This window comes from Corticibacter populi, assembly GCF_004217315.1.
Lineage (GTDB): Bacteria > Pseudomonadota > Gammaproteobacteria > Burkholderiales > Burkholderiaceae_C > Lampropedia > Lampropedia populi.
Window position 1 is genome coordinate 56955 of the sequence record NZ_SGWR01000001.1, and the last position, 114176, is coordinate 171130.

A 114176-nucleotide genomic window follows, 5' to 3' on the forward strand; every position below is an offset into this window, starting at 1 on the left:
ACCTGATCGACGAAGGTTTCGACATGTGCGTGCGCATCGGCAATCTGAGCAGCTCCTCGCTGGTCAGCCGCCGCTTGGCCAGCACCAGCGTGTTGCTGGTGGCGTCGCCGGAGTACCTGCGCGCGCATGGCACCCCCAGCGAGCCGGCGGACTTGGCAAGCCACCAGGTCATTGCCTACAGCAACTGGGGCGGCTCCGGTCGCGAGGAGTGGGCCTTCACTCCGGTGGATGGCGGCGAGCCGGTCAGGGTGCGGCTCGACAGCCGTGTCGTCAGCAACAGTGGCGATCCCTGCCGCCATATCGCGCTGGAGGGCGGCGGCATCGTCATGCAGCCCGATTTCCTGATCGGAGATGACCTGCGTGCCGGTCGCCTGGTGACGCTGCTGCCGCAATATGCACCGCGGGAGCTGGGCATCCATGCCGTCTATCCGAGTCGCAAGCAGTTGCCGCAGAAGGTGCGGGCGATGGTGAACTACCTGGTCGAGTGCTTTGCCGGGGCCTCGTGGGGCTGGTCTGCCGAACAGGCCGGGCAGGCGCCATCTGGTGGAGCCCGCAAGGCCGGACGGTCGACCGGGAAAAGTTTATAAACAGGTCATTGGGGCCACTGCCGCGTCTTCGCGGGCATGTGCGGGCATGTGCGGGCATGGTGCGGGCAAGTGTTGTTGCAGGTACTCCCGGGTGTGGAGGCAGCCTTGCCTTAAAATGCCCGCTTGCATGGCCACGCTCTGGCCCGATGCGGAAAGTTGACCCAACATGATGACGCTGGCCCTCTCGAAGGGGCGTATTTTTGACGAGACCCTGCCTCTGCTGGCTGCTGCCGGTATCCAGGTTCTGGAAGATCCCGAAAAATCCCGCAAGCTGATCCTGCCGACCAACCTGCCCGATGTGCGGGTGGTGCTGGTGCGTGCCAGCGATGTACCGACCTACGTGCAGTTCGGCGGTGCCGACATCGGCGTGGCCGGCAAGGACGTGTTGATCGAGCACGGCGGCCAGGGCCTGTACCAGCCGCTCGACTTGCAGATTGCCAAGTGCCATGTCAGCGTGGCAGTGCCAGCCGGCTTCGACTACGCGCACGCGGTGCGCCAGGGCGCGCGCCTGCGCGTGGCCACCAAGTACACGACCATCGCGCGCGAGTTCTTCGCCCGCAAGGGTGTGCACGTCGACCTGGTCAAGCTCTATGGCAGCATGGAGCTGGCGCCGCTCACCGGCATGGCCGATGCCATCGTCGATTTGGTCTCCACCGGCAACACGCTGCGTGCCAACAACCTCGTCGAGGTCGAGCGCATCATGGAGATCAGCTCGCAACTCGTCGTCAACCAGGCGGCGCTGCGCCTCAAACAGGCGCAACTGCGGCCGCTGATCGAGGTGTTCACCCGCGCCACGCGCCTGGCCGCCTGAGGTCGCGTGAAGGGGCTGAGGCCCCGTGCGTTTTCCCATGGGCTGACGTTGCCGCAGCGGCAGCCCGCATCAAAGCGAACCAATGGAGTGGGCCCCGGCCCATTACTGTCATGACATTGCAAGCCCGTCCCCTGCGCCTTTCCACCCAGAGCGCCGATTTCGAAGCGCGGTTCAGGCAGCGGCTGCACTGGTCGGCCGACACCAACGCCGAGATCGAGCAGCGCGTCGCCGACATCCTGCATGCCGTGCAGCAAGAGGGTGATGCCGCGGTGTTGCGATTCACCGAACGCTTCGATGGACTGCAGGCGCAGAGCCTCCAGGCACTGGAGCTTACGCAGGATGAACTCAAGGCGGCCTTCGAGGGCCTGCCCGAGGCCCAGCGCCATGCGCTGGAATTCGCCGCCGCACGCATTCGCAGCTACCACGAGGCGCAGAAGAAGGCCGCCGGCGAGAGCTGGTCCTACCGCGACGAGGACGGCACACTGCTGGGCCAGAAGGTCACGCCGCTCGACCGCGTCGGCATCTACGTGCCCGGCGGCAAGGCCGCCTATCCTTCCAGCGTGCTGATGAATGCGCTGCCGGCCCATGTGGCCGGCGTTGGCGAGATCATCATGGTGGTGCCCACACCGCGCGGCGAGAAGAACCCGCTGGTGCTTGCCGCCGCCCATGTGGCAGGTGTCTCGCGTGCCTTCACCATCGGCGGCGCGCAGGCCGTGGCGGCTCTTGCCTATGGCACCGAGAGCATCCCGCGCGTCGACAAGATCACCGGCCCGGGTAACGCCTATGTGGCCAGCGCCAAGAAGCGCGTGTTCGGCCAGGTGGGCATCGACATGATTGCCGGACCCAGCGAGATACTGGTGCTGGCCGATGGCAGCACGCCGGCGGACTGGGTGGCCATGGACCTCTTCAGCCAGGCCGAGCATGACGAGCTGGCGCAAAGCATCCTGCTCTGCCCCGATGCAGCCTACATCGAGGCGGTGCAGGAAGCCATCGACCGGCTGCTGCCAAGCCTGCCGCGTGCCGAGATCATCGCCAAGAGCCTGAACGGGCGCGGCGCGCTGATCCACACATGCGACATGGAGGAGGCTTGCGCCATTGCCAACCGCATCGCCCCCGAGCACCTGGAAGTCTCCAGCCGCGAGCCGCACCGCTGGGAGCCGCTGTTGCGCCACGCCGGCGCGATTTTCCTGGGCGCCTACACCAGCGAAAGCCTGGGCGATTATTGCGCCGGTCCCAATCACGTGCTGCCCACCAGTGGCACGGCACGCTTTTCCTCGCCATTGGGCGTGCTGGACTTCCAGAAGCGCAGCAGCATCATCGAGGTCAGCGAGGCGGGCGCCCAGAAGCTCGGTGCCATCGCCCATGTGTTGGCCGAAGGGGAGGGCCTGCAGGCCCACGGCCAGGCAGCGCTGCTGCGGTTGCGCAAAGCCTGAAGCTTCATATCTGCACAGCCAGCGGCCAGCGGGCGGTTGATGATCGCTTTCAAGTGGCCAAAAGAATGGCGCCCCATATGGGGCGCCATGATTTTTTGTCTCGGTTTTTTGAGCTTCTTGTACTTTGTTGTTATGGTCCACCGATGTGGTGGCGGACATGGGTGCAAGGGTTTGTCTCCTCGATCCTCTCATTGCAGCCATGGGCTGCTGCGAGTGAACGAACTATAGGTGGTGGGCGAAGTCGGTGCATCGGGATTAACCCTCGAAAACCGCACCAGATCGGGGCGGGAAGGGCCTTGCCGGTAATTTGCAATGGATGCGCCTGCTGCGTTGATAATACCGAGCCATGCAGTCCATCCAGGCGCCGACCATCGTCGTACAGAACAGCTCCGAAGGGGTACTCCTGCAATTGCAGGGGCACTGGGGTGCGGCTGCCTTGAGCGACCGCCAGTTGTGGCAGCGCCTGCGTCCGCAGCTTCGCCAGGCCGCCGGGCAGGCCGGTGGCCGCTGGGATCTGCGGCAGGCCGAGGGGTTCGATCACATTGCCGCGCAGGTTGTCTGGGATAGCTGGGGCGGACGCCTGCCCGAGCACCTGCAGGCCAGTCCCAGCCAGCAGGCCATCCTCGAGCGCGTGGCCGCCCTCACGGTGCCGGTGCAGGAAGAGCCTCGCCAGAATGGCCTGCTGCGCGCTTTCGAGCAGGTGGGTGACATCACCTTTGGCGGGTTGGTGCATCTCACCAGCATGGTGCAACTGATGGGGCAGCTGCTGCTTGATGTGTTGCGCCTGCTGCGCCGGCCGCTACGCGGGCCATGGCATGATTTCTCTGCCCATGTGTTTCGCATGGGCGCACAGGCGCTGCCGATCACGGCGCTGGTGGGGTTTCTCATCGGTGTCGTGATTGCCTACCTGTTGGCCTTGCAGCTGCGCCAGTTTGGTGCGGATGCCTTCATCGTCAACGTTCTGGGTATTTCGCTCACGCGTGAGCTGGGGCCGCTGCTGGCCGCCATTCTGGTGGCCGGGCGCTCCGGTTCGGCCATCACGGCGCAGATCGGCGTGATGCGCGTCAACGAAGAGCTCGATGCCATGCGCGTGATGGGCATTGCGCAGGGCTTCCGGCTCGTCATGCCGCGCGCGCTGGCGCTGGCGCTGGCGATGCCGCTGGTGAGCGTGTGGACGACGCTGGCGGCGCTGCTGGGCGGCATTGTCGCGGCCGACGTGAGCCTGGGCATCACGCCGGCCTATTTCATGCAGGCGCTGCCGGATGCGGTGGACATTGCCAACCTGTGGCTGGCCACGGCCAAGTCGGTCGTGTTCGGCATTGCGATTGCGCTGATCGCCTGCCACTGGGGACTGTGGGTCAAGCCCAATACCGAAAGCCTGGGCGAGGGCACCACGGCCTCGGTGGTGACGTCGATCACCTCGGTGATCATCATCGATGCGGTCTTCGCGATCCTGTTCCGCAGCGTGGGGTTCTAAGCCATGACCATCGACACAACCGGCATCGACACCACGGCCCGTGAACCCGCCGTGCAGAGCGTGGCGGGCGGCACCGGCACGGCACCCCAGGATGATGTGCTGGTGCGCATCGACAAGCTCTGGACCATATTCGGCCAGGGGGCCGAGGCCTTCACGGTGCACCAGGATCTGGATCTGGACGTGCGGCGCGGCGAGATCCTTACGCTGGTGGGGGGCTCGGGGACCGGCAAGACGGTGCTGCTGCGGCATATCCTCGGCCTGACCCGGCCGAGCCGTGGCAGTGTCACCATCAATGGCGTGGCGGCGGCCGATCTGCCTTCGGCCGGCGCCTCGGCGCGCATGGGCATGCTGTTCCAGCACGGCGCGCTGTTCTCGGCCTTCAACGTCATCGACAACATCGCCTTTCCATTGCGCGAGCAGGACAGTCTGCCCGATGCGGTGGTGCGCGATGCGGCCATGGTCAAGCTGCAGATGGTCGGCCTCCAGCCCGAGCATGCGCTGCGCATGCCCTCGGATCTCTCGGGCGGCATGATCAAGCGCGTGGCGCTGGCGCGCGCGCTGATCATGGATCCGCCGCTGCTGCTGCTCGACGAGCCGACCGCAGGGCTGGACCCGCGCGGCTCGGACGAGTTCTGCGAGCTGCTGCTGGACATGCACCGCGAACTGGGTTTGACGGTGGTGATGGTCACGCACGACCTCGACACCCTGTATGCGCTGAGCACGCGCGTGGCTGTGCTGGCCGAGAAGCGCGTGATCGTCGTCGGTACGCCCGATGAGGTGGTGCACTTCAAGCATCCCTTCATCGAACAATTCTTTCTGGGCGAGCGCGGCCTGCGCGCGCTCGAGCCGCTGCAGGCTCCGGCGGCAGCTACCGCTGCACAAGCGCCCCATCCCGCCAGGTCCTGTTAACACGCTGCAAGGAGTCGCGAAGGCATGAAGAATTTGTCCCATCAAGGCGCACGTCGCAGTGCGTATGTCGATACATACAAGAGCGCAACGCCGAGTGGGCGAATTTTTCATGCCCTCCCCCAAGGGTTGGAGCCAGAAGAGGCTGCCCGCGGCGTTGCCAATGCTCGCAAGGCATCAAGCCTTGCTGCGCTTGGCGTCTTGCGCTCGGCCTCTTCTGGCTCCAACGCGATCTCCTTGCATCGTGTCAACAGGACCTAGGGAGAAGACGTAATGGAAAACAAGTCACATGCAATGGCCGCCGGCATTTTTGTGCTGCTGGTGCTGACGATGCTCGGGGGGCTGGCCGTGTGGCTCACGCGCGACCGGGGTCACTACGAAACCTTCGAGATGACGACTCGCCAGGCCGTCACCGGCCTGCAGCCGCAGGCGGCGGTGCGCTACAAGGGCGTCTCGATCGGCAAGGTCGAGGCGATCGGTTTCGATCCGGAGGAAGCCGGCAGCATCCTGATCCGCATCTCGGTCGACGAGACCACGCCGATCACGCAAAACACCTTTGCCTCGCTGGGCTACCAGGGCGTCACGGGCCTGGCCTACATCGACCTCGACGACGCCACGCAGCCCCTGCCATCGCTGGGCAAGTCGCCGCGCGGCTACCGGCGCCTGGGCATGCGGCCTTCCAATCTGAGCCAGCTCGCGGCCATGGGGCCGGAGGTGATTGGTGACGTGCGCGAGACCATGGGCCGCATCAATGCCCTGCTGGGTGACGAGAACCAGCAGGTGCTGATGGGCACCATCGGCCGTTTCGGCCAGGCGGCCCAGAGTACCGCCAGCCTCGCCCAACGCATCGAAGAGAGCTGGACGCGCAATCTCGAGCCCACGCTGACGCAACTGGGGCAGGACATGGGCACGAATATGCAGGCCCTGCAGAAGGCCGCAGCCAGCCTGGATGCCATGAGCCAGGAGTTTGCCAAGGTGGCCGGGCGCATTAACGAGCGCGATGGCGTCATCGACCAGCTGGCGCAGTCTGCGCAGGCCTTTGCCGGGGCGGCCGACGAGATCAATGGCAGCATGCTGCCGCGCGTGCAGCGCACGCTCGACGAGGTCAGTACCGCGATGCAGGAGATCGGTTCCCTCGCGCGGGACGTGGGTAACAATCCCCAGTCGTTCATCTATGGACCCAACACGGCCCGGCCCGGCCCGGGCGAGCAGGGCTATGTGGCGCCGGGCACGGGACGATGAGCGTGCGCTCGTCCTCGTGCCCATGACCATGACCCCGAATGCGTGAAAGGAAGAGTGCAGGTATGACAGACATTTCGAAGCGATCGGCTGCATCCGTGCCGGCCGGTCGCGCCATGACGATGGGCCTGGTGCTGGCAGCGGCCACCCTGGTCGGCTGTTCGGTCCTGCCGGCGCCGCCGACCACGCCGGCCCTCTACGACTTTGGCCTCGCGACCATGAATGCTGCGGCGTCTAGTGCGCCCGGAGCGCCGGTCGCGCAGCGCCGGACATTGATTCTCGATGAGGTCACGGCGCAGGGCCTGCCCACGGCCAGCCAGGCCTTGCTCTATCGCTTCAGCTACGCCGACGACCATCAGTTGCGGGCCTACCAGCAGGCACGCTGGAGCCAGCCGGTGACGCGGTTGCTGGGCCAGCAGTTGCGCGAGCAGCTGGAGCGCCAGGGACCGGTGATGGGCGAGGCTTACAGTCCGTCGCGGCTGCGTGACGGCGACCGCCAGGCGCTGGTGCTGCGCGTCGAGCTCGACCGCTTCGAGCAGGTCTTCACCAGCGAGAGCCAGAGCACCGCCCTGGTGCAGTTGCGTGCCACGTTGGTCGAGCCGGGCCTGCGCGGTGACCGTTTGCTGGGCCAGCGCAGCTTTGTGCGCGAAGTTCCGGCCGGCAGTGCCGATGCGCCCGGCGGTGCGCGCGCATTGGCGCTGGCGGCGCAGGCCGTGGCAGCCGATGTGGATGCCTGGGTCGGCGCACTGGCCCAGCAATGACGGTCTTGCCGGCAGGGCGCGGTGAGTTGCTAACCCGGCAACTGCCGCAGTGACTGCGGCAGCAGGATGCCGCGGTTGACCTGATCGATCTGCGTATGGCCGCAAAAGGCCATGCTGATGTCCAGCTCCTTTTGCAGGATTTGCAGGGCCCGTGTCACGCCGGCCTGGCCATGGGCGCCCAGGCCATAGATGAAGCTGCGGCCGATCAGCGTGCCGCGCGCGCCCAGCGCACGCGCCTTGAGGACGTCTTGGCCGCTGCGGATGCCGCCATCCATCCAGACCTCGATCTGCGGGCCGACGGCCTCGGCGATGGCCGGCAGCGCGCTGATGGAGGAGGGTGCGCCATCGAGCTGGCGGCCGCCGTGGTTGCTGACCACCAGCGCATCGGCGCCGCTGCGCACGGCCAACTGCGCGTCCTCGGCGTCCAGGATTCCCTTGAGCACCAGCTTGCCGCCCCAGCGGTTCTTGATCCATTCGACATCGCTCCAGCTGAGCGTCGGGTCGAATTGCTGGTTGGTCCAGGCCGCCAGCGAGGACAGGTCGGTCACGCCCTTGGCATGGCCGAGGATGTTGCCGAAGCTGCGCCGCCGTGTTGCCAGCATGGCCTTGCACCAGGCAGGTTTGGTGGCGAGGTTGAGCAGGTTGCGCAGCGTGGGCTTGGGCGGTGCGGAGAGGCCGTTCTTGATGTCCTTGTGGCGCTGGCCCATCACCTGCAGATCGAGGGTCAGCACCAGCGCGCTGCAACCGGCGGCGCGGGCGCGCTCGATCAGCGCGGCGGCGAATTCGCGGTCACGCATGACATAGAGCTGGAACCAGAATGGGTGGCCGCCGGTGCCCTCGGCCACATCCTCGATGGAGCAGATGCTCATGGTCGAAAGCGTGAAGGGCACGCCGAAATCGCGGGCGGCGCGCGCGGCCAGGATCTCGCCATCGGCATGCTGCATGCCCGTCAGCCCCACCGGTGCCAATGCCACCGGCATGGCCACCGGCTGGCCCAGCATGTGCGTGCCGGTGGAGCGGTTCGAGATGTTCACGGCGACGCGCTGGCGCAGCTTGATGGCCCGGAAGTCAGCCTCATTGGCGTGGTAGGTATTCTCGGTGTAGGAGCCGGAGTCGGCATAGTCGTAGAACATGCGCGGCACCCGGCGCTGGGCCAGCCGGCGCAGGTCTTCGATGCAGGTGATGGTGGCAAGCGGGTCCATGGTCATTCCTGGTTGGGCACAATCTCGTACTGGCCTTCGCCCATGTGGCGGTGCGGCCCGAAGGCGGCAGCCAGCGCATCGGCTTCGGCCATGCGCCAGCTTTCGTAGATGAAGCGCTCGGCATCGGGCAGTTGCTCAGGGTCGGGCTGTTCGCCATGCCGCTGCACGATGCGGGCGAAGGCGTCCCAGGTCGGCAGCACCAGCGCGGCATCGCCCAGGCTGTCCACCAGCGCCTGCGTGAAGCGCTCCTCGGCCTGTCGCAAGGCTCCGGCGGAGACGGATTCGGACAGCCAGAGACGAATGGAGAAAGGCGATGGCATGGGGGAGCGCAGGCGCGGGGATTTCAGGTGAGCTGGGGCCACGATGCATGCGGGCGTGACGCCATGCGTCCATGTGGTATGCAACGGATTCTAATCCGCTGCAGGGGCGTCCATCCCCGGCCAGGACGGTGCATGGCGGCACGCCTTCGCGGGGCCTGGATGCCATGGGATTGTCATGGAACTGTAATCAAATACGCCGGCTACACTGATAAAGTCCCCGACTCCCATTCATCTCTCCCTCCCTCCACCTACCCACACTGTTTCATGGCGCGCAAGAAGATCGTTGACGAGAGCACCGCACCGAAGAGCCCGGCACCTGCCCCCAAAAAGCCCAGGCGCGTGCGGCGCACGGAAAAGGCTCCGCAAGTGCAGGTCGAGGGTACGGGGGCGATCGTGCCGGTCTCTTCCGCCAGCTCCGCGGTGGTGCTCAGCCGTGCCGATGCAGGCAGCCTGGCCAATGCGATGGAGACGGCCAGGGCCCTGCAGGCGGTGACCGGCTCGGCCTGGGACATGAACCGCACGCAGATCGAGGCCGAGGCCGAGCTGATCGTGCATCTGGCCCGACCCGAGCACATCCAGTGGCTGGACCGCGATCACAGCATCCTGGCCTTCAACGAGCGCGTCTTCGACTGGGCACTGCGCACCGACGTGCCGCTGCTCGAGCGCCTGCGCTACCTGTGCATCGTCACCTCCAACCTCGACGAATTCTTCGAAGTGCGCGTGGCGGACCATCTGGAGGCCGCGCGTGACGGCGTGCTCGACGACGAATACTCGGTCGAGAGCTACCGCCGCATCTCCGAGAAGGCGCACAAGCTGGTGCAGCGCCAGTATGAGCTCTACAACAAGGTGCTGTTGCCGGCGCTGACCGGGCAGGGCGTGCAGATCTTCGCGCATGGCAAGCGCAATGCCGGTCAGCGGCGCTGGGTGAGCGAATACTTCAACCGCGAGGTCAAGCCACTGCTGACGCCGGTGGCGCTCGACCCGGCCCACCCGTTCCCGCAGGTGGCCAACAAGTCGCTCAACTTCATCGTGCGCCTCGATGGCGAGGACGCCTTCGGCCACACCAACGAGATCGCCATCGTCAAGGTGCCGCGTGTGCTGCCGCGCTTCGTGCGCCTGCCCGACTCGCTCGCCGGCGGCAAGGGCAAGATCGGTGTGGTCAGCCTCTCGAGCATCATCCGCGCGCACCTGCACGAGCTGTTTGCCGGCCGGCAGGTGGTGGAGTTCTCGCAGTTTCGCGTCACCCGCCATTCCGACCTGGCGGTGGTCGAGGGCGAAATCCAGAACCTGCGCACGGCGCTGCGCAAGGGCCTGCAGCACCGCCATTTCGGCAAGGCCACGCGCATCGAGGTCTCCAGCAGTTGTTCCGAGCAGATCGCCAGCCTGCTGCTGGCGCAGTATGGGCTGCCCGCCGAGGCCTTGTACCGGGTCGAGGGGCCGGTCAACCTGGTGCGCCTGAATCAGGTCATCGATCTCATCGACGACGATCGGCCGGCGCTGCTGTTCCCCAAGTGGATTCCGCAATGGCCGCGCTCGCTCAAGAACAGCGAGAATCTGTTTGCGCGCCTGCGCCAGAAGGACGTGGTGATTCACCAGCCGTTCGAGAGTTTCGATGCGGTGGTGGAGTTTTTGCGCCAGGCCGTCAAGGATCCGGACGTGCTGGCCATCAAGCAGACCGTCTACCGCACCGGGCCCGACTCGGTGATGATGGAACTGCTGCGCGAGGCCGTGCGCAAGGGCAAGGAAGTGACTGCAGTGGTCGAGCTCAAGGCGCGCTTCGACGAGGAAAACAACATCAACTGGGCCGAGGCGCTGGAATCGGTTGGCGCGCAGGTGGTCTATGGCATCGTCGGCCTCAAGACCCACGCCAAGATGCTGCTGGTGACGCGCCGCGAGGCCCGCGGCCTCAAGCGCTACGGGCATCTCTCCACCGGCAACTACAACCCCAGAACGGCACGGCTCTATACCGACATCAGCTATTTGACGGCGAATGACGCCATCACCAGCGACATGGATGCGGTCTTCACGCTCTTGGCCAGCCAGGCCGGCCTGCCGCAGCTCAACCGCCTGATGGTCGCGCCCTTCAACCTGCACAGCAGCATGGTCGAGAACATCGCACGCACCGTCACGGCGGCGCAGGCGGGCCAGCCGGCGCGCATCGTCGCCAAGATGAACGCGCTGACCGATTGGGGCCTGGCCGAGGCACTCTACAAGGCCGCGCAGGCGGGTGTGCAGATTGACCTGATCGTGCGCGCGGCCTGCATCCTGCCGGCGCTCAATGAGACGGCCAAGGGTGGCGCGATCCGCATCCGTTCGATCGTCGGGCGCTTCCTGGAGCACTCGCGGGTGTTCTTCTTCCAGGCCGGCGATGAGGAACAGCTCTTTCTCTCCAGCGCCGACTGGATGAACCGCAACATGGTGCGGCGCGTCGAGCTGGCCTGGCCGGTGAATGACCCGGCGCTGCGCCAGCGCATCGTCGACGAATGCCTGGTGGCTTATCTGATGGACGACCGTGACGCCTGGGTGCTGCTCGAGAATGGCATCTACCGGCGCCTCGAGGGCGATACCGTCAATGCCAGCGCGCAGCAGATGCTGGCGCATTACTTCAGCACCACGCCGATGCCCAGGGCCAGCACGCGGCCCCGCAGCCGCAATGCGGCTGCCAAGACGCTGCGCGCCGCCGGGGATGGCGGCAGCAAGAAGAAGTAGCGGCAACTCGGGGAGGGGAATGCCTTCCTGCCCTGCGCTTCGGATGCCCTGAGGCGCAGGGCTTGAAGATCCAGGCGGCGGCGGGGATCAGGCAGGCGGTGCCGGGCGCAGTTCCAGCCACCGCCCGTCGAGCGGATAGCGCAGCTGGCCGCTGGCATTGAGCACGCTCAGTGGCGCATGCAGCAAGGCGTCGAAGAAGGCATCGACGCTGGCGAAGCGCCGGTGTGCCTGGGGGCCATCGGTTTCGGACAGCAGCACCGCTCCGGCCAGTGGCCCGGCAGTGGCCAGCACCCAATATTCATCATCGCAGCCGCCTCTGGCGAAGCGCAGCGCGTCGGCCAGGCTGTCGGCATCTGCCGCATCGGCAGGGCCGCCGCCGCTGCCTTGTTGCTGCAGCGCCCAGTCCTCTACCGGCAGCAACTCCAGGCCATGCTGCGCACCGTGGCAGAACAGGCGCGCGCCGTTGTGCAGTGCGTGCGTGGCCAGCAGGGGCGCGGCCACCGGTCCGTGCAGGTGCTGGAAGAATTCCAGCAGCGATGCCTCTGCCGCTGGTGTGGTCTGGTGTTGCATGGGCAACTCGCGCATGGCTGTAGGCGATGCGGCCACGCCAAAGATCTCGGTGGCGAACAGCCTGGATTCGGTGCGCAGCAAGCGTGCCAGGGTTTCGGCTGCGGGTTGGGGTGGGGCGGTCGGCCTCGCGGCGGGCTGGTCGCCCGGCAAATGCAGTTGGGCGCGCTCGGCCAGCATCAGTTCGGCGATCACCACGGCGAAACCGTCACAGTGCTGTTCGATGGCGATGTCGGTGCCCGACCAATCCTTGCCATCGAAGCGCTCATGCGCGGGTGCCGTCAGCGTGTAGCGCTGCTCTGCTTCGCCCAGGGTGTGGAACTGCACGGTCTGGGCGGCCTGTGGCTGGCCTTGCAGGGCTTCGCTCAGAATGTCGGCCAACGCGTCCTGACCGGCCAGGTGGGCCAGTGCCTGGATGCGCTGCAGTGCCTGGGGCTCATCGCGCAGCCAGATGGCGATGGACTGCAGGCCGAGGCAAAAGCGCAGCAAATCCCACCAGCGCAGCCATTCCTGCCACTCTGGTTGGCCGAGCGGCCGTGGCGCGCCGCCATCGCGCGAGGCCTGCAGTCGCAGGTGCGTCTGGCTCAGCAGCCAGAAGGCGCTCTTGCCTTGGCGGTAATGCTCGGCCAGCGTGTCCAGGTGGTTGGCAGGGGGGCGGGCGTCGGGCATGGCGGCGTGGTGCGCGCAGGACGGGCTCGGCGTCAGCGCTCGGCGACTTCGTCGCTTTGGCAGCCCAGTTCCCGCGAGATGGCGCGCACGGTTGATTGCAGCCGCGGAACCCAGCTGTCGTCGAGCCGCCCGGATGGTGCCGAGATCGACAGGCCGGCGATCAGCTTGTTCTGGTCGTCGTAAATGCCGGCTGCCATGCAGCTGACGCCCAGCTCCAGCTCCTCGCGGTCCTGCGCCAGGCGGCTCTGGCGCACGCGGTGCAGTTCGCGCTCGAGCGCATCGAGCTTGGTGATGCTGTTGCGGGTGTTGCCCGCCAGGCCGGTGCGCGCGGCGTAGGCCCGCACCCATTGCGCGTCCTGCGCGGCCAGGAACAGCTTGCCGGTGGAGGTCAGGTGCAGCGGCGCGTGGCCGCCGATGGCGCGCACCACCTGCATGCCCGAGCGCTCGCTGTAGGCACGCTCGATATAGACGATCTCGTCGCCCTGGCGGATGCTCAGGTTGACGGTCTGCTGGGTGGTGCGGTGCAGTTCGCGCATCGCATCGAGTGCCACGTCTCGCACGTTCAGGCGCGCCTTGACCAGTGTGCCCAGTTCAAGCAGCCGCAAGCCCAGGCGGTAGGTACCCGATTCGGGCCGCTCGACCATGCGGCCGAGCACCAGGTCGTTGAGGATGCGGTGCGTGGTCGATGGATGCAGGCCCGTGGCGTCACTGATGTCCTTGAGCGAGACGGCCTGTTCATGGCCGGCCAGATAGTCCAGGATGGCATACATGCGTTCGATGACCTGGATGCTGGGAGTTTGCCTCGTGGCTGTGTCAGTGTGGCGCATGGCTGAACAAGGGCTGGGGAAGCCCCTATCTTACCTGTTGAAATGCCCGTCGGCGGCATCGTGCCCGACCGCACCGGGGGCCCTGTCCACGCGTTGCCAGCGTGCGCCTTGCAGTACTTCGTGCGGCAGAAAGCGGGCCTTGTAGGCCATCTTTGGGCTCTCGGCGATCCAGTAGCCGAGGTAGACATACGGCAGGCCAAGCTGGTGCGCCCATTCGACCAGCCACAGCACCGCATAGGTGCCGTATCCGCTGGCGGCCTCTTCGTCATAGAAGGTGTAGACGGCCGAGAGTCCGTCCTGCAGTACGTCGACCACGCTGACCATGCGCAGGGCCGCTGGTTGCCGTTCGGCTGGATCGGGCTCGGAGAACTCGATCAAGCGGGTGTCGATGCGGCTGCGCAGCAGGAACTGCTCGTAGTCTGCGGGGTTGTCATTGTCCATGCCGCCGTCGCTGTGGCGGCTCTTGAGATAGCGTTGGTAGAGCGCGAAGTGTTCGGGCAGCGGCATGGGCCGCAGCATGCGCGCGGCCAGCCCCTGGTGCTGGCGCCACGCACGACGCTGGCTGCGGTTGGGTTGGAAATCGGCTACCGGAATACGCAGCGTCTGGCAGGCCTGGCATTGGTCGCAGTGCGGTCGGTAGGTGAAGAGACCGCTGCGCCGAAAGCCGCGCTCGACCAGCATCGAGTAGACCGGTGTGTCGATCAGCTCGCCGGGCGAAGCCACCTGCGAGCGCGCCGTGCGCCCGGGCAGGTAGCTGCACGGATAGCTGGCCGTGGCGTAGAACTGCAGCGGGTAATGGGTGGATGGATTCATGGCTGCCGGAGGGGCTGTCGGGGCTATGTCGCCAAAGCCGGGTGGAGGCGCTGCCAGTCGCCCGGTGCGAAGCGCCAGCTCGGCTGCGGCTGTATGGTGCTGCGCTGCAGCCCGGCCAGGAAGGCGCTGCGCGGAATTTCATGGCCACCGAAAAAGGCCAGGTGATCGGTGTTCTGCTGACAGTCGATGGTCTCGACACCCAGCCGGCGGCACATGGCCACCAGCGCCGCCAGCGCGATCTTGGAGGCGTCGGTACGCAGTGCGAACATCGATTCGCCAAACACGGCCTGGCCGATGTTGACGAAGTACAGTCCGCCGGCGAGTTCGCCATCGAGCCAGGTCTCGACGCTGTGGACATGGCCGGCCGCGTGGAAGGCGAGGTAGGCGGCCTGCATCTCGGGCACGATCCAGGAGCCGTTCTGGCCGGGCCGATAGATGCGGGCGCAGTGGCGCAGCACCGTGCTGAAGGCGCTGTCGACACGGATCTCCAGCCGGTTCTGGCGCCACAGGCGGGCGATGCTCTTGCGCAGCGAGGCGTGCAGCCTGAACTGGCCGACCGGCAGCACCATGCGCGGGTCCGGCGACCACCACAGGATGGGGGGGGCCGAGTACCACGGGAAAATGCCGCGCCGGTAAGCTGCCAGCAGCGTCGCGGGGGACAGATCGGCCCCCACGGCGATGGGACCCAACGATTCGCTGACCGAACCGTAGGCAGGGAACGGATCTCCCGGATGCAGAAAGGCAAAGGCCTGCTGGGGCTGACCGGTCATGGCGATGTCCTGGTTTCGAGGCGGTATGCGGCGCCAGTCGCCATCGACGGGCAGGCCGCTGGCGCTTTTGTATCACAAGCGCGCGGCCATCGCCATCGGCTGCGACGGCTGGACATTGGTCGGCGTGCTGGCGCCCCGAGGAGGACTTGTCGCACCGCCGCGCGCCAGCCGGGTCAACCCGACGGGCCGGATGTCAAGAACGAGCCGGACGCCGTTGCCCGGCACATTCTTGGCATCCCGCGTGCTCCGCGCAACGATGGTGAACCGCTTCTCAGCGGTAGATTGCGTCGCGCAGGAACAGCGAGAGCTCGGGCACGTAGGAAATGATCGCCAGGCAGACCAGCACCACGCCGACGAACGGCAGCAGCGGCCGAATCATCTGCTCGAGCGAGATCTTGGCGATCGAGCAGGCCGCGAACAGGTTCACCCCCATCGGTGGCGTGACCATGCCCAGCGCCAGATTGACGATCATCACGATGCCGAAATGCACCGGGTCGATGCCGAACTGCACCGCCACCGGCAGCAGCAGCGGCGCCAGCACGACGATGGAGGCGGAGGTTTCGATGAACATGCCGACGATGAAGAGTGCGATGTTCACGCCCATCAGGAACAGGTACTTGCTGTCGAACAGGCTGCCCAGCCACTGGCCGAGCATGTCCGGCACGCCGGCCCGGTTGAGCAGGAAGCTGAACACGCCGGCGTTGGCGATGATGAACATGATCACCGCGGTGCCGATCACCGAGCGATGGAACACCGGTGCCAGCGTGCGCGGACCCAGCGTGCGGTAGACCAGCACGCTCACCAGCAGTGCATAGACCACGGCCACCACGGAGGCCTCGGTGGGCGTGAACACGCCGCCATAGATGCCGCCGAGGATGATCACCGGCATCATCAGCGCCAGCCAGGACCGCTTGAAAGCCGCCCATACTGGCAGGCGGTCCTGACCGTCATGCTTGCCAAGGCCGTGGCGGCGCGCGTACAGCCACACGTAGAGCATCAGCGCCAGGCCGATCAGCAAACCGGGGAACACGCCGGCGATGAAGAGTTCGCCGGTCGAGGTTTCGGTGGAGACTGCAAACAGGATCAGCGGCACCGACGGCGGGATGATCACTCCCAGTTCGGCCGCAGTGGCCTGCAGCGAGGCGGCAAACGGCGTCGGATAGCCGTGCCGCACCATGGCCGGAATCAGGATGGAGCCCACGGCAAAGGTGGTGGCGACGCTGGAGCCGGCCACCGAGGCGAAGATCATGCAGGTGAGCACGCAGGTAATGGCCAGGCCGCCCTGGACGCCGCCGACCAGGCTTTTGGCGAAATCGACCATGCGCTGCGAAATGCCGCCTGCTTCCATCAGGTTGCCAGCCAGGATGAAGAAGGGAATGGCCATCAGCGGGAACTTGTCCAGCGCGGCAAAGAGCTGCTGGGGCATCACCAGCCAGTTGACGCCGGAATAGGCGATGCCGGTCATGCTGGAGAGGCCGATCGCCACGGCCACCGGCACGGACAGCGTGAAGAAGATCAGCATCGAGAGAATCATCAACTGCGGCATGATGGGTCCAGGTTCGTCAGTGAAGGAAGCGGCGGGCGCCTGGTTCGGCGTCGCCCTCAGAAGGCGTTACTGCGCATCGTTGCGCACCGGCGCGCGGGAGGTTTCGGTGTGGGGCGTCAGCCAGCGCAGCAGCACGGCCAGCGCCGCCAGTGCGGCGCCCACCGGGATGGCCAGATAGACCCAGGAAATCGAGATTTCCAGCCCGGCAATGCTCTGGAAGCGCACGCGGTAGGTCATCTGCGCGCCGATCCAGGCCAGGAACACCAGAAAGCCCAGGCAAGTGGTGTTGACCACGAATTCCAGCAGACGCTGCGGCGTGCCGCGCAGCTTCTCGCGCAGGAACTCGACACTGATCATCGCGCCATGGCGGAACGCCAGCGCCACGCCCAGCATCACGGCCCAGATCACGGCCGCGCGCGTCATCACTTCGCTCCATTCCAGCGGCGAATGCAACACGAAGCGCGAGACGACCTGGAAGAAGCCCGTGGCGACGGCCAGCCACAGCAGTGCCTGGGCCAGGATGGAGACCAGCCCGAAGAGGGCGCGGTCGAGGCGGAGCAAGGGATGCATGCGATGGATCTCCGGCAAGCATGAATGAGCAAAAGGCGCAGGCCCAGTGACTGGGCTTGCGCCTTGGAGCCCGGGAGCAGGCTCTTGGAACCCGCCGGGCTGCGCGAGGGCAGCCGGGGATTTTATTGCGTATTGCGGATGCGCTCGATCAACTTCGGGTCGAAGCGGCGGTTGTATTCCTTGTAGACCGGCTCGACGGCCTGGGCGAAGGCTTCACGATCGACGGTGTTGACGGCCATGCCCTCGGCTTTGAGCTGCTCGACTCCGGCCTGTTCGACATGGCTGACGAAGTCGCGCATGGCCTGGCCGGCATTCTTGCCGGCCTGCTGCATCAGCGCCTTGTCTTCGGCCGAGAGGCGCTCATAGGCCGATGGCGAGGCGATGATGACGGCTGGCGCATAGACGTGGCCCGTCAGCGACAGGTATTTCTGCACCTGCGAGAGCTTGGCCGAGGTGATCACCGACAGCGGGTTTTCCTGCCCGTCGATGGTGCCTTGCTGCAGCGCGGTGGTGACTTCCGGCCACGCCATCGGGGTTGGCAGGATGCCGATCTGGCGGAATGCGGCGATGTGCAGCTGGTTCTCCGTGGTGCGGATCTTCAGGCCCTTGGCGTCTGCGGGGGTGACGACCGGGCGGACGTTGTTCGTGAGGTGGCGAAAACCCTGCTCGCCCCAGGCCAGCGCGACCAGGCCGCGCTTGCCGAATTCCTTGAGCATGTCCTGGCCGATTTCGCTGTCGAGCACGTGGCGGGCGTGGTCCAGATCGCGCAGCAGGAAGGGCACGTCGAACACGCCGGCGGCGGGCACGAAGTTCATGGTGGCGCCGGTCGAGAGCACCGCCAGGTCGATGGTGCCCAACTGCAGGCCCTCGATGACCTCGCGTTCACCGCCCAGCGCGCTGTTGGGAAACTGCTGCACCTTCAGGCGGCCGCCGCTGCCTTCTTCGAGCGTCTTGGCAAAGGCCTCGCCGGCGGCGCCGTAATGGGACTGCTGGGACAGCGCATAGGCCATCTTGAACGTGGTCTGTGCCGTGGCGGGCGCGGCCAGGTTGGCGGCGACAAAGGTGGCGCCGGCGAGGACGGGGGCCAGCCAGCGGACGGTGTTCTTCAGAGCGGCATGCATGCTTTGGCTTTCTTGTCTGAATGCAAAACGTGCAATCATATCTGTCTTTTGCTGGCCGCCGCAATGCAGGTTTGCCCTAGAAGGGCGCAGCGCCCCGGCGGCGACTTTGGCCGACGGCGTCGTGTCACCTTGTCTTACATCGTCAGCGGGCCGCCGTAGCTATCCTGATGTCATGCTGATGTGCAACTACGACAGGAGAGACACCATGCAAAAGCTTCAAACCTCGCGGATTTCCCGAATCGCACAATGCATTGCCCTGGGTGGCATGGCCTTCGCACTGACCGCCTGTTCGACCTGGGACGGCATGAGCAAGCGCGAGCGCAGCGCAGTCGGCGGCGCTGCCGTTGGTGGCGTGGCCGGCGCGGCAGTGACGGGCGGCGGTGTGCTGGGCACCGTCGGCGGAGCCGCCATTGGTGGTGTGGTCGGTGACCAGATCGGCAAGGACCGCTAAGAACCTGTATGGCCTGGCACGAGCGCCAAGATATCCGATGATGGTGCGCGGAGCAGCAGGCTGCCCGCATTTCACAGCCGGCTCGCAAGAGCCGGCTTTTCTGTCTTCACGGAAATGTCAAGAATGGCGCCGGGCAGGCTTGCCGGACGCCAGTTCCAGATGCCTGAGCCCGGGATCAGTTGGCGAGACCTTCGTCGGCGGCCACACCCTTCTGATAGGTGACATAGACCACCACGGGGATGTCCAGGCCGCCCAGGTACTGTGCAATCAGCGGTTTGACATCGTCCCAGGTCAGACCGCCCACGCCCGTTGCCAGACGCGGCAGTGCGAGGCTGGTGATACCCTGCTGCTGCACATGTCTCGCGAGGTTCTGCAGGACGTGGCGCACATTCTCCAGCGTCGCCTTGCCGGGCTTGGCGGTGGGACCCTGGCCGATGCTGTCCTGCGTCACCAGGTTGGCGATGCGCCGCACGCCCCCGCCCTCGTTGATGCCGGCCCAGACCCAGATCTCGCCCGGCTCGATGGCGTTGGAGCGGGTATGGTGGCGGTAATCCTTGACCAGCGAGGGCCAGCGCTCGCGCAGGGCCAATGCCAGTCCGCTGTCGAATGGATCATTGGCGGCAATGCCGTGGGCCAGCAGATCGGCCTGGCTCAGCAGGATGTCGCCGCTTACTTCCTTGATCGTCAATTGCATTCTCCTTGTTGATGATGGGATGGCGTCTGCCAGAGGGCTCGCATGCGATGTTGGAAGACTTGCCACCACCTTAATGGATACGGGTGCTGGCGTCGTTGATGCCCATCAAGCCAGGTGGGATTGCCTTCTGCCTTTTGCTTGTGCAATGCACAAGCAAAAGGGGCGGCAGCCGCTCAGTGCGGCTGCCGCCCCTTTTCTCGCCTCTTCCCGTGCCCTCTATGAGCCGGGGTGGGCGGGAGGCCACCCCTTCGTTCAGCGCACCCGCATGCCCGGTTGCGCGCCGTCCCAGGGCTCGAGGATGAAGATGCCGGGCTGGGCCTTTTCATCGGCGTGGCTGGCGGCCAGCACCATGCCTTCGCTGAGCCCGAACTTCATCTTGCGCGGCGCCAGATTGGCCACCATCACGGTGAGCTTGCCTACCAGTTGTTCGGGCTGATAGGCGCTGGCGATGCCGCTGAAGACGTTGCGGGTCCGGCCTTCGCCCACATCGAGCGTCAGGCGCAGCAGCTTGGTCGAGCCTTCGACGGCCTCGCAGGCGACGATCCTGGCAATGCGCAGGTCGACCTTGGCAAAGTCGTCGATGGTGATGGTCTCGGCCACCGCCTCGCCGCCGGGCAAAGCAGCCGGATCGGCTGCAGCGGCCGATCCGGCTACTGGCGCGGGTGGCTCGAACAGGGCGTCGAGCTGTTTTGTCTCGACGCGCTGGATCAGGTGCTTGAAGGTGCCGATGGCGTGGCCGGCACCCAGCAGCGTGCCGGCGTCGGCAAACGTGAAGGGCGCGACCTGCAGGAAACCCTCGACTTGCGCGGCCAGCTGCGGCAGCACCGGCTTGAGGTAGATGGTCAGCAGGCGGAAGGCTTCGATGCAGGTGCTGCACACGTCCTGCAGGCGCGCTTCCCGGCCGGCCTGCTTGGCGAGTTCCCAGGGCTTGTTGGCATCGACATAAACGTTGACGCGGTCGGCCAGCAGCATGATCTCGCGCACCGCGCGGGCAAAGTCGCGCACCTCGTAGGACTGGGCAATCGACTCGCGCTGCGCGGCAACGGCACTCAGCAGCTCCCGGCCATCGGCCGAGACGGCGCCCAGCCGGCCATCGAAGCGCTTGGCGAGAAAACCCGCGGCGCGGCTGGCGATGTTGACGTACTTGCCCACCAGGTCGGCGTTGACGCGGGCCATGAAGTCCTCGGCATTGAAGTCGATGTCCTCGTTGCGGCCATTGAGCTTGGCGGCCAGGTAGTAGCGCAGCCACTCGGGGTTCATCTGCAGTGCCAGGTACTTGAGCGGGTCCAGGCCGGTGCCGCGGCTCTTGCTCATCTTCTCGCCGTTGTTGACGGTGAGGAAGCCGTGCACGCAGATGCGATCGGGTGTCTTGCGGCCGCTGAACTTGAGCATGGCGGGCCAGAACAGCGTGTGGAAGGTGACGATGTCCTTGCCGATGAAGTGGTACTGCTCCAGGTTGGCGTCGGCCATGTAGGCCTCGTAGTCCTCGCCGCGCTTTTCCAGCAGGTTCTTGAGCGAGGCGAGATAGCCCACCGGCGCGTCCAGCCACACGTAGAAGTACTTGCCCGGCGCGTCCGGGATCTCGATGCCGAAGTAGGGCGCGTCACGGCTGATGTCCCAGTCGCCCAGGCCTTCGCTGGTGCTGCCGTCCGGGTTCTCGCGCACGGTGAACCATTCCTTGACCTTGTTGGCGACTTCGGGCTGCACATGGCGGCCGTTCTGTGTCCAGTCCTGCAGGAAGGCGACGCAGCGCGCATCCGAGAGCTTGAAGAAGAAGTGCTCGGACTGGCGCAGCTCCGGCCTGGCGCCCGAGAGTGCCGAGTAGGGATTGATCAGCTCGGTGGGGGCGTAGACCGCGCCGCAGACCTCGCAGTTGTCGCCATACTGGTCCTTGGCGTGGCAGCGCGGACACTCACCCTTGATGAAGCGGTCGGGCAGGAACATGCCCTTTTGCGGGTCATAGAACTGCTCGATGGTGCGCGTCTCGATCAGGCCGGCGGCCTTGAGGTCGCGGTAGATGGCCTGCGCCAGCACGGTGTTCTCAGGGCTCTGCGTGGAGTACCAGTTGTCGTGGCTGATGTGAAAACCGTCGAGGTATTGCTTGCGGCCGGCGGCGATGTCGGCGACGAACTGCTCGGGCGTCTTGCCGGCCTTCTCGGCGGCGATCATGATGGGCGCGCCGTGCGCGTCGTCGGCGCCGACGAAGTTGACCGCCGCACCCATCATGCGCTGGAACCGAACCCAGGTGTCGGCCTGGATGTACTCCATGATGTGGCCGATGTGGAAGGTGCCGTTGGCGTAGGGCAGGGCGGTGGTGACGAAGATCTTGCGTTGGGGCATGGCGTGAAAGAAGCGGCGCGTGGCGCTGCCGCAGAAGGTCTCGTAAAGGGCCTCGGCCGGCCTGGCATCCGCCGCTGCGCAGAGGCCTCAGTGAATTTCAGTGAATCAGTGCGGACGGATGGGTGCGGACCATTCTATGCGAGAGCCGCGCCGCCGCCACTGGCCAACGGCTTCGGCCCGGCAGGCCTTGCAGGGGGTGGCTAGAGAACGGCTTTGAAGAGTTCCAGCTGCGGCGGGCCGGCGTAGATCTCGCGCGGGCTCTTGCCGGCATTGGCATGGGCCAGGCGGAAGGCCTCGGAATGCGTCCAGTCGATGAAGTGCTGCTCGGACTGCCACTCGGTGTGCGAGGCGAACAGTGTCCATTCCTCGTTCTGCGGACCTTGCAGCAGGTGAAACCGCACAAAGCCGGGTACGCTGCCCAGGTGGCTCTCGCGGTTCTTCCAATGCTCGACAAAGGCGGCCTCATGGCCGCGCAGGATGCGAAAGCGGTTCATCGCGATGAAGGTGGACATGGCGTTCCTTGGCTCGGGTGGATGGTGTGGCCGGTGGGCGCTTCAGGCCAGCAGCGCGCGCATGCGATCGATGGCCTGCTGCAGGTTCTCGCTCGAATTGGCGATCGAGAAGCGCACGAAGCGCTCCATGCCATTGTGGCCAAAGTCGCGGCCTGGCGCCACCGCAATGCGGGCGCGCTCGAGCAGTGCGAAGGCGAAGTCCCAACTGTCCCGGGCACCCAGGCGGCGCGCCGCCTCCTGGCAATCGGCCCAGATGTAGAAGGCGCCATCGGGTGCCACCGGCACCTCGAGGCCCAGCGCCCCGAGCTGCGGCAGGAACAGGTCGCGCCGCTGGCGGAACACATCGCGCCGGCGCTCATACTCGGCCAGACTCTCGGGCGCGAAGCAGGCCAGCGCAGCGCGCTGGGCGATGGCGCTCGGGCAGATGAAGAGGTTCTGGCAGAGCCGCTCGACAGGCGCCACCAGTTCCGCCGGCAGCACCAGCCAACCCAGGCGCCAGCCGGTCATGTTGAAGTACTTGCTGAAGCTGTTGATGCTGATGACGTCCTCGCCCAGCACCAGCGCGGTCTGCCCATAGGCGCTGTCATAGCTGAGACCCAGGTAGATTTCGTCGACCAGCGTGATGCCCCCGCGCGCCTTCACCTCTCTATGGATGGCGGCGAGTTCCGATGGGGCCAGCGAGGTGCCGGTGGGGTTGGAGGGCGAGGCCAGCAGCACGCCGCGCGTCTGCGGGCCCCAGTGTTCGGCCACGCATTGCGCATCGAGCTGGAAGCGGCCCTCGGGCCCGACTGGCAGCAGCCGCGCGCGGGCATCGGCCGCCTGCACGAATTGCTGGTTGCACGGGTAGCCTGGGTCCGGCAGCAGCATCTCGTCGCCAGCCTGCAGCAGCGCCAGGCAGGCCAGCTGCAGCGCCGCCGATGCGCCAGCGGTGATGACGACGCGCTCGGCTGCCACGGCAACGCCAAAACGCTCGGCGTACCAGCGGCTGATGGCCTGGCGCAGCGGCATGATGCCCAGCGCCGGGGTGTACTGCGTCTGGCCGGCGCTGATGGCGGCAATGGCTGCCTGCTGCACCAGCGGCGGTGCGGTGAAGTCCGGCTCGCCGATGTTGAGGTAGATCATCGGCGGCTGGTCGCCGCGTTCGGCCACCAGCCGTTCGGCGGCCTTGGCGACTTCCATGACGTAGAACGGGCTGGTGCGCAGGGCGCGCTCGGAGGGGCGGTATGGCATTGGTGTGCGGAGTTCCTGGCGCTGGCGCGTGGGAGGCACGGGGACCGGGCGGGAGGCGGTTTGCGGCAGGCCTCCGACTTTCACTGGATGTCCCCGCGTGCGGGGCCAGGGGGTGGAGGATGCACGTCAGCTGGCGCGCTGCTGGTCGGCGGCCATCTCGGTGGCGCGGTAATTGCCGGCCAGTGCGTGCAACACGGCATTGACGTATTTGTGGCCGTCGGTGCCGCCAAAGGACTTGGCCAGCTCGACATATTCGTTGAGCACAACCCGCCAAGGCACGTCCGGCGCGTGCTGGAATTCGTAGAGGCCCATCCACATCACGGCGCGTTCGATCGGCGAGATCTCCGCAAGCGGCCGGTCGAGCACCGGGGTGATGGCGGCATCCAGCGCCTGGGCATCCTCTATGCAGCCATGCAGCAGCGCATCATAGTGGGCCGAGTCGGCCTTGTGGAAGCCGCTGAGGTCGCGCGTGAAGGCGTCGATGGCACTGGCCTCGTTGCGCCCGACGATGTGCTGGTAAAGCGCCTGCAGGGCGAACTCGCGGGCCCGGCTGCGGGCGTTCTTCTTGCTGCTGGGCTTGTGGCTGTGTGCGGTGTCTGCGGTCATGCGAGCTGCCCGATCAGGTTGGCCATTTCGACGGCAACGCGGGCGGCGTCACGCCCCTTCTCGGTCTGGCGGGCAACGGCCTGTTCGGTGTTTTCCGTCGTCAGGATGGCATTGGCGATCGGCAGGCCATAGTCCAGGCCGATGCGGCTGACGCCGGCGCCCGATTCGTTGGCGACCAGTTCGAAGTGGTAGGTCTCGCCGCGGATGATGCAGCCCAGCGCGATCAGCGCGTCAAAGCGGTCCTGCTCGGCCAGCGCCTGCAGGGCCAGCGGCACTTCCAGCGCACCGGGCACGGTGATGTGCTCGATGTGCTTTTCCGGCACGCCCAGCTCCAGCAGCTCTTCGCGGGCCGCGCGGTGGAGCTCGTTGGTGATGTCTTCATTGAAGCGCGCCTGCACGATGGCGATCTTGAGCTTGCTGCCATCCTGCAGATTGGCCTGGCCTTTGTTGGCACCGAACATGTGGTGTTATTCCTTGTTGATGAAACCGGTGATCTCGAGCTTGTAGCCGGCCATGCTGGGCAGGCGGCGCGGCTGGCCCAGCAGGCGCATGCGTTCGACGCCCAGGTTGCGCAGGATCTGCGCGCCGATGCCATAGGTGCGCAGATCCATGCGGCCCTGTGCCGGCGCATGGGAGGGGTGGGCGCGGCCCTCGAACTGGTCGAGCACTTCCTGGGCCGATTCACCGCAGTTGAGCAGCACGGCCACGCCCTGGCCCTGCTTGTGCAGGTAGCCGAGGCTTTCGTCGAGGCTCCAGGAGTGCAGGTCGCGCCGCACTTCCAGTGCATCGAAAACGGAGAGCGGCTCGTGCACGCGCACCGGGATCTCCTCGCCCGGCTCCCAGCTGCCTTTGACCAGTGCCAGGTGCACCGTCTGGCTGAGACGGTCCCGGTAGGCATGGGTGATGAAATCGCCCCAATGGGTCTGGAGATTGCGGGTGCTGATGCGCTCGATGAGCGATTCGTGCTTGCTGCGGTACTCGATCAGGTCGGCAATGGTGCCGATCTTGATGCCATGCTCGGCGGCGAAGACCTGCAGGTCGGGCAGGCGTGCCATGGTGCCGTCGTCCTTCATGATCTCGCAGATCACGGCCGAGGGCGTGAGGCCGGCCAGCCCGGTCAGGTCGCAGCCCGCCTCGGTATGGCCGGCGCGGATCAGCACGCCGCCATCGACGGCCTGCACCGGGAAGATGTGGCCCGGCTGCACCAGGTCGGTCGGCTTGGCGTCGGCGGCCACGGCCGCCTGGATGGTGCGGGCGCGATCGGCTGCCGAGATGCCGGTGGTGACGCCTTCGGCCGCCTCGATCGAGACGGTGAATGCGGTGTCGAAACGCGTGCCGTTGCGGCGGGCCATGGGCGGCAGGTTGAGAAGCTGGCAGCGCTCGCGTGTGAGCGTCAGGCAGACCAGGCCGCGCGCGTACTTGGCCATGAAGTTGATGGCCTCGGGTGTCACATGATCGGCCGCCAGAACCAGGTCGCCCTCGTTCTCGCGGTCCTCCTCATCCACCAGGATAACCATGCGCCCGGCGCGCAATTCTTCGATGATTTCTTCGACGGGGGAGATGGGCGCGGGTGTCAGTGGGGTGTTCATGGAGATGGGCCTGTCAGCGAAGGCGCCTATTGTAGCGCTGCGGTAGCACCGCGCCCCAGGGGCTGCGGCCGCAGTGGATCGCGTGGCGGGCAGTACCAGCCCTGCATGCAGGGACGAGCCGTGTCCGGCGCATCGCTTGGGGCAGAATAGGGCCTTCTTGCCATGCCTCTCGGGCATGGCTCACAAGGCAAGGCATGAATCATCACACGGACCCCCAAGACGAGCAGGACATCATCGATGTCAAGGCCAAACCCGCTGGCAAGCGGCAGGACGACCGGAACGAGGATGGCCTCAAGGTACTGGGCTGGATCAGCTATGGCATGCATCTGGTGGTGGCGATTGCCGCTGTGGTGCCAGCGGCCGAGCCCAGCCTGTTGCTGCTGCTGGTGGCGCTGGTGCTGGACCTGGTCAAGCAGCCCGATGCCGCGGGCACCTGGCAGCAAAGCCATTTCGCCTGGCGCATTCGCAGTGTCGTGATCGCCGGCCTGCTGTATCTGGTGACGGCGCCGCTTTACCTGCTGCTCTATTTTCCCGGCAAGGTCGCCTGGTTCTTCGTCTCCGTCTGGTTTCTGGTGCGCATCGTGCGCGGCATGATCGCCATGAACCAGAATCGGCCGATCACGCCCTGAGATTTTTCCCAACCGGAGATTTCCCGACGCATGGCGCAACCGCAAAAGCCCCAGACCATCAACCTCGCCCTGCAGGGCGGGGGTGCGCACGGCGCCTTCACCTGGGGGGTGCTCGACGCCCTGCTGGAAGGGGGGGCCTACCAGTTCGACGGCATCAGCGGCACCAGTGCCGGAGCCATGAATGCCGTCGTGCTGGCCCACGGCTTTGCACAGGCGGCCGAGCGCGAGCCCGACGACGCCCAGGCACGCCACCGGCTGGGTTGCGAGTTGGCGCGCGAGGCGCTGCGAACCTTCTGGGAGGCGGTGGGCACGCTTGGCGTGTTCCTGACGGCCAATCCGTCGAACTTCGCCAGCCAGTGGATGCCCTGGCTCAAGCCGCTTCTGGCGCCCGCACTCTCGCCCGCGCAGTCCAATCCGATGGACATCAACCCGCTGCGCTCGATTCTCAGGCGCCAGCTGGATTTCGAGGCCATCAACCGCCACAGCGGCCACGCCGCGCCGCGGCTCTTCGTTTGCGCCACCAATGTGCGCACGGGCCGCAGCAAGATTTTCTCCGACGACGAAATCAGCGCCGAATCCGTCATGGCCTCGGCCTGCTTGCCGCAGATTTTCCATGCAGTGGAAATCGATGGCGAGCATTACTGGGATGGCGGCTTCTCGGGCAATCCGGCCATCTATCCGCTGATCTACCGCACCCGCGCCAACGACGTTCTGCTGGTGCAGATCAACCCGATCGAGCTCGACCATCTGCCGCAGAGCATGGCCGAGATCCAGGAGCGCATCAACGAGGTGACCTTCAACGCCAGCCTGCTGGCGGAGTTGCGCGCCATCGAGTTCGTGCGCCGCCTGATCGACGAGGGCCGGCTGGACATGCGGCGCTACAAGTATGTGCGGATGCACCGCGTCGATGGCGGCGCCTACCTGAAAACCTTTGGCAGCGACAGCAAGCTGCGCACCGACATGGGCTTTCTGCTCAATCTGTTCGAACGCGGGCGCGACTCGGCCAAGCGTTGGCTGGCCGTGCACCAGGGAGACATCGGCGTGCGCTCGACGCTGGAAGAATAGATCCGTTGGATCCATGCCCATGCAGGGCCATGCGACAACGACAAGCAACAACAAGCAGTAGCGAGCAACAGCAACAGTGGCAAGGAAACCGAGGGCCATGACAGAGCACCACCACGAACACCGCAACGCGTACGAGCCGGACTGCATCTTCTGCAAGATTGCCGAAGGCAGCATTCCATCACGCAAGGTCTACGGGGACGACGAGATTTACGCCTTCCACGACATCAGCCCTTGGGCACCGGTGCACTTCCTGATGATCCCCAAGCGCCATGTACCGTCGATGGCGCAAGTCCGGCCCGAGGATGCGGGGCTGCTCGGGCGCATGCTGGCGCTGGCGCCGAAGCTGGCGCTGGAGCAGGGCTGCAACCCCTACCCGGAAGGGGGCTTTCGGATCGTCATCAACACTGGTGCCGAAGGCGGGCAGGAGGTGCATCACCTGCACCTCCACGTGATTGGAGGCGCGCGCCCCTGGCTAAAGGGCTAGAGCCATGGCCTGCGTGGCATCGTGATCCCGCCGCTGTGAGGGCGTTCACGCGCAGGCCCGAGAGATCCAAGGCGAACATGTCCTGGGCAAGAGGCCGGGATATGCCCGGTAGCACAGTGTCCTTCTTTGTGTCGCCACAGCAAGCGACCTTTGCCATTCAGCGATGGACTGTGCCCAAAGTCGCTTGCGTTTTTCGCGCCTGACGGAAGCCTTCGGAAACTTGCTGCGTTGCGCAGACGAACGAAGGCTCTTTTTCCGCCTGTCGCTGTGATGCTCGACGGCAAGAAAGGGGACATGTGTTCCAGGTTTCCGCGGCAGCGATGGCCGCTCCGGTGGCAAGGCAAATGGCATCAGCGTCCATGCCTCCCTGGTCGTGCTGCCAAGGATCGACGAGTTCCGCAATCGCTATCCCTGCATCGACCTCTGGTGGTCAACAGTGGCGACCGGCTGGTCGATCTGGCTCGCGTAGGCGTCGATTGCGTGATCCGCGCCAGTCCCTTGTACCTGGCCCGCTTCGGCACGCCACGGTATCCGGATGAAATATCGACTCACCAAGCGGTCGGTTTCTTTTCCTGCGGCAACACTTCGGTCTCGATTTGGTCCGGGCACCAGGTTGGCTGCGCAGCCGAGGGATACTGGCCATGAAGCGTTCGGCCGGGACTGGTGCAGGGTGCCGCTTGGCTGCCGGTACGTCAAATGACTTACCGGGGTGCATGAATAGACGCGGTTTTGATGCCCGCATGGACATGCAGGGCGGATGGCCCGACATACAATGTGCAGCACTGATCGCGCCACCCGCCACCCGCCGCCCGAGCGCGGGCAGCGGGCGCGTGAACCGATACCGATTGACGCAGGAGGTTTGGATATGGGTGGATTCTCGATTTGGCATTGGCTGGTGGTGCTGCTGGTGGTGGTGCTGATTTTTGGCACCAAGAAGCTGCGCAACATCGGCACCGACCTTGGTGGCGCCGTCAAGGGCTTCAAGGACGGCATGCGAGAAGGTGGCGAGGATGCCGCCGATGGCAAGGCGCCGACGGCCACGGCCCAGGTTGCCAACAAGAGCGGGGATGCCGACGGCAAGACCATCGACATCGACGCCAAGGAAAAGCACTGAGAGCCGAAGTGTCTGCTCACACGGCTGCCATTTCGGCCGTGGCGATACGGGGCGGCCGCTGGCCTTCGATCCGGATGGTGACGCATGTTTGACCTGGGGATTTCCAAACTGGTCCTGATTGGCGTGGTGGCCTTGATCGTCATCGGGCCCGAAAAGCTGCCGCGGGTCGCGCGGACGGTGGGCGCCTTGCTGGGCAAGGCGCAGCGCTATGTCAACGATGTGAAGGCCGAGGTCAATCGTTCGATGGATCTCGATGAATTGCGCAAGGTCAAGGCCAGCGTCGAACAGGCCGCGCGCGAGGTCGAGACCAGCGTGCGCACGCACGCCAACGATTTTCAGCAGCAGTTCGACGGCCTGGATGGCAGCGGAACCGGTGACGCCAGTGCGGCCACTGCCGGACGCGACGGCACTGGCGATGGTCTGGAAGACGCCAGCAAGCGCGAATTCGTCACGAATGTGGTGCCGGCCTACCAGCCACCACGCAAGAACTGGCGCAAGCGTCGCAGTGCCGTGCCGCACTGGTACAAGACGCGCCATCAGGTGCGCAGCCACGTGCAGTCCGGCGCGGCGCGGGTGGCACGTCACCGCCCGGCCGGTATAAAGCTGCCGCGCTAACGCATTGCCCGGCGGCGCCCCTCCTGCCGAAGCCATTACCCTGTCTCACAACAAGCCCTCCATGTCCCAAAGCGCCAAGGAAGACGACGAACTCTCGGGTACCGAGCAACCGTTCGTGCAGCATTTGATGGAGCTGCGCGACCGGTTGGTCTATTGCATCATCGGCCTGGCCGTTGCGGCGGCAGTGCTGGCCATCTGGCCTGGCCCCAGCACGCTGATCGACTGGATCGCCCATCCGATCCGCGTCCACATGCCGCCCGATGCCAAGCTCATCGCCGTGGGCGTGCTCTCGCCGGTGCTGGTGCCGCTCAAGGTGCTGCTGCTGGTGGCGGTGCTGCTGGCCCTGCCGTGGCTGGTCTACCAGATCTGGGCCTTCGTGGCGCCGGGTCTCTACAGCCACGAGAAGCGCTTCGCACTGCCGCTGATCGTACTCGGCAGCCTGCTGGCCTATGTCGGCATCGCCTTTGTCCAGCTCTTCGTGCTCGACAAGATGTTCGCGTTCATCCAGAACTTCGCCCCGGCCAGCGTTGCCGCCACGCCTGATGTGGCGTCCTACGTCGGCGTCATCCTGTCGCTGTACATCGCTTTTGCAATGGCCTTCCAGGTGCCGATCGTGGTCCTGCTGCTGGTGCGTTTCCAACTGGTGACGGTAGAGAAGCTGCGCGCCTTCCGCGGCTATTTCATCGTCGTGGCCTTTGTCATTGCCGCCCTGGTGACGCCGCCGGACGTGATTTCTCAACTCGCGCTGGCGGTGCCGATGTGCCTGCTGTATGAAGTGGGCATCTTTGCTTCGCGCTGGTTCGCGCCGCCGACCCGGCCGGGCGAGCAGGAGAGCACCGGCGGGGCCTGAATGGAGCACCCGGTGGCTGCTGCTGGCCGCTGGCCCATATTCCGTATCTTCAGCGGCGCCCTGCGGCCCCGGTGCGCACGGTGGGCGGTCGCTCATCCGGCGTGATCGTGACCTGCATGGCCTGTTCGTGCCGGTGCACGGTGATCTGGGTGGGGGCCCCCGGCCGCAGTGCGGCCACGCTCCCCAGCAGCTCTGGCACATTGCGGATGGCTTTCTCGCCCACCTGGGTGATGACGTCGCCAGGGCGAATGCCGGCGCGCGCCGCCGGGCCTTCCTGCAGCACACCCGTGACGATCACACCGGTCCGGGCGTCCACGCCGGCCGCCTGCGCCAGTTCGGGAGTGAGGTCGTTGCTCACCAGTCCGACCCAACCGCGGATGACGCGGCCATCGCGCTGCAGGCTTTCCAGCACGAATTCGGCGGTGGAGGCGGGAATCGCGAAGCCGATGCCCATGCTGCCGCCCGACTGGGAGAATATGGCGGTGTTGATGCCCAGCAGATCTCCCTGGGTGTCCACCAGCGCTCCGCCCGAATTGCCGGGATTGATGGCGGCGTCGGTCTGGATGAAGTTCTCGAAGAGGTTCAGACCCAGGTGATTGCGCCCCAGCGCGCTGATGATGCCGCTGGTAACGGTCTGGCCCACGCCGAATGGATTGCCGATGGCCAGCACCGGGTCGCCGATCGCCAGTTGGTCCGAGTTGCCGATGCGGATGGCCGGCAGGCCCTCGGCCCCGATCTTGAGCACGGCCAGGTCCGAGTCCGGGTCGGTGCCGACGACCTGGGCCGGCAGTTCGCGTCCATCATGCAGCGTGACGGTGATTTCATCGGCGCTTTCGATGACATGATTGTTGGTCAGCAGGTAGCCATGCGCGCTGACGATCACGCCGCTGCCCAGGCCGCTTTGCGACTGGTTGGTGGCGTCGCCGAAGAAGTACTGGAACAGCGGGTCATTGGCATAGGGATGCCGGATGGTCTTGGTGGTGTTGATGCTGACCACCGAGGGTGCGGCCTGTTCGGCTGCAGCGCGAAAGCTGCCCGCTACCGGGTCGGGGCGAGCGGGCGCAGGGCTGCGGTCCCATTGGATGGCGTCCGGTTCGGCAGGCGCGTCGCTGGCTGGGCCAAGCGCAGCCAGCCAGCCGGGCCGGAGGGTGCTGAGCACGAAGAAGACCGCCAGAGCGACGGTGACCCATTGGGAGAACAGCAGCCAGCAGCGTCGCATGGGGAAATGCCTTTGACAAAGACCGTGGGCGGTATGACCAGGGGTTCCAGAAGGGAGGGCGCGCGTCAATGTCGCTGCGCCGCCCTCAACTTCAGCCTGTTGCCCTTTGCGGGAAAACGAAAAGGGATACATTCCGGATATGGAGAAGAATGATAATGAATCTTTGCATATGAACGATCCGCTCGACCCTCTGACGCGCCAGTTCGTGGCCCATTTCGGTGAGATGGGCAGCCGCTGGGGCATCAATCGCACCGTAGGGCAGATTTATGCGTTGCTGTTTCTCTCGAGCAAGCCGCTCAACGCTGATGACATCGCCCAGAAGCTCGAATTCTCGCGCTCGAACGTCAGCATGGGGCTCAAGGAACTGCAGTCGTGGCGATTGGTGCAGCTCAAGCACCAGCCGGGCGACCGGCGCGAATACTTCCAGGCGCCCGAGGACATCTGGGAGATCTTCCGCGTGCTCGCCGAGGAGCGCCGCCGCCGCGAGATCGAGCCGACCATCTCGATGCTGCGTGCGGCGCTGCTCGAGGAACCTTCCAGCGACGAGGCGCGCCACGCGCAGCAGCGCATGCAGCAGATGTATGAACTGGTGGACCGCCTGGTCAGCTGGTATGACGAGGTGCAGCACCTCAAGCCCGAGACGGTGATGCAGCTGATGGCCATGGGCTCGAAGGTCACGCGCCTGCTCACGCTCAAGGACAAGCTCACCGGCGCAGGGGGCAAGAGCGCACGCGCCGCAAAGACACCGTTGCAGCACGATGGCGATGCGGTGAACGCTTCGCCGGCTGCGAAGGAATGACCAGGAATTACGGATGAAACGGGGGAATGATGGCTGTCACGCGTGATGCCCTACTGGAGGTGTTTGCCGGCATTCTGCGGCCCGAGGGCTTTCAGGACTATGGCCCCAACGGGCTGCAGGTCGAGGGCCGTGTGCAGATCGGCAGACTGGTCAGTGGCGTGACGGCCAGCCAGGCCCTGATCGACGCGGCCGTCGAGGCTGGCGCCGATGCTGTTCTGGTGCACCACGGCCTGTTCTGGCGCGGCATGGATGGGCGGCTGACGGGCTGGCTGCGCCAGCGGGTGCGCACCCTGCTGCTGCACGACATCAATCTGTTTGCCTACCACCTGCCGCTGGATGCGCATCCACGGCTGGGCAACAACGCCCAGCTGGGCCTGCACATGGGCTGGGGCGAGGGCGCGCCGATCGCCGAGAAATCGCTGGTGTTCGCCGCCGATGCCGAGTATGAACATGCCGACGCGCTGGCCGGGGCTTTGCGCCAACGCCTGGGCCGCGGGGTGGTGAGCATCGATGGTGGGCGGCCGATCCGGCGGCTGGCCTGGTGCACGGGTGGGGCGCAGGGGTACTTCCAGCAGGCCATTGATGCGGGTGCCGATGCCTTCGTGACCGGTGAGATCTCCGAGCCCCAGGCCCATCTGGCGCGTGAATGCGGTGTCAGCTTCTTCGCTGCCGGCCACCATGCCACGGAGCGCTTTGGCGCTCCGGCCCTGGGCCGGCATGTGGCGCAGCAGCTGGGCCTGGAGCACCGGTTCATCGAGATCGACAATCCGGCGTAGGTCTTGGCGCGTCGCCGAAAAACAAGGTCCGAAGATGACGGCCCATGACAAAGGCCCGCTTGCAGCGGGCCTTTGTCATGGGGGCGAGCGGCTTGTCGCAGTTCAGCGGCGCAGGCTGTCGCGGATCTCGCGCAGCAGCACGATGTCTTCGCTTGGCGCGGCCGGCGCGGCCGGGGGCGCCTCGCGCTTGAGCCGGTTGATCTGCTTGATCATCACGAAGATGATGAAGGCCAGGATGAGGAAGTTCAGCAGGATAGTCAGGAAGTTGCCGTAGGCGAACACCGGCACGCCAGCCGTCTTGTAGGCCTCGAGCGTGCGAGCCGTACCCGGGGGCACTTCGCTCAATGCGATGAAAAGATTGCTGAAGTCCAGCTTGCCGAAGACCAGCCCCACGAGCGGCATGATCAGATCACTGACGACGGAGTCGACGATCTTGCCGAAAGCCCCCCCGATGATCACGCCGACGGCCAGATCCATCACATTGCCCTTGACGGCAAACTCGCGAAATTCGTGCATGAAGCTCATTGGAACTCTCCCTTTTTTGCTTGAGATCAGAGAAAGCGCTATTTTGCGCCAAACGGCAGACCCCGCCAGGGCTCGGGTACATACAATTACCAGCGGATCGCGGTTTTGTTACAAATTCCGTCGACTACCCATAATCAAAATCTGGTCAAGGAAAACCCCATGAGTGACACTCCTGCTGATGCCAGCAAGCGGACGTGGATCATCGCCTCTGCCTGCACCGGAGCGGTTGGTGGCCTGGCGACAGCTGTTCCCTTTGTCAGTTCCTTCTCTCCGTCGGAGCGTGCCAAGGCGGCCGGCGCCTCGGTGGAAGTGGACATCTCGGGGCTGCAGCCCGGTGAGAAGCTGATCGCCGAGTGGCGCGGCAAGCCGGTCTGGGTGATCCGTCGCACCCCCGAGCAACTGGCCGAGCTGGCCGGGCTCGACGGCGAGCTCGCCGACCCCGAGTCCAAGCGGACCAGCTACGCCGCGACACCGGCCTATGCGCGCAACGAGTACCGCTCGATCAAGCCCGAATACCTGGTCACGGTGGGCATCTGTCCGCACCTGGGTTGCTCTCCCTCGGACAGGTTCACGCCCGGGCCGCAGCCATCGCTGCCAAGCGACTGGAAGGGCGGTTTCCTGTGCCCTTGCCATGGCTCGACCTTCGACCTGGCCGGACGTGTCTTCAAGAACAAGCCATCGCCGGACAACCTGGAAGTGCCGCCGCACCGCTACCTGTCGGACGCGAAGATTCTGATTGGCGAAGACACGGCCTGAAGAGGAGCTGGCAATGGCTGAATTCAAAGAACTATCCCCCAATGCCTCGTTGTCGGCCAAGACCGTCAACTGGTTCGAGAACCGTTTTCCGACTGCGTTTGCGGCCTACCGCGTCCACATGTCGGAGTACTACGCACCGAAGAATTTCAACTTCTGGTACATCTTCGGCTCGCTGGCCCTGTTGGTGCTGGTGATCCAGATCGTCACCGGCATCTTCCTGGTGATGCACTACAAGCCCGATGCGGAGAAGGCCTTCGCCTCGGTCGAGTACATCATGCGCGACGTGCCCTGGGGCTGGCTGATCCGCTACATGCATTCGACCGGCGCCTCGGCCTTCTTCATCGTGGTCTACCTGCACATGTTCCGCGGGCTGCTCTACGGTTCCTACCGCAAGCCGCGTGAACTGGTGTGGATTTTCGGCTGCGCGATCTTCCTGTGCCTGATGGCCGAGGCCTTCATGGGCTACCTGCTGCCCTGGGGCCAGATGTCCTACTGGGGCGCGCAGGTGATCGTCAACCTGTTCGCGGCCATTCCCGGCATCGGCCCGGACCTGGCGCTGCTGATTCGCGGCGACTATGTGGTCTCGGACGCCACGCTCAACCGCTTCTTCAGCTTCCACGTGATCGCCGTGCCGCTGGTGCTGCTGGGCTTGGTGGTGGCGCATTTGCTGGCGCTGCACGACGTTGGCTCGAACAACCCGGATGGTATCGAGATCAAGGGCAAGGGCCGGCCGGTGGACGACAAGGGGCACCCGCTCGACGGCATTCCGTTCCACCCGTACTACACGGTGCATGACATCTTCGGTGTGGCGGTGTTCCTGTTCGTCTTCTCCGCCGTGGTGTTCTTCGCACCGGAGATGGGCGGTTACTTCCTCGAGTTCAACAACTTCATCCCGGCCGACCCGATGGTCACGCCAGCGCACATTGCGCCAGTGTGGTACTTCACGCCGTTCTATTCGATGCTGCGTGCCATCACCACCGAGATGATGACGGCGGTCTCGCTGGTCGTCGTGCTGGCAGTGGCCTTCATGTGGGTCAAGGCGCGTCTGCCAGTGCTGGCCAAGGTGCTGGTGAGCGCCGCTTGCCTGGTGGCGCTGGTGTTGTTCGGTGCCTTTTCCTTCACCGGCATTGCGGCCCTGGCGGGTATTGACGCCAAGTTCTGGGGCGTGGTGGTGATGGGGGGCGCGGTCATCATTCTGTTCTTCCTGCCCTGGCTCGACTGCAGCGAGGCCCGCTCGATCCGCTACCGCCCGACTTGGCACAAGTACCTGTATGCGGTCTTCGTGGTGAACTTCGTTGTGCTGGCCTACCTGGGTGTGCAGCCGCCGTCGCCGGTTGGCGAGCGCGTCTCGCAGGTCGGCACCTTCTTCTACTTCGGCTTCTTCCTGCTGATGCCCTGGTGGAGCCGGCTGGGCAAGTCCAAGCCCGTTCCCGATCGCGTGACATTCAAGCCGCACTGAAGACCAAGGGTTTTGCCATGATAAAAAGAATTCTCCTCACGCTGATCACCTCGCTGGGCCTGGCCTCGGCGGCCGTGGCCGCCGCCGAAGGCAGCATCGCCTGGGACAAGGCCCCTGTCAACATCAAGGACGAGGCCTCGCTCCAGCATGGCGCCAAGCTGTTCGTCAACTACTGCCTCAGCTGCCACTCGGCCGCGTTCATGCGCTACAACCGCATGCGCGACATCGGCCTGACCGAAGAACAGATCAAGAGCAATCTGATGTTCACCACCGACAATGTGGGCGACACCATGGTCTCGGCCATCAACCCGGAGGAAGCCAAGGAGTGGTTCGGCAAGAATCCACCTGACCTGACGCTGATCGCGCGCTCGCGTGCCGGCTCGGCGGGCTCGGGTGCCGACTACCTCTACACGCTGCTGCGCTCCTACTACCGCGATCCGGCCAAGCCCACCGGCTGGGACAACCTGGCCTACCCGAACATCGGCATGCCGCACATCCTCTGGGAGCTGCAGGGTGAACGTCGTCCGCTCTTCGAGGAGGCGCAGAGCCACGGCGAGACCGTCAAGGTCTTCAAGGGATGGGAACAGGTTTCTCCCGGCCAGCTCAGCGAAGCGGAGTACGATGCGGCCGTGGCCGATCTGGTGACCTTTCTGCAATGGATGGGTGAGCCGGCGCAGTTGACCCGCCAGCGCATCGGCATCTGGGTGCTGGCCTTCCTGCTCATGGCCATTTTCGTGACCTGGCAACTCAACAAGGCCTTCTGGCGGGATGTGAAATAAACCGGCAAGACGCCAATTAAGTGCCCGCTAGGGCGAATTCCCGGGCGGGCATCTTGAAATTGGATGCCCGTTTTTTGTATGATTGGCCGATACAGAGTGGTGGCAACCAGGCGCACCACTCTTTCACTTTTTGAGGAACTCAATCACATGATGGTGCTTTATTCGGGGACAACCTGCCCTTTTTCCCACCGCTGCCGCTTCGTGCTGTTTGAAAAGGGCATGGATTTCGAGATCCGCGATGTCGATCTTTTCAACAAGCCCGAGGAAATCAGCGTCATGAACCCCTATGGCCAGGTGCCCATCCTGGTCGAGCGCGACCTGATCCTGTACGAATCGAACATCATCAACGAATACATCGACGAGCGCTTTCCGCATCCGCAGTTGATGCCGGGCGACCCGGTCGACCGTGCCCGCGTGCGCCTGTTCCTGCTCAACTTCGAGAAGGAATTGTTCGTGCACGTCTCGACCCTCGAGGACGGCGAGGCCAAGGGCAAGGACAAGGCACGTGCCCACATTCGCGACCGCCTGACCCAGCTGGCACCCAATTTCGTCAAGAACAAGTACATGCTGGGCGAGAACTTCTCGATGCTGGACGTGGCGATCGCGCCGCTGTTGTGGCGCCTGGAGCACTATGGCATCGAGCTCAGCCGCAATGCAGCGCCGCTGCTCAAGTATGCCGAACGCCTGTTCTCGCGGCCGGCCTACATCGAGGCGCTGACGCCGTCCGAAAAGGTCATGCGCCGCTGATGCGCGGCCGCGCTGCGGCTGCTGCCCACTTCCAATCCCACCAGGTTGGCCTGCAAGGCCTGCCTGGCATGAAAAGGCCTCTGCATGAACTCCGCGATCCTGCCGTCCACCCAGCCATACCTGCTGCGTGCCCTTCACGAATGGTGCAGCGACAATGGCTTCACGCCCTACCTGGCCGTCAGGGTGGATGAGTCGGTGCAGGTGCCGCGCGAATACGTGCAGAACGGCGAGATCGTCCTCAACATCAGCCACGATGCCACGGTCAACCTGCGGCTTGGTAACGAGGAAATCGAATTCCAGGCGCGTTTTGGCGGCGTGCCGCGGCGCATCATCGTGCCGGTCGGCCGGGTACTGGCCATCTATGCGCGTGAAAACGGGCAGGGCATGGCCTTCGCCGTGCCGCCGGATGGGGCGGGCGCGGCAGCAGCCGACGTGCAGCCGCCCCCTCCGCCATCCTTGGCTGCAGGTGCTGCATCCGACTCGCCGCCCGTGCCGGCATCCCCTGGCGCCGCAACACCCGAGGCATCTGACGCGGCGCCGAAGAAGGCCAGGAACGCCCCGCGCAAGGCGGCTGCGCCCAGGGCAAGCGCACCCAAGGCGGCGCCAATTTTGCATGCCGTCCCGGCCGACTCGGGCTCCGGCGGCGATGATGAGCCGTCCCCGCCAGGGCCGCCTGCTGGCGGCAAGCGGCCGGCATTGCGGCGTGTCAAATGAGGCCCGCCCGATGAGTCCCATCGTGGCTGCCGGCATGACGCGCATGGTGCAGCCCATGTCTCTGACTGTCCCAGGTGCCCGGTGGCGCCTGGTGAGCGAGCGCGGCCTGCCATGCTGAAGATCCTGATTTCCAACGACGATGGCTATCTGGCGCCAGGCATCGTGGCGCTGCACGAGGCGCTGCGGGAAATCGCCGAGGTCGAGGTGGTGGCGCCCGAGCACAACAACAGTGCCAAGTCGAATGCTTTGACGCTGCATTCGCCGCTTTATGTGCGCGAAGGCTACAACGGCTTCCGCTATGTCGATGGCACGCCGGCCGATTGCGTGCACATCGCGCTGACGGGGCTGCTCGACTACCGCCCCGACCTGGTCGTCTCCGGCATCAATAACGGCGCCAACATGGGCGATGACACGCTTTATTCGGGAACGGTGGGCGCGGCCATGGAGGGTTATCTGTTCGGCATCCCGTCGATCGCCTTCTCGCTGGTCGAGAAGGACTGGGCTCATCTGGAATCGGCGGCCCGCGCCGCCGCGGTGCTGGTGTACCAGCTGGCCGAGCAGGACATGATCGGCCAGCGGCCCTGGCTGCTCAACGTCAACATCCCCAACCGGCCCTTTGCCCAGCTCAAGCCGTTGCAATGGTGTCGCCTGGGCCGCCGCCATGCCGCCGAACGGGTGATCAGCCAACAGAACCCACGGGGCGAGACCATGTACTGGATCGGGGCCTCCGGCGCTGCAGAGGACGCCGCCGATGGCACCGATTTCCATGCCACCGAGGCCGGTCACATCGCGGTGACGCCACTGCAGGTCGACATGACCGACTTCGGCCGTCTGGACGAATGGCGCAAGCGTTTTCGGCCGGCCGGATCGCCCGGGCGGCCGGTCGGCTTGCACGACGCGCAGGAGCGGCCGTGACGGAGCGGAAGCCGCGTTTTCCGGCTCAGGTATTGCCTGCCGCAACCCTGCGGGCGCAGGCTGTGCCGGAGCGCCGCGGCGCCGCGCCGGTGGCTGCGGCCGCCAGCCTGGCTGCTGGTGGTGCAGGTGCGGCACTGCGCCGGCCAGCGGCTGCGCAACTCTCGCCCGCCACACTGACGGCGGCGGCTTTCAGCGTTTCGAGCCAGGAAGGCGCCCGCACCCGCATGGTGAGCCGGCTCGCGGCGGCAGGCAATCTGCGCACCCCGGTGCTGGAGGCCATGCGTGCGGTGCCCCGCCATGCCTTCATCGATTCGGCGCTGATCGCCAAGGCCTACGAGGACAACAGCCTGCCGATCGGTTTTGGCCAGACCATCTCCAAGCCAATGGTGGTCGCGCGCATGCTGTCGCTGTTGCTGGAGGCCGGCACGGCTGCCGGTGGTGGCATCGCCGGAAGGGTGCTGGAGATCGGCACCGGTTGCGGCTACCAGGCGGCGCTGCTCAGCCGCATTGCCGCCGAGGTGTATTCGATCGAGCGGGTCAAGGGCCTGCACGAGCGCGCGCGCGACAACCTGCGTCCCTTGCGGGTGGCCAATTTGCACCTGCTGTTCGGCGACGGCATGCAGGGCTATGCGCGTGGCGCTCCCTATGCGGCCATCATTTCGGCGGCCGGTGGCGAGGACATTCCACAGACCTGGATCGACCAGTTGGCCGTGGGCGGACGTATCATCGCGCCCACGCATGCCGACAAGGGCGGACAGGTGCTGGTGGTGGTGGACAAGACGCGCACCGGCATCAAGCGCTTCGCGCTGGAGTCGGTGCATTTTGTTCCATTAAAATCAGGCGTTGATTAAAAGGATTTCAACTATGTTGTTCAATAGACAATGGTTTGGTGTGGGCAGTGTGGTTGCCGCCTGCCTGCTGGCGGCGGGCTGCAGCAGTGTGGGCCTGAACCGCGCTCCGGTGGAGGACCTGAGCCGTCCGGTCGATGCCGCCAGCGGTTCGCCCGCGCCGGCCGGCTACTACACCGTCAAGCCCGGCGACACGCTGATCCGCATCGGCCTGGAGACGGGGCAGAGCTGGCGCGACATTGCTTCCTGGAACCAGTTGGCCAATGCCGACGTGATCGAGGTCGGCCAGGTGCTGCGCATCGCGCCGCCGGGAGCCACGCCGGTGGCCTCCGCGGCACCGGCGGCGCAGGCCCAGCCTGCCGCTGGCGTGGAGGTCAAGCCGATCGGTGGCAGCACGCCGGCAGCGGCGCCTGCGGCCAACGCCCCGATCCCGACCGTGACGGCGTCCACGCCGGCTGCCAACAGCTCCGGCCTGCAGTTCGTCTGGCCGGCCAATGGTCCGCTGTTGGCCGGTTTCAATGAAGCCACCAACAAGGGCTACGACATCGGCGGCAATGCCGGCGATCCGGTGTTTGCCGCCGCCGACGGCCACGTGGTCTATGCCGGTGCCGGCCTGCGCGGCTATGGCAACCTGATCATTCTCAAGCACAATGACCAGTACCTGACCGCCTATGCGCACAACCGCGCGCTGCTGGTCAAGGAGGATCAGAAGGTCTCGCGCGGCCAGAAGATCGCCGAGATGGGCAACACCGATGCCGATCGCGTCAAGCTGCATTTCGAGGTGCGCCGCCAGGGCAAACCGGTCAACCCGGCTGGCTACCTGCCCAAGCGCTGATCTCGGGTATTTTCCGGGCACCTGCAGGGCAGAAGGGATCCGGCCGACTCGGCCGGATCCCTTCTGCCATTTCTGGCAGGCGGCATGCCCATTGAATCTTTCGCCTCTTTCAACCACAGATTCTCTGATCGCTGATTTTTCAATGGGAGTGCCTGTCGCGTGAATGCATTCGAACCGGCCGACGGCGCCGAGGACCCGGCCGGTGCGCTCGGGGAGTGGGTGCGGGTAGCATCCACCGCCAATGCCCGCCTGGCCGGCGGCGGAGGGCCGGATGCGGCGCGTCTGCAGGGCCTGCAAGGGGCTTTGCGCACTGTGCAGGCCATCGATGCCGAGGGTTTGCACTGGCTCGACTGGACGGCGGCCAACCAATCGGCCGATGTCGGCCTGCCAGCAGAGCAGCTGGTCTTTCTCGAAGTCGAGGCGCGCGAAGCCGGGGAGGGCGCCATCGAGCGTCGCGAGATGCAGGTCGTCGCCGACTTGCATGACGTGCGGCTGGACAAGGCGCTGCAGCGGCTGGCGCCCGAGTTCTCGCGCAATTACCTGCAGCAGCTGCTGCGCGACGGCCAGGTCTGGCTCGATGGCCGCAGTGTGCGCAAGCCTGCGACCAAGGTGTCGGTGGGCCAGCATCTGGCACTGAGCCTGCGGCCGACACCGCAGAGCCAGGCTTTCCAGCCCGAGGCGATGCGGCTTGATATCCGCTACGAGGATGCGCACCTGCTGGTGCTCGACAAGCCCGCCGGCCTGGTGGTGCATCCGGCCGCGGGCAACTGGAGCGGTACTCTGCTCAACGGCCTGCTGGCTTACCATCCAGTGTTTGGCCGCCTGCCGCGCGCGGGCATCGTGCACCGGCTCGACAAGGACACCAGCGGGCTGATGGTGGTCGCCAAGAGCATGCCGATGGTGGCCGCGCTGGTCGAGCGTATCGCCAGCCGAGAGGTCAGCCGCCAGTATCTGGCGGTGGTGCATGGCGGTGCACGCACCGTCTGGCCCTGGCAGGCGCCGGGGCAGAGTGTGCGCGTCGATGCGCCGATCGGGCGCGATCCGGCGCACCGCCAGCGCATGGCGGTGGTCGATCTGGAGCGCCACGCCGGCAAGCCCGCGCAGACCGACGTGGCGCTGCTGGCACGCAGTGGCGATTACGCGCTGGTGCATTGCCGTCTGCACACCGGCCGCACGCACCAGATTCGCGTGCACATGCGGCACCTGGGCCTGCCGCTGGTGGGGGATGCGCTGTATGGTGGCGTGGGCCACCAGGCGCTGCAACGCCAGGCCTTGCACGCCTGGCGGCTGGGCTTCGTGCATCCGCACACCGGGCAGGCGCTGGCGCTGCAGACGGCGCTGCCGGCCGATCTGCAGGCCTTGCTGACCGCGTTGAGCCTGCCGATCGAGGCGCTGCCGGCCTGATGGGGTTGGCCGGTTGGGGGTGAGAATAGGCCGCTGCTGCAGCGCATGACCATATGGCGGCAGGGATGTTGACTGAAAATGCGGGGCGGGTGCGCTTCGGCGCTAGAATCGCGCCAGTCGCTTCCGCCGTGCCCTTGGTGCATGCGCAGTGCAGTGTATATGCGGCCATGCCGTGACTCTCGCCCAGTGTCAGCCGATGCATCGTGCCCATGTGGTGGTTGCCCTTTTCCAGTGACCTGGGGTCGCTGGCCGGCACGGCCCCATGCCATCTTGTCCGTGCACCCGCTCCTGTTTGCCCTTTGGCCCGCCTGCCGATGCCGGCCTCCTCTCCAAACCCATGAACGCGCCCGAGACCATTGATCCCATCACCGTGCTGGAGACGGCCTTGCTGTGTGCCAAGGCGCCGCTGGCGTTGCGCGACATGCAGGCCTTGTTCGAGGCGGAGATTGCGCCGGAGCAGCTGGCTCTGTGGCTTGAGGACCTGCGGGGTGACTGGAGCCGGCGCGGCCTGGAACTGGTGCAGGTGGCCTCGGGCTGGCGTTTCCAGAGCCGCCCCGGGGTGCTGCCTTACCTGAGCCGGCTCGAACCCGAGGCCACGCCACGCTACTCCCGCGCGGCGATGGAGATCCTGGCGGTGATTGCCTACAAGCAGCCTGTCACCCGCGGCGATATCGAGGAAGTGCGCGGCGTGGCTGTCAACAGCCTGATCGTCAAGCAACTCGAGGAGCGCGGCTGGATCGAGGTGATCGGTCACCGTGAATCGGTGGGCCGCCCGGCGCTGTTTGCCACCACGCAGCAGTTCCTCGATGATCTGGGGCTGGCTTCGCTGGAGGACCTGCCGGTGATCGAGGCTGTCGGTGAGGCCGCACTTCGGCAAATCGCTTCGCTGGAAGCCGCGCTGTTGCCCGCCGCGGAAGAAGGCGATATGGCGGCCGCCTCATCCGGTGCCGCCGCGTCTGGCAACGAGCCCGCATCTGCATCCGAACCCACGCCGTGAACCCTGTGCCATCTTGCTGACCATGCATGGTCCTGGCCTGTGCGCCAAGGTCCTGTCGCCCCATTTTGAAAGTCCCGAGCACCCCTTATGCAAGAAGAAAACAAACCCGCCGCTTCCGCTCCCGGCAGCGCTGCCGATGTGCCGTCCACCGAGTCTCAGGCGCCCGAGCCAAAGGCTGGCCCACGCCTGCGCCGTGGCCCGGCCGCGCTGCGCAATCGGCTGGCGGGTCGCCAGCCCGGCAAGGCGGGTGGCCAGCGCGGCGGCGATGATGTGCCGCCAGAGGGACGGCCGAGTGGCCGTGCGGCAGGCTCGCGACCAGGCCGCCCGGGCAAGCCATCGACAGACGACGCGGCTATCGAGTCCAGCGAGGGCTATGACTTCGAGGAGGTGGTGGCCGGTGCGTTGGACGTCGATGCCGAGCCCGCGGCGCAGGTCGAGCCACGCGAGCCCCACAAGCGGGTTCTGCAGCCCGATGCCGAACAACCCAAGCTGCACAAGCTGCTGGCGCAGGCGGGCATCGGATCGCGCCTGGAGATGGAGGCACTGATCCAGCAGGGCAAGGTCTCCGTCAACGATGCGCCAGCCCATGTGGGCCAGCGCGTGCAATATGGCGACCAGATCAAGATCAACGGCAAACCCGTGCGCGTGCGCATCGCGCCACCGCCCGTGCGCGTGCTGGCCTACCACAAGGTGGCCGGCGAGATGGTCACGCGCGACGACCCGCAGAATCGCCCGACGGTGTTTCGCAAGCTGCCATACCTGCAGCAGGGCAAGTGGCAGGCGGTCGGTCGGCTTGACATCAACACCGAGGGCCTGCTGCTGCTGACCAATTCGGGGGATCTGGCCAACCGGTTGATGCATCCGCGCTACGGGCTGGAGCGCGAGTACGCGGTGCGGGTGCTCGGCGCACTCTCCGAAGAGGAGAAGGCGCGGCTGCTCGACGGTGTGATGCTCGAGGACGGCGAGGCCGCCTTCAGCAGCATCCAGGACGGCGGTGGCGAGGGCGTCAACCAGTGGTATCGCGTCACCATTTCGGAAGGGCGCAACCGCGAGGTGCGGCGCATGATGGAGGTCGTCGGCCATGCCGTCAGCCGCCTGATCCGCATTCGCTACGGCAGCGTGGTGCTGATGCGCGGGCTGCGCCGCGGCATGTGGCTGGACCTGTCCGAGCGCGACGTGGCGCGGCTGATGGGCGAGGCGGAGATGCCGCCGCCGCCCGTCGCCACCCGGCCCGGCCAACGGCCGGCGCGTGGCGGCGCCGCACCCGCAGCGGGCACGCGTGGTGCGGCGACGCCGCCGCGCAAGGGCGGGCCTGCGCCTTCGGCCCCCGCGGCGGCCGGACGCGCTGGCAAGCCGCGGGGCAGCCAGCCCGATCCGCTGCAGACCTCGATGGGCTACATCGGCCAGGATGGCTTCACGCGCAAGCGCAAGGGCGCAGGCAACGCAGGCAGGGGGCGCAATGCCGGCCCGGGGCGCGGATCCGGTGGTCAGCCGGGGCGGGGCGGCAGGCGCTGACCGCCGGGGTTCTCATGCATCGCTCTTGCGGGCCTTGTCCTGGGGTTGACCCGATACCGGGCGGCTGAAACCCGCATCCTTCCAATTTGCGCCTGACCACTGGCGGTCTGTCACCGATAGACGCTAGAATGGCAGGCTTTTCCTTTCATCGATCCACTTTGGATACCGTTATGGCCATTGAACGCACCCTCTCCATCATCAAGCCCGATGCCGTCGCCAAGAACGTCATCGGCCAGATCATCACCCGTTTCGAATCCGCCGGCCTGAAGGTTGTTGCCGCCCGTCTGGTGCAACTCTCGCGCCAGGAGGCCGAGCAGTTCTATGCCGTGCACAAGGAGCGTCCCTTCTTCAAGGACCTGGTGGACTTCATGATCTCCGGCCCGGTCTTCGTGCAAGCGCTCGAAGGCGAGAACGCCATCCAGAAGAACCGCGACCTGATGGGCGCCACCGACCCGAAGAAGGCCGAGCCAGGCACCATCCGCGCCGACTTCGCCGACAGCATCGATGCCAACGCCGTGCACGGCTCTGACGCCCCCGAAACCGCGCAGGTGGAAGTGGCCTTCTTCTTCCCGGGCCTGAACATCTACTCGCGCTGAGCGTGGCGACCTGCCTCGGGGCGGCCTGCTTGGCGGCCCTGCGGTCGGTGACCATGACGGTCCGTGGGCAATTCTGTGGCGTTAGAATGCCGCAGGTTGCCTTTTCTTTTTTCAGCGCCTGCCCGCCTGGCGGAGCCGGTTGCCGGTGCCGGCCGTGGCGTTGACTGTCAACCATCATTGGCCAACTGCGGCGCGGCGCGTGCCGAGACCGCCGACCCAAGCGCCCCACCATGTCCCTGCCACACACTGAGAAGACCAATCTGCTGGGCCTCGACCATGAGGCCCTGGTGGCGTTCTGTGCGCAGCTTGGCGAGAAGCGTTTTCGAGCCACGCAGCTGTTTCGCTGGGTGCACCAGCGCGGCGTGGCCGATTTCGATGCGATGTCGGACCTGGCCAAGTCGCTGCGCGGCAAACTCAAGGAACGCGCGCTGGTCGAGGCGCTGCCGGTGCTTGCTGAGCAGGTTTCACGCGATGGCACCATCAAGTGGTTGTTCGACGTCGGCGGCGGCAATGCCGTCGAGGCCGTCTTCATCCCCGAGAAGGATCGCGCTACGTTGTGCGTGTCCTCGCAGGCCGGCTGTGCCATCGGCTGCCGTTTCTGCTCGACCGGGCACCAGGGCTTCAGCCGCAATCTCACCAGTGCCGAGATCCTCGGCCAGCTCTGGTATGCCGAGCATGAGCTGCGCAGGCGTTTCGGGCGGGACGAGCGCATCATCAGCAACGTGGTGATGATGGGCATGGGCGAGCCGCTGCAGAACTTCTCGGCGCTGGTGCCGGCGCTGCGCACCATGCTCGATGACCATGGCTATGGCCTCTCGCGCCGTCGCGTGACGGTCTCGACCTCGGGCATCGTGCCGTTCATGGACAAGCTCGCGCAGCAGTGTCCGGTGGCGCTGGCGGTGTCGCTGCATGCGCCGCTCGATCCGCTGCGCGACCAGCTGGTGCCGCTCAATCGGAAATACCCGCTGGAGGAACTGATCGCCGCCTGCCACCGTTATCTGGAACACGCGCCGCGCGACTTCATCACCTTCGAATACTGCATGCTCGCCGGCGTCAATGACCAGCCCGAGCACGCCCGGGCGCTGATCGAACTGCTCAGCGGCCACGGGCAGGGAACCGCCTGGTGCAAGCTCAATCTGATCCCGTTCAATCCGTTTCCCCAGTCCGGTCTGCATTGCTCGAACGCCGACGATGTCCAGGCCTTTGCCCGCCTGCTGACCGATGCCGGCCTGGTGACGACGGTGCGCAAGACCCGCGGCGATGACATCGACGCGGCCTGCGGGCAACTCGCCGGCGAGGTGCAGGACCGTACCCGGGCGGTGATCCGCATGCAAAAGAGCCGCATCGCACCGGCCTCCGCTCCAGCGGCGGCCGAACCCTTGCCCCAGAGCCTGGAGTTGAAAGCATGAAGCAATATCGTTGGTGGCAGTGGCCCGACGCCGTGTCGGGCCTGTCGGTCCTGCAGCGACTGGTGCCGGCCGCGTTGGCCCTGGCTGGCCTGATGGCGCTGGCCGGCTGCCAGACCTCCTACAGCACCAGCACCTCGCAGCTGCCCGCCGGCGTGAGCAGCTCGCCGTCCTCGCCCGTCAGTGCCGATGTGCGCAAGGCGGCGATGACCCGCCTCGAGCTGGCCGGCAATTACCTGGGCATTGGTCGCCTGGATGTGGCTATGGAAGAGGTCAATAACGCCCTTGCGCTTGATCCGGGCTTAGTCGATGCTTACATGGTGCGCGGCATGGTGTTTGCTCAGCGCAGCGATTTCGCCAGTGCCGAGGCCGACTATGCCCGCGTGCTGCGGACCCGTCCGAACGATCCGGATGTGCTGCACAACTATGGCTGGCTCCAGTGCCAGCAGAACAAGTACGAAGCCGGCAACCAGTACTTCGAGCGGGTGCTGGCGACCCCCGGCTATGCCAATTCAGCACGCACGCTGATGGCCAAGGGTCTTTGCCTGCAGGCTGCCGGACGCAATCCCGAGGCCATCGCGGCGCTCGAACGGGCCTACCGGACCGAGCCCGGCAACCCGATCGTCGCCTACAACCTGGCTTACCTGCTCTACCATGCCGGCCGGGTGGCCGATGCGCAGGTGTACCTGCGCCGCCTCAATGCCAGTGAACTGGCCAATGCCGAGACGCTGTGGCTGGGCATCAAGGCCGAGAACGCGCTGGGCAACCAGCTTGGCGTGCGGGAGCTGGGCAGTGTGCTGGGACACAAGTTCCCGCAGTCCAAGGAATATTCTCTGTATGAGCGTGGTGCCTTCTATGAGTGACAAAGAGGACAATGCCGCCGGCGGTGGAGCCGAGGCGGCCAATCTGGCGAAACCATCGCTGGAAACCCTCAATACGCCGGGCGGCTTGCTGCGGCGCTACCGTACCGACCATGGCGTGGGCCTGCAGGAACTCGCCGCGGTGCTCAAGGTGCGGCCCGAAAAGCTCGAGGCCCTTGAGCGCGATGATTACAGCCAGCTGCCTGACATGGTGTTCACCCGGGCGCTGGCGCAAAGCATTTGCCGCTTGCTGGGCTACGATGCCAAGCCGGTGCTGGCGCTGTTCCCGGACGTTGGTGTGCCGCGCCTGACGCGGGATGCCGAGGGGCTGAATCATGCCTTCAAGGCCACGGCGGCGGCTGAGCATTCGCCGTCGATGGAGTCCAGGGGACTGCCTCGGCTGGTGGTGCTGCTCGTGCTGCTGCTGCTGCTGGCGGCTGCGGCGATGTATTTCTGGCCGCGCCTGTCCGGCTATGTCAGCAGTCTGCAAGGCGGGGCGCAGCCCGAAGAAGTGGTGCAAGGCAGTGCGGCCGGCAGTCAAGGCCAAGGTTCGGGCGGCAGCGACGGTCTGTCGAGCCGGCTGATCGTGCCGGCCGCGTTGAGCGGTCAGGATGGTGGCGATGGCCAGGGCGCCGAGCCCACGCCGGCCCAGGCTCCGCTGGAGCCGGAGGACGCCGAGACGGCTGGTGCCGAGACCCCGGCCGATGCCGCCGTTGGCACAGTGCCCCCCGATGTGGCCTCCACCCCGGCGCCGGCTGCGCCGCCGGCCGATACTGTTCACATCATTGCCCGTGAACCGGTCTGGGTGCAGATTCGCGATGGCGCCAATGCGCTGGTGCACCAGAGCACCTTGCCCAAGGGACGTGAGCTCACGGTGAGCAATCCGCCGCCGCTGCGCGTGGAGATCGGCCGCGTCGATGCCGTCGAGGTCCGGGTCAAGGGCGAACCTTTCGACCTGCAGCCATTCGCACGCGGCAATGTGGCGCGTTTCGAGGTGACGCCCTGATGAGCAGCGCATCGCCGCTGGCTGAGGCCGAAGCTCTGGCCGGCGAGCCGCAACCCATTGCCCTGAGTGAACCCAGGGCCCATACCTCCCGGCAGGCGTTGGTACAGTGGGGCGACCGTGTCGTCACCATCGGCGGCGGTGCGCCGGTGCGGATCCAGTCGATGACGAACACCGACACAGAGGCGCCGATCGAGACGGCCATCCAGATCCGCGAATTGGCGCAGGCCGGCTCCGAGCTGGTGCGACTGACTGTCAACACTGTCAAGGCCGCCGAGGCAGTGCCGCATATCCGCGAGCAGCTCGACCGCATGGGCGTCGATGTGCCGCTGGTGGGCGACTTCCATTTCAACGGCCACAAGCTGCTGACCGAGGTGCCTGGCTGTGCCGAGGCGCTCTCCAAGTACCGCATCAATCCCGGCAACGTCGGCAAGGGGGCGCGGCACGACGTGCAGTTCGGCCAGATGATCGATGCTGCGCTGCGCTGGAACAAGCCGGTGCGCATCGGCGTCAACTGGGGCAGCCTGGATCAGGAACTGCTGGCCGCATTGATGGATGCCAACCTGCAGCGCGTGCGTCCCTGGGATTCGCGCCAGGTGATGTACGAGGCGCTGATCGCCTCGGCCATCGGCTCGGCGCAGAAGGCCGAGAAGCTGGGCATGCCGGGCCACCAGATCATCCTCTCGTGCAAGGTCAGTGCGGTCCAGGACCTGATTGCCGTCTATCGCGAGCTGGCGCGGCGCTGCGACTACCCGTTGCATCTGGGCCTGACCGAGGCCGGCATGGGTGCCAAGGGCACGGTGGCCTCGGCAGCGGCGCTGTCCATCCTGCTGCAAGAAGGCATTGGCGACACCATCCGCGTTTCGCTCACGCCTCAGCCGGGCGAGGCGCGCACGCAGGAGGTGGTGGTGGCCTCCGAGATCCTGCAGGCGCTGGGCCTGCGCGTCTTCGTGCCCAGTGTGACGGCCTGCCCTGGCTGCGGGCGCACCACCAGCACGCTGTTCCAGGAACTGGCCAAGCAGATCGACGACTTCCTGCGCGCGCAGATGCCGGTCTGGCGGGCCCGCTATCCGGGCGTCGAGGCGATGAAGGTCGCGGTGATGGGCTGCATCGTCAACGGCCCCGGCGAGAGCAAGCATGCCGACATCGGCATCAGCCTGCCGGGCAATGGCGAGTCGCCCTCGGCGCCGGTCTTCATCGACGGCGAGAAAGTCATGATGCTCAAGGGCGACGATATCGCGCAGCAATTCCACCGCATCGTCAGCGACTATGTCGAGCGCCGCTACGGCACGGCCAAGTCCGGCTGAGCGCCGCGCCACACCACGCCGCGGGCAGCGTCCATGGCGCATCCTGACATCCCCTTACCGACCCTCCCTTCCGAAGACAAACTTGCGAGAGAAAAAACGTCCGTGAGCGATACCGAAAATCGGCCGGCCGCCAGTGCCGCCGGCAACAAAGGCAGCAGTCAGACCTGCAACCCGGGCAACAGCTTCAAGCCCATTCACGCCGTCCGCGGCATGAACGACATCCTGCCGCCGGAGTCGGCGCGCTGGGAGTGGCTGGAACATCAGGTCCGAGAGCTGATGCACGCCTTTGCCTACCGCAACATCCGCACGCCGGTGCTGGAGCACACCGGCCTTTTCGTGCGCGGCCTGGGCGAGGTGACCGACATCGTCGAGAAGGAGATGTATTCCTTCCAGGACCGCTCCGACAAGTACGGCGACAACGACCACCTCAGCCTGCGTCCCGAGAACACCGCGGGCGTGGTGCGCGCCGTCTCCGAGCACTCGATGCTGTATGACGGCGGCAAGCGTCTCTACTACATGGCGCCGATGTTCCGGCGCGAACGCCCGCAGCGCGGCCGCTACCGCCAGTTCCACCAGATCGGCGCCGAGGCGCTGGGCTTTGCCGGCCCGGAGGTCGATGCCGAACTGATCCTGATGGCGCATGAGCTCTGGCGCGTGCTGGGCATCCGCGACGTCAGCCTGCAGCTCAACAGCCTGGGCCAGCCGGCCGAGCGCCAGCAGCATCGTGCGGCGCTGATCACCTACTTCGAGCAGCACCAGGACCAGCTCGACGAGGACGCGCGCCGGCGCCTCTACAGCAATCCGCTGCGCATTCTCGACACCAAGAATCCGCAGATGCAGGCACTGGTCGAGGCCGCGCCCCGGCTGATGGACTATCTGGGCGAGGCGTCGCTGCGGCATTTTGAACAGGTGCAGGCCATTTTGCGCGCCAATGGCGTGAGCTGGACCATCAACCCGCGCCTGGTGCGTGGCCTCGATTACTACAACCTGACGGTGTTCGAATTCGTCACCGAGTCGCTGGGCTCGCAGGGCACCATCTGCGGCGGCGGCCGCTACGACTACCTGATCGAGCAGATCGGCGGCAAGCCGGCACCGGCAGTGGGCTGGGCCATCGGGGTCGAGCGTGTGCTGGAACTGCTCAAGGAGCAGGCCATTGCCACGCCCGAGCAGGTGCCGCACGCTTATGCCATCGTGCCCGATGCGGCCAGCCTGCCGCAGGTCATGGCGACGCTGGCACAACTGCGCCGCCTGGGCGTGCAGGTGCAGATGCACACCAGTGCCGACTCCAGCCAGGGCATGGGCAGCTTCAAGTCGCAGTTCAAGCGCGCCGATGGCTGTGGTGCCGCGCATGCGCTGATCTTCGGTGCGGAGGAGCTGGCGCGCGGTGAGGTCGCCATCAAGTCGCTGCGCGATGGCGCCGGCGCCCAGAGCACGCATGCGCTGGCCGATCCGGAGGGCCTGGCCGCACGGCTACAATCGCAGGCTTGACCGCACGGTGCCGGCCCCGGGCCGCAGCGCCGGTGCGCGGGGGCGGCAGGCCCGCCGCGCACCACAACGGCAGTAGCACCAACACCAGCCCACCACCGCGCCGCGGCGGTAGGCACAGGCAACGAACGAGAGCGCGCTTCGTACCACACCGGGATGATCCGGGCGGGGCGGGCGCAGACGAAGGCACCTATGGCACAGCATTACGATTTACAAGAGCAGGAACAACTGGCCACGATCAAGCATTTCTGGCAGCGCTGGGGCACCTTGCTGAGCACGGTGGTGGTGCTGTTGTTTGCCGCGTTCGCCGGCTTCAACGGCTATCAGTACTGGAAGGCGCGCCAATCCGGCGCGGCAGCGGTGCTGTTCGACCAGGTGCAACTGGCCACCGTGCAGAACCAGCGCGACGCTGCGCTGCAAAGCCTGGACGTGCTGCAAAAGAGCTACGGCAAGACCGTGCAGGCCGGCCAGGCATCGTTGCTGGCGGGCAAGTACCTGGCCGATCAGCAGGACTGGGCGGCGGCGGCGCAGGCCTTCGAATGGGTGCGGGCCAATGCCGGTGACCCTGGCTTCAAGGCGCTGGCGGCGCTGCACCAGTCTGCTGTGCAGATCGAGCAGCAGCAATGGGATGCGGCGCTCGCCACCCTCGACGGTTATGCCTTCCCGGCGGAGTTCCGGGGACTCAAGGAGGACCGCCGTGGCGACGTCCTGCAGCAGCAGGGCAAGACCGAGCAGGCCATTGCGGCCTACAACGCGGCCTATGAGGCGCTGGATGCGTGGTCGCCGTACCGCGTAGTGGTCGAGAGCAAGCTCAATGCCCTGGGACAGCAGCCCAAGGCACGGCCGGCCGGCGCCGCCGGGGCCTGATCGCATCAACGAATTTTCAGTGAAGGATTGCATCGTGCCCATGCCAAGCGAAAAGTTCACCCCAGCCCGGCGCAGCGCCATCCGTGCGGCCGTTCGCCTGCTGGCAGCCGGTGCCGTGGCGGTCGGCCTGTCGGCCTGTTCGCTGTTCTCGAGCAACAAGACACCCGAGCCCAAGCCACTCGAACCCAATGTGGCCTTGTTTGCCGTCAGCCAGGTCTGGACCCACCAGATCGGCGCGCTCGGAGACATCCGCCTGACGCCGCTGGTGCGCGACGCCGATGTGACGCTGGCCACCGGCAATGGCACGGTGGTCGGCCTGCATGGCATCACCGGCGAGGAACTCTGGCGCGTCAACCTCGGCGAGCGGCTCACCGCCGGCGTGGGCGGCGATGGCCGCACCTATGCCGTGGTTTCGGTCCAGAACGAGGTGATCGCCCTGCGCGATGGCCAGGAACTCTGGCGCCATCGCCTGCCGGCGCGCTCGTACACGGCACCGCTGGTGGCTGGCGGCCGGGTCTTCGTGCTGACCGCCGACCGCTCGGTGCTGGCCCTGGATGCGGACAATGGCGCGCAGATCTGGTTGCGCGAGAACAATGACGAGGCGCTGGCGCTGCAGCAGTCGATCCTGATGACGGCGGTGCGCGATACGCTGGTGGTCGGCTACTCCGGGCGCATGGTTGGCCTCAATCCCGACTCCGGTTCGATCCGCTGGGAGGCGCCGTTGGCCATCCCGCGCGGCACCAATGACATCGAGCGGCTGGTCGATCTGGTTGGCAGCTTCTCGCGTGAAGGCGAAAACCTGTGCGCTCAGGCCTTCCAGACCGCGATCGGCTGCGTCGACGCGCGCTCGGGCGGCACGCGCTGGACGCAGCGCCTCAATGGCGCCGTGGGCGTTGGCGGCAATGCGGATGCGGTCTTCAGCGTCGAGACCAATGGCCGCCTGCAGGCCTGGCAGCGCGGCGATGGCAAGAACCTCTGGCTGAGCGATCGCCTGCAGTACCGCCGGCTGAGCGCGCCCCTGGTGCTGGGCCGCGCCGTGGTGGTGGGTGATTCCACCGGTCTGCTGCATTTGCTCGAGACCAGTGATGGCTCGCCGCTCAATCGCTTCCAGACCAACAGCTCCGGCATCTCCGTTGCCCCGTTCCATGCGGGCAACACCCTGATCGCGGTCACCAATAATGGTGCCGTCTACGGCTTCCGTCCCGACTGAGGGATTTCGGCAGCCCATCGAAAGCAGCATCCATGATCCCGGTCATCGCCCTGGTGGGGCGCCCCAATGTGGGCAAGTCCACCCTGTTCAACCGCCTCACGCGCACGCGCGAGGCCATCGTGGCCGATTTTTCCGGGCTCACCCGTGACCGCCATTACGGCACCGCCAAGCTGGGCAAGCGCCAGTTCATCGTGGTCGATACCGGGGGCCTCGAGGACAGCGCCGAGGGCGCGATTTTCGAGAAGATGGCCAGCCAGACGCTGCAGGCCATTGCCGAGGCCGATCTGGTGCTCTTCATGGTGGACGCGCGTGCCGGCCTCTCGGCACAGGACCAGGAAATCGGCCGCTACCTGCGCAAGATCGGCAAGCGCACGCTGATCATCGCCAACAAGGCCGAAGGCATGAAGGACAGCCTGCACCTCGCCGAGTTCTACGAACTGGGCCTGGGCGAGGTGTATGCGGTCTCGGCCGCTCATGGACAGGGCGTGCGCGAATTGCTGGAACTGGCCGCAGCTGAGCTGCCCGCCGTTCCGGAGCCCGATGCCGATGCCGAGGAAGACGAGGACCAGCCGATTCGCATTGCTGTGGCAGGGCGCCCCAATGCGGGCAAATCGACGCTGATCAACGCCTGGCTGGGTGAGGAGCGGCTGGTCACCTTCGATATGCCAGGTACCACGCGGGATGCGATCCGCGTGCCTTTCGAGAAAAATGGCCGGCGCTACGAGTTGATTGATACCGCAGGGCTGCGCCGCAAGGGCAAGGTGTTCGAGTCGATCGAGAAGTTCTCGGTGGTCAAGACCCTGCAGGCCATCGAAGGCGCGCACGTGGTGGTGCTGGTGCTCGACGGCACGCAGGGCGTGACCGACCAGGACGCACACATCGCCGGCTACGCGCTGGAGTCGGGCCGCGCGGTGGTGGTGGCCATCAACAAATGGGATGCGCTCGACCGCTACCAGCGCGAGCAGCTGGCGCGCTCGCTGGAACTGCGGCTGGCCTTCATGCGTTTTGCGCCCGTCAAGCACATCTCGGCGCTGCGGCGCCAGGGCCTGGAGCCACTCTGGAAGGCCATGGGCGCGGCCTACGACGCAGCCACCCGCAAGATGCCGACGGCCAAGCTCACGCGCCTGCTGCAGGAGGCCGTGCAGTACCAGGCGCCGCGCAAGAGCGGCATGTTCCGCCCGAAGCCGCGCTATGCCCACCAAGGGGGGATGAACCCGCCGGTGATCGTGATCCACGGCAATTCGCTCGACCACGTCGGCCACGCCTACCAGCGCTTTCTCGAAGGGTGGTTCCGCAAGGCCTTCAAGCTCGATGGCACACCGCTGCGCATCGAGTTCCGCACCTCCGACAATCCCTATTCGCACAAGGATTGAAGGTGTCGCGGCCGGTCCGCCTGGAGTTCGGCTGCCACGCATCGCAGTGCCCGGGACGGAAAATTCGTCCATCCATTGCATAAGGTTTTCCCGGGGGGGCGCGCGGCTGTGTTAAGGTTGCGCGCTTCTGAACAACAATACGCAACACGGAGTTATATCGTGAGCAACAAAGGCCAACTGCTGCAGGATCCGTTTCTCAATGCCCTGCGGCGTGAACACATCCCCGTCTCCATCTATCTCGTCAACGGCATCAAGCTGCAGGGGCAGATCGAGTCCTTCGACCAGTACGTGGTGCTGCTGCGCAATACCGTCACGCAAATGGTCTACAAGCACGCCATTTCCACCATCGTGCCGGCCCGCCCGGTCAACTTTGCCACTGCGGGTGCAGAGTCCCAAGGGGACAAGCCCGCCGAGTGATATCGTGCCAGCCGGTTGGCGGACGGCCGGGATGGCCGGCGCCATACCGGCTTTTTCATGGGGGCAAGGCCTCGTTCATGCCGGAGCCCCGCGCCGGCCGGCTTCTTCTCGGCGCAGTCGTGCCCTCCTGTATTGCTTCCGCACAGTTCACTGTTGCAAGCCGGGCGCCGCATGCCGCGTGACGACATGCGATTGGTCTTGCCGATCGCGCATCATTCTCACCCCTCTCTACCGTTCACCTCGACTTCGCATTGACTTACACGACCGACTCCGTCTCGACTGAACCCGCTCCGGTATTGTTGGTGGGCGTGGATTTCGGCCATGCCCATTTCGACCATGAACTCGAGGAGTTAGGCCTGCTGGCGGAGACCGCCGGCCTGCAACCGGTCGAGCGGATCATCGTCAAGCGGAAGGTGCCGGACCCGGCGCTCTTCATCGGTAGCGGCAAGGTCGAGGAGATCGCGGCGCTGGTGCAAGGCCATGGCGCCAGCGAAGTGATCTTCGATCAGGCGCTCAGTCCCGCGCAGCAGCGCAACCTGGAGCGCGAACTGAAGGTGGCGGTTTACGACCGCACTTTCCTGATCCTGGAGATCTTCGCCCAGCGCGCACGCAGCCACGAGGGCAAGCTGCAGGTGGAACTGGCGCGGCTGCAATACCTCAGCACCCGCCTGGTGCGGCGCTGGTCCCACTTGGAGCGCCAGCGCGGCGGCATCGGCGCGCGCGGCGGCCCTGGCGAGACGCAGATCGAGCTGGACCGCCGCATGATCGGCGACGCCATCAAGCGTGTGCGCGAGCGCCTCGTGAAGGTGAAGAAGCAGCGCGGCACGCAGCGCCGCCAGCGCCAGCGCAACCAGGTGTTCAACATCTCGCTGGTGGGCTACACCAACGCGGGCAAGTCCTCGCTCTTCAATGCGCTGGTCAAGGCGCGGGCCTATTCGGCCGACCAGCTCTTCGCCACGCTGGATACGACGACGCGGCAGATGTACCTGCAGGAGGCCGGCACCATGGTGTCGCTCTCGGATACGGTGGGCTTCATCCGCGATCTGCCGCACGGGCTGGTCGAAGCCTTCCAGGCCACGCTGCAGGAGGCCGTCGATGCCGATCTGCTGCTGCATGTGGTCGATGCCGCCAATCCGAATTTCCCGGAGCAGATAGGGCAGGTCATGCGGGTGCTCGAGGAGATCGACGCCGCGCAGATCCCGCAGGTGCTGGTGTTCAACAAGATCGACAAGCTCGATGACCAGCAACGTCCGCTGCGCCAGCTCGATCACATGGAAGTCCAAGGGCGGCAGCTGCCACGCGTCTTCATCAGCGCGCAAAGCGGCGAAGGGCTTGACGCCCTGCGCCAGTTCCTCGCCCAATGGGTGCTCGAGCACCGACAATTACCTGACGCAGAACCTCAAATTAGCCCCGAAATATCCGACTAGGCCGTGAGTTGGGCACAATCGGGCCTGCTGCCCGGCCCGCATCCGCCTGCCCGGCTCCTGGGGGAATACATTCCATCGACACCGACATCGACAGACGAGACAAAGCGAATGACTGCTTCCACACATGGCCGGGCCATGACGCGTTTCCTGCAAGGCCTGCGCGCCTTGTTCAACCTCAATGATCCGGGGTGGGGGCGCGATGCCGGCACACGTCCGGGCTCCGGCAACGATCAGGATCAGGGCAGCGATGCCGGCAAGCCGCCGCAGCCGCCCGCGAATCCGCCCGAACCCGAGCGCAGGCCTGCGGCGCCGCAACAGCGACCCCAGGAGGGCCAGAACCCGCCCGATCTGGATGAGCTCTGGGGAGACCTCAACCGCAAGCTCTCGAACATGTTCGGCGGCAAGGGCGGTGGCCGGGGCCAGCGGCCGCCCGGGGGGGGCAATCGCGGCGGCTTTCCCGGTGGCATTCGTCCGCCGGCGCTCAGCGGCGGGCTGATCGGTCTGGTCGCCGGCATTCTGCTGGCGCTGTGGCTGGCCTCGGGCTTCTTCATCGTGCAGGAAGGCTACCAGGCGGTGGTCACGCGCTTCGGCAAGTTCGACCGTACCGTCAGCGCCGGCCTGAACTACCGCTTTCCGGCGCCGATCGAGCGCCACGAGTCGGTGCTGGTCACGCAGATCCAGTCGGTGGACATCGGCAATGACCGCATCATCCAGGAAACCGGCCTGAACCACTACGCCATGCTCACCGAGGACGAGAACATCGTCGAAGTGCGCTTTGCCGTGCAGTACCGCCTGAGCGATGCGCGCGCCTGGCTGTTCGAGACGCAGGATCCGCGCCTGGCCGTCATCACGGCGGCCGAGACGGCGGTGCGCGAGGTGGTCGGCAAGATGAAGATGGACAACGTGCTCGCTGGCGAGCGCGACCAGATCGCACCGCGCGTGCGTGAGCTGATGCAGGTCATCCTCGACCGCTACAAGGTGGGTGTCGAGGTGGTGGCCATCAACATGCAGCAAAGTGGCGTGCGCCCGCCCGAGCAGGTGCGTGACGCCTTCGACGACGTGCTGCGCGCCGACCAGGAGCGCGAGCGGGCCAAGAACGAGGCCGAGGCCTATGCCAACAACGTGATCCCGCGCGCCGTCGGCGAGGCCTCGCGGATCCGCGAGGAAGCGCTGGCCTACAAGGATCGGGTGCTGGCTCAGGCCGAAGGCGATTCCGAGCGTTTCGATGCCGTGTACGTGGAATACCAGAAAGCCCCGGTCGTCACGCGCGAGCGTCTGTACCTGGAGACCATGGAAGAGGTCTATCGCAACAGCAATAAGGTATTGGTCGACTCGAACAATGGTTCCAGCCTGATGTACCTTCCACTGGACAAGCTGCTGGAGCAGTCGGGCGGCGCCCGCACACCAGCGGTGCAAAACAACCCGGCCGGTGGCAATGCCGCCGCGGCCAGCCAGGCCGCGCAAAGCCAGCAAGGCAGCACCACCAGCACGGGCACCAGCGACAGCAGCGGTTTGCGCCGTCCCAGCCGCGACGGGCGCTAATCGGACAAGAGGGAAAGAGACATGAACCGTACCGGATTTTGGACCGTGCTGCTGCTGATCGTCTTGGCAGTGGTCAGTTCCTTGATGTTCGTGGTGGACCAGCGCAAGTTTGGCGTGGTCTACCAGCTCAGTGAGATCAAGCGCGTGGTCGACCAGCCAGGACTGCATTTCAAGTTCCTGCCGGCGCCGCTGCAGACCGTGAGCTACCTCGACAAGCGCCTTCTGATGCTGGAAAGCCAGGTCACCGAGCCTTCGCTGACGGCTGAGAAGCAATGGGTGGTGATCGACTGGTATGTGCGCTGGCGCATCGTCGAGCCGTCGACCTATATCCGCAACGTCGGCCGCACCGAGGCCGCTGGCGCGGCGCAACTGAGCCGCGTGGTGCGCAGCGCTTTCCAGGAGGAGGTCAACCGCCGCACCGTGCGCGAGCTGCTCTCGGAGAAGCGCGAGTCGCTGATGGCCGACGTCAAGCAGAAGCTGCAGGACAGCGTCACCGGTGGTGCGCGGCCCTGGGGCATCGAGATCGCCGATGTCCGCATCACCCGCGTCGACTACTCCAAGGCCATCACCGAGTCGGTCTTCACCCGCATGAAGGCCGAGCGTACTCGCGTGGCCAATGAACTGCGCGCCACCGGCCATGCCGAGGGCGAGCGCATTCGCGCCGATGCCGATCGCCAGCGCACCGTGACACTGGCCAATGCCTACAAGGAGTCGCAACAGATCCGCGCCGAGGGTGACAGCGCCTCCAACCGCGTCTATGCGCAGGCTTATGGCCGCGACCCGCAGTTCGCACAGTTCTATCGCAGCCTCGAGGCCTATCGCAACAGCCTGGGACTCAGCGGCGACCTGATGGTGCTCGACCCGTCCAGTTCCGAGTTCTTCAAGGCCATGCGCGGCAGCGGCGTGGCGCCCTGAGAGCCGTTCGCAGCGCTGCGTTCGCAAATGCCGGCCCAGCGCCGGCATTTTGCTGTGCGCTGCCATGGCATTGCGGCCGTCTCGGCCATCTCGGCCATCTCGGCCATTAGTGCGACTATCGGGCATGGGCCTGGCGGGGCACCCGGCAGCGCCGCCGCGCGCGCTCCCGACCGGGACTGCTTGGCTATACTGGACGGCATGCATATGGCAGGCCGGCTGTCTGGCCGGCGTGACACACCCCAAGTTTATTCAGGAGTTCGACATGAGCATTCATTCCATTCCCACGCGGCTGGTCCGTTTGAGCGCACTGGCCGTGTTGCTGGCTGCTGGGGCCGGTCATGCGTCCGGCGAATCGCTGAGCGAGCGGCTCAAGGCGCGGGCCGGCAGCGAGTTGGCCGGTACGTCCTCCGGGACCAGCAGTTCGACGGCAGCACCGCAGCGCAGCAATGGTGCTGCCAGTCAGGCGCTGAAGGGACTGACGGGGCAGAGCAGCAGCGGCAGTGCCGCGACCACCACGCAGCCGGCCGGTGGTGCCGCATCGCTGCTGGGCGGCGGCACGGCTGGCGCGCTCGGCGGCAGCGCATTGGGGGCTTCGGCGCTGGGCGGACTCGGTCTGCCCAGCCTGGCCGGCGGCTCCGCGGGCAATGTTGCCGGCGTGCTCGAATACTGTGTCAAGAACAACTATCTGAAGCAGGCCAACGCCAGTGCCATCAAGGACCGGCTGCTTGGCAAGGCCGGCCTGTCCAGCACCCAGCCCGAGCAGGACGGCGGCTACGCCAGTGGCCTCGGTGGCGTTCTGTCGGGCGGTGACGGCAAGAGCTTCAACCTCAGCAGCATCCAGGACAATGTCAAGGAAAAGGCTTGCGACTACGTGCTGGAGAACGCGTCCTCGCTGCTTTGACCCATTGGCTTTTGGGGCGTGGGATGCGCTCCATGCGCCGTGGGCTGAACAGTCGCTGCTGACGCCGATGCATCAGCAGCGCGCCGCTTGCCAGCGGTACAGTAGTTGGCCGGCCAGCAGTGCCGGCAGGAAAGTCGCGGCTTCCGGGTTGGCAAAGGCCAATGAGGCGATGGCGGGGCCAGGGCAGTAGCCGGCAAGCCCCCAGCCGATGCCGAACAGGGCTGTGCCGGTGAGCAGCGGCGCATCGATGCAGCCGCGTGGCGGCAGGTGAAAGGCATCATCGAATAGCGGCGCGGGGCGGCTCAGCACCCAGCGGAACCCGACCATCGCGACGGTTGCGGCGGCGCCCAGTACCAGCAGCAGGCTGGGATCCCAGGCGCCTGCGACATCCAGGAACGCCAGCACTTTACGCGGATCGGCCATGCCGGCGATGGCGAGGCCGAGGCCGAACACGAGGCCCGAGAGCAAGCCCGCACAGAGATGCCCGATGGCCTGCCGGCGGATGGCAGCGCCGGTGGCGCCGGGCACTTTGCTTGCGTCGGCGCTCATGTTGCCAGCCCCAGCACATGACGGACCAGCCAGGTGGTGGCGATCGCACAGCAGAGGAACACCGGTACGGCCACCAGCGAGCGGAGCGACAGGCGCGCCAGCCCGCAGACGCCGTGGCCGCTGGTGCAGCCACGGCCCAGCGCCGAGCCATAGCCCACCAGCAGGCCTGCCAGTGGCAGCAGCCAGACCGGCAGCGCCTGGCGCGGCGCGGGTGGCGGCGTGCCACCCCAGGCGTGCGAAAGCCCGACATACACACCGGTACCGACCACGAGACCGGCCAGGAACAGCCAGCGCCACAGTCGCTCGGGGCCAGCCAACGCGCCGCCGAGAATCCCGCTGATTCCGGCAATACGGCCATTAAGCCAGAGCAGCAGCACGCAGGCCGTACCTATCAGGGTGCCGCCGACCAGGGCGGAGATGGGGGTGAAACCGTTCATGGCGGCATCTTGCCCAGGAATCACCGGAAATGCCAGCCGCGCATGCCGTGCGTGGCGCTCTGGATGGACGGGGATGTAAGAAAAGGAAACACCATGCCAGGCAACGTGGATGCGGCCTTGGTGTGCATGAGCGGGGGAGTCGGTGGTTCCGGCCGTCTGCACAGGGGAGGAATGCGGAGCTTGGACGGGCCGCGCCGCCGGCGAGCGCGATCCGAATGGGAAAAACACGTCATGGTTTCGTCAAGTGCGCTGGCAAGAATGCGGCTCGGCCCCATGGGCCTGATGCGACTGCATCGAACCCTTGATCGATTCATTGATACAGAGAAGGTACTTGATATGTTTGCTCCCCCGATGCAACAGCGCCACCCGGTGCGGCGCCTTGCGCAACTCCTGCTGGCCACTTCCATGGCGCTGGCTCTTGCGGCCTGTGGCGGCGACGATGACGACGTGACCGAAGTCCCGGGCCAGCCGGAGACCCCGGAAACACCGCAGATCAGCAGCGCCAGCGCCGAGCTCGCGCTGCTGGCGACCACCGACTTGCACGCCAACGTGCTGGGTTACGACTATTTCAAGCTGGCCGAGGATCCTTCTTATGGGTTCGATCGCACGGCCACGCTGATCCGTACCGTGCGTGAGGAATTTGCCAACACGCTGCTGGTTGACAACGGCGATACCATCCAGGGCACGGCGCTGGCTGATTATGAGGCGCTGGTGGCGCCGCTGCCTTGCGGGCAGCAGCTGTCGATCTACAAGGCCATGGCCGAGCTGCAATACGATGTGGGCACGCTGGGCAACCACGAGTTCAACTACGGGCTGCCTTTTCTCAACCAGGTGCTCGGTGGCGGTCTGGAGGTTGACGGTGTCGATGCCGGCCAGCGTTGCGCCGGTGCGGGCTTTCCCATGGCGCTGGCGAATGTGTCCAGCGTCAAGACCGGTAAGCCGCTGATCGCGCCGTACGTGATCGTCGAGCGCGATATCACGGCCGTGCAGGATGATGGCCAGAGCGTCACGCTGCCGATCAAGATCGGCTTCGTTGGCCTGACCACGCCCGGCATCATGAACTGGGACAAGCGCTACCTCGACGGCAAGGTCACGGTGCAGGACGGCCTGGAAGCGGCGCAGCAGTATGTGCCGGAAGTGCGTGCCCAAGGTGCCGACCTGGTGTTCGTGCTGCTGCATGGCGGCATGAGTGATGGCAGCTACAACGCCGGCAGCGAGAACCCCGGCTGGCACATCGCCAGGGAGGTCGATGGCATCGACGGGCTGGTGATGGGGCACCAGCACAACAGCTTCCCGGACCGCAGCAGCAATCCGCAGTACGCTTACGAAGGCGTGGACCATGCCGCCGGAACCGTGCATGGCGTGCCGGCGGTGATGCCCAGTTCCTGGGGCAAGGCGCTGGGCGTGATGGCCTATTCGCTCCAGTGGGACGGGCAGCAGTGGCGGGTCGATGATGCCAGGACCGAGGTGGAACTGCGCACCATTCTGACGGGGCAGGATGCCGGCGGCGCCAACCAGTATGTCCAGCCCGATGCGGCGGTGAGCGCATCCGTGCAGACCCAGCACGAGGCCACCATCGAGTACGTGAAAACGCCGATCGGCACCACCGATTTTCGCATGAGCACGCTGTTTGCCGATGTGGGCGATCCGGGGGCCATCCAGCTGGTCAACCAGGCGCAGCAGGACTACGTCAGCCGTTACGTCAGCGAGAACCTGCCCGAACATGCCGGCGTGCCGGTGCTCTCGATCAGCGCGCCGTTCAAGGCCGGTTATCAAAGCGGGCAGGACTATACCGACGTGGCAGCCGGACCGCTGGCCATCTTCAATGCAGCCGACCTCTATCTCTATCCGAACACGGTGTATGCGGTGAAGGTCAATGGCGATGAGCTGAAACTGTGGCTGGAGAATGCCGCACTGCGCTTCAATCGCATCGATCCGGCCAGCACGGCGGACCAATGGCTGATCAAGGATGTCAGCACCGGCCAGGTCCCAGCGGGCGAATCGGCTTTTGCCGGCTACAACTTCGACATGTTCACCTCGGCGGATATCCAGTACGAGATCGACGTGACGCAGCCGACTGGCAGTCGCATCCGCAACCTCCAGTACCAGGGGCTGCCGGTTGTCGCCAGCCAGTCCTTCATTGTTGCCACCAACAATTACCGGGCCGAGAGCAGCGCGCGCTACATCCTCGGCGAGGGCAAGGCCTTCGACATCATCTTCGCATCGCCGGATGCCAACCGCGATGTGGTGATCAACTACATCAAGGAGCATCCGGGCATCACCCGGGCGGCCAATGGTGCGGCGCGCAGCTGGCGCTTCACACCGGTGCAGACGGCCGGCAAGGTGTTGTTCAAGTCGGGGCGTGACGCGCTGGCAGTGGCGCAGGACGCCGGCCTGGGCCAGGTTGCGCTCGATAGCGCGGATGATGGCTCCAGTCAGGGCCGCGCGGTCTATCGCATCGATCTGTCGCAGTAAGAGCCTGCCTGGGGTGCAACGCCATGGGCTGGAGGTCCATGGCGCTGCATGCCCTTGCGATCAACAAGAAAGAGAAGGGGCGGATGGGCCACTTGCCGTGGCGCATCCGCCCTTTGTTTGGGGGCAGGGCGCGTTGGGGCCGCCTGGTGGCGGCGATTTACAAAGCCTGCAGTTCGCTGTTCAGATGGCGTTCCGGTTCCGGTGCTGGCTCCGGTGTTGGCGCCGGTTGCGGCTCGGCGGGCAGGGGCTCCGGGTCGACCGGTGCGGTCGGCACCTCCAGGTAGGGCAGCTGCAGGGCCTGGCTGGTCAGGCTGCGGATCTCATTGGTCAGCGCCGGGCTGTCATTGAGCTGGCGGCCATAGGACGGGATGATGCGTTTGAGCTGTTCTTCCCAGCCTTGTGCCATTTGCTGCGGGAAGGCTTTTTTCAACACGCTGAGCATGATCGGCGGCGAGGTGGAGGCGCCCGGCGATGCACCCAGCAGTGCCGCGATGGTGCCGGCCTCGTCCGTCACGATCTCGGTGCCGAACTGCAGCACGGTGCCTTTTTGCGGGTCCTTCTTGATGACCTGCACGCGCTGGCCGGCCGTGACCAGGCGCCAGTCCTCACGTTTGGCCGCTGGGAAGTACTTGATCAGTTCGGCATGGCGGTCTTCGTCGGACAGCATGGCCTGCTGCATCAGGTAGCGCACCAGGTCGAGGTTGTGCGAGCCGACGGTGAGCATGCCCAGCACGTTGTGGTTGTTGACCGAGGAGAACAGGTCGAACCACGAGCCTTCCTTGAGGAATTTGGTGCTGTAGAGTGCAAACGGGCCGAACAGCACGACCGGCTTGCCGTCGAGCCGGCGCGCGTCGAGGTGGGGCACGGACATCGGCGGGGAGCCGGCCTCGGCCTTGCCGTAGGCCTTGACGTCATGGCGCCCGGTGATGCCCGGCGCCTCGAAGGCCAGGAACTGGCCGCCGACCGGGAAGCCCGCGTAATTCTGCGCCTCGGGTATGCCCGAGAGTTGCAGCAGCTTCAGCGAGGCGCCACCGGCACCGATGAACACGAAGCGTGATTTGATGGTGCGCTCCTGGCCGCTCCGGAGGTCGCGGACCGTGACGTTCCAGGTTCGGTCATCGTTCTGGCGCAGCGCGCGCACTTCATACTGCAGTTGCATCTGGAAGTTCGGGTGGCGCTGCAGCGCCGCCGTCAGCTGCCGGGTGATGACGCCGAAATTCACATCCGTGCCCAGCGGCATGTAGGTGGCGGCGATCTTCTGGCCGGCATCGCGTCCCTCGATCATCAGCGGTGCCCAGGCGCGGATCTGCTCCGGATCTTCCGAGAACTGCATGCCGTGGAAGAGCGGGTTCTGGATCAGCGCGGCATGGCGCTTGCGCAGGTATTCGATGTTCTCGTCCCCCCAGACGAAGCTCATGTGCGGCGTGGGGTTGATGAAATCGCCGGGTGCCTGCAGGCGGCCTTGCTGCACCTGGTGGGCCCAGAACTGGCGTGAGACCTCGAACTGTTCGGCGATGGCGACCGCGCGGGCCGTCTCGATGCTGCCGTCCGGCAACTCCGGCGTGTAGTTCAATTCGGCAAAGCCGGAGTGGCCGGTGCCGGCGTTGTTCCAGCCATTGGAGCTTTCGAGCGCCACATCGTCGAGACGCTCGAACAATCGCACCTGCCAATCGGGCTCCAGTTCCTGGAGATAGGTGGCCAGCGTCACGCTCATGATGCCGCCGCCGATCAGCACGGCGTCAACGGGCTGCTCATTGTCGGCGGGCGGTACCGAGCGCTCGTACAGCGGCCAGTACAGGAACACGGCTCCCGCGATGAGCAGCAGCACCAACAGGGCGGCCAGTGTCTTGAAGAGTTTCTTCATGCGTGAATTCCAGAAAGACGAACAAGGGGAAGATGGAGGAAAAGAGGAAAAGAAAAGCGCAGGCCGGTTGAGGGCCTGCGCTTCATCTTTTGGGGTGGCGCGATTCTAGCAATGAGTCTCAATATCCATTATGGGGAAGCGGGCATCGCGGCCGGTATCGCGCCAAGCAGACAGCGCCGGTCTGTGGTTTCCATGAATCGCATCGGCGTCTTCTTGCCGCGCTTGCCAGACGTCAGGTCTGCGCTGCCGCTCGTGCCTTGCGCTACGATCCGGGGGCTGCGTCCAGCCCGCAGCATCGCATGCAATGTCCAATGGCTGACGCGATACAGGCATGGCTCTTCTGGAACGTGCCCAAGGTCTTTTCGAGGGAGAGGTGCACCAATGTTCCGATGGCTGGCAGGACTGGGAGCGTCCCGGCGCGCGGTGGCGCGCCTGGAGGCGGCGATTCCCGGTGCGCTGTGGCGCGAGACGGTGGCCAGCATGCCGTTCCTGGCCGGTCTGGGGGCGGCCGACGAGGCCGAATTGCGCCGCAAGGCCGCCTGGCTGCTGGCGAGCAAACGCTTCAGCGGTGCCCATGGCCTGCAGGTGAGTGATGCGATGGCGCTGGCCATCGCCATCCAGGCGGCCCTGCCGATCCTGCGGCTCGATACCGCCTGGTACGAGGGCTGGGTCGGCATCATCGTCTACCCCGGCGCATTCATGGTGCGCCATCCGGTCGTCGACAAGAACGGTCTGGTGCATGACGGCTCGCACGAAGCCGATGGCGAAGCCTGGGATGGCGGGCCGCTGATCCTGTCCTGGCAGGCCGCAGCGCCGACGCAGGACCAGGGCGATGTCAACGTCGTCATCCACGAGTTCGCGCACAAGCTGGATCTGCGCAGTGGCCTGGCTGACGGCATGCCGGGCCTGACCGGCAGCGGTATCGAGCCGGCGCACTGGCAGCAGGTGCTGGCGCAGGCTTTCGAGGCCTTTGTCGAGGCCGTGGAGGCGGTCGAGGCGGCCATTCCGGAGCACATCGACCCGGATTCCATCCAGGCCGATGCCTGGTATGGGCGCCTGCCGCTCGATCCCTACGCGGCGACCGACCCCGCCGAATTCTTTGCCGTCAGCTCCGAGGCGTTTTTTGTCGATCCGGCGCGGCTGGCGTTCTGGCAGCCTGCGTGGTACAGCTTGCTGGTGGGTTTCTATCGGCAGAATCCGCTGCTGCGCCTGGATGAGGCAGGCGCTAACAGATTCTCATGACAGGCTGACGGTTGCGCTTGCCGCAACACTGTGTTGTGGTGGCTGGCGCTCGCTGTACCAGCATGGGCATGGCATCAGGAGTACAGTGGATACGAGTTGCAGGCCTGCTTCATGTCCATATGACCAGGCCGCGCAGGCATCGCCCGGCCCGCTACAGCCTTTGCGATGCCATCCTGTTCCGTAGCAGACAAAGGATGTTTGAAACATGGCTTACGCAACCGTCAATCCATATACCGGAGAATTGGTCAAGAGCTTTCCAGAGGCCACCGACGAGCAGGTCAAGCAGGCCATTGCCGATGCCCACGAGGCGCACCTGGCCTGGCGCGAGACCGCTTTTGCAGAACGCGCGGCCGTGCTGAACAAGGCTGCGGCGCTGCTGCGCGCCAAGAGCTTCGATTACGCCAGCCTGCTGACCCTGGAGATGGGCAAGCTGATCGGCGAGGCCGAGGCGGAGGTTGAACTCTCGGCCCAGATTCTCGAATACTTCGCCAAGCATGCCGAGGCGCTGCTGGCGCCTGAGACCCTGCCGGTGGCTGCGGCCGACGGCAAGGCGGTGGTGGTGCACGAGCCGCTGGGCGTGCTGCTGGCCATCGAGCCGTGGAACTTCCCGTACTACCAGATCGCCCGTATCCTGGCGCCGCAGCTCTCGGCGGGCAACACGCTGCTGCTCAAGCATGCCGGCAATGTGCCGCAAAGCGCAGCCGCCTTCGAGGCGCTGATGCTTGAGGCCGGCCTGCCCAAGGGCGCCTTCATCAACCTGTACCCGAGCTATGCGCAGATCAACCTGATCATCAATGATCCGCGTGTGCGTGGCGTGGCGCTGACCGGCTCCGAGGCAGCCGGTGCCGTTGTCGCGGCCGAAGCGGGCAAGGCACTCAAGAAATCCACCATGGAGCTTGGCGGTGCCGATGCGTTTGTCGTGCTGGCCGATGCCGATCTGCCCAAGACTGCCCAGTGGGGCGTGTTCGGCCGCCACTGGAACGGCGGCCAGGTGTGTGTCTCGTCCAAGCGCATGATCATCGAGGATGCCGTCTACGACGAATACCTGCGCCTCTATACCGAAGGCGTGGCAGCCCTCAAGGCGGGCGATCCGACCGACCGCAGTACGACGCTGGCGCCGCTGTCCTCGCAGAAAGCCGCCGATGAGGTGCGCGAGAAGATCCAGCAAGCCGTTGCCCACGGCGCCACTGCCACCGAAGTCGGCCCCAAGGTGCCGACGCGGGGCGCCTTCGTGCAGCCGACCATCCTCACCAATGTGACGCCGGACAACCCGGCCTATTACTGGGAGTTCTTCGGTCCGGTCTCGATGATCCTGCGTGCCAAGGACGAGGACGATGCGGTGCGCATCGCCAATGATTCGCCCTTCGGCCTGGGTGGCTCGGTGTTCTCCAAGGATGTGGCCCGCGCCGAGAAGCTTGCGCACCGCGTCTCCACCGGCATGGTGTTCGTCAATCACCCGACCCGCGTCAAGGCCGACATGCCGTTCGGCGGCGTGCGCAATTCCGGCTATGGCCGCGAGCTGATCAACCTGGGCATCAAGGAGTTCGTCAATCACAAGCTCGTCAATGTGGTCGACATCGACGCCCCGTTCTGAGGACGGGTTCTAAGGCGCTTCCGAGGCATATCGGGCCCTTGCGGGCCCGATGCCGTCCGCGATGCGCAAAGCGGTCCGCCTGGCGGGCCGCTTTTTTTTGTATTTGCACCGGGGCATGCTCTGGCGCATCGGGCGCCGCGCAGGTCATCCACAGTCGCGGTGGAAAAAGCTGTGGACAAGTTGTCGATCCGCTATGGAGGGCCCTCGAAGCGCAGGTCCATTGCCCAAAAACGCGGCAGTCGGCACGACCGGCTGGCAGGGCGCATGCCTACAATGGTCTGGTAGCGGCGATCATCCATGAAAGAAACGGAGACACCGACATGGAGAAGGAACCCCCGGCAGAAGCGCCCGCGCGCCAGGCAGTGGCGCAGAACCTGCACGGATTGGCGAACTTTCTGCGCCAGCATCCGCCATTCGACCAGATGGAGCCTGGCCATGTGCTGGAACTGCTCGAACACTGCCGGCTGGAATTCTTCGCGGCAGGCAGTGTGGTGCTGGCGCCCGAGCATGGTCTTGTTCGCCACTGGTATCTGTTGCGCCAGGGGCATGTGACGGGGCTGCGCCCGGGGGGCGAGGGCGAGCCCGACCAACATGTCGAGCTGTGGCCGGGCGAGGGCTTCCCTTATGGTGCACTGCTGGGTGAGCGGCCCACCCGCAGCCGCTTCGTAGCGGCCGAGGACAGCTTCTGCCTACTGCTGCCGGCTGCCGCTTTTGGCCGCTTGCTGCAGCGCTCCGAGGTGTTGCGCGATTTCGCGCTGCGCGGCGTCAGTGGCCTGCTGGGACGGCTGGGGCGGCAGATCCAGGCCAGCGCCGTGCAGACCATGGGCAGCGATGATCCGCTCGATGCACCACTGGCCTCGCTGATGGCGCGCGAGCCGCTGTGCTGCTTGCCGGACGATTCGCTGCGTCAGGCGGTGGCCGGCATGAACGAGCGCCGCGTCGGCAGCACTGCGGTGGTGGACGAGGCCGGGCGCCTGCTGGGCATCTTCACGCTGCGCGATCTGCGCCGTGCCGTTACCGACCCGGCCATCGACCTGGATGGGCCGATCCGCCAGGCGATGACGCCCGATCCGTTCCATTTGCAGCCCGAACACACACTGTTCGATGCGGCCATGCTGATGACGCAACACCATTTCGGCCATGTCTGCATCGTCGCGGACGGGCGGCTCGTTGGCGTGGTTTCCGAGCGCGACCTGTTTGCGTTGCAAAAGGTCGACATGGTGCATCTGGCGCGCGCCATGCGCCAGAGCGATTCATTCGAACACCTGCAGGCGCTGCGCGCGGGCATGCCGCGTCTGGTGGCCCACATGCTCGCGCATGGCGCCAGTGCCGAGCAGGTGCTGCACCTGGTGACCCAGCTCAACGACCACACCACGACTCGCGTGATCGAACTGGTCGCCAGGGCCCAGGGGATGTCCGGCGCGGCGCTGGCAGGCATCGGCTGGATCGCGTTCGGCAGCGAGGCGCGCGGCGAGCAGACGCTGCTCACCGACCAGGACAACGGCCTGGTCTTCCTCGCCGAGGACAAGGCCCAGGCCAGCGAGCGGCAGGCGCAGCTGCTGCCGCTGGCGCAGGCCATCAATGCGGCACTCGACCAATGCGGGCTGGGTCTGTGCCCAGGCAACATCATGGCCGGCAACCCGGCGCTGTGCCTGGCCGGCTTTCAGTGGCGGGCATTCTTCAACCGCATCGTGCAGGGGCGTGAGCCGCAGGGTCTGCTGCACGCCACCATCTTCTTCGACATGCGCCAGGTATGGGGCGACGATGGCGGCTTTGCCGAACTGCAGCGGCATGCGGTGGAGGCCGTGCGCGCCGAACCGGCCTTCCAGCGCCTGATGGCTGGTGTGGCGCTGGAGAATGCGCCGCCGCTGGGCGGCCTCAAGGACTGGCTGGGCCAGGCGTTGGGGCAGACCCTGGGCCGGGGTGGGCAGGGTGCGGCCATCGACCTCAAGAAACAGGCCATCACCCTCTTCGTCGATGCGGCGCGCGTGCTGGCGCTGGCGCATGGCATCGCCGCAGCCTCCACCGTGCAGCGCCTGCGTCTGCTGGGCGAGCGCGGCCACCTGGAGCCGGCGCGCGCCGAGGCCTATGTCGAAGCCTTCAACTACCTGCAGCAATTGCGGCTGCGTCATCACCAGCGCCAGTTGCAGCAAGGGCTGGCACTGGACAACCGGCTGCTGCTGGCAGAACTCAACGCGCTGGATCAGCGTGTGCTGCGCGCCGCGCTGGCGCAGGCCCGCCATCTGCAGGATTCGCTGCGCCTGCGCTACCAGCTGTGAACATGTGGAACGCACTCAGACAATGGCTGCACGACCGGGCGGGACGACGCCCAGTGGGGCCGTTGGTTCAGCCAGCCCAGCCGGCGCAGGCCAGCCAGGCGTCTGGGCCTGGAGCGCCTGAAGCTGTACAGGAACTTCAGCAAGCCATCCGGCAGCGTCTGGAACGGCTGGGCCAGCATGCCTGGGTCCGGCCAGGCAGCTCAGACGCCCGGTCGCTGGTTGAACAGCCGCTGGTGGTCTTCGACCTGGAGACCACCGGTCTCGACCTGCAGCGTGACGTGATGATCTCGGCCGGCGCGGTGCGCATCGAGCGCTGCGGCGTCGAGCTGGGCCAAAGCTTCGAGCGGGTGCTGCGGCAGGAGGCGGTGGCGCTGCCGGCCACCGGCCAGCTGTTCCATGGCCTCACCCGTGCCGATCTTGCGCAGGGCAGCGAGCCGCGCCTGGCGCTGCTGGATCTGCTGGAATATGGGCAGGATGCGCTATGGCTGGCTTGGCATGCCTGGTTCGATCAGCACATGCTGCACAAGGCCGCGCGGCACTGGCTGGGATTGCTGCCCGCGCAGCTGCCGCAGGTGCTGGACCTGGCGCAACTGGCGCCGCTGCTGTTTCCCGAGCATGCAGCGGCGACCGGCAGCGATGCCGACCTGGGCCGCTGGCTGGCATGCTTTGGCCTGCACAACAGCCAGCGCCATCATGCCGTTGCCGACGCGATGGCCACCGCAGAATTGGCGCTCATCTGCCTGCACCGTGCCCGGACGCGCGGCCTGCGCGACTGGGGTCAGATCAGCGATGTGCTGGCGCAGGCACGGCACCTGCGGGCGCGCGCGCAACAGGGTGACTTTGCCGGATTTTGACCAACAGCTTGATCCAAGAAGGTGCTTCTGAGTACTAGTCTTTGGAGATGATTGTCAATGCATTCCGGACTTGGTCTGTCATTGTCCATTCACATTTCTTATTTTTTCTTTACATTAAGAGAATGATTCTTATTGTGTGATACATTGCTCCGCATAAATTATGTGCATGAGGGCGGGGTGTGGGATGGCGGTCGGTGTGTCGCCTGCGAGGCGTGTGCGTGTTGCGTTTCAAACGGTCCAAAGAGGGATGATGGCGGTGGTGGCAGGTCCATTGCTTGCATCCGCCTGGGCCCAGGCGGGTACAGCCGGCAGTGTGTTACCGCTGGATTCGGCGCAGCAATTCCATCGGCAGGAGCAACGCCAGCAGGAATGGCAACAGCGCCACCAGCTGGATGCGGAAAAACCGTTGGCCCAGCCGGAGACATCGCCGCTGGCAAAGCGCCATTTGCCCACTGATGAGACGCCTTGTTTCCGGATCCAGTCCGTGCGGCTCGATGGAGATTCCGCGCGCAGTTTCCGCTGGCTGATTGGCCAGGCTGATGCAACGGCGGATGGGGCGTCCGATCCCGTGGCCGGACGATGCCTTGGCACCGAGGGCATCACGATCATCGCGCATCGGTTGCAGGAGGCCTTGATTGCCAGAGGCTACATTACCAGCCGGGTGGAGACCCCTGCGCAGGATTTGACGCAAGGCCAACTCGTGCTGACCTTGCATCCAGGTCGAATACAGCACATCCAGCCTGCCGGCCCCATGCAACGGCGAGCCACTTTGTGGAACGCCTTTCCGATGCGCAGTGGGGACATTCTCAATCTGCGGGATGTCGAGCAGGGGTTGGAAAATCTGCGCCGCCTGCCAACGGCCGAAGCGCAAATCCGGATCGAGCCCGCCAGTGAGGATGGGAGCAGTGCGCTGACAGTGGCTTATCACCAGGGCTTTCCGTTGCGTGCGCAGATCACATTGGATGATGGCGGCAGCAAAGCGACCGGCAAGTACCAGGGCGGCCTCACCATCTTCTATGACAACTGGTGGACGCTCAACGACAGGCTCTACGTCAGCCTGGGTCAGGACCTTGGCGGTGGGCACAGCGGTTCGAAAGGATCCCGCAACAGGCTCTGGCATTACGAGGTGCCGCTGGGTTATTGGTCCTTAGCGATCAGCCATGCCGACAACGACTACCACCAAAGCATTGCCGGTGCCACGCAAGACTATCGCTACAGCGGGCACAGCCGGCAGACCGAGCTGCGCATATCCCGGGTTCTGTGGCGCAATGCGCGCCACAGGTTCAGTGTCACCGGCAAGTGGCAGAGGCGGCGTTCGAGCAACTTCATCGATGACACCGAAGTGGAAGTCCAGCGACGTGCCACGGGCAGTTGGGAACTCGGTGCGCAGCACCGTGCCTGGCTGGGAGAGGGCGTTCTGGATGCCAATGTCGCCTACCGCCGGGGCACTGGCGCGTTCGGTGCTCAGGCTGCGCCGGAAGAGCCCTTTGGTGAAGGAACATCGCGCTTCAAGCTGTTGACGGCGTCGCTGCAACTGGCCAAGCCCTTTGAACTGGCACAGCAGCGGCTGGGCTACAGCATGCAGTTGCGTCTGCAGTACAACCGTACGCCGCTGGCGCCGCAGGAACGCTTTTCCATCGGTGGCCGTTACACCGTGCGTGGCTTCGATGGGGAGCAAACCTTGATGGCCGACCGGGGAGTCCTGCTGCGCAATGAACTCAGCGCCATGTTGGGCCACTCCGGGCAGCAGGCATACCTCGGTCTGGACTGGGGCCGGGTCGGTGGCCCGTCCGCCCGGTGGCTGGGTGGCACCAGCCTGGCCGGCGCGGTGCTGGGCATGCGTGGCAGCGTCATGGGGGCCAGCTATGAAGTCTTTGCTGGGGCGCCGCTGCACAAGCCCAGGGGTTTCGAGACGGCGCGCATCAGCGTCGGTTTCCAACTCGCCCATGAATTCTGACTTTCCATCTTTTCTCAACCATCACTCCACCATCAGGAAACAACCATGAAATTCAAATCCACGCACGTCGCTTTCATCGCAGTCGCAGCTTCGGTGCTCCTGCAGGCCTGCGGAGGGGGAGGCGATGGCGGTGAACCCGCCAATGAGCTTGATCTCTCCGAATTCGTCGGCACCTGGCAGGCGATTGAGGAGCTCAGTTGCGAGCCGGACGACACCTTCTGGGCCCCCGGAAAGTACTGGACGGTGGTTGCGCAAGACCGGCTTATTTTTGCCCAGGCCAGGCTTGAGAGCCGCCAGACCTTCTATACCGATGCGCAATGCCAGAACAAGGCTGGCGTCATCACCGGTGTCTTCGATAAGCCGGAATTCGCCCGTCACACCATCAGTGGCCGCAGCAACGTGATTCGGGCCAGTTTCAAGCTGACGGCATTCAACGTCAGCGCCGACGGCGGCAGCGGGCTGCAAATCGATGCGATACCTGATCTCAACGATCCGGAGAACCAGGTGAAGACGCTTTTCGATGTCGAGAACGATCAGCTGTTCGTCGGCGACGATAGCGCGCTCGACGCCAATGGCTACCCGTTGCGAATCGATGCCGAGCCGGCCTACCGGCGCGTGCCCTGACATTGCCACGATGAGAGCGATGCCCGACCCTGTTGCTGTGGGCGCAAGGCAGGGCGGCAAAACAGCATGAGGCGCCGATGAGCGAAAAAGAGGAGAAGCATCATGAACCAGGGCCTGTATCGGGTCGTCTTCAACGCCGCGCGCGGCATCCGCATGGTGGTGCAAGAATGCGCAAGAAGCCATGGCGGCGCAGCCGCCGGTGACAGCGCATGCCAAGCCCAGGTTCAAGCCCAGGCGTCAGGCAGGCCACCGGTATCCATCGGGAGGCTATGTGCGCTGGCGGCTGCCCTGGTGTGGCTGGGCCAGCCCGCGCAGGCACAGATCGTTGCCGATCCATCCGCGCCCGGCAACCAGCGCCCCACCGTGCTCGCCAATCCCGATGGCGTACCCTTGATCAACATCCAGACACCCAGCGCGGCCGGCGTTAGCCGCAACACATACCGCCAGTTCGACGTCCAGACCGAAGGTGCGATTCTCAACAATTCCCGCGGCAGCAATCCCTGGCTGGCCAGGGGCGAGGCCAGGGTCATCCTCAACGAAGTCAATTCCAGCCAGCCCAGCCACCTGGGCGGTACGGTGACGGTCAATGGCGGCCGGGCCGACGTCATCATCGCCAACCCTGCCGGGATCCAGGCCGACGGTGCGCGCTTCGTCAATGCCAGCCGGGTCACGCTGACCAGTGGCACTGCCCGGTTGGAGAACGGCGACATCAAGGGCTTTGACGTGCGCGCCGGCGCCATCGAGATCGGTGGCAAGGGCCTGGACGTCAAGGGTGTGCCCTATACCGAGATACTGGGCCGCGCAGCCAACATTGCCGGCAAGGTCGAGGCCGGCAGCGGCCAGCTCGCGGTGGTCACCGGCACGCAGCGCATCGACTATGGCAGCGGTGCAACCCAGGCCATTGGTGGCAGCGGCAGCAAGCCGGCGGTTGCCATCGATACCGCCGCGCTGGGCGGCATGTACGCTGGTCGCATCACCCTGCTGGCTACCGAGGCCGGCGTGGGCGTGCGCAATGCGGGCACCCTCAAGGCCAGCGGGCAACTTGTCGTTACCGCCGATGGCCGTCTGGAAAATCGCGGCACGCTGCAGGCACAGGAAGCCAGCGTGGCCAGCGTGCGCGGCAACATCGACAACAGCGGCAAACTGCTGGGTGGCCATCTGCTGCTGGCCAGTGCCGGTGCAGACTTCAACCACAGCGGCACCGGCCTGCAGCAAGCCACGGCGGTACCATCGAACGTGATCGTGCACGCGCAACGCGACGTCAAGCTGGCGGCCAATGCCCGCATCGCCAGCACCGGCTCCAAGGCCAGCCAGCCCGAGGCCGGCAGCGGCACCGTCAGCATCAGCGCGGGCCGCAACATCCAACTCGCCAGCGGCAGCCGCATCGAGGCGCGTGGCGACCTCCAGCTCAGCAGTGAAGGCACGGTCACGGCCGACAAGGCCACGGTGCTGAGCACCACCGCCGCAGCCGGCATCCTGTCGGCCTCCGGCATCCGTCTCACTGACAGCACCGTCACCGGGCAGCAGGTGCACCTGGAGACGGGTGCCCCCTTCAGGGAAACGGCCGCCGACATCGGCATCAAGGGCGGGCAGATCCATGGTGCCAGGCAGACCGCGGCCATTGCCAGCGGCAGCCTCGTCATCGACAGCCCCGGCATTGCCAGCGTGCGCAGCGATGGTGGCCACGTGTTCCTGCAGGCCGGCAAGGATCTGCGCCTGACCGCCGGCACCCATGCCACGGCGGCAGGCCACTTCACCGCCCATGCTGCAGGCGCGCTACGCCTGGAAGGCGCAGGCGGCGCCACCCCTGCCAATGGCAAGCGGGTGAGCATCGACGCCAAGGGCGACGTGACGCTCAGCGGCGATGGCGTTGCCTTGCAGGGCAGCCGCGTGCATGCGCAGGGTGCATTGGCAATTACTGCATATGGCGAGAGCGGTGTTTCGATACATGCGCTACCGACAGTCGTAGGCAACGTCTATGACCATGATCACAGTCGTGTGCAATTGGATGCCGGTAAGAATATGGAGGTTTCTGCCTACCAAGGAGGCGTCAGCGCTCATGGGGTGGTCGCCGGCGGTCAAAATATCAATATCCTTGGTCTTGGACCGGTTGCCATCGGAGATGCATTCAGCTACGAAGCAACGCAAGAAGTGGCGATTGCCAGTCAGATTCGGGCACGAAGTGATCTCAATATTGGCAGCATTGGTACGGATCAAAATGTCACGTTGTCAGCTTCGACTTTTTCTGCTGGAGGAAGTTTGCAGCTTCAAGCTGGACGCGATATCAATCTGCTGCCAGCAAGAAACGAATACGTTGTCAAAGGTCAGCAGGGGCCGGTTTATCAAACTGTTGGAACGGCAATCGAGGCAGCCGATATTCGCCTGCAGGCCGGCCGCAATCTGCATACGCAAAGCGCCGGCATCAAGGCCACCAGCGGCCACCTCGCCCTCGCCGCCGAGAAGGGCAGCCTGTCGTTGAAAAACCCCTGGGGCGACAGCCCCGCATTGACGGCCAGCGGCAACGTCTACCTGCATGCAGCCCAGGCGGTGGACGTCAACGCCACCGCCTTGAAGGCCGGTGGCAGCATGGCAATCACCAGCGCCGAAAAAGGCATCAGCGCCAACAAGGCCACGCTGGCGGCCACCGATCTGCTCAGCCTGTCTTCCAAAGGCGCGCAAAACCACTCTGCCGGCAACTACCAGGCTGGCGCCTTGTCCGTCTACAACCAGGGCGGCACCCTCACCCTCAACAACACGCTGCTGCAGACCTCCGCCACCAGCAGCGCCGCCACCAAGGCCGTCAGCGGACAGCTCAGCGTGGAGTCCGGCGGTGCCATGAAAGCCAATGCGGGAACCAGCTTCAAGGCGGCAACCGACCTGTCCATCGTCACCGGTCTGGGCGACATCACCCTCTACAACTTCGGCAACCTCAAGCTCGGGTTGGCCGTCGATGCCGACGAACTGGCCTTGTCCCAGTCGCAAATCTCCGCCAAGCGCGACCTGACCATCGTCGCGCGAAGCGGCACCCTTGAGCTCATCGGCCGATCCGTGGGCACGGCCAATGCCCCATCGGCCTTGCCCGTCACGCTCAATGCACCGCGCCACCTCACCCTGGGCGGCGCGGCCGTCAGCCTGCAAGGCAGCAAACTCACCAGCAAGGGCGACCTGAACATCACCGCCCATGGCGGCAACATCCTGATCGATGGCATCCGCAGTGACTTCACCGCCCATGTCCCGAAAGACCGCGTGGCACAGTTGCAGAAGGAGCGCGCCGAGATCGAGAAGCAGATCGGCCAGATCAAGAGCGATCCGGCCTACGCCACTATGGTCGCAGAAGTATCCGGGCTTCGAAAGCAGGAGGTTCATTTCTGCTTTTACATGAATGATGCATATGCGTGCGAACAATTTGAAAGCCTCTTGGCCGCTGCCGAAAAAAGAATCCAGCCATACCGCAACCAGATCGCCAGCCTGGAGCAGGAAAGAGGCGAGTTCGACAAATACATCGGCACCCTCAACGCCTCCGCCCATGGCAGCAAGAACTTCGGCGCCCAACTCACCGGCAAGAACATCCGCCTGACCGCATCGCAAGGCATCGGTGTCTATGGCGCCGCACTCACCGCCAGCGAGCAAGTCCACATCCAGGCCGCAGGAGCCTTGCCCGCAGACCCCAACGCCCCCTCTGCCGAGCAGAAAAAAGCCGTCGGCATCCACATCTCGGGCCTGTCCGATCTGTACGAGTATGGCCAGGCCGGCAGCAACCAATACGCCTGGGCCCTGTTTGGCACACCCAGCGTCATCCAGGGCAGCAAGGGCGTGCAGATCGAAACCGTCGGCAGCGGCAACTCGCGCCTCGTGCTCAGCGACTCCCATGTCAAGGCGCCCAACGGCACCGTGCGCCTGCAATCCCAGGGCGACCTGCGCCTCGAATCCGGCCAGGAAGAAATCTACAGCTACCACCAGTTCAGCTACAAACGCGGCAAGTGGTACAACCGCAAGCGCATCACCGAAACGCACATCAACCAGGACATCAGCGCCTCGCCCGTGCAACTGAGCGGCCAGCACATCGAACTCAAAAGCGGCGGCAGCATTGCCGCCTACGCCACGCAGTTCGACGCCCCCCAGGGCCACATCCAGATCACCGCTGCAAACGCACTGAACCTGTACGCCGTGCCCGAAGTGCAATACAGCCAGGTGGACGTACAGAAAAAGAAAAGCTTCCTGGGCGTGACCTACGGCAGAGACAAAACCGTCACCAGCCGCGAAGTATCGGCCCAACTGCCCAGCAAACTCGTCGCTGGCAGTGCCAGCACCGCCTCGGGCTGGGACACGCTGCTGCAAGGCACCGCCTTCCAGACCAGCCTCAGCGGCGCTAACATCCAGGTCGGCGTGGGCGCCAACGCCCGCGCCGACGCCAAAGTCATCCTCGAAGGCATCAAAACCCGCGTGACGCAAAGCCACGTGCGCGAGAGCAACTACGTCGTCTGGCAGCGCCAGACCGGCCGTGGCAGCACCGTCGAAACCCTGACACTGCCCAGCTTCGGCGGCCCCGGCGCGCCCACCTTCAAAGGCCCCGTGCTCGCCCAGGTACCCGCCGGCGACTTCAAGACCGAAGTACAGGCCCTGGCCGAACAACCCGGCATGGCCTACCTTGGCGAGCTGACCAAACGCAGTGACGTCGACTGGCAATCCGTCAAGCTCGCCTACGACCAATGGAGCTACAAGCAGGAAGGCCTGACCCCCGCTGGCGCCGCGCTGCTGGCCGTGGCCGTGGCTGTCGTCACCAACGGCGTGGGCAGCGACCTGGTGGGCGCCAGCGGCCAGCTCGGCAGCGCCATGGCCGACGCCGCCTTCAGCAGCCTGGCCGCACAAGCCTCGATCACGCTGGTCAATAACAAAGGCAACCTCGGCAAGACCCTGCAGGCGCTGGCCAGCAGCGACACCGTGCGGGCGACCATCGCCGCCATGCTCACCGCCGGCGTGCTCGAAAAAATCGGCGGACTCGACAGCATCCGGCCCCTCAAGGGCAGCCAGGCCTTCAGCGACAAACTCACCTTCAACCTCGTCAACGCCAGCGGCCGGGCACTGACGAACGCCGCCATCAACGGCGGCGGACTGGAAGAGGCGCTCAGGGACGCGCTGCTGGGCGCGGTGGTGGACACCGCGCACGGAGAAGTGGCCGGGCAGATCAAACTGCTGGAGAGCGAATACATCGCCCACAAGCTCGCGCACGCGCTGGCAGGCTGCGCCGCAGCAGCGTCAGCGCAAGGCAGTTGCCGCGATGGCGCCATTGGCAGCGCGGTGGGCGAGATGGTGGCGGAACTGCTGCAGGGCGAGAAACCCGCCGCCAACGCCAGCGCCGAAGCCAAGCAGGCCTATGAGAACAAGGTGCTGGCCTACAGCAAACTGGTGGCCGGCACCGCCGCTGCGTATGCGGGTGGAGATGCACAGACGGCAATCACGACAGCAGAAGTTACAGTCAAGTACAACTATTTGAGCCGGAGTCCGTACCATGAGGTTAAAGGTCAAATAGCCAAAGAAAATGTACGACTGATGCAGGATTGTTTCAATGGAAATAGTTGCACTGAGGCGAGGCTTAGGGAGATCGATAGTTATCTTAGTCAACTAGAATACGTACTGACAACTGCGCATATAGTGCAAAGAGGCGAAGGATTAACAAAAGAACGGGCCAAATTAATTTCACAGTTTTTTATTGAGATAGCTCCTGGCTGGGGAACCACCGAGTCTGCCATGCAATTAATGACTGGACGAAGTAGCTTAACGAAGGAAGAAGCAAGTAGATTCTGGGCTTCCATGGGATTGGTCCCCGTGATTGGCGGAGCCATCCGAAGAGTCGGTGAGCCTTCGGTAGATGCAATTGTAGAAGTTTTGAGGACGTCAGGTGGAACTGCAAACAATGTTACAGCAATTAGACTGGCTGAGCAATTGAGGCTGCAGAATTTGGAGGACATCTCTTCTAGAGATCCTCGCTTAGCCATCGCTGTTAGAGGAGGTACAAATGGCAGTGTCAATTTTTCAATAGGCACATCCAGTGCGGCTGAAGCCAGTCGTTTGGGGCAGATATGGGTTGGTGATGGCGCCCGTCCTCTGAATGGGGTTCCTGGAGGATGGATAAGTGCGGATGGCGAGAGAGTATATCGACCTCCAACATTAAAGCCAAATACGCCAGCGATTTTCAATCCGACAGGTTTACAAGCAAATTTTCAAACCCGCAACCCAAAAACAGGGGGCATCATCTCCAACGGGCACATGGTGATAAAATGAAAAGTCTGATTATTGAAAGCATTTCGTTTGGAGCAGATGATCTTAGTGAATTCCATCCGGAAATCAATGACAACTTCTTCGTCTCGTTTGATGTAATTATTAGCACCAAAGACGGCCACATGAGCAGCTTCTATCAAGCAACATTTTGCACAGTAAACTGGTTAACTTCTGAACTGAAAAATATTAATTCATTATTTTTAAGCAGAGTTATTGTTGTTGATTTTTTTGACGCTGAATTAATTAAGGATGAAATCAAATCCATTGTAAATAAAATTAATAGCTATGAGCTAAGCACAAAAGAATCTTTCAGATCTTTATCAAAATTCCTCACTTGGGAGTTTGATGACTTGATATAGCTGATAAATTCCTAAAATTTATAAGGATTCAACAACCACCAGCTTTAGCTGGTGGTTGTTGAGTATTGGACGTATGATTAAATATTTTTCAGAGTATCATGAGAGTGTCAAACATGGATTTGAACACCTTGGAGGAGGTGTACCAGAACCAAGATGGAGCACCATAGAGCTTCTTGAGAACAAGGAGGGTTCAAGGTCAGGCTGTTTGAGGAACCTATCGAATAATTCAGCAATGATCGCAATAATGGAATTTTTTCTATCTTCTGATTTGGCAAAGATGAGGCAGTGGACATATACGAGTGCTAAACTACGAATCATGCTGCAATACGAGACAAACGGGGTTGATAGCGTTGAGAATTTACTCTGGCCATTGATAAGCGACAATCAGGAAGTGATTGACTGGTACCGGGATAACAGGCGTTTCTATGAATCGGCCGATAGCGAAAAGAAAAATCAGATACTATCCCATGAATTCTACCGACTGCAAATCTGGCGCGCCCTGAATGGACTCTTCGCTGAGCTGAGAGTTGATTGCGAGAAAGCCTTATCTCAATCCGAGAAGTTCTCCAAGATGAAGCCTAGGCTTGTGATTCTTCGATTTTTGCACGCCTTATCCATTGGCGATAAGGCGGAAATGACAAGAATTCTTCTGGAAATGTATTCCCGCAAACTGCGCAGCCGCAGTTTTGCTTACGAATCTGGAATCACCTGCCAGTTCATCGTGTCGTATGCCACATTGCTCGCCAAGCTGGCCTGGCGCCACGGTTATGAGCTGGATCTGGACACGCCCTGGATTCCCAGAGAATGGCTGCCGATCCAGCCCAACGAGAAATATGAAGATCCCTGGCCCTTCATGCAGGAGTTCGATATCTGGCAGCCATTTGCCGAGCCATGGGCTGCCTACTCACCTCAACGGCCTCAAACCTGAGATGGCCGTTTTACAAAAGCAGCCAGGTCTTCACCGACTTAGAGGAGCCACAACGGACATGCAGCCATTCCTCATCATTTACAGTAACTTCCCTCACTGCAAGGAGTGGCAAGATGATTCGTTTTTGGGGATTCTGGATGATCATGGGGTCATAAGCTACGAAAAGTATTGGCAATTGGAGCTGGCCATTTTACAAGTCACACCAATGGATAAAAGTGGAGATGCCCAACACTTGCTATGGCCAATATTTAGAATATTCAGCCATGCCATGCTTTTATTTTTATCGCACCATTCAGAAGCCGATGGATTCTCCATAAAAGACATGAATAATCATGCCATGAGAGATTTTATAGAGCGATTTCAAATGATTTTTGAGGGCTTTTTTAGAGGAGAGTTGCCAAGCTCTGCTGCCATTCTTAGTTATGAGAAAAGGAATCCTTTGCTTGAGTTGGATTGATGGGGTCTGCCGAGTCAAATAGACATTGAAGATCAAGGGCTACATCGGCAAGACGAAGCTCAACTGGGCCATAGTCGTGAAAACGGACACGTTCGACCAGAGACTGATGATCTCGGATGTCGTGGCCAATGGTGACCAATATGGCGTGAAGACGGAATCGCTGGTGCACAACGTATTGGAAGGTGACGGAGGCTTTACGATACTGCCCGGCACGAAGTATCAGGGCAACAACGGCCTGGACCACGTGGTGCAGTACGTGGATGAGCAAACGGGAAAGAGCATGACGATGGTGATGGATAGCAAGCAGTTGGCGAAAATGGCTCGACCAATCTGGATCCGAATGCGGCTGGAGGGTTTGTGCAGTTGTCGGATGCATCTTTGGATGTAATTTTGGATAGACTTGGTGCAACATCCGCAGCGCAAGCAGTTTATGAGGCAAAGAAGAATGGAAGCTTAATCAAGGCGGCTTCATACATAGACAAGAATTCTGGCGAGTTAAAAATTGTAAAAATAGATATATAGGACGGCCGAATGATTAAATATTTTGACGACTATTCATTAAGCGTTACACATGGCTTTACTCACCTGCAAGGCAGACTGTCAAACATTGACGATAATGCAATTTTTTTACTAAACAGCAAACAAGGATCAAGGGATGGATGTTTAAGCGCCTTATTATCAAATGCAAAGGCAACATCTTTATTAAGCTTTTATCCCGACAGAGGTATTTCTGACCTTAAAAAATGGGCCTATTTTTCAGCCAAGCTGAAAATCATGCAACTGCACCTCAAACCCCAAGGTGCCTATCTGAGTGAGGAGTTGCTATGGCCGTTGATCAGCGACAACGAAGAGGTGATCGAGTGGTACCGGCAGCATGATGCGATGTACCGGGCAACGCCTTCGGTAACGGGGGGCGACAAGGACGATCCCAAGAGCTGGATATATTACCGGTACCAGTCCTGGCTGGCGCTGAACGGGCGCTGGGATGAGCTGGGTGAGCGTTGCGAGCGCATCCTGGCGATGCAGGAGCAGATCAAGAAGGATCGCTCGTACCTGATCGACCACCGCTTCTACCTGGCACTGGCACGGGGCGAGCAGGCCGCGATGGAGGCGGTGTTGCTGGAGAAGTGCGCACCGAAGAACCGCCGGGTGCGGTTCTACCAGGAGTCGGGTGTGACCTGCCAGTTCATCGTGTCGTATGCAACGCTGTTTGCCAAGCTGGCGTGGTGTCACGGTTATGAACTGGATCTGGACACACCCTGGATACCCAAGGAATGGCTGCCGATCCAGCCCAACGAGAAATATGAAGACCCCTGGCCTTTCATGCAGGAGTTCGATATCTGGCAGCCGTTTGCCGAACCTTGGGCTGCGTACTCACCTCAGCGGCCTCAGACCTGAAATGGCCGTTTGACACCACGCACGGAGAAGTGGCCGGGCAGATCAAGCTGCTGGAGAGTAAATATGAAGCGCATCTGCGTACACTCAATCCGCACCATCCATTGATCTACAGCCAGCCCAGTGCCACACTGTCGCCATTGCCAAGTCCACATGTAAACATGAAATATGCGATTGACATGCAGAGCATAGGGACAGGAAGTGGAGTGAATGCATTCGGATTCAGAAGGGACAGTGTGGCGTTCTTTCGGGGGTTGCTGAGGATAAACCCAGAGCTTTTTAGTTCGAGTAATCAAAAGCTGATAAACAATCGGTTATCACCAGTGGTTGATGCGCAGTGGGTTCAGCACAATCCAACTCATCAGTCATATCAAGGAGCAAAGATTGTGCATCATCATTGGATGCAAGGACCTGTAGCCATACCTATTCCTGAACCTTTACATGTTCAGTGGAATAGCACTCTTCATCCTTACCGCTAAAGAAAGGTCAGATATATGCATCCCAAGATGTTTATAAAATGCTTGTCTTGGCTGCGAGAGCCTGTTCTTACGACTGACATGGATGATTACATGAAAGTGGTCGTAGAGCGAACAACCCCGACACAAAGAGAGTCCCTACTATCTTTGGCTGGTCTGCCGGAACCATTGCAACTTCTCTTCGAAGATTACGACCTGAGTCCCATCCATATGTTATGGACCAGTTTCTGGTCAGAGCCGAAGAAACTGGCTGAGGGATGGGGTTTTGCGGATATGTCCGAGGTCAACATCATCATGGCACCAGAAGGGCAAATCGAGGCATATAACGCCCATCCGATTCGGGCCATTCATGGTGCCAGTCATTTCTTAGGATGCTTGGCGAAGGACCTTGAGTCCTATCTGGAAGCACTGCTCTATGGGGCATTCAATGCGCACCATTTCATTTCAGGAGACCCTGAGGGGGGTGATCCTGTTTTGCGCGAAAAAACCATTCTGGTAGCCAAGAATTGTGCACTGATGGCAGGAGGTTACGAGTACTACGATTTTTGGGCGGAGACTTTGGGCCTTGCTCCTTCAGAATACGTGCCTGAATAGCCAAATAATTGCACCAACACCTGCAGCCGGGCACTGACGAACGCGGCCATCAACGGCGGTGGACTGGAAGAGGCGCTCAGGGGCGCACTGCTGGGCGCGGTGGTGGACACCGCGCACGGAGAAGTGGCCGGGCAAATCAAACTGCTGGAGAGCGAATACATCGCCCACAAGCTCGCGCACGCGCTGGCGGGCTGCGCCGCTGGAGCGGCAGCGCAAGGCAGTTGCCGCGATGGTGCGATTGGCAGCGCGGTGGGCGAGATGGTGGCGGAGCTGCTGCAAGGCGAGAAACCGGCCGCCAACGCCAGCGCCGAAGCCAAGAAGGCCTATGAGAACAAGGTGCTGGCCTACAGCAAACTGGTGTCGGGGGCGACCGCAGCCTACGCGGGCGGTGATGCGCAGACGGCCATCACGACATCGGAGACCGCCGTCAAGAACAACTATTTGACATCTGACCAGTGGAAGGATTTGGCCAAAGAACTGTCCAATTGCAAAAGTGATGCTGAATGTGAGAAAGTCCGTCAAGAATATCAACTTTTGCATTGGAAACAAGAGATGGAGATGCGGCAGACGTGCGGAGCAAGTCTGACCAGTACATCCTGCCATGAACATATAATTGCTGGCATCAATGGGGACGAAATGCAGTGGCAACTGGTGCAATCGAATCGCTTGCCCAGTCAGTATCTGATCGCCAGTGACTACAGCCGTGGAGCGCGGCAAATGGCAATACAAGCCTATATGGCTTAATCCAATATTGCATGCGGCAGCCAAGGGGAATGCTCGGATAGTCAGCAGCCGGCTCTATCGATTTGGGGCACTGCGCTTGGCTTTACACCGGGTTTGAGCGACTTGAAGGCGCTCATAGAGGCTGAGACTCCTTTTGATTACATTCTGGCAGCTGCCAGCAGTGTTGGTGGACCTGTAAGCGATACATCGCTGCTTCTTATCAACAAGGGCAAGAGTCTTTACAAGCAAGGTAAAACGGAGGAGGCAGGGGAGGTTCTCAGGGAGGTTGTGCGAGGCCCTTATGTTCCTAACGCCGGTGCAGTTGGGAACATGGGGGAATTTCTGAAGTCACCGGGATTTGGGTCTGAGCTTGCTAATTTTTCTCAGAAAACCCATAAAAAAGTAGGATCGGCGACAGTTTATGTGGCAAACGAAAAAATCAACGATTATATCAGAAAGGTCGATCAATTTTACCTAGATAAAATCCATGGAAAGCATATTGAAGTTTTCGATTCCAGCAATAAAGCTCGCGCAGTATTGAATATGGATGGATCCCTTAATGAGATAAAGACTGCAATTGCAGTAAAGCAAGGAAGGAGAATTCAAAAATGACCAAGATAAATATGCAGCCATTCTCGATTATTTATAGCAACTTCCCTCATTGCAAAGAATGGCAAGATGATTCTTTCATGGGGAATTTACATGAAAATTGCATTATTAATTATGAAAAATACTGGCTACTGGAATGGGCCATCTTACAAGTTACACCAATGGATAAAACTAAAGATGCTCGCCACCTGCTGTGGCCACTATTCAATATATTTAGCCGATCAATGGAACTGTTTATGGCTCACTCCTCAAGGGAGGATGGGTATTCTATAGTCAATATTGACGACTACCATCTTTCTGATTTTGCGGAGAGATTTATATTGATTTTTGAGGGATTTTTCAAAGGGGAGTTGCCAAGCCCTGCTGCCATTCTTAGTTATGAGGAAAGAAACCCTTTGCTTGAGTTGGATTAATGAGATCTGCCGAGTCAAATAGGCATTGAAGATCAAAGGCAACATCGGCAAGACGAAACTCAACCAGGCCATGGTCGTGAAAACGAACACGTTCGACCAAAGACTGATGATCTCGGATGTGGTGGCCAATGGTGGCCAATATGGTGTGAAGACGGAATCGCTGGTGCACAACGTATTGGAACGCGACGGAGGCTTTACGATACTGCCTGGCACGAAGTACTAGGGCAACAACGGCCTGGACCACGTGGTGCAGTACGTGGATGAGCAAGCGGGAAGACCATGACGATGGTGATTGATAGCAAGCAGTTGGCGAAAAATGGCTCGACCAATCTGGATCCGAATGCGGCTGGAGGGTTTGTGCAGTTGTCGGATGAGTCTTTGGATGTTGTATTGCTTAGGCTAAAACAAACTCCAGCCGCAAATGCCATTTATGCGGCACGAGCCGAAGGGACCCTGCTCAAGGCTGTCGCCTATGTAGACAAAAACAATAATGCGCTGAAGATAGTGAAGATCGATATTTAAGGCCAAGTATGATTGAATATTTTTACGATTATTTTGGTAGTGTTAAGCATGGAATTGATCATTTAGGTTTTGATCTTGCGGCTGTTGATGGAAGATCGATTGAATTGCTCGAAGCAGGGAGTGGTTCTAGATCTGGATGTTTGTTAAATGTAAGATCGGATGCGCAAGCACTGGCGACACTGAGTTTTTTTCGAGATGGCAATCTAGAGAAGTTTCGTCAATGGGCATATATTGGAGCGAAGGCTTCCATTATGAGAATGCACCTCAAGCCCCAAGGCGACTATCTGAGTGAGGAGTTGCTATGGCCGTTGATCAGCGACAACGAAGAGGTGATCGAGTGGTACCGGCAGCATGATGCGATGTACCGGGCAGCGCCGTCGGTGACGGGTGGCGACAAGGACGATCCCAAGAGCTGGATGTATTACCGGTACCAGTCTTGGCTGGCGCTGAACGGGCGCTGGGATGAATTGGGTGCGCGTTGCGAGCGCATCCTGGCGATGCAGGAACAGATCAAGAAGGATCGCTCCTACCTGATCGACCACCGCTTCTACCTGGCACTGGCACGGGGCGAGCAGGCCGCGATGGAGGCGGTGTTGCTGGAAAAGTGCGCACCGAAGAACCGCCGGGTGCGGTTCTACCAGGAGTCGGGTGTGACCTGCCAGTTCATCGTGTCGTATGCAACGCTGTTTGCCAAGCTGGCGTGGTGTCACGGTTATGAACTGGATCTGGACACACCCTGGATTCCCAAGGAATGGCTGCCGATCCGGCCCAACGAGAAATATGAAGATCCCTGGCCCTTCATGCAGGAGTTCGACATCTGGCAGCCGTTTGCCGAGCCATGGGCTGCGTATTCACCCCGGCGGCCTGAGCGTCGGCGCTGAGCCGCTTGTGTCTGCGCATGACGGCCAGCGTTGCACGGACTACGGGGCTCTGATGTTCAGGCCTGTAGTCGCTCGACAAACGGGGCAGTGGCTCAGCAGCCCCGCCTTTGGTGGCTGCATCAAGCCTTGACTGTATCGTCACGCAGTTGCCGCGCGGCTTCGACCATATTGGCCAGCGCCGCCTCGGTCTCGGGCCAGCCGCGGGTCTTGAGGCCGCAGTCGGGGTTGACCCAGAGGTGTTCGGCCGGCACCACGTCGCGGGCCTTTTGCAGCAGGCGTACCATCTCGGCCACCGAGGGCACGCGCGGCGAGTGGATGTCGTAGACGCCGGGGCCGATCTCGTTGGGGTAGCGGAAGTCGCCGAAGCCGCGCAGCAGTTCCATGTCGGAGCGGCTGGTCTCGATGGTGATGACGTCGGCGTCCATGCCGGCGATCTCGGGCAGGATGTCGTTGAACTCCGAATAGCACATGTGGGTGTGGATCTGCGTGTCGTCCTGCACGCCGCTGGCCGAGATGCGGAAGGCACGCGCGGCCCAGTCCAGATACGACTTCCACTGTGCGCGGCGCAGCGGCAGGCCTTCGCGGATGGCGGGCTCGTCGATCTGGATGATGCGGATGCCGGCCTGCTCCAGATCCACCACTTCGTCTCGGATGGCCAGCGCGATCTGCAGTGCCGTCAGCGCGCGCGGCTGGTCGTCGCGCACGAACGACCATTGCAGGATGGTGATCGGACCGGTGAGCATGCCCTTCATCGGCCGGCTCGTCAGGCTCTGGGCGTATTGCGTCCAGTCCACCGTCATCGCGCGTGGACGCGCCACGTCGCCGTAGAGGATGGGCGGCTTGACGCAGCGCGAGCCATAGCTTTGCACCCAGCCGTTGGCGCTGAAGGCAAAGCCGTCGAGCTGTTCACCGAAGTATTCGACCATGTCGTTGCGCTCGGCCTCGCCGTGCACCAGCACGTCCAGGCCCAGTGCTTCCTGCTTGCGCACGGCCAGTTCGATCTCGTGCTGCATCGCAGCGGTGTAGTCGGCCTCGGAGAGCTCGCCGCGCTTGAAGGCCGCGCGGGCGGCGCGGATCTCCCGGGTCTGCGGGAAGGAGCCGATGGTCGTGGTTGGGTAGGCTGGCAGTTGGAAGGCTGCGCGCTGCCGGGCCTGCCGCTGCTTGAACGGGCTGTGGCGCTGGTCGGCATCGGCAGGCAGTGCGGCGATGCGGGTGGCCACCTGCGGGTTCTTCACCAGCGGGCTGGCCGCACGTTCGGCCAAGGTGGCGCGGTTGGCGGCCAGCGCCTCGGCCACGGCGGCGTCGCCCTGATCGAGTGCGCTTTTCAGCACCGCCAGTTCCTGCAGCTTTTCGATGGCGCCGGCCAGCCAGTGGCGCACCGGTTGCGGCACGCTGGCGTCATGCGCCAGCGTGAAGGGCACATGCAGCAATGAGCACGAAGGGGCCACCCAGAGGCGTTCGCTGCCACGGCGTGCGAGGACGGGGCGCAGCAGCTCAAGCGCCTTGTCGAGGTCGGTGCGCCAGATGTTGCGCCCGTCGATGACGCCCACCGACAGCACTTTGCCTTCCGGCAGCCAGTCCTGCACGGCAGTCAGTTCGTGGCCGGCGCGCACCCCGTCGATGTGCAGGCCCGCCACCGGCAGTTTGCAGGCCAGGCTCAGGTGGTCTTCCAGCGGGGAGAAGTAGGTCGCCAGCAGAATCTGCACTGGGCTGCCCTGCAGCGTGTGGTAGGCGCGTTCCAGGGCCAGCGCCCAGGGGCCGGGCAGGTCGAGGCCGAGGATGGGCTCGTCGATCTGCACCCAGGGCACGCCTGCGGCGGCCAATTGCTCCAGCAGCTTGCGGTACTCGGCCACCAGCGCATCGGCGAGCGACAGGCGATCGAAGCCTTCGGCCTTTTCCTTGCCCAGCCACAGCAGCGTGAGCGGGCCGACCAGCACGGCCTTGACGGGCTTGCCCAGCGCCTGCGCTTCGCGCACCTGTTCCAGCAGGCTGCCGGCGTCGAGCTGGAAGCGGGTGGTGGCATCGTATTCGGGCACGAGATAGTGGTAATTGGTGTCGAACCACTTGGTCATCTCCAGCGCTGGCTTGCCTTTGGCGCTTTGGGCCGCATCATCGCCATGGGCATGGCCGCAATCGCAGGCAGAGGCATCGGCCGCTTCCGAGGCGACGCCCCGCGCCATCGTGAAGTAGCGCGCCAGTGGCGATTCGCTGCCGCTGAAGCCAAAGCGCGCCGGCTCGCAGCCGAACAGCTGGATGTGGTTGGCAACGTGGTCGTAGTAGGCGAAGTCGCCCACGGTGACGAAGTCCAGCCCATGGTCCTTTTGCAACTGCCAGTGCGCAAGGCGCAGCGCCTTGCCGGCCGCCAGCAGTTCGGCCTCGTTCAACTCGCCGCGCCAGTGCTTTTCGAGGGCGAACTTCAGTTCGCGGTGTTCGCCGATGCGGGGGAATCCAAGGGTATGAATGAATGTCATGATTGATGGTCTTTTGGATGAATCAGATTGGTATTGTCAGAATAACTTCTGTATGATTCAAACGATAATTTTTTCAGTTCATCATCGATTTCATTCATGTCATCTCTTCTTGAACTGCGCCACCTCAAGACTTTGCTGGCCCTGCGCGACACCGGCAGCATCTCGCGCGCGGCGCAATGGCTCAGCCTCACGCAGTCGGCCCTGTCGCACCAGCTCAAGCTGCTGGAAGAGCACTACGGCACGGCGCTGTTCGAACGCAAGAGCCAGCCGGTGCGCTTCACGGTGGCTGGCCAGCGCCTGCTGACGTTGGCCGAGGAGGTGTTGGCGCAGGTGCAGGAGGCCGAGCGCGACGTGGCACGGCTGGCCAGCGGCGAGGCCGGGCAGTTGCGCATCGCGGTCGAGTGCCATACCTGTTTCGACTGGCTGATGCCTGCCATGGATGCCTTCCGTTTGCGCTGGCCGGAGGTCGAGATGGATATCGTCTCTGGCTTCCATGCCGATCCGGTCGGCCTGCTGCACCAGGACAAGGCCGATCTGGCCATCGTCTCCGAGGACGACGGCGACGACACGGCCATGCGCTTCTTTCCGCTGTTTGCCTTCGAGATGGTGGCGTTGCTCAATCACCAGCATCGGCTGGCGCAGCGTGACTGGCTGCGTGCCGAGGACTTTGCGGCCGAAACACTCATCACCTATCCGGTGCCCGACGACATGCTCGACGTGGTCCGCCAGGTGCTGCGCCCGGCAGGGGTGGAGCCGGCTGCGCGCCGCACTACCGAATTGACGGCGGCCATGCTGCAACTGGTGGCCAGCGGCCGGGGCATTGCCTGTCTGCCGCTGTGGGCGGTGACGGGCTACCTCGAACGTGGCTACGTCACCAGCAAGCCCGTCGGCGAGCAGGGGCTGACCGGGCGGCTCTGGGCCAGCGTGCGCCAGGCCGACGCGCGCCGTCCCTATCTGCTCGATTTCGTCCACGTCATGCGCGAGCAAAGCTTTGCGCATCTGCCCGGCATCGCCTTGATGTAGCGGCAGGTCTTTGCGCCGCCGGAGCAGGCGTGCCACGGGGTGTCGACCGCCATTCAATTCATCGCATATGAAAATGAGTATTGTTTGTCTTCATATAATGGCATGAATCGGCTGTCCGAGCACCTTGCCGGCCATCGGCCGGCGGTTTCCAGAGCACATCCCTGAACCGCATCCACATGCTCGAGCGCACATCCTCCACGCCCTTGCAGGACTGCTTCCACGCCAGTCAGGCGCAGTTGTTGCAGTTCTTCACCCGCAAGACCGGCAGCAGCGAGGATGCGCGCGAGCTGGTGCAGGAACTGTGGCTCAGGCTGCAGGGCAGTGAGGCGGCCGGCGCCAGGGCCGATTTGGCGCAGGCCTACGTGTTCACGGCCGCGCGCAATCTGCTCATCGACCACCTGCGCAGGCGCACTCTTGCCGATGAACATGCCAGCGCCTGGCTGGCCCTGCATGGCGATGCGGCAGTGGGTGCCGATACGGCCCAGATCATTGCCCAGCGCCGCCTGCTTGGCGAGGTCGGCGCGGCGCTGGCGGCATTGCCAAGGCGTACCCGCGAGGTGTTCGTGCAGCACCGCGTCCATGGCGAGGATCAGGAGGTGCTGGCCCGCCAATGGGGCGTGACGCGCAGCACCATCGAGCGCGATGTGATGCGTGCCAATCGCTCGCTCGATGCCTTGCTGGAGCGTTGGCATGCCGGCGCTCCGGTGGTTGCGGCAGCCGGCATGCCTGCGGGGGAGGACAGCCGTCCGAAGCGACGGCGCCTGCTCGGCTCCCTGCTGGGGCTGACCGCGCTGGGAGGCGGCAGCGGCTGGCTCTGGTCATGGTGGCGCAGGCACATGCCGCAATGGCAGGGCACCTTGGCCAGTGCGCCTGGACAGCGTTTGACGCGCATGCTGGACGACGGCTCGCGCATCACGCTGGATGCGGACAGTCGTATGGCCATGGCCTACTTTGCGGACCGTCGCACCGCTCGGCTGGAGCAGGGTGCGGCCTTCTTCGAGGTCGCGCACATGCCCGATCGGCCGTTCTCCGTTGAGGCCGGGCTGGTGCGGGTGACGGTGCTGGGCACGCGCTTCGCGGTGGACTGGCAGGCGTTGCCATCGGCGCGCCAGACACCGGAAGGTGCCGCGCATGGCGTGCAGGGTGTGGTTGAGGTGGCGGTCGAGAGTGGACGGGTGCTTGTCGAGCCACTGCTGCCCGATGCCCGCTGGACGGCGCGGGAGGTGGCTGCCGGCGAACGGTTGCGCGTGTGGCGACGGGAGGAAGACACGGCGATGCAAGCACCGCAGCTGGAGCCGCTGCAGCAGGCAGCGCCGTGGCGCCAGGGGTGGCTGGGGTTTCGCGACGTTCCGCTGGGTGAGGTCGTCGGGCGTCTGCAACGCTACGCCGGTGTGCCGATCGACGTGGACCCGGCGGCGGCGCAATTGCCGGTCACGGCCGAGATCCGCATTGCCAATGCCGGTGCCTGGCTGCAGCAGTTGCCCACCGCCTTGCCGGTACGGGTCGTGCGGCAGCGTGGCGGAGGGGGTTTGCGCATCGAGCACGCCGTGCGCAGCGGGTCATGAGTCGGCCCTTGATCCGGCTCTGGATTGAAGTCTGCGCTGTCGCCGGGACAGATGCCATGCGTTGGGAGGTCATTGAAAAAAGATGCGGGATTGGGCGGACTGCTTCGTCTTAGATCCTGTACACGATCTTTTCGCGAGCAACGTGGCCCGCGAAAAGATCGTGTACAGGTTCTCATGGGATGAAGCGGCCATCTCGCTGCCCGAAGGCCCCGATGGCGCTTCGCTCGCATTCATCACGAACAGCAAAGGAAGCCCTATGTCGCGTCGCGACCGATCCACCTCGCCCCAGCGCTGGGTATGTAAAAAATCATCCGTCTCATTGCCGGGTGTATTCACTGGAGCAGCCTTCGCGCAGGCATTGGCCGCGGCATGGGCGGTACTTTCCATGGGCGCGGCGCAGGCCCAGTCGCGCGCCTTCGACATTCCGTCGCAAGCGCTGGATGCGACATTGGCGCAGATCAGCCGGGAGGCCGGCATGCAACTGCTGCTGGCGCCCGAACTGGCTCGCGGCCTGCGCGCCCCCGCCATCCGTGGCGAACTCGATGCGGATGCGGCGATCGCGGCAGCACTGCAGGGCAGCGGCCTGCTGGCCGTGCATCGCGGCGATACCGTGGTGGTGCAACGCGCCGAGGATGCCGGGCCAAGCCTGGCCGACGTGACGGTGACCGACACCGCCTTTGCCGATGCCACCACCGAGCGCACCAACTCCTACACCGCCTCGGTGATGAGCACCACCACCGGGCTGCAGCTGACGCCGCGCGAGACGCCGCAATCGGTCAGCGTCGTCACCCGCAAGCAGATCGATGACCAGGACCTCTCCAGCATGGAAGCCGTGCTCAGGCAGAGCACCGGCATCAACGTCATCCGTGATTCGGGCCGCTACCGCTTCCAGTCGCGGGGCTTCTATATCGACCAGGTCGAGGAGGATGGCGTCAGCAGCACCGTGCCGGGCTCTTCCTCCAACCCGTACCGGTCGGCCGACAGCATGAGCGAACTGGAAATCTATGACCACATCGAGGTGTTGCGGGGCGCCGCCGGCCTGACGCAGGCCAATGGCGAGCCGGGCGGCACCATCAATGCGGTGCGCAAGCGCCCGACCAGCGACTTCCAGGCCCGTGGCTCGTTCGCGCTGGGCAGCTGGAGTGGCAAACGCGCCAGCGTGGACGTGTCGGGCGGCCTGAACGCCGCCAAAACCCTGCGCGGACGCCTGGTGGCCGTCGCGGCCGACGGCGATTCGTTCAAGAATGCAGTGGAATATCGCCGCCACGCCGTCTACGGCGTCATCGATGCCGACCTGGGCGATGCCACCGTGCTGACACTGGGTGGTCTGTACCAGCGCAGCCGCGAGACGCCCGACCTGTTCGGCCTGCCGCTGGGCAGTGGCGGCGCCGACCTGGGCCTGCCGCGCTCGGGTTATCTCGCAGCCGACTGGTCGAAAAACGATTTCACCAAACACAACCTGTTTGCCGAGCTGACACACTACTTCGAGAACGAGTGGACACTGAGCACCAAGTTCAACGCCATCGACAGCGACTCGCAGCAACAGTTCGCCGGGCTGGCCTCGGCATCCGCGGCCTTCGCTGGCGTTGGCGGCGATGGCCTGCTGCCCATGAACAACATGCAGCGCTACGACAACACTGGAACCCAGCGCAGCCTGCAGGTCAACCTCCACGGCCCTTACCAATGGCTGGGCCGGCGGCACGAGATGTTCCTGACAGCGCTGCTCTCGCGAGAGCGCGCCGACTCACGCTGGCGCCGCCACATGGACAGCACCAGCTACGACGTCTGGACCTTCGATCCAGCACAGATCGAGCAGCCGGACTGGAGCGACGCCAGCATCCTGCAGAACGACGTGAGCTACCGCAACCGCATCGACCAGCGCGCCGTCTCGCTGGGCACGCGCCTCAATGCCAGTGATGCGCTGCACCTGATCGTGGGCGGGCGCTACACGCGTTTCAAGGCTGGCGGCGATTACCAGTACCAGACCTGGGCCGGCCAGCCCGATTCCGAATATGGCCGCAACGCCGATGTGCGCAAGAACCGGTTCGTGCCCTACCTGGGCGCCACCTACGATCTGACGGGGCAGACCAGCCTCTATGCCAGCTACACACGGATCTTCAAGCCCCAAAGCAACATGGATGCCGATGGCAAGGTGCTCGAGCCGGTCATCGGCACCAACTACGAGCTGGGCGTCAAGTCGGAGCTGTTCGACAAGCGGCTCAATCTCTCGGCGGCGATCTTCCAGATCACGCAGAAGAACCGGGCCCTGTACGACAGCGCTTCCGACGCCTATGTTCCTCAGGGCAAGGTGCGCAGCCGAGGCTATGAACTGGAAGCCTCGGGCGAGTTGCGGCCCGGCTGGAGCCTGCTGACAGGGTATACCTTCAACAACAGCAAGTACCTCGAAACCGAAGGCAGCCGCTACACCAGCGGCAGCAACTACAGCAAGCACACGCCCAGGCACATGCTGCGCCTTGCCACCAACTACCGCCTGCCGGGCCAGTGGCGGCGGCTGAGCATCGGCGGCGGCATGCGCGTCCAGAGCGAGACCAGCAGCCTCTACGACGTGCGGCAAGGGGGCTACAGCATCTGGCAGGCCAACCTGCAGTACGAAATCAGCCGCCATGCGCGCCTGAACCTGGCCATCGACAACCTGACGGACAAGCGCTACTACGAGAACCAGCGTACCCGCATGAACGGCATTAACAATTTCTATGGCACGCCGCGCAGCGTGTCATTGCGGCTGGACTGGATGCTCGACTGAGAAGGCGTGAATGAGTCCGCCATGACCGCCGGATTCATTCGCGCGTCCTGACTGCCCGGGGCCATCCTCTGTCCGGTGGCGCCGGGCAACCCCGCTGCTGCGACTATCAGAACCGCAGCAGCGGGGCTATTTGCACCGTCGCCTCTGCACCGGTGAGCTGCGAATGCAGGAAGGGCACTTCCAGCGCCACCAGCGCGTCGGCGTAGGGAGCCCAGAGGTTTGCCTGCAGTTGCGGCTTGCTGGTGTGGTCGCGGCCGGCGCGCACGTGTGTGAGCGTGCCGTGGTAGCGGCGCTGCTGGTGCTGGCGGATCAGGCGGTTGGTGTCGGTGACCACGCGGATCACGCCACTGAGCGCTTCCTCGGGCAGGTTGCCCAGCGCCGTGTCGCCGGCGCGCAGGAAGGCGATGACCTTGGCCTGCGTGTCCAGCTCCGGGTGGCCCTCGGGGTCGTGGCCGGCAATCGCCAACAGCGCGCGCAGCGCCTGCAGCGGCGTGGGCTCGGGCTCGGCGCGCCAGACCTCGGCGGGATAGGCATCGAGCATGGCCACCAGGCCGACTGGCACTCCGCGCCGCTGAAGCTCGACGGCGATGGCCTGCGCGATGATGCCGCCGACCGACCAGCCCAGCAGGTGGATCGGACCTTCGGGCTGGATTTCCAGCGCGCGATTGGCGTATTGCGCAGCCAGCTCGTCGATGCTGGCCGGCAGCGGCTGGCCCGGATCAAGTGCCGGGGACTGCAACCCGAACACGCTGCGCGGCGTGGCGCCGGGCGGCATGAAGTTCTGCTCATGCGGACGGCTGATGGCCCGCGCCAGATGGCGGTAGCCCCAGCAGATGCCGCCGGCGGGATGGATGACGAACAGCGGTGCGGCATTGCCCGTCGGGGCATGGGCCAGCTCGATGAGCGGTGCCAGGCCGCTGTCGAAGCGGACCTTCTCGTCGTCGATCAGCGCCGCCAGCGCGCCTACCGAGGGGCTGGCGAACAGCGCGCCGAGACCGGGATTGCGCTGCCATTCCTGCTGCACGGCGGCGAGCAGTTGCACGGCCGAGAGCGAATCGCCGCCGAGGCTGAAGAAGTCGCTGTCGGCATCGATTCCGGCGACATTCAGCTCCAGCACGTCGGCAAACAGCGCAGCCAGGCGCTGCTCGGTGGCGGTGTGCAGTGGCCGGCCGGCGGCGCTGGCGAACTGCGGCGCCGGCAGTGCCTTGCGGTCGAGTTTGCCGTTGCTGGTGACCGGCCAGTGCGCCATGGCCACAATGGCGCTGGGCACCATGTAATCGGGCACGCTGGCGGCAATGTGCTGGCGCAGCGCGGCGGCGTCGAAGGCTTCGCCACGCCTGGGCTGCACATAGGCGACAAGCTTCTTGTCGCCGGCGCGGTCCTCGCGCACGATGACGCTGGCCTGTATCGTCATGCCGCTGGTCTGGATGGCCGCCTCGATCTCGCCGAGCTCGATGCGCAGGCCGCGGAGTTTGACCTGGTGATCGCTGCGGCCGATGTATTCGAGCGCGCCGTCGCGCCGCCAGCGCGCCAGGTCGCCGGTGCGGTAGATGCGCTCGCCCGGCAGGTGCGGGTCGGGCAGGAAGGCCGCGCGCGTCAGGTCGTCGCGGCCCAGGTAGCCGCGGGCGAGCTGCACCCCGCCCAGGTACAGGTCGCCAGCAACGCCGGGCGGCTGCGGGCGCATCTGCGCATCCAGCACGTAAAGCCGTGTGTTCCAGACCGGATGGCCGATTGGCACCGGGCGCGAATGGTCATGCGGGCCTGCCGGCCAGTAGCTCACGTCCACGGCCGCCTCGGTGGGGCCGTAGAGGTTGTGCAGCTCGCTGTGCAGCGTGGCGTGCAAGAGGTCGCGCAGCTCGGCAGGCAGCTCCTCGCCGCTGGTGAAGATGCGGCGCATCTGCAGGCCGCGCACGCCGGGCTCCGCCAGGAAGGCCGCCAGCATCGATGGAACGAAGTGGCAGGTGCTGATGCGCTGCTGGCGGATGATGCGCGCCAGCCAGGCCGGATCGCGGTGCGCCTCGGGTGGCGCGACGACCAGCGTGGCGCCGGCCAGCAGCGGCAGAAAGAACTCCCACACCGAGACGTCGAAGGTGGCAGGGGTCTTCTGCAGAATGCGGTCAGCGGCACTGAAGCCATAGTGCTGGCGCATCCACTCGAGCCGGTTGACGATGGACTGGTGCTCGATCATCACGCCCTTGGGCTCGCCGGTGGAGCCGGAGGTGTAGATCACATAGGCGAGGTCGTGCGGCGATGGCGCGCCCGGCAGCACGGCCGATCCATCCGGTGCGGCCGGCCAGTCCGTGGTGCTCAGGCGCGGCAGTTCCAGCGGCAGTTGCGCGGCATCCTCGGGGCGCACCAGCGCGCACAGCGGTTTGGCCAGGCGCACCACGCGCGCCAGACGCTCGGGTGGGTGCTGCAGATCCAGTGGCAGGTAGGCACCGCCGGCGCGCAGCACGGCCACCAGCGCGATGACCAGCTCCAGCGAGCGCGGCAGCGCCACCGCCACCAGCACATCCTTGCCGACGCCGCGCTGCTGCAGCGCCTGGGCGAGGGCGCGGCTTTGCTGTTCGAGCTCGCCATGGCTGAGGATCTGGCCATCGAACTCCAGCGCCGGTGCGGCAGGGCTGCGGCGCATCTGTGCCTCGATCAGGGCCACCAGCGTGGTGCTGGGCACGGCATGCGCGGTGGCATTGACGTCGAACAGGTAGCGGCTGGCCTCGGTCGGGCTGGCCAGTGGCATGCCGCTGGCGGTGCCGGCCTCGAACGCCGCCAGGATGAAGGCCTGCAGCCGCTCGAGATGCTCCTGCACGGTGGGCAGGTCGTAGAGGCCGGGGTTGGCTTCGATCTCCAGCTCCAGCGCCTCGGTGGCGTTGCCGCGAAAGCCGATGGTGATGTCGTCGATCGGGCCGGTGCCGAGAATCTCCAGCCGGGCCTCGAGGCCGCTCAGATGCAGCGGCTGGTAGAACGGCTGCACGTTGATGAGCGCGCCATAGAGGCGCCGGTTGCCGCCAAGCAGCCCGAGGTCGCGCCGCAGCTGCTCGCTGCGGTAGCGGCCATGGCGGCGCGCGCGCAACTGGGCACGCGCCATCTCCTGCAGGAAGTCGGAAAGGGGCTGATCAGGCCGGGCGGCGACCGGCAGCGGCAGCACGTTCATGACCATGGCCGGCACGCGCGCGCTGGCACTGCCGAGCCGGCCCATGAAAGGGATGCCGACCACGGTTTGCTCGGCTCCGGCCATGCGCTGGCAGTACAGGGCCGTCAGGGCCGTCAGCACGTCGGGCCAGGGAATGTCGATGCGGCTGGCAAAGGCCAGCAGGGCCTGGCGCCAGGCGGGCGGCAGTGCCGTGCGCACGCGCAGGCATTGCGGAGCACTGATGGCCTTGCCACTCTGGCTGGCAGCCAGGCCGGCGACCTCGATGGGGCGGGCGAACAAGGCTTGCCAGTAGGCGGCGTCCTTGGCGCGTCGCTCGCTGGTGGCGTAAGTGTGGGCTTCGTCCATCACGGCGGCGAGGCTGCCCAGCGGCAGGCCTGCTCCGCCCGAGGCGGTGCCCTCCTGCGCGGCGGCGTTGTATAGCTCGACCACGCGGCTTTCCCACAGGGCCATGCCATAGCCGTCGTTCAGCAGGTGATGGGCGCGCTGGTACCACACGTACTGCTCATCGCCCAGCCGGTAGAGGCGCTGCAGCGCCAGTGCGTCGCGCTGCGGATCGAGCGGCGTGGCCATGTCGGCCCGCATGGCTTCCCGGGCAGCCTGCGCGGGCTGGGGTTGGGCCGAGACATCGATGACCTGCAGCCATGGCGTGCGGGCGTCATCGAGGAACTGTTCGACGATGCCCTGGCTCGACTCGCGCAGGCCCAGCCGCAATGCCTGCGCCTCGGCGGCTGCCCGGTTGGCGGCGGCGGTGAAGGCCGCCACGTCGAGCGCGCCTTGCAGCCACAGCGCGTGGCCGGTGTTGAAACAGGGGTTCTGCGGCGCCAGCCGCTGTGCGTACCAGAGTCCCGACTGGGCTTCGGTGAGCGGCCAGCGGCAGGCCTGCAGATCGGTGGCGGCAACGGGTGCGTTCATGGCAAAGAGATGGAAACAGGAGGGAGTCGGCCGGGCGCGAGGCCATCTACAGGCTCTCAACGATCGAGTTGGGCGAGCCGGTGTTGCACGACCTCCCACCAGCCTTGCAGAGTGGTGTGTTCGGCGATTTCGGAGAAGTCCAGGCCAATGCCGGTTTCGTTCCAGCTGACCAACAGATTGAGAACGCGCATGGAGTCCAGCCCCAGGTCGATCAAATTGTCGTCCAGGCCGATGTCCTCGGGCTGTTCATGGACCATGCGGGCGATATCGGCGCGCATGCGCGCGAGCGTAAGGGGTTCTGAGCTCATGGTCTTTTCATCTCGAAGCGGTGTTGCCAAGGGTGGGGAAGAGCTCCAGGCCCTCCAATTCAAGGGCGCGGAGCATAGCACTGAACTTGGCAGCGGTTTCGTCGGCTTCCGCTGCCGGGGATGAGTCGTGCATGATGCCCGCGCCGGCGAACAGCCGGGCCCGTGGCCCTTGGATTTCGGCACAGCGAATGGCCACGTACCAGCTGCCATCGCCGGTATTGTCGCTCCAGCCCGCTGTGCCGCCGTAGAAGCCTCGTTCGAATGGCTCCAGTTGCCGGATCAGGGTGAGCGCCGCATCTCTTGGCGCGCCGCATAGGGCCGGCGTGGGCTGCAGCCGCGCTGCGAGTGCCAGGCTGGAGCTTGTGGCGAGATCGTCGGGATGCTTGAGCGTGCCATTGATGTGTGTGCCGAGATGCCACATGCTGGCTGTGCTGCATAGTGAGGGATGAGCGGGAACAGCCAGATTGGCGCACAGGGGGTTGAGCAGGTCGGCGATGAATTCAACGACCACCCGGTGCTCTTGCAGGTCTTTGGCCGATTGAAGAAGGCGTCGGGTGGCGGCCTGATCCAGCATCGGATTCGCCTGCTTGGGAAGCGATCCGGCCAATGGCAGCGACTTGATGTTTTTTCCGCGTCGTGTGATCAGCAGTTCCGGGGTGGCGCCGACCAGGTGCGATGCCGCCGCGTGCCGTGCCGGGCCGGGCAGCGGGAGGCAATAGGTGGTGATGCTCGCATCGTTCATGAGGTGGCGCAGCAGACGGCGCAGATCGAATGGCGTAGTGCGCGATATTTCCAGGCTGCGGGCCAGCACCACTTTGCGCAGGGCTTCTGCCGTGCCATTGCCAAGCCGTGCGGTGGCCTGGCGCACCATGTCCTGATAGCTGCGGCGGTCGGGTACCGCTTGCACCTGTGCGGAGTCGCCGCCCGCGGGCGCGCAGCCAGCAGCCTTCGGTGCAAGAAGCGAATCAATGGTGTGCATGGTTTGTGGCTGGTAAAGCCAGCATGGCGCATCCCGGTCGAAGGGCATGGCGCCGACCAGCAGGGGCGCGGCGGCCCAGTCGGGGTCGAGTGCCCCCAGCACGGTGTCGCAGCAGCCGGTCAAGGCGTGCGTGCTGTCCTGGAAAAGGGGCTTGTGCACGCCAGTGGCTGCGAGGCTTTGCGCTGCTCCGTGGAGCATGAAGCAATTGCTCAGGTCGGGCGAACGCCGTGCTGCCAGGGGGGCATCCTCGCGCTGCAGCGTGGTGCGCGGCAAGGCGCCTGGTGTCGCCCGCATGTGAGGTTCGATATTCGGGAGGGACATTTCAGTCGATGATGGCCGGGGAGTCGAAAAGGCGGAAAGGTGCGCCGGGCGGCGGCGCGGTCGGGACGACGGGTTGCCAGCAGTGTGTTCGTGTCAGTGATCGTCAGGCTTGGTGAAGAAGAGGGTGAAGCGGGTTCCACGGCCCTGGGCTACGGGCGAGTGCACTTCCAGGATCCAGCCCTGCATGTCGCAGACGCGCTTGGCGATCGCCAGCCCGAGGCCGGTCTGGTACAGGCCTTCACGCGAAGCCGGGCGATCGGACACCGCGCTGGGGTTCTGGTCGAGGCGGCGCATGCTGAAATAGCGTTCGAACACATGGGGCAGATCATGAGCATCGATACCTGGGCCGGAATCGGTGAACTGCATGCCCGATGCGATGGATTGGATCTCCAGCCGGGCAGGGGCTGCGTGCAGCATGGCGTTGCGGATGATGTTGCGCATGACGGTCATCAGGGCTTGTCGCACGATTCGCTCTGAATGATCGCTGCGTACGCTGTTGACGATCTCCAGCCTGACCCGTTCCGCTTCGACGCTGAGGCTTTCGGTGATGTCGTGGACACAGCTCGCCAATGACAGGGCTTCGGCCTCGTTGGCACTGGCGTGAGTGATGCTGTAGGTGCTCTCCAGCGATTGCCGGATCTCGTCGACGGAACGGATGATCCGTTCCAGGCGCGCCATGGCCTGCGGTAGCCGGGCGGGCTGAACCTGGCGTTGCAGCAGCTCTGCGTCGCTGCGGATCACGGTCAGCGGGGTGCGGATTTCATGGTGCAGGTTGGCCGAGAATTCGCGCTGATCGGCAATTGCCGAATCGACCTGGTCCTGCACCCGGTTGAAGGCCTCCATCAGTCGCTCGGCCTCGTTGGCCCTGGAGATGCCATCCAGAGGCTTGCCGGGCGCCCAGCGGGCCAGGCGGTCGGCCACGGCATTGAGCGGCGTCACCAGCCAGTGCGCCACCGTGCTGCTGATCAGCAGCGCCAGCAGGCAGAAGACCAGCACGATGGCCGCCAGCGCCAGTGCGAAGCTGCGCGACTGTTGCTCCAGCACTACCGAGTCGTAGAGCACATAGAGCCGGCCATCCATCACCTCGGCGACGCTGACGTGCCAGGTGCTGTCGTCGCGATCCAGGTAATGCATTCCGGTCGGCAGGCCGCGCAGCGCGTCAGGCATGGTACTGGCGCGCAGCATGTCGGTTTCGCCCCACGCAAACATGGAAGGGCCCATGTCTCGCTCGAACGCGTTTTTCCAGGTGGCGCCGAAGCGCGATACGCGGGATATCAGCCGATTGGATTCGGTCTGGATCAGTTTGTCGATCATCGACTCCTGCATACCGCGGTACACGTAATAGGTGGACAGCGCGACCATGCAGACGGCCACGGCGATCAGCGCCGTCAAGGCCAAGGTGATGCGCCAGGCGATCGATTTCTTGCTGGTCATGGTGCTGCGGCCTGATCGGCGGCCGAGGTGTGAGCCAGGCGCCAGCCGACGCCGTGCACGGTTTCGATGCTGTCGAAACCATGGGCATGCAGCGTCTTGCGCAGCAGGTGCAGTTGGCTGCGCAGAGCCTCGGCTGAGGGAGGTTCTCCCTGCCACAGACAGTCCTCCAGCTTTTGTCGTGGCACGACGCGACCGGCATAGCGCATCAGCAGTTCCAGGATCAAGAGGCTTTTGCGGGTCAGCCGCACATCCTGGCCATCCACTTTGACGACCTGGTTCGAGAGCGAGAGCTCGAGCGGACCGAAGCGGAGCACGAACGCGGTGTCGCACAGCTGCTGCGAGCGGCGGATCAAGGCCTTGGCACGCAGGACCAGTTCTTGCAGCGCAAACGGCTTGGTCAGGTAGTCGTCGGCGCCGTTGATGAAGCCTTGCACCTTGTCTTCCAGGGCCGAGCGGGCGGTGAGCATCAGCACCGGGGTGGCAAGCTGGAATTCCTGGCGTAATTGCCTCAGCAGGCTGTAGCCGTCCAGGTCCGGCAATCCGATGTCCAGCACCACCAGATCGTACTTCTCGCGTTCGAGGCGGTAGAGCGCGGCGGCGGCATTGCGTGCAATGTCCGCCGTCATCCCCTCGCTTTCGAGGGCGAACAGCAGGTTCTCGGCGATCGATCGCTCGTCCTCGACGATGAGGATCATTTGATTGAATGCTGTGCCGGGGGCCATGGACATGGGGATGGGTGGATCTGATGGATGTGGGTGGTACCGCAATGGTTGGCGGACGCATCGGCCTGTGTCAGTCGGTTGCCGTCCTGTTGGCCGGCGTCGATGGGATGCGGTTGGGAACGTAGCAGATAGAGCGTGAAATAAACGTGAAAACAAGAAAATCACTCATTCCTATTATTGTTTATCAATGGATTGAGGCGCATTCGATGGAAATTCGATGGAAGGGATTCTAAGCTTGAATGAAATTGCATCTTATTGATGTGATTGACGGTTTTCACGAGTGTGTGGCCGACGCGTCTCGCACAGTGGCGCGGACGGCCTGTACTTTCTCATGTCTTTTCAAGCGGGACTTTAGATGACGCAGGATTACCAAGATCGCGCAGGCGAACAGGACGCATGCATGGCGATTCCGATGGAGTGTTTTCAGCCGGCCTTCGGGCGATCGATGCTGGTGGGGGCCGCGCTGCTTGGCGGCAGCATGGGCATGCTGCCGGCACACGCCCAGAGTGAGTCTGTCACGAGCCTGCCGGAGGTCGAGGTGACGGCAGCCGAGGATGCGCAAGCCTACCAGGCGCCAGTGTCCGCAAGTAATCCGAAATTCACGGCATCCTTGCTTGATACACCACGCTCGGTGACGGTAATCGGCCAGGAACTGATGCGCGACCGCGGCACTACATCGCTGCAGGATGTGTTGCGCACCACACCAGGCATCACCCTGGGCTCCGGCGAAGGCGGTACGCCGGCTGGCGACCGGCCATTCGTGCGTGGCTATGAGGCCAGCACCGACATCTTCATCGATGGCGTGCGCGACTATGCGCGGGGTTCGCACGAGACCTTCAACCTGGAGGCCGTGGAGGTTATCAAGGGGCCTAGTTCGGCCTATACGGGCCGTGGCGGTACCGGCGGAAGCATCAATCTGAGCAGCAAGGCGCCCCGGCTGGATCGTTTCCTGGAAGTCAGTGCCGGGGCGGGGAATGCCAGCCAGTGGCGTGCCACGGCCGATGCCAACGTGGCATTCTCGGAGACGGGGGCGGCGCGGCTGAACCTGATGAAGATGGGCGGGGAGGTGCCCGGACGTGGCGGCGTCACCGTTGATCGGTGGGGCATTGCGCCGTCGGTGGCGTTTGGCCTCGGTACGCCCACCCGCGTCACGCTGTCATATGTGCACATCGAGAATGACGACATGCCCGATCTGGGGATCCCGTTCAGCAATGCCGCCAATGAACGGCGCGTGCCGCCCGATGTCGATCGCGAAAACTTCTATGGCAGGCTCAACGCCGATTTCCGCGAGAACACCATGAAGACGGGCACCATCAAGCTCGAACATGATTTTTCGGAGTCCCTGAGGCTGAGCAACGTCACCCGGCATGCGAAGACGCTCAATCATTACTTGATGACGCGCCCGACGTTCGATAATTGCACGGCTGCATCTGGCGAGCCATGCGCCAGTGAAGGTCCCACGGTGCAATTTCGCCGCGACGATCGCCTTCGCTGGCGCTCGACCAGGTCCCTCGTCAATCAGACAGATCTGCATGGCAAATTGACGACGGGCTCGTTCAAGCACACGTTTCTCGCCGGCCTGGAGTTCAGCAAGGAGGACGTTTATAGCAAGTCCATGAGCGGAGGGCCCGGGCGCAGCCTCGATTCCTTGTACAACCCCGATCCACACGGCGTCTACAGCTACAACCTCATCTATGGTGACAAGGTCAGGGATGGCTACATCAAGACCCGTTCGCTGTACTTCTTCGATACCGTGGAGTTCGACGAGCGCTTCTCGGTCAATGCAGGCCTGCGTCGCGAATCGTTTGAGGTGAACAATTACAGTATCCGCCGCAAGGACGACTTCTGGAACTACCAGTTGGGCGTGGTGTACAAGCCCGCCGAGAACGGCAGCGTTTACCTTTCCTATGCCACTTCTTCCAATCCGGCAGGAGAGAACCTGGGCCAAGGCGGAGGAGCGGACGGGGTGGGAGGCGCTGCCACGGTTCGAGATATGAAGCCGGAGAGGAGCCGCAGTTGGGAACTCGGCACCAAATGGGAGGTTCTGGAGCAGCGCCTGTCGCTAACGGCGGCGGTTTTCGAAACCGAGAAAACGGACGCCCGTTCGACCGACCCCCTGACTGGAGAGGTCAGCCTGGGGGGCAGTAACAGCGTGCGCGGCTTGGAACTTGGCGCCTCGGGCTCCATCACGCCCCGGTGGCAGATTTGGGCCGGCTATTCATACCTTGATCCGAAGATCAAAACGTATCGCAGTGGCACCAGCGTGTATGACGGCAACCAGATCAAGTTCATCGCCAAGCAAAGTGCAAGCCTGTGGACGACCTATGAGATCCTGCCCGGTCTGAGCCTTGGTGGCGGTGCGACCTATCTGGGCGATCGCTATGCCAATGACGACAACACGCTGGTGCTGCCAAGCTACACGCGCTATGACGTGATGGCCCGCTATGCGGTCAGCAAAGACTTCTCGCTGCAGTTCAATGTCAACAACTTGACCAACGATGAAATGTTCGACGCGTCTCATGTGGGCATTTTTGCCAACGTGGCGCCGGGCCGCTCCTACATGTTGACGGCAACTTACCGGTTTCAATGATGGCTCGTCTCCGGGGCGGGCGCGGGTCAGGCGTGTCCGCCACGGGGGGATGTGCCTGCCGGGCAGCAAGGCCGTCCACGTTTGGCACTCCCCGCCGACCCCGTCCGGATGATCTGAGCAGACAGAAAGAGGCTGGACCATGATGCTGGTTATTTCCGATGTACTGAATTCCGATGAGGTGGCGCACATGCGTGGCCAGCTGGAGCAGGCAGGGTGGTGCGACGGTCGCGATACCGCCGGTTATGCGGCCGTGGGGCAGAAGAGCAATCTGCAGTTGCACGCGCAGGATGCGCTGGCCATCGCGCTGGGCCAGCGCATCCTGCAGGCGCTGGCAGAGAATCCGATGTTCGTATCTTTCGCGTTGCCGCTGCGTATCTTGCCGCCGATGTTCAATTGCTATCGAGGCGGTGGCGCGTACGGTTTTCACATCGACAACGCCATTCGCGTCAACCGGGGCACCGGCGAGCGTATTCGCACCGACTTGTCGACCACGCTGTTCCTCAGTGACCCCAAGGGGTATGACGGTGGCGAGCTCGTCATCAATGGCACCTATGGGGCTGAGTCGATCAAGTTGCCGGCCGGCCATGCGGTGGTCTATCCCGGCTCCAGCCTGCATGCCGTTCGGCCTGTCACCAGAGGCCAGCGGTTCGCGTCATTTTTCTGGACGCAGAGCATGGTGGCCGACGATGCACGAAGAGCCATTCTCTATGAGTTGGACACTGCCATCCAGCATCTGGCCCGGCGCCTGGGCACCGAGGAGGAATTCAACCGATTGACGGGCGTCTATCACAATCTGCTGCGGCAATGGGCGCAGGTTTGACGCGCACCCGGGCGCAGGCGGCAGGACGACCGGGCGCGTACATGCCACGCCATTGGTCGTGGTGAAAGTCAAGCCAAACGGATGAAGGAAATCGCTCCCGTGCAGAACGACAATATCCCCCCCGATGCCAGCCTTACCGAGACACTCGCGCGGGTGGCCTGCCTGCGCGATTATGAAGTCCGCGCACGGCAGCTCTTGCCGCGTGCGATTTGGTCGTACCTCCAGTGCGGCGCCGCCGATGGCATCACCAGCCGTTGGAACGAGCAGGCCCTGCAGGATCTACCGCTGTGGCCGAGGATGCTTCGCGGTGTTGCCAATGGCAGCACCGCACTGGAGTTGTTGGGCCGGCATCATGCCAGCCCGATTTTGATCGCGCCGATGGCCTATCATGCACTGGCGCACCGGTATGGAGAACTGGCGACGTCGCAAGCTGCAGGCGCAATGCAGACGGGCCTGGTGGTGAGTACGCAGTCCAGCGTCTCTCTGGAAGAGGTGGCGCGCAATGCGCACGCGCCACTGTGGTTTCAGCTTTATATCCAGCCGCATCGGGAGATCACGCTGGATTTGATTGGCCGGGCCGAACGGGCCGGTTACCAGGCTCTGGTGGTCACGGTGGACGCGCCCATTCAGGGCCTGCGCAACGCGGATCAGCGTGCTGGTTTCCAGTTACCGCCGGAGGCGCGGCCCGTCAACCTCGAACCCTACGCGCAACAGTTGAACAGGACCGGAGCCGTCGAACCAGGCCAGTCTGTGTTCCGCCATCCGTTGGTTGCCGCGATGCCTGACTGGGCGTCGCTGGCATGGCTGGTCAGGCAGACATCGTTGCCGGTGCTCGTCAAGGGACTGATTCATCCAGGGGATGTCGAGCCTGCATTGGACTGTGGCATTGACGGGATCATCGTCTCCAATCATGGCGGCCGGATGCTGGACGGGGTGCCGGCCACCGTGCATGTCTTGCCGGGCATCGTCGCCGCAGTTGGCCAGCGGGTGCCGGTGCTGGTGGACGGCGGCATCCGTCGCGGCACTGACATCATCAAGTGTCTGGCGCGTGGTGCCGACGCGGTGCTGGTCGGCCGCCCGGTGCTGCATGGCCTAGCGGTTGCTGGCAGCACGGGCGTCGCCCATGTGCTGCACTTGTTGCGTACAGAACTGGAGATGGGCATGGTCCTGTGCGGAGCTGCCAGCATCGCTGATATCCGGGAGCTTGGCCTGCTGGATTCGAGAATGCATGATGGAGGAGCCGTACATGCTGCCGCACGATAGTGCCTTGTGGATGCAGGATAAGCTGAGCAGGGACAGTTCGAGCTTGTTGCGCGTCGCCGGCATGAAGGTGACGGTTCCTAGGCTTGCCGTGCTTGAACTGCTCAGACAGCGTCGGCAGGCCATGGATGTGCATCAGATTTATCACGCATTGCTGGAGACGCGGGAGATCAGTCTGAGCTCTCTTTACGTGGTGCTCAAGCAATTGGCGGTGATGAATGTCATCGATGTCCATGTTGGACCGAAAAAGACCTTGTACTCGCTGCTGGGCAGTATCAATACGGCGGTCATGACCTGTATCGGTTGCGGCAAGACAAATACCTCCGATCTGGAACTCTTTAGTCGAGAGGTCGCCAACCATTGCGAGACCTCGGGAGTGGTTCTCAAGGGTTTTAACGTCGATATGCTGGTCATCTGCAGCAACTGCCGGAAAAGGCAAGTTCACCTGATCAGATGACGACCTTGGGTTGATCTGATGGACGTTTCGCCTAGGGAGGGTCATCAATCACCAAGCGATCCCTTTGGTGATTGATGACACGCACTAGTCAATGCTGAAGTCGTGTATACCGAAACGGCCTTGCTGCCGGTCGGCAAAAAAGCGCTCGAGCGTCACCCGGGTGGTGTGAAAGGCCAGTTCTTCCCAGGGAATCTCGGCCTCGGCAAAGAGACGCGCCTCCTGGGTTTCCGGACCGGGATGGGCTTCGGGGCTGGTCATGGTGGCACGGTAGAACAAATGCACCTGGCCGACGCGCGGTACGCTGATGATGGAGAACAGCGGACCCATCTCCAGCTGCAGCCCGGCTTCCTCGTCGGTCTCCCGCGCGGCGCCCTGGGCGGTGGTCTCGTCGAGTTCCATGAAGCCGGCCGGCAGGGTCCACTTGCCCATGCGCGGCTCGATGTTGCGCCGGCACAGCAGCACCTGGTCTTGCCAGACCGGAATGGTGCCGACCACGTTGAGCGGGTTAACGTACTGCACGGTGTGGCAGGCCGGGCAGACCGCCCGCACGCGGGTATCGCCATCGTCGGGCACGCGGTGTTCGACGGCATGGCCGCAGACACGGCAGAAGTTGATCAGGGAGCGGGGTGTCATGCGGCAGGACGGTAGCGGAGGAAAGGCCGCGGCGGCAGATGCGGCGGCAGGGTGGCCAAAAGTGTGATTACACCACTTTGACGTGCAAGTCGGGCAGGCCGTCGATATGGCCCTGCAACTCCTCACCCCGGTTGACGGCACCCACGCCGGCGGGTGTGCCGGTGAAGATCAGGTCGCCCGGCTGCAGTTCCCAGCCATTGGAGATGTGGGCCACCACTTCGGCGAGCTTCCAGATCAGCTCGTCGGTGTTGCCGCTCTGGCGCAACTGGCCGTCGATGCTCAGCGTGATGCCTGCATGCTCGATCTGCGGCAGTTGCCCGCGCGGCGTGATCGGGCCGATCGGGGCGCTCTGGTCGAAGCCCTTGGCGATCGACCAGGGCCGGCCCGCCTTCTTCAGCTCGGCCTGCAGATCGCGCCGCGTCAGGTCCAGGCCGACGGCGTAGCCGTAGATGTGCGCCAGGGCCTGCTCGGGTGCAATGCCTTTGCCGCCCTTGCCGATGGCCACCACCAGCTCGACTTCGTGGTGCAGGCTTTGCGTCAGGCTCGGGTAGGCCACCGTGCCGGTGCTGCCGGCGGGCACGAAGACGATGGCGTCGGCGGGCTTCATGAAGAAGAACGGCGCCTCGCGGCCGCTGGCGCCCATCTCCTGGGCGTGCTTGGCATAGTTCTGGCCCACGCAGTAGATGCGGTGCACCGGGAACAGGGCGTCCTGGCCCGAGATGGCCACGGTGGGGGTCGGCTGGGGTTGGAAGAGCAGTGACATGGCTTGTGACGGTGAATGGAATGGTGGACAGGTGCCGGGGAAGGCAGTCCGCACTATAACGCGCAGCCCCGTTGTTGCGCGTCGCCTGGCTGTCTATGGGCGGTGCCGTCCGTGGTGCCACGCCAAGGGCGTTGGAACCTGTTCACGATCTTTTCATGGGCTACGTTGTCCCGACAAGGATTTGTCACACCGCAGCGCGCGCCTGCCGGGACAAACCCGAAGGGCAGGAGGTCAAAAATGCACCGGGCGTCTTGCCCACTGCATTTCTGACCTCCTGCGTGACCCACGAAAAAATCGTGAACAGGTTCTCAGGGCTGGCCCGTCTGGCCGCGCACCATCGCCAGCAGCTTGCCCGCATCGAGCGTGCGGGCCTGGGCCTGCATGTCCGGCAGGTACTGCGAGTGCAGCCGGCGTCCGTCCTGCAGCACGTGGGCATAGGCATCCTTGAGCATTTGCGTCGAGAGCGTGCGTCCGCCTGCGTAGTATTGGTTGGCGACGTGGCCGAGTGCGTAGGTGGCCGCAAAGCTCATGCCGGAACTGACGGCCTGTTTGCCCAGGCCGCCCAGGATGCCCTTGCCGGCCTTGCCCAGCAAGCCGCCGAGCAGCTTGCGACCGGCCTGTTCCAGGTACTGGGAGGTCATGCCCACGCCGATGGTGGCCAGAAAGTCGCGGATGTGGCCGCGGTCGAGCTGGTAGCCATAACTCTGGCCGATCTGGTAGACCAGCCGCATCTGCAGCGGAATGATGGCCATCGTCGAGAGTGACTCGGGCAGCAGTTCGATGGCGCCATTGGTGATGGCCGCGCGCAGGATCTTGCCGTCGATGGCCTCGCGCGAAAGGGTGCTGGCACGGCGCTGCGAGTCGGCTGCGTCGGAGTCAATGTCGGCATCGGCGGCGACATCGAGCGGTGCCTGGGCCAGGGCATCGGTTTGCGCCAGCGCCTGTTCGGCCAAACCGGGTGCCAGACCCAGGGCCTCGCGCAACTCGGTCAGGAAGGCCTGCTCCTGTGCGCTGGTGCTGCCGTCGGCCTCGCAGACGCAAACCGCCATTTCATAGGCGAGCTGGCGTGCCGGCTCGCTCTCGAGCGAGGCCGCCGCATTCTTGAGGCTGGTGCGTTTGAACAACACGTCCTGGTAGAGCGCCGGCAGGTCGATGCCTGAAGAGGATGCCAGGCTCTCGGCGATCTGGCGGATCTGCTCGCGCTCGCGGTCATGTTTGTGGCTGTCGGCGTAGGCCGCCAGCAGGCTGATGGTGAGGGTGGCCTGTATGTCCTGGTGATGCATGGTGTGTGTATGGAAAGTGGAGGGTGGGGCATGCGGTGCCAACCGGTGCGAGCCGGTTCTGAAGGAGACTGCACGGCTGCCGAAGTTCCCGGCGCCGTCCGTGCCGGCGGGTCTTTCGCACTATCATGCCGGTTCACGAAAACACTTGTTCGGCGCTGCCAACAACACGTTCTAAGGATCTGGAACCAAAGCATGGACTGGGACAACCTGCGTTACTTCCTGGCGCTGTCGCGCAGTGGCACCCTGGTCAACGCCGCCCGTATGCTGCAGGTGGACCACACCACCGTGAGCCGCCGCATCCAGGCGCTGGAGAAGCAGATGGGCGTGCCATTGTTTGCCCGCGAGGCTGCCGGTCACCGCCTCACCGAGGCTGGCCGCAACCTGCTGCCGCAGGCCGAGGCCATGGAGGAGGCCTGCCTCGCCATCGAGAGCAGTTCGTTCGCCGCACACGATGGCCTCTCGGGCGTGGTGCGCGTGGGGGTGCCCGAGGGACTGGGCACGCGCATCCTGGCGGTGCCGCTGGCGCGACTGGCGCAGCAGCACCCGAACCTGGTGATCGACCTGCTGGCGCTGCCGCGCCTGCTGCACCTCTCGCGCCGTGAGGCGGACATCGTGATCTCGCTGGAGCGGCCCACGCGCGGCTCGGTGGTGGTCACCAAGCTCAGCGACTACGTGTTGCGCCTCTACGGCGCGCGGTCCTATCTGGCGCAGCACCCGCCGGTGCTGGAGGTGGCCGACCTGCAGGAGCACAGCTTCATCAGCTATGTCGACGACCTGCTTTTCACCAAGCAGTTGCAGTTCCTCGAGAGCTTCGTGCAGGCGCGCCACTTTGCGTTGCGCAGCACCAGTGTGCTGGCGCAATATGCGGCGGTGCAGGCCGGCACCGGCCTGGCGGTGCTGCCCGCCTTCATCGGCGACCGCGATCCGGAATTGCAGGTGGTGCTGCCACAGCAGGCGCGCTTTCAACGCACATTCTGGATGTCCATGCCTTCGGAAATCCGTCACATGGCGCGCATGCAGGCGGTCTGGGAGTTCCTGCGCGATACCGCGCGCCACGGCAGCAGCGGCCTGCTGCCGGGCGGCTGAGCCGTCGGTGGCCGGGGGAGCCACCACTCAATGCGGCTGCGCGGCGGCAAGGATTGCATTGGCCTGCCAAGGCAGTAGAATGGACGCCAATCATTTCTTCAGGGCCGACGCTGCATCACATGACGTTCGGGCCCTGCATCATCAAACGATCTCACCGCTGAGTGGCAACATTCGGCGGTGCGTTTTTTTGGAAGGCAAAAAATGGCCACCTTACCCATTACCAAGCGTGGAGCGGAAAAGCTCAAGACGGAACTGCAGCAGCTCAAGAGCGTGGACCGTCCCGCCGTCATCAACGCCATTGCCGAGGCGCGCGCCCAGGGTGATCTGAGCGAGAACGCCGAGTACGACGCAGCCAAGGATCGCCAGGGCTTCATCGAGGGGCGCATCAAGGACATCGAGGGCAAGCTGGCGGCGGCGCTGATCGTCGATCCGGCCGCACTCCATGCCGAGGGCAAGGTGGTGTTCGGCGCCACCGTTGAACTCGAGGAAGAGGAAAGCGGCGAGCGCGTGCGCTACCAGATCGTCGGCGAGGACGAGGCCGACATCAAGCTGGGCCTGCTCAATGTCTCCAGCCCGATCGCGCGCGCGTTGATCGGCAAGTTCGAAGGCGACGTGGCCGTGGTGGTGGCACCCGGCGGCGAGAAGAGCTACGAAATCATCGCCGTGCGCTACGAGTGAGAGTGCGGCAGAACGCCCTGCAGGCGGTGCACCTGCGCCTGCCGATCTTCGCCGCCGCACTGTGGTGGGGGAACCTCTGCAGTATCGGCTTCATGGCGGTGCCACTGCTGTTTGCCAGCCTGCCGACGCCGGCCCTGGCAGGCCAGGCGGCGGCGCGCCTTTTTGCCGGGCAGGTCTGGCTGGCCGCTGCCTGTTGCTTCATTCTGATTCTCTGCCTGCGCCCGGCGCTGAATGAAGGCGAGGACCTGGATGCAGGCGCGGAACCGAATATCGACCTCGCCCGGGCAGCTGCCGCGCGGCTGGCCTTGACGGGCTGGGTGCTTGCCGGCTTGATTCTTGCCCTGCTGCTGCAATTCGGCGCGGTGCCGCGCATCGTCGCCCGCCAGAACCTGCCGCTGTGGCATTCATTGGGCACGGCGCTGTACGCGCTGCAATGGTTGTGTGCGTCGGTGACGCTGTGGAAGCTGGCCGTCCGGGGGCCATGGTCCGTACGCTGACCCGGCGGCATGCGCTCTCCATCGAGACGCCATTCATACACCATTCATTTCCCAAGCAAAAGGCCTCATGTAGAGGCCTTTTGCTTGGGAGCATCGGCAGAGCGGGACCGACCAGACCTCGCCAGTCTTGATCAGTCCTCTTCATCATGCCTGGGGCGGGCACCACGCGATTCGCTGCGCGCCACCAGCACCAGTGCGAGCACGTTCAGCAGTGCCAGCGCATACCAGGTGAGTGCGTAGCTCAGGTGGTTGTTGCGGAACTGCACGATGGTCAGGCCGCCGCGTGGCCAGCCACCGGGATTCGGGCTGGCACCGGCATCGATGAAGTAGGGTAGGGCATCGCCCAGCTGGCGCGCCGCATTCATGGCGGCGAGGTCGCGGTGGTACCAGCGTTCTTCGGCGGGCACGTTCTCGCGCACGAAGAGGCCGCCGTCTTCGGGCAGGCGCAGCAGGCCGGTGACGGTGACCGACCCTTCGGGCAGGGCCTGGGCGCGGCTGGCCGGCAGGCGCTGCGCATTGGGCACATAGCCGCGGTTGATCCAGATCGTGCCCTGGGCGGTGCGCAGCGGTGTCATCACCCAGTAGCCCGGGCCCAGCACGCTGGAGGCATAGACCTGCACTTCCTTGTCGTGCAGCCAGCGGCCTTCGGCCTGCACGCGCTGGTACTCGAAGCGCCGGCCCGGCTCGGCCTCTGCCGCCCAGGCCTGGGCGGTCGGCGGTGCCGTGGGCGCGGCATGCACGCGCGCCTCGGTGCGGGCGATCAAGTCCTTTTTCCAGGCCAGGCGCTGGACCTGCCAGGTGCCCAGGGTCAGCAGCGCCGCGAGCGTCGCCAGCAGCAGAA

At 64.3% G+C, this 114176-nt stretch carries 106 protein-coding genes and 1 pseudogene (2 of these 107 cut by a window edge); 74 read left to right on the forward strand and 33 right to left on the reverse strand.

The annotated features are described in order from the left end of the window. The 7 genes from EV687_RS00245 to EV687_RS00275 all read left to right on the forward strand — a co-directional run. Nucleotides 1-587, forward strand: partial view of a LysR family transcriptional regulator gene (locus EV687_RS00245; RefSeq protein WP_122225896.1) — the 3' portion only. 397 nt of this gene lie to the left of the window's left edge; only the last 587 of its 984 coding nucleotides appear in the window; its start codon lies beyond the left edge, outside the window; it ends in the stop codon at nt 585-587. Between the two features lie 166 nt (nt 588-753). Beyond that, nucleotides 754-1398, forward strand: a complete 645-nt coding sequence (hisG, locus tag EV687_RS00250) for an ATP phosphoribosyltransferase (RefSeq protein ID WP_122225897.1) — start codon at nt 754-756, stop codon at nt 1396-1398. A gap of 110 nt (nt 1399-1508) precedes the next feature. Continuing rightward, nucleotides 1509-2831 carry a histidinol dehydrogenase gene (gene hisD, locus EV687_RS00255; protein WP_122225898.1) on the forward strand — a complete coding sequence of 441 codons (1323 nt, stop codon included), beginning with the start codon at nt 1509-1511 and terminating at the stop codon, nt 2829-2831. 346 nt (nt 2832-3177) lie between these two features. Beyond that, nucleotides 3178-4308 (forward strand): MlaE family ABC transporter permease, encoded by a 1131-nt coding sequence (locus EV687_RS00260; RefSeq protein WP_122225899.1) that lies wholly within the window; start codon nt 3178-3180, stop codon nt 4306-4308. 3 nt (nt 4309-4311) lie between these two features. Next, entirely contained in the window at nt 4312-5217 is a 906-nt protein-coding gene (locus EV687_RS00265) for an ABC transporter ATP-binding protein (RefSeq protein WP_122225900.1), read from the forward strand. 270 nt (nt 5218-5487) lie between these two features. After that, the gene (locus EV687_RS00270) at nt 5488-6456 is read left to right on the forward strand and encodes an MlaD family protein (RefSeq protein ID WP_122225901.1); all 969 of its coding nucleotides are present in this window, start codon (nt 5488-5490) and stop codon (nt 6454-6456) included. A gap of 62 nt (nt 6457-6518) precedes the next feature. Then, the gene (locus tag EV687_RS00275; RefSeq protein WP_162846498.1) at nt 6519-7214 is read left to right on the forward strand and encodes an ABC-type transport auxiliary lipoprotein family protein; all 696 of its coding nucleotides are present in this window, start codon (nt 6519-6521) and stop codon (nt 7212-7214) included. A gap of 29 nt (nt 7215-7243) precedes the next feature. Here the strand turns inward: EV687_RS00275 and EV687_RS00280 are convergent, their stop codons facing one another. Further along, nucleotides 7244-8416, reverse strand: a complete 1173-nt coding sequence (locus EV687_RS00280) for an alpha-hydroxy acid oxidase (RefSeq protein WP_162846499.1) — start codon at nt 8414-8416, stop codon at nt 7244-7246. 2 nt (nt 8417-8418) lie between these two features. Further along, nucleotides 8419-8736, reverse strand: coding sequence for a hypothetical protein (locus tag EV687_RS00285; protein WP_122225904.1), 318 nt, complete (start codon nt 8734-8736; stop codon nt 8419-8421). Nucleotides 8737-9000: 264 nt separating this feature from the next. Here EV687_RS00285 and ppk1 point away from each other — a divergent pair, with 264 nt between their 5' ends. Next, a complete protein-coding gene (ppk1, locus tag EV687_RS00290) occupies nt 9001-11445 on the forward strand; it encodes a polyphosphate kinase 1 (protein WP_242612398.1) in 2445 nt (814 codons plus the stop codon). Nucleotides 11446-11532: 87 nt separating this feature from the next. On the opposite strand, the gene EV687_RS00295 is transcribed toward ppk1, so the two are convergent. The 7 genes from EV687_RS00295 to EV687_RS00325 all read right to left on the reverse strand — a co-directional run bounded on the left by EV687_RS00295 (nt 11533) and on the right by EV687_RS00325 (nt 18328). Next, entirely contained in the window at nt 11533-12681 is a 1149-nt protein-coding gene (locus EV687_RS00295) for a hypothetical protein (RefSeq protein ID WP_122225905.1), read from the reverse strand. Between the two features lie 32 nt (nt 12682-12713). Further along, nucleotides 12714-13508 (reverse strand): IclR family transcriptional regulator, encoded by a 795-nt coding sequence (locus EV687_RS00300; RefSeq protein ID WP_122225906.1) that lies wholly within the window; start codon nt 13506-13508, stop codon nt 12714-12716. Nucleotides 13509-13538: 30 nt separating this feature from the next. Continuing rightward, the gene (locus EV687_RS00305) at nt 13539-14321 is read right to left on the reverse strand and encodes an arginyltransferase (protein ID WP_122225907.1); all 783 of its coding nucleotides are present in this window, start codon (nt 14319-14321) and stop codon (nt 13539-13541) included. A 23-nt stretch (nt 14322-14344) separates the two neighbouring features. Further along, nucleotides 14345-15091, reverse strand: a complete 747-nt coding sequence (gene aat / locus EV687_RS00310; protein WP_122225908.1) for a leucyl/phenylalanyl-tRNA--protein transferase — start codon at nt 15089-15091, stop codon at nt 14345-14347. Between the two features lie 271 nt (nt 15092-15362). Next, a complete protein-coding gene (locus EV687_RS00315) occupies nt 15363-16637 on the reverse strand; it encodes a TRAP transporter large permease (protein ID WP_122225909.1) in 1275 nt (424 codons plus the stop codon). 66 nt (nt 16638-16703) lie between these two features. Continuing rightward, nucleotides 16704-17207, reverse strand: coding sequence for a TRAP transporter small permease (locus EV687_RS00320; RefSeq protein ID WP_122225910.1), 504 nt, complete (start codon nt 17205-17207; stop codon nt 16704-16706). Nucleotides 17208-17329: 122 nt separating this feature from the next. Then, a complete protein-coding gene (locus EV687_RS00325; RefSeq protein WP_122225911.1) occupies nt 17330-18328 on the reverse strand; it encodes a TRAP transporter substrate-binding protein in 999 nt (332 codons plus the stop codon). 265 nt (nt 18329-18593) lie between these two features. On the opposite strand from EV687_RS00325, the gene EV687_RS00330 reads away from it, so the two are divergent. Then, the gene (locus EV687_RS00330) at nt 18594-18779 is read left to right on the forward strand and encodes a glycine zipper 2TM domain-containing protein (protein WP_423201066.1); all 186 of its coding nucleotides are present in this window, start codon (nt 18594-18596) and stop codon (nt 18777-18779) included. A gap of 175 nt (nt 18780-18954) precedes the next feature. Here the strand turns inward: EV687_RS00330 and EV687_RS00335 are convergent, their stop codons facing one another. The 7 genes from EV687_RS00335 to ribBA form a co-directional block, all read right to left on the reverse strand. Further along, complete coding sequence (locus EV687_RS00335) at nt 18955-19467, reverse strand: macro domain-containing protein (RefSeq protein WP_242612399.1); 513 nt, start codon at nt 19465-19467, stop codon at nt 18955-18957. Nucleotides 19468-19725: 258 nt separating this feature from the next. Further along, the gene (gene metG / locus EV687_RS00340) at nt 19726-21813 is read right to left on the reverse strand and encodes a methionine--tRNA ligase (RefSeq protein ID WP_122225913.1); all 2088 of its coding nucleotides are present in this window, start codon (nt 21811-21813) and stop codon (nt 19726-19728) included. A 200-nt stretch (nt 21814-22013) separates the two neighbouring features. Then, nucleotides 22014-22325: a heme-degrading protein HmuQ gene (gene hmuQ, locus EV687_RS00345; RefSeq protein WP_122225914.1), complete on the reverse strand. Its 312-nt coding sequence runs from the start codon at nt 22323-22325 to the stop codon at nt 22014-22016. Between the two features lie 42 nt (nt 22326-22367). Further along, nucleotides 22368-23555, reverse strand: a complete 1188-nt coding sequence (locus tag EV687_RS00350) for a pyridoxal phosphate-dependent aminotransferase (RefSeq protein WP_122225915.1) — start codon at nt 23553-23555, stop codon at nt 22368-22370. Nucleotides 23556-23681: 126 nt separating this feature from the next. Further along, nucleotides 23682-24161 carry a transcription antitermination factor NusB gene (gene nusB, locus EV687_RS00355; protein ID WP_122225916.1) on the reverse strand — a complete coding sequence of 160 codons (480 nt, stop codon included), beginning with the start codon at nt 24159-24161 and terminating at the stop codon, nt 23682-23684. After that, nucleotides 24158-24622: a 6,7-dimethyl-8-ribityllumazine synthase gene (gene ribH, locus EV687_RS00360; protein ID WP_122225917.1), complete on the reverse strand. Its 465-nt coding sequence runs from the start codon at nt 24620-24622 to the stop codon at nt 24158-24160. The genes nusB and ribH overlap by 4 nt, the downstream gene beginning before the upstream one ends. A gap of 6 nt (nt 24623-24628) precedes the next feature. After that, nucleotides 24629-25750, reverse strand: a complete 1122-nt coding sequence (ribBA, locus tag EV687_RS00365; protein WP_122225918.1) for a bifunctional 3,4-dihydroxy-2-butanone-4-phosphate synthase/GTP cyclohydrolase II — start codon at nt 25748-25750, stop codon at nt 24629-24631. Between the two features lie 194 nt (nt 25751-25944). On the opposite strand from ribBA, the gene EV687_RS00370 reads away from it, so the two are divergent. The 6 genes from EV687_RS00370 to tatC all read left to right on the forward strand — a co-directional run bounded on the left by EV687_RS00370 (nt 25945) and on the right by tatC (nt 30507). Next, a complete protein-coding gene (locus EV687_RS00370; RefSeq protein ID WP_242612400.1) occupies nt 25945-26379 on the forward strand; it encodes a DUF4870 family protein in 435 nt (144 codons plus the stop codon). A gap of 30 nt (nt 26380-26409) precedes the next feature. Continuing rightward, nucleotides 26410-27444: a patatin-like phospholipase family protein gene (locus EV687_RS00375; RefSeq protein WP_122225919.1), complete on the forward strand. Its 1035-nt coding sequence runs from the start codon at nt 26410-26412 to the stop codon at nt 27442-27444. A gap of 97 nt (nt 27445-27541) precedes the next feature. Further along, nucleotides 27542-27928 (forward strand): histidine triad nucleotide-binding protein, encoded by a 387-nt coding sequence (locus tag EV687_RS00380; protein ID WP_122225920.1) that lies wholly within the window; start codon nt 27542-27544, stop codon nt 27926-27928. An 865-nt stretch (nt 27929-28793) separates the two neighbouring features. Beyond that, a complete protein-coding gene (gene tatA, locus EV687_RS00390) occupies nt 28794-29042 on the forward strand; it encodes a Sec-independent protein translocase subunit TatA (protein WP_122225921.1) in 249 nt (82 codons plus the stop codon). Nucleotides 29043-29126: 84 nt separating this feature from the next. Then, nucleotides 29127-29657: a Sec-independent protein translocase protein TatB gene (tatB, locus tag EV687_RS00395; RefSeq protein WP_122225922.1), complete on the forward strand. Its 531-nt coding sequence runs from the start codon at nt 29127-29129 to the stop codon at nt 29655-29657. A 61-nt stretch (nt 29658-29718) separates the two neighbouring features. Continuing rightward, the gene (gene tatC / locus EV687_RS00400; protein ID WP_122225923.1) at nt 29719-30507 is read left to right on the forward strand and encodes a twin-arginine translocase subunit TatC; all 789 of its coding nucleotides are present in this window, start codon (nt 29719-29721) and stop codon (nt 30505-30507) included. 49 nt (nt 30508-30556) lie between these two features. Here tatC and EV687_RS00405 read toward each other — a convergent pair whose 3' ends face one another. After that, nucleotides 30557-31726, reverse strand: coding sequence for a S1C family serine protease (locus tag EV687_RS00405; protein WP_122225924.1), 1170 nt, complete (start codon nt 31724-31726; stop codon nt 30557-30559). Between the two features lie 169 nt (nt 31727-31895). Here EV687_RS00405 and EV687_RS00410 point away from each other — a divergent pair, with 169 nt between their 5' ends. Beyond that, nucleotides 31896-32525: a GbsR/MarR family transcriptional regulator gene (locus tag EV687_RS00410; RefSeq protein ID WP_122225925.1), complete on the forward strand. Its 630-nt coding sequence runs from the start codon at nt 31896-31898 to the stop codon at nt 32523-32525. A 29-nt stretch (nt 32526-32554) separates the two neighbouring features. Beyond that, on the forward strand, nt 32555-33301 hold the full coding sequence (locus tag EV687_RS00415; protein WP_122227044.1) for a Nif3-like dinuclear metal center hexameric protein: 747 nt from the start codon (nt 32555-32557) through the stop codon (nt 33299-33301). A 102-nt stretch (nt 33302-33403) separates the two neighbouring features. On the opposite strand, the gene mscL is transcribed toward EV687_RS00415, so the two are convergent. Next, nucleotides 33404-33826: a large conductance mechanosensitive channel protein MscL gene (mscL, locus tag EV687_RS00420; protein ID WP_122225926.1), complete on the reverse strand. Its 423-nt coding sequence runs from the start codon at nt 33824-33826 to the stop codon at nt 33404-33406. A 159-nt stretch (nt 33827-33985) separates the two neighbouring features. Here mscL and petA point away from each other — a divergent pair, with 159 nt between their 5' ends. The 25 genes from petA to EV687_RS00545 all read left to right on the forward strand — a co-directional run bounded on the left by petA (nt 33986) and on the right by EV687_RS00545 (nt 60104). After that, nucleotides 33986-34582, forward strand: coding sequence for a ubiquinol-cytochrome c reductase iron-sulfur subunit (gene petA / locus EV687_RS00425; RefSeq protein ID WP_122225927.1), 597 nt, complete (start codon nt 33986-33988; stop codon nt 34580-34582). A 13-nt stretch (nt 34583-34595) separates the two neighbouring features. After that, entirely contained in the window at nt 34596-36041 is a 1446-nt protein-coding gene (locus EV687_RS00430) for a cytochrome b (RefSeq protein WP_122225928.1), read from the forward strand. 20 nt (nt 36042-36061) lie between these two features. After that, nucleotides 36062-36820 (forward strand): cytochrome c1, encoded by a 759-nt coding sequence (locus EV687_RS00435; RefSeq protein WP_122227046.1) that lies wholly within the window; start codon nt 36062-36064, stop codon nt 36818-36820. Between the two features lie 147 nt (nt 36821-36967). Then, nucleotides 36968-37567: a glutathione S-transferase N-terminal domain-containing protein gene (locus tag EV687_RS00440; protein ID WP_122225929.1), complete on the forward strand. Its 600-nt coding sequence runs from the start codon at nt 36968-36970 to the stop codon at nt 37565-37567. Between the two features lie 84 nt (nt 37568-37651). Then, on the forward strand, nt 37652-38281 hold the full coding sequence (locus EV687_RS00445; protein WP_122225930.1) for a ClpXP protease specificity-enhancing factor: 630 nt from the start codon (nt 37652-37654) through the stop codon (nt 38279-38281). Nucleotides 38282-38395: 114 nt separating this feature from the next. Further along, complete coding sequence (gene surE, locus EV687_RS00450; protein WP_122227048.1) at nt 38396-39196, forward strand: 5'/3'-nucleotidase SurE; 801 nt, start codon at nt 38396-38398, stop codon at nt 39194-39196. Next, on the forward strand, nt 39193-40047 hold the full coding sequence (locus tag EV687_RS00455) for a protein-L-isoaspartate(D-aspartate) O-methyltransferase (protein ID WP_423201054.1): 855 nt from the start codon (nt 39193-39195) through the stop codon (nt 40045-40047). Before surE ends, EV687_RS00455 begins: the two co-directional genes overlap by 4 nt. A gap of 13 nt (nt 40048-40060) precedes the next feature. Next, entirely contained in the window at nt 40061-40879 is an 819-nt protein-coding gene (locus EV687_RS00460; RefSeq protein ID WP_122225932.1) for a peptidoglycan DD-metalloendopeptidase family protein, read from the forward strand. 159 nt (nt 40880-41038) lie between these two features. Beyond that, entirely contained in the window at nt 41039-42283 is a 1245-nt protein-coding gene (locus EV687_RS00465; protein WP_423201055.1) for an RluA family pseudouridine synthase, read from the forward strand. Between the two features lie 337 nt (nt 42284-42620). Continuing rightward, nucleotides 42621-43280, forward strand: a complete 660-nt coding sequence (scpB, locus tag EV687_RS00470; protein ID WP_122227053.1) for an SMC-Scp complex subunit ScpB — start codon at nt 42621-42623, stop codon at nt 43278-43280. Nucleotides 43281-43367: 87 nt separating this feature from the next. Then, complete coding sequence (locus EV687_RS00475) at nt 43368-44795, forward strand: pseudouridine synthase (RefSeq protein ID WP_122225933.1); 1428 nt, start codon at nt 43368-43370, stop codon at nt 44793-44795. A 170-nt stretch (nt 44796-44965) separates the two neighbouring features. Then, entirely contained in the window at nt 44966-45391 is a 426-nt protein-coding gene (gene ndk / locus EV687_RS00480) for a nucleoside-diphosphate kinase (RefSeq protein ID WP_122225934.1), read from the forward strand. 230 nt (nt 45392-45621) lie between these two features. Next, nucleotides 45622-46800: a dual-specificity RNA methyltransferase RlmN gene (gene rlmN / locus EV687_RS00485; RefSeq protein ID WP_122225935.1), complete on the forward strand. Its 1179-nt coding sequence runs from the start codon at nt 45622-45624 to the stop codon at nt 46798-46800. Continuing rightward, entirely contained in the window at nt 46797-47660 is an 864-nt protein-coding gene (pilW, locus tag EV687_RS00490) for a type IV pilus biogenesis/stability protein PilW (RefSeq protein ID WP_122225936.1), read from the forward strand. Before rlmN ends, pilW begins: the two co-directional genes overlap by 4 nt. Continuing rightward, complete coding sequence (locus tag EV687_RS00495; RefSeq protein ID WP_162846500.1) at nt 47653-48663, forward strand: helix-turn-helix domain-containing protein; 1011 nt, start codon at nt 47653-47655, stop codon at nt 48661-48663. The genes pilW and EV687_RS00495 overlap by 8 nt, the downstream gene beginning before the upstream one ends. Further along, complete coding sequence (ispG, locus tag EV687_RS00500; protein WP_122225937.1) at nt 48663-49967, forward strand: flavodoxin-dependent (E)-4-hydroxy-3-methylbut-2-enyl-diphosphate synthase; 1305 nt, start codon at nt 48663-48665, stop codon at nt 49965-49967. The genes EV687_RS00495 and ispG overlap by 1 nt, the downstream gene beginning before the upstream one ends. Before the next feature lie 210 nt (nt 49968-50177). Continuing rightward, complete coding sequence (gene hisS / locus EV687_RS00505; RefSeq protein ID WP_242612492.1) at nt 50178-51455, forward strand: histidine--tRNA ligase; 1278 nt, start codon at nt 50178-50180, stop codon at nt 51453-51455. Nucleotides 51456-51644: 189 nt separating this feature from the next. Next, nucleotides 51645-52319 carry a YfgM family protein gene (locus EV687_RS00510; RefSeq protein ID WP_162846501.1) on the forward strand — a complete coding sequence of 225 codons (675 nt, stop codon included), beginning with the start codon at nt 51645-51647 and terminating at the stop codon, nt 52317-52319. Nucleotides 52320-52359: 40 nt separating this feature from the next. After that, nucleotides 52360-53529 carry an outer membrane protein assembly factor BamB gene (gene bamB / locus EV687_RS00515; protein WP_122227057.1) on the forward strand — a complete coding sequence of 390 codons (1170 nt, stop codon included), beginning with the start codon at nt 52360-52362 and terminating at the stop codon, nt 53527-53529. A 32-nt stretch (nt 53530-53561) separates the two neighbouring features. Beyond that, nucleotides 53562-54902, forward strand: coding sequence for a ribosome biogenesis GTPase Der (der, locus tag EV687_RS00520; RefSeq protein WP_122225940.1), 1341 nt, complete (start codon nt 53562-53564; stop codon nt 54900-54902). A gap of 159 nt (nt 54903-55061) precedes the next feature. Further along, nucleotides 55062-55319 (forward strand): RNA chaperone Hfq, encoded by a 258-nt coding sequence (hfq, locus tag EV687_RS00525; protein ID WP_122225941.1) that lies wholly within the window; start codon nt 55062-55064, stop codon nt 55317-55319. A gap of 251 nt (nt 55320-55570) precedes the next feature. Continuing rightward, nucleotides 55571-56746, forward strand: a complete 1176-nt coding sequence (gene hflX, locus EV687_RS00530) for a GTPase HflX (RefSeq protein WP_242612401.1) — start codon at nt 55571-55573, stop codon at nt 56744-56746. Between the two features lie 108 nt (nt 56747-56854). Next, nucleotides 56855-58288, forward strand: coding sequence for an FtsH protease activity modulator HflK (gene hflK, locus EV687_RS00535; protein ID WP_122225943.1), 1434 nt, complete (start codon nt 56855-56857; stop codon nt 58286-58288). 21 nt (nt 58289-58309) lie between these two features. Beyond that, entirely contained in the window at nt 58310-59203 is an 894-nt protein-coding gene (hflC, locus tag EV687_RS00540; protein ID WP_122225944.1) for a protease modulator HflC, read from the forward strand. 262 nt (nt 59204-59465) lie between these two features. Continuing rightward, nucleotides 59466-60104, forward strand: coding sequence for a DUF2501 domain-containing protein (locus EV687_RS00545; RefSeq protein WP_122225945.1), 639 nt, complete (start codon nt 59466-59468; stop codon nt 60102-60104). A gap of 72 nt (nt 60105-60176) precedes the next feature. On the opposite strand, the gene EV687_RS00550 is transcribed toward EV687_RS00545, so the two are convergent. Together EV687_RS00550 and EV687_RS00555 are read right to left on the reverse strand one after the other, a co-directional pair. Next, nucleotides 60177-60653, reverse strand: a complete 477-nt coding sequence (locus tag EV687_RS00550; protein WP_242612402.1) for a DUF6691 family protein — start codon at nt 60651-60653, stop codon at nt 60177-60179. Further along, complete coding sequence (locus tag EV687_RS00555; protein ID WP_122225946.1) at nt 60650-61090, reverse strand: YeeE/YedE family protein; 441 nt, start codon at nt 61088-61090, stop codon at nt 60650-60652. The genes EV687_RS00550 and EV687_RS00555 overlap by 4 nt, the downstream gene beginning before the upstream one ends. A gap of 336 nt (nt 61091-61426) precedes the next feature. On the opposite strand from EV687_RS00555, the gene EV687_RS00560 reads away from it, so the two are divergent. After that, a complete protein-coding gene (locus tag EV687_RS00560; RefSeq protein WP_122225947.1) occupies nt 61427-63565 on the forward strand; it encodes a bifunctional 2',3'-cyclic-nucleotide 2'-phosphodiesterase/3'-nucleotidase in 2139 nt (712 codons plus the stop codon). 157 nt (nt 63566-63722) lie between these two features. Here the strand turns inward: EV687_RS00560 and mqo are convergent, their stop codons facing one another. Next, nucleotides 63723-65429: a malate dehydrogenase (quinone) gene (gene mqo / locus EV687_RS00565; protein WP_122225948.1), complete on the reverse strand. Its 1707-nt coding sequence runs from the start codon at nt 65427-65429 to the stop codon at nt 63723-63725. Between the two features lie 381 nt (nt 65430-65810). Between mqo and EV687_RS00570 the strand changes: the two genes are divergently transcribed. From EV687_RS00570 to EV687_RS00585, 4 genes are all read left to right on the forward strand, one after another. After that, nucleotides 65811-66671: a M90 family metallopeptidase gene (locus tag EV687_RS00570; protein WP_122225949.1), complete on the forward strand. Its 861-nt coding sequence runs from the start codon at nt 65811-65813 to the stop codon at nt 66669-66671. 205 nt (nt 66672-66876) lie between these two features. Continuing rightward, nucleotides 66877-68265, forward strand: a complete 1389-nt coding sequence (locus EV687_RS00575; RefSeq protein WP_122225950.1) for an NAD-dependent succinate-semialdehyde dehydrogenase — start codon at nt 66877-66879, stop codon at nt 68263-68265. A 320-nt stretch (nt 68266-68585) separates the two neighbouring features. Continuing rightward, nucleotides 68586-70544: a DUF294 nucleotidyltransferase-like domain-containing protein gene (locus tag EV687_RS00580; protein ID WP_122225951.1), complete on the forward strand. Its 1959-nt coding sequence runs from the start codon at nt 68586-68588 to the stop codon at nt 70542-70544. Nucleotides 70545-70546: 2 nt separating this feature from the next. Continuing rightward, the gene (locus EV687_RS00585) at nt 70547-71398 is read left to right on the forward strand and encodes a 3'-5' exonuclease (protein WP_122225952.1); all 852 of its coding nucleotides are present in this window, start codon (nt 70547-70549) and stop codon (nt 71396-71398) included. 316 nt (nt 71399-71714) lie between these two features. On the opposite strand, the gene EV687_RS19070 is transcribed toward EV687_RS00585, so the two are convergent. Next, nucleotides 71715-72014: a hypothetical protein gene (locus EV687_RS19070; protein WP_242612518.1), complete on the reverse strand. Its 300-nt coding sequence runs from the start codon at nt 72012-72014 to the stop codon at nt 71715-71717. On the opposite strand from EV687_RS19070, the gene EV687_RS00590 reads away from it, so the two are divergent. The 17 genes and pseudogenes from EV687_RS00590 (at nt 71967) to EV687_RS00665 (ending at nt 87615) form a co-directional block, all read left to right on the forward strand. Beyond that, complete coding sequence (locus EV687_RS00590; RefSeq protein ID WP_341273240.1) at nt 71967-73355, forward strand: ShlB/FhaC/HecB family hemolysin secretion/activation protein; 1389 nt, start codon at nt 71967-71969, stop codon at nt 73353-73355. The two genes, EV687_RS19070 and EV687_RS00590, sit on opposite strands and share 48 nt — an antisense overlap. A gap of 45 nt (nt 73356-73400) precedes the next feature. Next, the gene (locus EV687_RS00595) at nt 73401-73979 is read left to right on the forward strand and encodes a hypothetical protein (protein ID WP_122225953.1); all 579 of its coding nucleotides are present in this window, start codon (nt 73401-73403) and stop codon (nt 73977-73979) included. Nucleotides 73980-74081: 102 nt separating this feature from the next. Then, a complete protein-coding gene (locus tag EV687_RS00600; RefSeq protein WP_122225954.1) occupies nt 74082-80261 on the forward strand; it encodes a two-partner secretion domain-containing protein in 6180 nt (2059 codons plus the stop codon). Continuing rightward, nucleotides 80258-80617 (forward strand): Imm8 family immunity protein, encoded by a 360-nt coding sequence (locus EV687_RS00605; protein WP_162846502.1) that lies wholly within the window; start codon nt 80258-80260, stop codon nt 80615-80617. The genes EV687_RS00600 and EV687_RS00605 overlap by 4 nt, the downstream gene beginning before the upstream one ends. A gap of 316 nt (nt 80618-80933) precedes the next feature. Continuing rightward, the gene (locus EV687_RS00610; protein ID WP_165392802.1) at nt 80934-81545 is read left to right on the forward strand and encodes an Imm49 family immunity protein; all 612 of its coding nucleotides are present in this window, start codon (nt 80934-80936) and stop codon (nt 81543-81545) included. Nucleotides 81546-81603: 58 nt separating this feature from the next. Further along, nucleotides 81604-82002 carry an Imm41 family immunity protein gene (locus tag EV687_RS18840; protein ID WP_162846504.1) on the forward strand — a complete coding sequence of 133 codons (399 nt, stop codon included), beginning with the start codon at nt 81604-81606 and terminating at the stop codon, nt 82000-82002. A 25-nt stretch (nt 82003-82027) separates the two neighbouring features. Then, nucleotides 82028-82390, forward strand: coding sequence for a hypothetical protein (locus EV687_RS00620; RefSeq protein WP_122225958.1), 363 nt, complete (start codon nt 82028-82030; stop codon nt 82388-82390). Nucleotides 82391-82533: 143 nt separating this feature from the next. Then, nucleotides 82534-83400: an Imm49 family immunity protein gene (locus EV687_RS00625; protein ID WP_162846505.1), complete on the forward strand. Its 867-nt coding sequence runs from the start codon at nt 82534-82536 to the stop codon at nt 83398-83400. Between the two features lie 176 nt (nt 83401-83576). Further along, a complete protein-coding gene (locus EV687_RS19345; protein ID WP_423201067.1) occupies nt 83577-83876 on the forward strand; it encodes a hypothetical protein in 300 nt (99 codons plus the stop codon). Nucleotides 83877-83954: 78 nt separating this feature from the next. After that, on the forward strand, nt 83955-84467 hold the full coding sequence (locus EV687_RS00635) for a hypothetical protein (RefSeq protein WP_130466397.1): 513 nt from the start codon (nt 83955-83957) through the stop codon (nt 84465-84467). A 27-nt stretch (nt 84468-84494) separates the two neighbouring features. Next, nucleotides 84495-84698, forward strand: a pseudogene (locus EV687_RS19250) (DUF637 domain-containing protein); the annotation flags it as partial. Between the two features lie 27 nt (nt 84699-84725). Beyond that, nucleotides 84726-85211, forward strand: a complete 486-nt coding sequence (locus EV687_RS00640; RefSeq protein ID WP_278044254.1) for a VENN motif pre-toxin domain-containing protein — start codon at nt 84726-84728, stop codon at nt 85209-85211. A gap of 93 nt (nt 85212-85304) precedes the next feature. Further along, complete coding sequence (locus tag EV687_RS00645) at nt 85305-85802, forward strand: hypothetical protein (protein WP_130466399.1); 498 nt, start codon at nt 85305-85307, stop codon at nt 85800-85802. Further along, nucleotides 85799-86212, forward strand: a complete 414-nt coding sequence (locus EV687_RS00650) for an Imm41 family immunity protein (protein WP_122225963.1) — start codon at nt 85799-85801, stop codon at nt 86210-86212. Before EV687_RS00645 ends, EV687_RS00650 begins: the two co-directional genes overlap by 4 nt. Before the next feature lie 25 nt (nt 86213-86237). Continuing rightward, complete coding sequence (locus EV687_RS00655) at nt 86238-86435, forward strand: hypothetical protein (protein ID WP_122225964.1); 198 nt, start codon at nt 86238-86240, stop codon at nt 86433-86435. Nucleotides 86436-86491: 56 nt separating this feature from the next. After that, nucleotides 86492-86734 carry a hypothetical protein gene (locus EV687_RS00660; protein WP_122225965.1) on the forward strand — a complete coding sequence of 81 codons (243 nt, stop codon included), beginning with the start codon at nt 86492-86494 and terminating at the stop codon, nt 86732-86734. An 8-nt stretch (nt 86735-86742) separates the two neighbouring features. After that, nucleotides 86743-87615 (forward strand): Imm49 family immunity protein, encoded by an 873-nt coding sequence (locus tag EV687_RS00665; RefSeq protein WP_122225966.1) that lies wholly within the window; start codon nt 86743-86745, stop codon nt 87613-87615. Nucleotides 87616-87734: 119 nt separating this feature from the next. Here the strand turns inward: EV687_RS00665 and metE are convergent, their stop codons facing one another. Next, nucleotides 87735-90086 carry a 5-methyltetrahydropteroyltriglutamate--homocysteine S-methyltransferase gene (gene metE, locus EV687_RS00670; RefSeq protein ID WP_207226356.1) on the reverse strand — a complete coding sequence of 784 codons (2352 nt, stop codon included), beginning with the start codon at nt 90084-90086 and terminating at the stop codon, nt 87735-87737. A 96-nt stretch (nt 90087-90182) separates the two neighbouring features. Here metE and EV687_RS00675 point away from each other — a divergent pair, with 96 nt between their 5' ends. Together EV687_RS00675 and EV687_RS00680 are read left to right on the forward strand one after the other, a co-directional pair. Continuing rightward, nucleotides 90183-91109 (forward strand): LysR family transcriptional regulator, encoded by a 927-nt coding sequence (locus EV687_RS00675; protein WP_122225968.1) that lies wholly within the window; start codon nt 90183-90185, stop codon nt 91107-91109. 176 nt (nt 91110-91285) lie between these two features. Then, on the forward strand, nt 91286-92674 hold the full coding sequence (locus EV687_RS00680; protein ID WP_122225969.1) for a sigma-70 family RNA polymerase sigma factor: 1389 nt from the start codon (nt 91286-91288) through the stop codon (nt 92672-92674). Nucleotides 92675-92743: 69 nt separating this feature from the next. Here the strand turns inward: EV687_RS00680 and EV687_RS18845 are convergent, their stop codons facing one another. Continuing rightward, a complete protein-coding gene (locus tag EV687_RS18845; RefSeq protein WP_162846506.1) occupies nt 92744-93061 on the reverse strand; it encodes a hypothetical protein in 318 nt (105 codons plus the stop codon). On the opposite strand from EV687_RS18845, the gene EV687_RS00685 reads away from it, so the two are divergent. Beyond that, nucleotides 93060-95438, forward strand: coding sequence for a TonB-dependent siderophore receptor (locus tag EV687_RS00685; protein ID WP_162846507.1), 2379 nt, complete (start codon nt 93060-93062; stop codon nt 95436-95438). The two genes, EV687_RS18845 and EV687_RS00685, sit on opposite strands and share 2 nt — an antisense overlap. Nucleotides 95439-95544: 106 nt before the next feature. Here the strand turns inward: EV687_RS00685 and EV687_RS00690 are convergent, their stop codons facing one another. The 5 genes from EV687_RS00690 to EV687_RS00710 form a co-directional block, all read right to left on the reverse strand. Then, on the reverse strand, nt 95545-99504 hold the full coding sequence (locus EV687_RS00690; RefSeq protein WP_122225971.1) for a non-ribosomal peptide synthetase: 3960 nt from the start codon (nt 99502-99504) through the stop codon (nt 95545-95547). A gap of 56 nt (nt 99505-99560) precedes the next feature. Then, nucleotides 99561-99812 (reverse strand): phosphopantetheine-binding protein, encoded by a 252-nt coding sequence (locus tag EV687_RS00695; protein WP_122225972.1) that lies wholly within the window; start codon nt 99810-99812, stop codon nt 99561-99563. A 7-nt stretch (nt 99813-99819) separates the two neighbouring features. Then, nucleotides 99820-100839, reverse strand: a complete 1020-nt coding sequence (locus EV687_RS00700) for an isochorismate synthase (RefSeq protein ID WP_165392803.1) — start codon at nt 100837-100839, stop codon at nt 99820-99822. Between the two features lie 366 nt (nt 100840-101205). After that, nucleotides 101206-102546 (reverse strand): sensor histidine kinase, encoded by a 1341-nt coding sequence (locus tag EV687_RS00705; RefSeq protein ID WP_122225974.1) that lies wholly within the window; start codon nt 102544-102546, stop codon nt 101206-101208. Next, nucleotides 102543-103274, reverse strand: coding sequence for a response regulator transcription factor (locus EV687_RS00710; protein ID WP_122225975.1), 732 nt, complete (start codon nt 103272-103274; stop codon nt 102543-102545). The genes EV687_RS00705 and EV687_RS00710 overlap by 4 nt, the downstream gene beginning before the upstream one ends. Nucleotides 103275-103623: 349 nt before the next feature. Here EV687_RS00710 and EV687_RS00715 point away from each other — a divergent pair, with 349 nt between their 5' ends. The 4 genes from EV687_RS00715 (at nt 103624) to EV687_RS00730 (ending at nt 108395) form a co-directional block, all read left to right on the forward strand. Beyond that, nucleotides 103624-105858 (forward strand): TonB-dependent receptor, encoded by a 2235-nt coding sequence (locus EV687_RS00715; RefSeq protein ID WP_242612403.1) that lies wholly within the window; start codon nt 103624-103626, stop codon nt 105856-105858. A gap of 139 nt (nt 105859-105997) precedes the next feature. Further along, nucleotides 105998-106678, forward strand: a complete 681-nt coding sequence (locus EV687_RS00720) for a Fe2+-dependent dioxygenase (protein ID WP_122225976.1) — start codon at nt 105998-106000, stop codon at nt 106676-106678. A gap of 81 nt (nt 106679-106759) precedes the next feature. Further along, nucleotides 106760-107941, forward strand: a complete 1182-nt coding sequence (locus EV687_RS00725; RefSeq protein WP_122225977.1) for an alpha-hydroxy acid oxidase — start codon at nt 106760-106762, stop codon at nt 107939-107941. After that, nucleotides 107925-108395, forward strand: a complete 471-nt coding sequence (locus EV687_RS00730) for a Fur family transcriptional regulator (protein WP_162846509.1) — start codon at nt 107925-107927, stop codon at nt 108393-108395. Before EV687_RS00725 ends, EV687_RS00730 begins: the two co-directional genes overlap by 17 nt. An 84-nt stretch (nt 108396-108479) precedes the next feature. Here the strand turns inward: EV687_RS00730 and EV687_RS00735 are convergent, their stop codons facing one another. The 3 genes from EV687_RS00735 to EV687_RS00745 all read right to left on the reverse strand — a co-directional run bounded on the left by EV687_RS00735 (nt 108480) and on the right by EV687_RS00745 (nt 111074). Further along, nucleotides 108480-109028: an NUDIX hydrolase gene (locus tag EV687_RS00735; RefSeq protein ID WP_122225978.1), complete on the reverse strand. Its 549-nt coding sequence runs from the start codon at nt 109026-109028 to the stop codon at nt 108480-108482. Nucleotides 109029-109095: 67 nt separating this feature from the next. After that, nucleotides 109096-109791, reverse strand: a complete 696-nt coding sequence (locus EV687_RS00740; RefSeq protein ID WP_122225979.1) for a fumarylacetoacetate hydrolase family protein — start codon at nt 109789-109791, stop codon at nt 109096-109098. Between the two features lie 308 nt (nt 109792-110099). Beyond that, nucleotides 110100-111074 carry a YcjF family protein gene (locus tag EV687_RS00745; RefSeq protein ID WP_122225980.1) on the reverse strand — a complete coding sequence of 325 codons (975 nt, stop codon included), beginning with the start codon at nt 111072-111074 and terminating at the stop codon, nt 110100-110102. A 192-nt stretch (nt 111075-111266) separates the two neighbouring features. Here EV687_RS00745 and EV687_RS00750 point away from each other — a divergent pair, with 192 nt between their 5' ends. From EV687_RS00750 to EV687_RS00760, 3 genes are all read left to right on the forward strand, one after another. Further along, nucleotides 111267-112160 carry a LysR family transcriptional regulator gene (locus EV687_RS00750; RefSeq protein ID WP_122225981.1) on the forward strand — a complete coding sequence of 298 codons (894 nt, stop codon included), beginning with the start codon at nt 111267-111269 and terminating at the stop codon, nt 112158-112160. 201 nt (nt 112161-112361) lie between these two features. Continuing rightward, nucleotides 112362-112838 carry a transcription elongation factor GreA gene (gene greA / locus EV687_RS00755; protein ID WP_122225982.1) on the forward strand — a complete coding sequence of 159 codons (477 nt, stop codon included), beginning with the start codon at nt 112362-112364 and terminating at the stop codon, nt 112836-112838. A gap of 26 nt (nt 112839-112864) precedes the next feature. After that, a complete protein-coding gene (locus tag EV687_RS00760) occupies nt 112865-113335 on the forward strand; it encodes a DUF4149 domain-containing protein (protein ID WP_122227067.1) in 471 nt (156 codons plus the stop codon). Nucleotides 113336-113466: 131 nt separating this feature from the next. Here the strand turns inward: EV687_RS00760 and EV687_RS00765 are convergent, their stop codons facing one another. Next, a protein-coding gene (locus EV687_RS00765; protein WP_122225983.1) for an SURF1 family protein crosses the window boundary here: on the reverse strand, nt 113467-114176 show its 3' portion. Its footprint extends 55 nt past the window's final position; the window shows 710 of its 765 coding nt (coding positions 56-765); the start codon falls outside the window, past its right edge; its stop codon occupies nt 113467-113469.

Coding starts and splice junctions, on each gene's coding strand:
- EV687_RS00750 (WP_122225981.1), top strand. CDS start 111,267: ATGGACTGGGACAACCTGCGTTACTTCCTGGCGCTGTCGCGCAGTGGC.
- EV687_RS00665 (WP_122225966.1), top strand. CDS start 86,743: ATGATTGAATATTTTTACGATTATTTTGGTAGTGTTAAGCATGGAATT.
- ribBA (WP_122225918.1), bottom strand. CDS start 25,750: ATGAACACCCCACTGACACCCGCGCCCATCTCCCCCGTCGAAGAAATC.
- mqo (WP_122225948.1), bottom strand. CDS start 65,429: ATGAAGAAACTCTTCAAGACACTGGCCGCCCTGTTGGTGCTGCTGCTC.
- EV687_RS00725 (WP_122225977.1), top strand. CDS start 106,760: ATGAAGGAAATCGCTCCCGTGCAGAACGACAATATCCCCCCCGATGCC.
- EV687_RS00675 (WP_122225968.1), top strand. CDS start 90,183: ATGTCATCTCTTCTTGAACTGCGCCACCTCAAGACTTTGCTGGCCCTG.
- ispG (WP_122225937.1), top strand. CDS start 48,663: ATGAGCAGCGCATCGCCGCTGGCTGAGGCCGAAGCTCTGGCCGGCGAG.
- EV687_RS00405 (WP_122225924.1), bottom strand. CDS start 31,726: ATGCGACGCTGCTGGCTGCTGTTCTCCCAATGGGTCACCGTCGCTCTG.
- EV687_RS00740 (WP_122225979.1), bottom strand. CDS start 109,791: ATGTCACTGCTCTTCCAACCCCAGCCGACCCCCACCGTGGCCATCTCG.
- EV687_RS00495 (WP_162846500.1), top strand. CDS start 47,653: ATGAGTGACAAAGAGGACAATGCCGCCGGCGGTGGAGCCGAGGCGGCC.
- scpB (WP_122227053.1), top strand. CDS start 42,621: ATGAACGCGCCCGAGACCATTGATCCCATCACCGTGCTGGAGACGGCC.
- EV687_RS00440 (WP_122225929.1), top strand. CDS start 36,968: ATGATGGTGCTTTATTCGGGGACAACCTGCCCTTTTTCCCACCGCTGC.
- EV687_RS00580 (WP_122225951.1), top strand. CDS start 68,586: ATGGAGAAGGAACCCCCGGCAGAAGCGCCCGCGCGCCAGGCAGTGGCG.
- EV687_RS00585 (WP_122225952.1), top strand. CDS start 70,547: ATGTGGAACGCACTCAGACAATGGCTGCACGACCGGGCGGGACGACGC.
- greA (WP_122225982.1), top strand. CDS start 112,362: ATGGCCACCTTACCCATTACCAAGCGTGGAGCGGAAAAGCTCAAGACG.
- EV687_RS00285 (WP_122225904.1), bottom strand. CDS start 8,736: ATGCCATCGCCTTTCTCCATTCGTCTCTGGCTGTCCGAATCCGTCTCC.
- hmuQ (WP_122225914.1), bottom strand. CDS start 22,325: ATGTCCACCTTCATCGCGATGAACCGCTTTCGCATCCTGCGCGGCCAT.
- rlmN (WP_122225935.1), top strand. CDS start 45,622: ATGTCCCTGCCACACACTGAGAAGACCAATCTGCTGGGCCTCGACCAT.
- EV687_RS00650 (WP_122225963.1), top strand. CDS start 85,799: ATGACCAAGATAAATATGCAGCCATTCTCGATTATTTATAGCAACTTC.
- EV687_RS19345 (WP_423201067.1), top strand. CDS start 83,577: ATGCAGAGCATAGGGACAGGAAGTGGAGTGAATGCATTCGGATTCAGA.
- EV687_RS19070 (WP_242612518.1), bottom strand. CDS start 72,014: ATGCGCGATGATCGTGATGCCCTCGGTGCCAAGGCATCGTCCGGCCAC.
- EV687_RS00720 (WP_122225976.1), top strand. CDS start 105,998: ATGATGCTGGTTATTTCCGATGTACTGAATTCCGATGAGGTGGCGCAC.
- hisS (WP_242612492.1), top strand. CDS start 50,178: ATGAACGACATCCTGCCGCCGGAGTCGGCGCGCTGGGAGTGGCTGGAA.
- EV687_RS00600 (WP_122225954.1), top strand. CDS start 74,082: ATGAACCAGGGCCTGTATCGGGTCGTCTTCAACGCCGCGCGCGGCATC.
- bamB (WP_122227057.1), top strand. CDS start 52,360: ATGCCAAGCGAAAAGTTCACCCCAGCCCGGCGCAGCGCCATCCGTGCG.
- EV687_RS00730 (WP_162846509.1), top strand. CDS start 107,925: ATGCTGCCGCACGATAGTGCCTTGTGGATGCAGGATAAGCTGAGCAGG.
- EV687_RS00635 (WP_130466397.1), top strand. CDS start 83,955: ATGGATGATTACATGAAAGTGGTCGTAGAGCGAACAACCCCGACACAA.
- EV687_RS00315 (WP_122225909.1), bottom strand. CDS start 16,637: ATGCCGCAGTTGATGATTCTCTCGATGCTGATCTTCTTCACGCTGTCC.
- EV687_RS00555 (WP_122225946.1), bottom strand. CDS start 61,090: ATGAACGGTTTCACCCCCATCTCCGCCCTGGTCGGCGGCACCCTGATA.
- EV687_RS00330 (WP_423201066.1), top strand. CDS start 18,594: ATGGCCTTCGCACTGACCGCCTGTTCGACCTGGGACGGCATGAGCAAG.
- EV687_RS00550 (WP_242612402.1), bottom strand. CDS start 60,653: ATGAGCGCCGACGCAAGCAAAGTGCCCGGCGCCACCGGCGCTGCCATC.
- tatB (WP_122225922.1), top strand. CDS start 29,127: ATGTTTGACCTGGGGATTTCCAAACTGGTCCTGATTGGCGTGGTGGCC.
- EV687_RS00510 (WP_162846501.1), top strand. CDS start 51,645: ATGGCACAGCATTACGATTTACAAGAGCAGGAACAACTGGCCACGATC.
- EV687_RS00410 (WP_122225925.1), top strand. CDS start 31,896: ATGAACGATCCGCTCGACCCTCTGACGCGCCAGTTCGTGGCCCATTTC.
- EV687_RS00595 (WP_122225953.1), top strand. CDS start 73,401: ATGAAATTCAAATCCACGCACGTCGCTTTCATCGCAGTCGCAGCTTCG.
- EV687_RS00610 (WP_165392802.1), top strand. CDS start 80,934: ATGCTGCAATACGAGACAAACGGGGTTGATAGCGTTGAGAATTTACTC.
- EV687_RS00745 (WP_122225980.1), bottom strand. CDS start 111,074: ATGCATCACCAGGACATACAGGCCACCCTCACCATCAGCCTGCTGGCG.
- EV687_RS00305 (WP_122225907.1), bottom strand. CDS start 14,321: ATGAATCCATCCACCCATTACCCGCTGCAGTTCTACGCCACGGCCAGC.
- EV687_RS00320 (WP_122225910.1), bottom strand. CDS start 17,207: ATGCATCCCTTGCTCCGCCTCGACCGCGCCCTCTTCGGGCTGGTCTCC.
- mscL (WP_122225926.1), bottom strand. CDS start 33,826: ATGAGCTTCATGCACGAATTTCGCGAGTTTGCCGTCAAGGGCAATGTG.
- EV687_RS00445 (WP_122225930.1), top strand. CDS start 37,652: ATGAACTCCGCGATCCTGCCGTCCACCCAGCCATACCTGCTGCGTGCC.
- EV687_RS00300 (WP_122225906.1), bottom strand. CDS start 13,508: ATGCGCCACACTGACACAGCCACGAGGCAAACTCCCAGCATCCAGGTC.
- hflK (WP_122225943.1), top strand. CDS start 56,855: ATGACTGCTTCCACACATGGCCGGGCCATGACGCGTTTCCTGCAAGGC.
- EV687_RS00695 (WP_122225972.1), bottom strand. CDS start 99,812: ATGAGCTCAGAACCCCTTACGCTCGCGCGCATGCGCGCCGATATCGCC.
- EV687_RS00625 (WP_162846505.1), top strand. CDS start 82,534: ATGATTAAATATTTTGACGACTATTCATTAAGCGTTACACATGGCTTT.
- metE (WP_207226356.1), bottom strand. CDS start 90,086: ATGACATTCATTCATACCCTTGGATTCCCCCGCATCGGCGAACACCGC.
- EV687_RS00705 (WP_122225974.1), bottom strand. CDS start 102,546: ATGACCAGCAAGAAATCGATCGCCTGGCGCATCACCTTGGCCTTGACG.
- ppk1 (WP_242612398.1), top strand. CDS start 9,001: ATGGCGCGCAAGAAGATCGTTGACGAGAGCACCGCACCGAAGAGCCCG.
- EV687_RS18845 (WP_162846506.1), bottom strand. CDS start 93,061: ATGGAAAGTACCGCCCATGCCGCGGCCAATGCCTGCGCGAAGGCTGCT.
- EV687_RS00275 (WP_162846498.1), top strand. CDS start 6,519: ATGACAGACATTTCGAAGCGATCGGCTGCATCCGTGCCGGCCGGTCGC.
- EV687_RS00295 (WP_122225905.1), bottom strand. CDS start 12,681: ATGCCCGACGCCCGCCCCCCTGCCAACCACCTGGACACGCTGGCCGAG.
- aat (WP_122225908.1), bottom strand. CDS start 15,091: ATGACCGGTCAGCCCCAGCAGGCCTTTGCCTTTCTGCATCCGGGAGAT.
- EV687_RS00560 (WP_122225947.1), top strand. CDS start 61,427: ATGTTTGCTCCCCCGATGCAACAGCGCCACCCGGTGCGGCGCCTTGCG.
- EV687_RS00660 (WP_122225965.1), top strand. CDS start 86,492: ATGACGATGGTGATTGATAGCAAGCAGTTGGCGAAAAATGGCTCGACC.
- nusB (WP_122225916.1), bottom strand. CDS start 24,161: ATGACCGCAGACACCGCACACAGCCACAAGCCCAGCAGCAAGAAGAAC.
- EV687_RS00270 (WP_122225901.1), top strand. CDS start 5,488: ATGGAAAACAAGTCACATGCAATGGCCGCCGGCATTTTTGTGCTGCTG.
- petA (WP_122225927.1), top strand. CDS start 33,986: ATGAGTGACACTCCTGCTGATGCCAGCAAGCGGACGTGGATCATCGCC.
- EV687_RS00690 (WP_122225971.1), bottom strand. CDS start 99,504: ATGAACGCACCCGTTGCCGCCACCGATCTGCAGGCCTGCCGCTGGCCG.
- EV687_RS00570 (WP_122225949.1), top strand. CDS start 65,811: ATGTTCCGATGGCTGGCAGGACTGGGAGCGTCCCGGCGCGCGGTGGCG.
- EV687_RS00460 (WP_122225932.1), top strand. CDS start 40,061: ATGTTGTTCAATAGACAATGGTTTGGTGTGGGCAGTGTGGTTGCCGCC.
- EV687_RS00680 (WP_122225969.1), top strand. CDS start 91,286: ATGCTCGAGCGCACATCCTCCACGCCCTTGCAGGACTGCTTCCACGCC.
- EV687_RS00605 (WP_162846502.1), top strand. CDS start 80,258: ATGAAAAGTCTGATTATTGAAAGCATTTCGTTTGGAGCAGATGATCTT.
- EV687_RS00700 (WP_165392803.1), bottom strand. CDS start 100,839: ATGCCCTTCGACCGGGATGCGCCATGCTGGCTTTACCAGCCACAAACC.
- EV687_RS00265 (WP_122225900.1), top strand. CDS start 4,312: ATGACCATCGACACAACCGGCATCGACACCACGGCCCGTGAACCCGCC.
- EV687_RS18840 (WP_162846504.1), top strand. CDS start 81,604: ATGCAGCCATTCCTCATCATTTACAGTAACTTCCCTCACTGCAAGGAG.
- EV687_RS00575 (WP_122225950.1), top strand. CDS start 66,877: ATGGCTTACGCAACCGTCAATCCATATACCGGAGAATTGGTCAAGAGC.
- EV687_RS00350 (WP_122225915.1), bottom strand. CDS start 23,555: ATGCCATACCGCCCCTCCGAGCGCGCCCTGCGCACCAGCCCGTTCTAC.
- tatA (WP_122225921.1), top strand. CDS start 28,794: ATGGGTGGATTCTCGATTTGGCATTGGCTGGTGGTGCTGCTGGTGGTG.
- EV687_RS00545 (WP_122225945.1), top strand. CDS start 59,466: ATGAGCATTCATTCCATTCCCACGCGGCTGGTCCGTTTGAGCGCACTG.
- EV687_RS00735 (WP_122225978.1), bottom strand. CDS start 109,028: ATGACACCCCGCTCCCTGATCAACTTCTGCCGTGTCTGCGGCCATGCC.
- EV687_RS00430 (WP_122225928.1), top strand. CDS start 34,596: ATGGCTGAATTCAAAGAACTATCCCCCAATGCCTCGTTGTCGGCCAAG.
- EV687_RS00415 (WP_122227044.1), top strand. CDS start 32,555: ATGGCTGTCACGCGTGATGCCCTACTGGAGGTGTTTGCCGGCATTCTG.
- ndk (WP_122225934.1), top strand. CDS start 44,966: ATGGCCATTGAACGCACCCTCTCCATCATCAAGCCCGATGCCGTCGCC.
- EV687_RS00370 (WP_242612400.1), top strand. CDS start 25,945: ATGAATCATCACACGGACCCCCAAGACGAGCAGGACATCATCGATGTC.
- EV687_RS00280 (WP_162846499.1), bottom strand. CDS start 8,416: ATGGACCCGCTTGCCACCATCACCTGCATCGAAGACCTGCGCCGGCTG.
- EV687_RS00685 (WP_162846507.1), top strand. CDS start 93,060: ATGGGCGCGGCGCAGGCCCAGTCGCGCGCCTTCGACATTCCGTCGCAA.
- EV687_RS00260 (WP_122225899.1), top strand. CDS start 3,178: ATGCAGTCCATCCAGGCGCCGACCATCGTCGTACAGAACAGCTCCGAA.
- hflC (WP_122225944.1), top strand. CDS start 58,310: ATGAACCGTACCGGATTTTGGACCGTGCTGCTGCTGATCGTCTTGGCA.
- hisD (WP_122225898.1), top strand. CDS start 1,509: ATGACATTGCAAGCCCGTCCCCTGCGCCTTTCCACCCAGAGCGCCGAT.
- EV687_RS00325 (WP_122225911.1), bottom strand. CDS start 18,328: ATGCATGCCGCTCTGAAGAACACCGTCCGCTGGCTGGCCCCCGTCCTC.
- pilW (WP_122225936.1), top strand. CDS start 46,797: ATGAAGCAATATCGTTGGTGGCAGTGGCCCGACGCCGTGTCGGGCCTG.
- EV687_RS00710 (WP_122225975.1), bottom strand. CDS start 103,274: ATGTCCATGGCCCCCGGCACAGCATTCAATCAAATGATCCTCATCGTC.
- EV687_RS00715 (WP_242612403.1), top strand. CDS start 103,624: ATGACGCAGGATTACCAAGATCGCGCAGGCGAACAGGACGCATGCATG.
- der (WP_122225940.1), top strand. CDS start 53,562: ATGATCCCGGTCATCGCCCTGGTGGGGCGCCCCAATGTGGGCAAGTCC.
- hisG (WP_122225897.1), top strand. CDS start 754: ATGATGACGCTGGCCCTCTCGAAGGGGCGTATTTTTGACGAGACCCTG.
- tatC (WP_122225923.1), top strand. CDS start 29,719: ATGTCCCAAAGCGCCAAGGAAGACGACGAACTCTCGGGTACCGAGCAA.
- metG (WP_122225913.1), bottom strand. CDS start 21,813: ATGCCCCAACGCAAGATCTTCGTCACCACCGCCCTGCCCTACGCCAAC.
- ribH (WP_122225917.1), bottom strand. CDS start 24,622: ATGTTCGGTGCCAACAAAGGCCAGGCCAATCTGCAGGATGGCAGCAAG.
- EV687_RS00640 (WP_278044254.1), top strand. CDS start 84,726: ATGGTGGCGGAGCTGCTGCAAGGCGAGAAACCGGCCGCCAACGCCAGC.
- EV687_RS00375 (WP_122225919.1), top strand. CDS start 26,410: ATGGCGCAACCGCAAAAGCCCCAGACCATCAACCTCGCCCTGCAGGGC.
- EV687_RS00380 (WP_122225920.1), top strand. CDS start 27,542: ATGACAGAGCACCACCACGAACACCGCAACGCGTACGAGCCGGACTGC.
- EV687_RS00475 (WP_122225933.1), top strand. CDS start 43,368: ATGCAAGAAGAAAACAAACCCGCCGCTTCCGCTCCCGGCAGCGCTGCC.